The organism is Nostoc sp., from assembly GCF_036917655.1.
GTDB lineage: Bacteria > Cyanobacteriota > Cyanobacteriia > Cyanobacteriales > Nostocaceae > Nostoc.
Map to the genome: position 1 here is coordinate 1 of NZ_JBALCY010000032.1, position 115,343 is coordinate 115,343.

At 42.4% G+C, this 115,343-nt stretch carries 103 protein-coding genes and 1 pseudogene (1 of these 104 running past the window's edge); 53 read left to right on the forward strand and 51 right to left on the reverse strand.

Going from position 1 to position 115,343, the window contains the following annotated elements:
- Window positions 1-103: 103 nt before the first annotated feature.
- From V7K30_RS13675 to V7K30_RS13685, 3 genes are all read left to right on the forward strand, one after another.
- A complete protein-coding gene (locus V7K30_RS13675; RefSeq protein ID WP_442941065.1) occupies window positions 104-319 on the forward strand; it encodes an acyl carrier protein in 216 nt (71 codons plus the stop codon).
- Window positions 320-506: 187 nt separating this feature from the next.
- Window positions 507-1,115 (forward strand): L-threonylcarbamoyladenylate synthase, encoded by a 609-nt coding sequence (locus tag V7K30_RS13680; RefSeq protein WP_334999954.1) that lies wholly within the window; start codon window positions 507-509, stop codon window positions 1,113-1,115.
- A 99-nt stretch (window positions 1,116-1,214) separates the two neighbouring features.
- The gene (locus tag V7K30_RS13685; RefSeq protein ID WP_334999956.1) at window positions 1,215-2,135 is read left to right on the forward strand and encodes a sensor histidine kinase; all 921 of its coding nucleotides are present in this window, start codon (window positions 1,215-1,217) and stop codon (window positions 2,133-2,135) included.
- On the opposite strand, the gene V7K30_RS13690 is transcribed toward V7K30_RS13685, so the two are convergent.
- The 5 genes from V7K30_RS13690 to V7K30_RS13710 form a co-directional block, all read right to left on the reverse strand.
- Window positions 2,098-2,568, reverse strand: a complete 471-nt coding sequence (locus tag V7K30_RS13690; protein ID WP_334999958.1) for a GNAT family N-acetyltransferase — start codon at window positions 2,566-2,568, stop codon at window positions 2,098-2,100. The genes V7K30_RS13685 and V7K30_RS13690 overlap by 38 nt on opposite strands.
- Before the next feature lie 97 nt (window positions 2,569-2,665).
- Window positions 2,666-3,079, reverse strand: a complete 414-nt coding sequence (locus V7K30_RS13695; protein ID WP_334999960.1) for a hypothetical protein — start codon at window positions 3,077-3,079, stop codon at window positions 2,666-2,668.
- Window positions 3,080-3,151: 72 nt separating this feature from the next.
- Window positions 3,152-4,129, reverse strand: coding sequence for a protein translocase subunit SecF (secF, locus tag V7K30_RS13700; protein ID WP_334999962.1), 978 nt, complete (start codon window positions 4,127-4,129; stop codon window positions 3,152-3,154).
- On the reverse strand, window positions 4,126-5,544 hold the full coding sequence (gene secD, locus V7K30_RS13705; RefSeq protein WP_335000187.1) for a protein translocase subunit SecD: 1,419 nt from the start codon (window positions 5,542-5,544) through the stop codon (window positions 4,126-4,128). The genes secF and secD overlap by 4 nt, the downstream gene beginning before the upstream one ends.
- A gap of 129 nt (window positions 5,545-5,673) precedes the next feature.
- A complete protein-coding gene (locus V7K30_RS13710) occupies window positions 5,674-6,657 on the reverse strand; it encodes an alpha-ketoacid dehydrogenase subunit beta (protein ID WP_334999964.1) in 984 nt (327 codons plus the stop codon).
- Between the two features lie 269 nt (window positions 6,658-6,926).
- Between V7K30_RS13710 and V7K30_RS13715 the strand changes: the two genes are divergently transcribed.
- Both V7K30_RS13715 and V7K30_RS13720 read left to right on the forward strand, forming a co-directional pair.
- A complete protein-coding gene (locus tag V7K30_RS13715) occupies window positions 6,927-7,166 on the forward strand; it encodes a DUF6888 family protein (RefSeq protein ID WP_334999966.1) in 240 nt (79 codons plus the stop codon).
- Entirely contained in the window at window positions 7,163-7,375 is a 213-nt protein-coding gene (locus V7K30_RS13720) for a DUF6887 family protein (protein WP_334999968.1), read from the forward strand. Before V7K30_RS13715 ends, V7K30_RS13720 begins: the two co-directional genes overlap by 4 nt.
- Before the next feature lie 374 nt (window positions 7,376-7,749).
- On the opposite strand, the gene V7K30_RS13725 is transcribed toward V7K30_RS13720, so the two are convergent.
- Window positions 7,750-7,932 (reverse strand): hypothetical protein, encoded by a 183-nt coding sequence (locus V7K30_RS13725; RefSeq protein WP_334999970.1) that lies wholly within the window; start codon window positions 7,930-7,932, stop codon window positions 7,750-7,752.
- Window positions 7,933-8,478: 546 nt separating this feature from the next.
- Between V7K30_RS13725 and V7K30_RS13730 the strand changes: the two genes are divergently transcribed.
- Window positions 8,479-9,075, forward strand: coding sequence for a hypothetical protein (locus V7K30_RS13730; RefSeq protein ID WP_334999971.1), 597 nt, complete (start codon window positions 8,479-8,481; stop codon window positions 9,073-9,075).
- 48 nt (window positions 9,076-9,123) lie between these two features.
- Here V7K30_RS13730 and V7K30_RS13735 read toward each other — a convergent pair whose 3' ends face one another.
- The 3 genes from V7K30_RS13735 to V7K30_RS13745 form a co-directional block, all read right to left on the reverse strand.
- Entirely contained in the window at window positions 9,124-9,333 is a 210-nt protein-coding gene (locus V7K30_RS13735) for a hypothetical protein (RefSeq protein WP_334999973.1), read from the reverse strand.
- Between the two features lie 144 nt (window positions 9,334-9,477).
- A complete protein-coding gene (hemB, locus tag V7K30_RS13740) occupies window positions 9,478-10,458 on the reverse strand; it encodes a porphobilinogen synthase (protein ID WP_334693290.1) in 981 nt (326 codons plus the stop codon).
- A gap of 501 nt (window positions 10,459-10,959) precedes the next feature.
- Entirely contained in the window at window positions 10,960-11,319 is a 360-nt protein-coding gene (locus V7K30_RS13745; RefSeq protein WP_334999976.1) for a DUF4870 domain-containing protein, read from the reverse strand.
- Window positions 11,320-11,443: 124 nt separating this feature from the next.
- Between V7K30_RS13745 and prfC the strand changes: the two genes are divergently transcribed.
- From prfC to V7K30_RS13760, 3 genes are all read left to right on the forward strand, one after another.
- Window positions 11,444-13,072, forward strand: a complete 1,629-nt coding sequence (gene prfC / locus V7K30_RS13750; RefSeq protein WP_334999978.1) for a peptide chain release factor 3 — start codon at window positions 11,444-11,446, stop codon at window positions 13,070-13,072.
- 397 nt (window positions 13,073-13,469) lie between these two features.
- On the forward strand, window positions 13,470-15,737 hold the full coding sequence (locus V7K30_RS13755) for a M48 family metalloprotease (protein WP_334999980.1): 2,268 nt from the start codon (window positions 13,470-13,472) through the stop codon (window positions 15,735-15,737).
- A 618-nt stretch (window positions 15,738-16,355) separates the two neighbouring features.
- Window positions 16,356-16,865, forward strand: coding sequence for an RNA recognition motif domain-containing protein (locus V7K30_RS13760; protein WP_334999983.1), 510 nt, complete (start codon window positions 16,356-16,358; stop codon window positions 16,863-16,865).
- A 361-nt stretch (window positions 16,866-17,226) separates the two neighbouring features.
- Here the strand turns inward: V7K30_RS13760 and V7K30_RS13765 are convergent, their stop codons facing one another.
- Window positions 17,227-17,415 carry a hypothetical protein gene (locus V7K30_RS13765; protein ID WP_334999985.1) on the reverse strand — a complete coding sequence of 63 codons (189 nt, stop codon included), beginning with the start codon at window positions 17,413-17,415 and terminating at the stop codon, window positions 17,227-17,229.
- A gap of 14 nt (window positions 17,416-17,429) precedes the next feature.
- On the opposite strand from V7K30_RS13765, the gene V7K30_RS13770 reads away from it, so the two are divergent.
- The 7 genes from V7K30_RS13770 to V7K30_RS13800 all read left to right on the forward strand — a co-directional run bounded on the left by V7K30_RS13770 (window position 17,430) and on the right by V7K30_RS13800 (window position 24,447).
- Window positions 17,430-17,870 carry a SufE family protein gene (locus tag V7K30_RS13770; protein WP_334999987.1) on the forward strand — a complete coding sequence of 147 codons (441 nt, stop codon included), beginning with the start codon at window positions 17,430-17,432 and terminating at the stop codon, window positions 17,868-17,870.
- A 93-nt stretch (window positions 17,871-17,963) separates the two neighbouring features.
- Complete coding sequence (locus tag V7K30_RS13775; protein ID WP_334999989.1) at window positions 17,964-18,878, forward strand: alpha/beta fold hydrolase; 915 nt, start codon at window positions 17,964-17,966, stop codon at window positions 18,876-18,878.
- Between the two features lie 752 nt (window positions 18,879-19,630).
- Window positions 19,631-20,602: a CobW family GTP-binding protein gene (locus tag V7K30_RS13780; protein ID WP_334999991.1), complete on the forward strand. Its 972-nt coding sequence runs from the start codon at window positions 19,631-19,633 to the stop codon at window positions 20,600-20,602.
- 153 nt (window positions 20,603-20,755) lie between these two features.
- Complete coding sequence (locus tag V7K30_RS13785) at window positions 20,756-21,817, forward strand: WD40 repeat domain-containing protein (protein WP_334999993.1); 1,062 nt, start codon at window positions 20,756-20,758, stop codon at window positions 21,815-21,817.
- Window positions 21,818-21,894: 77 nt separating this feature from the next.
- A complete protein-coding gene (locus tag V7K30_RS13790; RefSeq protein WP_334999995.1) occupies window positions 21,895-22,167 on the forward strand; it encodes a hypothetical protein in 273 nt (90 codons plus the stop codon).
- A gap of 60 nt (window positions 22,168-22,227) precedes the next feature.
- On the forward strand, window positions 22,228-22,389 hold the full coding sequence (locus tag V7K30_RS13795) for a hypothetical protein (RefSeq protein WP_334999998.1): 162 nt from the start codon (window positions 22,228-22,230) through the stop codon (window positions 22,387-22,389).
- A gap of 453 nt (window positions 22,390-22,842) precedes the next feature.
- Complete coding sequence (locus tag V7K30_RS13800; RefSeq protein ID WP_335000000.1) at window positions 22,843-24,447, forward strand: NAD(P)H-quinone oxidoreductase subunit N; 1,605 nt, start codon at window positions 22,843-22,845, stop codon at window positions 24,445-24,447.
- 355 nt (window positions 24,448-24,802) lie between these two features.
- Here V7K30_RS13800 and V7K30_RS13805 read toward each other — a convergent pair whose 3' ends face one another.
- The 4 genes from V7K30_RS13805 to V7K30_RS13820 all read right to left on the reverse strand — a co-directional run bounded on the left by V7K30_RS13805 (window position 24,803) and on the right by V7K30_RS13820 (window position 28,885).
- Window positions 24,803-26,194 carry an ATP-binding protein gene (locus V7K30_RS13805; protein WP_335000002.1) on the reverse strand — a complete coding sequence of 464 codons (1,392 nt, stop codon included), beginning with the start codon at window positions 26,192-26,194 and terminating at the stop codon, window positions 24,803-24,805.
- Between the two features lie 84 nt (window positions 26,195-26,278).
- A complete protein-coding gene (locus tag V7K30_RS13810) occupies window positions 26,279-26,821 on the reverse strand; it encodes a methanogen output domain 1-containing protein (RefSeq protein ID WP_335000004.1) in 543 nt (180 codons plus the stop codon).
- Window positions 26,822-27,355: 534 nt separating this feature from the next.
- On the reverse strand, window positions 27,356-28,675 hold the full coding sequence (locus V7K30_RS13815) for a hybrid sensor histidine kinase/response regulator (protein WP_335000006.1): 1,320 nt from the start codon (window positions 28,673-28,675) through the stop codon (window positions 27,356-27,358).
- Between the two features lie 36 nt (window positions 28,676-28,711).
- Window positions 28,712-28,885, reverse strand: coding sequence for a hypothetical protein (locus tag V7K30_RS13820; RefSeq protein ID WP_335000008.1), 174 nt, complete (start codon window positions 28,883-28,885; stop codon window positions 28,712-28,714).
- A 402-nt stretch (window positions 28,886-29,287) separates the two neighbouring features.
- Here V7K30_RS13820 and V7K30_RS13825 point away from each other — a divergent pair, with 402 nt between their 5' ends.
- Together V7K30_RS13825 and V7K30_RS13830 are read left to right on the forward strand one after the other, a co-directional pair.
- Window positions 29,288-30,256, forward strand: a complete 969-nt coding sequence (locus V7K30_RS13825) for a terpene synthase family protein (protein ID WP_335000010.1) — start codon at window positions 29,288-29,290, stop codon at window positions 30,254-30,256.
- A 173-nt stretch (window positions 30,257-30,429) separates the two neighbouring features.
- Window positions 30,430-31,821, forward strand: a complete 1,392-nt coding sequence (locus V7K30_RS13830) for a cytochrome P450 (protein WP_335000012.1) — start codon at window positions 30,430-30,432, stop codon at window positions 31,819-31,821.
- A gap of 425 nt (window positions 31,822-32,246) precedes the next feature.
- Here V7K30_RS13830 and V7K30_RS13835 read toward each other — a convergent pair whose 3' ends face one another.
- Both V7K30_RS13835 and V7K30_RS13840 read right to left on the reverse strand, forming a co-directional pair.
- Complete coding sequence (locus V7K30_RS13835; RefSeq protein ID WP_335000014.1) at window positions 32,247-37,922, reverse strand: trifunctional serine/threonine-protein kinase/ATP-binding protein/sensor histidine kinase; 5,676 nt, start codon at window positions 37,920-37,922, stop codon at window positions 32,247-32,249.
- Between the two features lie 637 nt (window positions 37,923-38,559).
- A complete protein-coding gene (locus V7K30_RS13840; RefSeq protein WP_335000016.1) occupies window positions 38,560-39,258 on the reverse strand; it encodes a response regulator in 699 nt (232 codons plus the stop codon).
- 341 nt (window positions 39,259-39,599) lie between these two features.
- On the opposite strand from V7K30_RS13840, the gene lipA reads away from it, so the two are divergent.
- Window positions 39,600-40,520, forward strand: coding sequence for a lipoyl synthase (lipA, locus tag V7K30_RS13845; RefSeq protein ID WP_335000018.1), 921 nt, complete (start codon window positions 39,600-39,602; stop codon window positions 40,518-40,520).
- Window positions 40,521-40,699: 179 nt separating this feature from the next.
- Complete coding sequence (locus V7K30_RS13850; protein ID WP_292740238.1) at window positions 40,700-40,837, forward strand: photosystem I protein PsaX; 138 nt, start codon at window positions 40,700-40,702, stop codon at window positions 40,835-40,837.
- A gap of 21 nt (window positions 40,838-40,858) precedes the next feature.
- Here V7K30_RS13850 and V7K30_RS13855 read toward each other — a convergent pair whose 3' ends face one another.
- Window positions 40,859-41,725: a branched-chain amino acid ABC transporter permease gene (locus V7K30_RS13855; protein WP_335000021.1), complete on the reverse strand. Its 867-nt coding sequence runs from the start codon at window positions 41,723-41,725 to the stop codon at window positions 40,859-40,861.
- A gap of 205 nt (window positions 41,726-41,930) precedes the next feature.
- Between V7K30_RS13855 and hrmK the strand changes: the two genes are divergently transcribed.
- Together hrmK and larE are read left to right on the forward strand one after the other, a co-directional pair.
- Window positions 41,931-43,778 (forward strand): hybrid histidine kinase/response regulator HrmK, encoded by a 1,848-nt coding sequence (gene hrmK / locus V7K30_RS13860; protein ID WP_335000023.1) that lies wholly within the window; start codon window positions 41,931-41,933, stop codon window positions 43,776-43,778.
- Window positions 43,779-43,846: 68 nt separating this feature from the next.
- Entirely contained in the window at window positions 43,847-44,674 is an 828-nt protein-coding gene (gene larE, locus V7K30_RS13865) for an ATP-dependent sacrificial sulfur transferase LarE (RefSeq protein ID WP_335000189.1), read from the forward strand.
- Window positions 44,675-44,705: 31 nt separating this feature from the next.
- Here larE and V7K30_RS13870 read toward each other — a convergent pair whose 3' ends face one another.
- Both V7K30_RS13870 and V7K30_RS13875 read right to left on the reverse strand, forming a co-directional pair.
- A complete protein-coding gene (locus tag V7K30_RS13870) occupies window positions 44,706-45,062 on the reverse strand; it encodes a DUF4864 domain-containing protein (RefSeq protein WP_335000191.1) in 357 nt (118 codons plus the stop codon).
- 53 nt (window positions 45,063-45,115) lie between these two features.
- Window positions 45,116-46,177: an SGNH/GDSL hydrolase family protein gene (locus V7K30_RS13875; protein WP_335000025.1), complete on the reverse strand. Its 1,062-nt coding sequence runs from the start codon at window positions 46,175-46,177 to the stop codon at window positions 45,116-45,118.
- Window positions 46,178-46,683: 506 nt separating this feature from the next.
- Here V7K30_RS13875 and V7K30_RS13880 point away from each other — a divergent pair.
- Together V7K30_RS13880 and V7K30_RS13885 are read left to right on the forward strand one after the other, a co-directional pair.
- Window positions 46,684-46,893 (forward strand): annotated as a pseudogene (locus tag V7K30_RS13880) (helix-turn-helix domain-containing protein).
- Between the two features lie 434 nt (window positions 46,894-47,327).
- On the forward strand, window positions 47,328-47,540 hold the full coding sequence (locus tag V7K30_RS13885) for a hypothetical protein (RefSeq protein ID WP_335000027.1): 213 nt from the start codon (window positions 47,328-47,330) through the stop codon (window positions 47,538-47,540).
- An 80-nt stretch (window positions 47,541-47,620) separates the two neighbouring features.
- Here the strand turns inward: V7K30_RS13885 and V7K30_RS13890 are convergent, their stop codons facing one another.
- From V7K30_RS13890 to psaA, 3 genes are all read right to left on the reverse strand, one after another.
- Window positions 47,621-48,526 (reverse strand): DNA-methyltransferase, encoded by a 906-nt coding sequence (locus V7K30_RS13890; RefSeq protein ID WP_335000029.1) that lies wholly within the window; start codon window positions 48,524-48,526, stop codon window positions 47,621-47,623.
- A gap of 313 nt (window positions 48,527-48,839) precedes the next feature.
- Complete coding sequence (gene psaB, locus V7K30_RS13895; RefSeq protein ID WP_335000031.1) at window positions 48,840-51,065, reverse strand: photosystem I core protein PsaB; 2,226 nt, start codon at window positions 51,063-51,065, stop codon at window positions 48,840-48,842.
- Between the two features lie 143 nt (window positions 51,066-51,208).
- A complete protein-coding gene (gene psaA, locus V7K30_RS13900) occupies window positions 51,209-53,467 on the reverse strand; it encodes a photosystem I core protein PsaA (protein WP_335000033.1) in 2,259 nt (752 codons plus the stop codon).
- Between the two features lie 476 nt (window positions 53,468-53,943).
- On the opposite strand from psaA, the gene V7K30_RS13905 reads away from it, so the two are divergent.
- Complete coding sequence (locus V7K30_RS13905) at window positions 53,944-55,893, forward strand: hypothetical protein (RefSeq protein ID WP_442941062.1); 1,950 nt, start codon at window positions 53,944-53,946, stop codon at window positions 55,891-55,893.
- On the opposite strand, the gene V7K30_RS13910 is transcribed toward V7K30_RS13905, so the two are convergent.
- Window positions 55,858-56,772 carry a glutaminase gene (locus tag V7K30_RS13910; RefSeq protein WP_335000195.1) on the reverse strand — a complete coding sequence of 305 codons (915 nt, stop codon included), beginning with the start codon at window positions 56,770-56,772 and terminating at the stop codon, window positions 55,858-55,860. The genes V7K30_RS13905 and V7K30_RS13910 overlap by 36 nt on opposite strands.
- A 112-nt stretch (window positions 56,773-56,884) precedes the next feature.
- On the opposite strand from V7K30_RS13910, the gene V7K30_RS13915 reads away from it, so the two are divergent.
- A complete protein-coding gene (locus tag V7K30_RS13915; RefSeq protein ID WP_335000035.1) occupies window positions 56,885-58,399 on the forward strand; it encodes a thioredoxin-like domain-containing protein in 1,515 nt (504 codons plus the stop codon).
- A gap of 89 nt (window positions 58,400-58,488) precedes the next feature.
- Here V7K30_RS13915 and V7K30_RS13920 read toward each other — a convergent pair whose 3' ends face one another.
- Window positions 58,489-59,022 carry a DUF4352 domain-containing protein gene (locus tag V7K30_RS13920; protein WP_335000037.1) on the reverse strand — a complete coding sequence of 178 codons (534 nt, stop codon included), beginning with the start codon at window positions 59,020-59,022 and terminating at the stop codon, window positions 58,489-58,491.
- A gap of 361 nt (window positions 59,023-59,383) precedes the next feature.
- Here V7K30_RS13920 and V7K30_RS13925 point away from each other — a divergent pair, with 361 nt between their 5' ends.
- The 3 genes from V7K30_RS13925 (at window position 59,384) to V7K30_RS13935 (ending at window position 61,378) form a co-directional block, all read left to right on the forward strand.
- On the forward strand, window positions 59,384-59,842 hold the full coding sequence (locus V7K30_RS13925; protein ID WP_335000039.1) for a KGK domain-containing protein: 459 nt from the start codon (window positions 59,384-59,386) through the stop codon (window positions 59,840-59,842).
- Window positions 59,839-60,189: a DUF952 domain-containing protein gene (locus V7K30_RS13930; RefSeq protein ID WP_335000040.1), complete on the forward strand. Its 351-nt coding sequence runs from the start codon at window positions 59,839-59,841 to the stop codon at window positions 60,187-60,189. The genes V7K30_RS13925 and V7K30_RS13930 overlap by 4 nt, the downstream gene beginning before the upstream one ends.
- A gap of 271 nt (window positions 60,190-60,460) precedes the next feature.
- On the forward strand, window positions 60,461-61,378 hold the full coding sequence (locus V7K30_RS13935; protein WP_335000197.1) for an RluA family pseudouridine synthase: 918 nt from the start codon (window positions 60,461-60,463) through the stop codon (window positions 61,376-61,378).
- Between the two features lie 235 nt (window positions 61,379-61,613).
- Here the strand turns inward: V7K30_RS13935 and V7K30_RS13940 are convergent, their stop codons facing one another.
- The 3 genes from V7K30_RS13940 to V7K30_RS13950 all read right to left on the reverse strand — a co-directional run bounded on the left by V7K30_RS13940 (window position 61,614) and on the right by V7K30_RS13950 (window position 63,944).
- On the reverse strand, window positions 61,614-62,381 hold the full coding sequence (locus V7K30_RS13940) for a phycobilisome rod-core linker polypeptide (RefSeq protein ID WP_335000041.1): 768 nt from the start codon (window positions 62,379-62,381) through the stop codon (window positions 61,614-61,616).
- Between the two features lie 403 nt (window positions 62,382-62,784).
- Window positions 62,785-63,330, reverse strand: a complete 546-nt coding sequence (locus V7K30_RS13945) for a hypothetical protein (RefSeq protein WP_335000043.1) — start codon at window positions 63,328-63,330, stop codon at window positions 62,785-62,787.
- A complete protein-coding gene (locus V7K30_RS13950; RefSeq protein WP_335000199.1) occupies window positions 63,327-63,944 on the reverse strand; it encodes a phycobiliprotein lyase in 618 nt (205 codons plus the stop codon). The genes V7K30_RS13945 and V7K30_RS13950 overlap by 4 nt, the downstream gene beginning before the upstream one ends.
- Window positions 63,945-64,269: 325 nt before the next feature.
- On the opposite strand from V7K30_RS13950, the gene V7K30_RS13955 reads away from it, so the two are divergent.
- The gene (locus tag V7K30_RS13955) at window positions 64,270-64,437 is read left to right on the forward strand and encodes an NblA/ycf18 family protein (protein WP_335000045.1); all 168 of its coding nucleotides are present in this window, start codon (window positions 64,270-64,272) and stop codon (window positions 64,435-64,437) included.
- 32 nt (window positions 64,438-64,469) lie between these two features.
- Here V7K30_RS13955 and V7K30_RS13960 read toward each other — a convergent pair whose 3' ends face one another.
- Window positions 64,470-64,643: a hypothetical protein gene (locus tag V7K30_RS13960; protein WP_335000047.1), complete on the reverse strand. Its 174-nt coding sequence runs from the start codon at window positions 64,641-64,643 to the stop codon at window positions 64,470-64,472.
- A 163-nt stretch (window positions 64,644-64,806) separates the two neighbouring features.
- On the opposite strand from V7K30_RS13960, the gene V7K30_RS13965 reads away from it, so the two are divergent.
- From V7K30_RS13965 to V7K30_RS13975, 3 genes are all read left to right on the forward strand, one after another.
- On the forward strand, window positions 64,807-65,364 hold the full coding sequence (locus V7K30_RS13965; protein ID WP_335000049.1) for a bleomycin hydrolase: 558 nt from the start codon (window positions 64,807-64,809) through the stop codon (window positions 65,362-65,364).
- 78 nt (window positions 65,365-65,442) lie between these two features.
- Window positions 65,443-65,937, forward strand: coding sequence for a bleomycin hydrolase (locus tag V7K30_RS13970; protein WP_094328270.1), 495 nt, complete (start codon window positions 65,443-65,445; stop codon window positions 65,935-65,937).
- 256 nt (window positions 65,938-66,193) lie between these two features.
- On the forward strand, window positions 66,194-66,802 hold the full coding sequence (locus V7K30_RS13975) for a HEAT repeat domain-containing protein (RefSeq protein ID WP_335000051.1): 609 nt from the start codon (window positions 66,194-66,196) through the stop codon (window positions 66,800-66,802).
- A gap of 72 nt (window positions 66,803-66,874) precedes the next feature.
- On the opposite strand, the gene V7K30_RS13980 is transcribed toward V7K30_RS13975, so the two are convergent.
- From V7K30_RS13980 to V7K30_RS13990, 3 genes are all read right to left on the reverse strand, one after another.
- On the reverse strand, window positions 66,875-67,777 hold the full coding sequence (locus tag V7K30_RS13980; RefSeq protein ID WP_335000053.1) for a HEAT repeat domain-containing protein: 903 nt from the start codon (window positions 67,775-67,777) through the stop codon (window positions 66,875-66,877).
- 32 nt (window positions 67,778-67,809) lie between these two features.
- Window positions 67,810-68,049: a hypothetical protein gene (locus V7K30_RS13985; protein ID WP_335000055.1), complete on the reverse strand. Its 240-nt coding sequence runs from the start codon at window positions 68,047-68,049 to the stop codon at window positions 67,810-67,812.
- Window positions 68,050-68,700: 651 nt separating this feature from the next.
- Window positions 68,701-69,501: a DUF1838 family protein gene (locus V7K30_RS13990; RefSeq protein ID WP_335000057.1), complete on the reverse strand. Its 801-nt coding sequence runs from the start codon at window positions 69,499-69,501 to the stop codon at window positions 68,701-68,703.
- A gap of 292 nt (window positions 69,502-69,793) precedes the next feature.
- Here V7K30_RS13990 and V7K30_RS13995 point away from each other — a divergent pair, with 292 nt between their 5' ends.
- Complete coding sequence (locus tag V7K30_RS13995) at window positions 69,794-71,065, forward strand: HEAT repeat domain-containing protein (protein ID WP_335000059.1); 1,272 nt, start codon at window positions 69,794-69,796, stop codon at window positions 71,063-71,065.
- A 506-nt stretch (window positions 71,066-71,571) separates the two neighbouring features.
- Window positions 71,572-71,793: a hypothetical protein gene (locus tag V7K30_RS14000; protein ID WP_335000061.1), complete on the forward strand. Its 222-nt coding sequence runs from the start codon at window positions 71,572-71,574 to the stop codon at window positions 71,791-71,793.
- A 69-nt stretch (window positions 71,794-71,862) separates the two neighbouring features.
- Here V7K30_RS14000 and glgA read toward each other — a convergent pair whose 3' ends face one another.
- The 3 genes from glgA to V7K30_RS14015 form a co-directional block, all read right to left on the reverse strand.
- Window positions 71,863-73,302, reverse strand: coding sequence for a glycogen synthase GlgA (glgA, locus tag V7K30_RS14005; protein WP_335000063.1), 1,440 nt, complete (start codon window positions 73,300-73,302; stop codon window positions 71,863-71,865).
- A 139-nt stretch (window positions 73,303-73,441) separates the two neighbouring features.
- The gene (gene hemC / locus V7K30_RS14010) at window positions 73,442-74,413 is read right to left on the reverse strand and encodes a hydroxymethylbilane synthase (protein WP_335000065.1); all 972 of its coding nucleotides are present in this window, start codon (window positions 74,411-74,413) and stop codon (window positions 73,442-73,444) included.
- Window positions 74,414-74,606: 193 nt separating this feature from the next.
- Entirely contained in the window at window positions 74,607-74,747 is a 141-nt protein-coding gene (locus V7K30_RS14015; protein WP_335000067.1) for a hypothetical protein, read from the reverse strand.
- A 117-nt stretch (window positions 74,748-74,864) separates the two neighbouring features.
- On the opposite strand from V7K30_RS14015, the gene V7K30_RS14020 reads away from it, so the two are divergent.
- Both V7K30_RS14020 and V7K30_RS14025 read left to right on the forward strand, forming a co-directional pair.
- Window positions 74,865-75,200 carry a hypothetical protein gene (locus V7K30_RS14020; RefSeq protein ID WP_335000069.1) on the forward strand — a complete coding sequence of 112 codons (336 nt, stop codon included), beginning with the start codon at window positions 74,865-74,867 and terminating at the stop codon, window positions 75,198-75,200.
- Window positions 75,201-75,360: 160 nt separating this feature from the next.
- On the forward strand, window positions 75,361-75,927 hold the full coding sequence (locus V7K30_RS14025) for a Uma2 family endonuclease (protein ID WP_335000071.1): 567 nt from the start codon (window positions 75,361-75,363) through the stop codon (window positions 75,925-75,927).
- Window positions 75,928-75,987: 60 nt separating this feature from the next.
- Here the strand turns inward: V7K30_RS14025 and V7K30_RS14030 are convergent, their stop codons facing one another.
- Together V7K30_RS14030 and V7K30_RS14035 are read right to left on the reverse strand one after the other, a co-directional pair.
- A complete protein-coding gene (locus tag V7K30_RS14030) occupies window positions 75,988-76,539 on the reverse strand; it encodes a Uma2 family endonuclease (protein ID WP_335000073.1) in 552 nt (183 codons plus the stop codon).
- A gap of 89 nt (window positions 76,540-76,628) precedes the next feature.
- Window positions 76,629-77,051, reverse strand: coding sequence for a lysozyme inhibitor LprI family protein (locus tag V7K30_RS14035; RefSeq protein WP_335000075.1), 423 nt, complete (start codon window positions 77,049-77,051; stop codon window positions 76,629-76,631).
- A gap of 190 nt (window positions 77,052-77,241) precedes the next feature.
- On the opposite strand from V7K30_RS14035, the gene V7K30_RS14040 reads away from it, so the two are divergent.
- Both V7K30_RS14040 and V7K30_RS14045 read left to right on the forward strand, forming a co-directional pair.
- A complete protein-coding gene (locus V7K30_RS14040; protein WP_335000077.1) occupies window positions 77,242-78,213 on the forward strand; it encodes a YegS/Rv2252/BmrU family lipid kinase in 972 nt (323 codons plus the stop codon).
- Window positions 78,214-78,357: 144 nt separating this feature from the next.
- Entirely contained in the window at window positions 78,358-79,920 is a 1,563-nt protein-coding gene (locus V7K30_RS14045) for a metallophosphoesterase family protein (protein ID WP_335000078.1), read from the forward strand.
- 121 nt (window positions 79,921-80,041) lie between these two features.
- On the opposite strand, the gene V7K30_RS14050 is transcribed toward V7K30_RS14045, so the two are convergent.
- From V7K30_RS14050 to V7K30_RS14065, 4 genes are all read right to left on the reverse strand, one after another.
- Window positions 80,042-80,449: a hypothetical protein gene (locus tag V7K30_RS14050; protein ID WP_335000080.1), complete on the reverse strand. Its 408-nt coding sequence runs from the start codon at window positions 80,447-80,449 to the stop codon at window positions 80,042-80,044.
- A 385-nt stretch (window positions 80,450-80,834) separates the two neighbouring features.
- Window positions 80,835-81,269 carry a CAAD domain-containing protein gene (locus tag V7K30_RS14055; RefSeq protein WP_335000082.1) on the reverse strand — a complete coding sequence of 145 codons (435 nt, stop codon included), beginning with the start codon at window positions 81,267-81,269 and terminating at the stop codon, window positions 80,835-80,837.
- A 188-nt stretch (window positions 81,270-81,457) separates the two neighbouring features.
- Entirely contained in the window at window positions 81,458-81,925 is a 468-nt protein-coding gene (locus tag V7K30_RS14060; RefSeq protein WP_335000084.1) for a BON domain-containing protein, read from the reverse strand.
- A gap of 147 nt (window positions 81,926-82,072) precedes the next feature.
- Entirely contained in the window at window positions 82,073-83,386 is a 1,314-nt protein-coding gene (locus V7K30_RS14065) for a histidine kinase (RefSeq protein WP_335000086.1), read from the reverse strand.
- A 774-nt stretch (window positions 83,387-84,160) separates the two neighbouring features.
- On the opposite strand from V7K30_RS14065, the gene V7K30_RS14070 reads away from it, so the two are divergent.
- The 6 genes from V7K30_RS14070 (at window position 84,161) to V7K30_RS14095 (ending at window position 94,204) form a co-directional block, all read left to right on the forward strand.
- Entirely contained in the window at window positions 84,161-87,283 is a 3,123-nt protein-coding gene (locus tag V7K30_RS14070; RefSeq protein ID WP_335000088.1) for an MFS transporter, read from the forward strand.
- A gap of 809 nt (window positions 87,284-88,092) precedes the next feature.
- The gene (locus V7K30_RS14075) at window positions 88,093-88,866 is read left to right on the forward strand and encodes a calcium-binding protein (RefSeq protein WP_335000090.1); all 774 of its coding nucleotides are present in this window, start codon (window positions 88,093-88,095) and stop codon (window positions 88,864-88,866) included.
- 223 nt (window positions 88,867-89,089) lie between these two features.
- A complete protein-coding gene (ilvD, locus tag V7K30_RS14080) occupies window positions 89,090-90,775 on the forward strand; it encodes a dihydroxy-acid dehydratase (protein WP_335000091.1) in 1,686 nt (561 codons plus the stop codon).
- Between the two features lie 71 nt (window positions 90,776-90,846).
- A complete protein-coding gene (locus V7K30_RS34240) occupies window positions 90,847-91,020 on the forward strand; it encodes an ABC-2 family transporter protein (RefSeq protein ID WP_442941063.1) in 174 nt (57 codons plus the stop codon).
- 259 nt (window positions 91,021-91,279) lie between these two features.
- Window positions 91,280-91,657: a hypothetical protein gene (locus V7K30_RS14090; RefSeq protein ID WP_335000093.1), complete on the forward strand. Its 378-nt coding sequence runs from the start codon at window positions 91,280-91,282 to the stop codon at window positions 91,655-91,657.
- A gap of 30 nt (window positions 91,658-91,687) precedes the next feature.
- Complete coding sequence (locus V7K30_RS14095) at window positions 91,688-94,204, forward strand: caspase, EACC1-associated type (RefSeq protein WP_335000095.1); 2,517 nt, start codon at window positions 91,688-91,690, stop codon at window positions 94,202-94,204.
- Window positions 94,205-94,299: 95 nt separating this feature from the next.
- Here V7K30_RS14095 and V7K30_RS14100 read toward each other — a convergent pair whose 3' ends face one another.
- From V7K30_RS14100 to V7K30_RS14125, 6 genes are all read right to left on the reverse strand, one after another.
- Window positions 94,300-94,521, reverse strand: a complete 222-nt coding sequence (locus V7K30_RS14100) for a type II toxin-antitoxin system HicA family toxin (RefSeq protein WP_335000201.1) — start codon at window positions 94,519-94,521, stop codon at window positions 94,300-94,302.
- Window positions 94,518-94,727, reverse strand: coding sequence for a type II toxin-antitoxin system HicB family antitoxin (locus V7K30_RS14105; RefSeq protein WP_335000097.1), 210 nt, complete (start codon window positions 94,725-94,727; stop codon window positions 94,518-94,520). Before V7K30_RS14105 ends, V7K30_RS14100 begins: the two co-directional genes overlap by 4 nt.
- A 171-nt stretch (window positions 94,728-94,898) precedes the next feature.
- Window positions 94,899-95,663, reverse strand: a complete 765-nt coding sequence (locus V7K30_RS14110) for a Uma2 family endonuclease (RefSeq protein WP_335000099.1) — start codon at window positions 95,661-95,663, stop codon at window positions 94,899-94,901.
- An 86-nt stretch (window positions 95,664-95,749) separates the two neighbouring features.
- Entirely contained in the window at window positions 95,750-96,385 is a 636-nt protein-coding gene (locus tag V7K30_RS14115) for a Uma2 family endonuclease (RefSeq protein WP_335000101.1), read from the reverse strand.
- Between the two features lie 223 nt (window positions 96,386-96,608).
- Window positions 96,609-102,482 (reverse strand): trifunctional serine/threonine-protein kinase/ATP-binding protein/sensor histidine kinase, encoded by a 5,874-nt coding sequence (locus tag V7K30_RS14120; RefSeq protein ID WP_335000103.1) that lies wholly within the window; start codon window positions 102,480-102,482, stop codon window positions 96,609-96,611.
- Window positions 102,483-102,875: 393 nt separating this feature from the next.
- On the reverse strand, window positions 102,876-103,019 hold the full coding sequence (locus V7K30_RS14125) for a hypothetical protein (RefSeq protein ID WP_335000105.1): 144 nt from the start codon (window positions 103,017-103,019) through the stop codon (window positions 102,876-102,878).
- A 127-nt stretch (window positions 103,020-103,146) separates the two neighbouring features.
- On the opposite strand from V7K30_RS14125, the gene V7K30_RS14130 reads away from it, so the two are divergent.
- The 4 genes from V7K30_RS14130 to V7K30_RS14145 all read left to right on the forward strand — a co-directional run bounded on the left by V7K30_RS14130 (window position 103,147) and on the right by V7K30_RS14145 (window position 106,265).
- On the forward strand, window positions 103,147-103,872 hold the full coding sequence (locus tag V7K30_RS14130; protein ID WP_335000107.1) for a pyridoxine 5'-phosphate synthase: 726 nt from the start codon (window positions 103,147-103,149) through the stop codon (window positions 103,870-103,872).
- Window positions 103,873-104,242: 370 nt separating this feature from the next.
- On the forward strand, window positions 104,243-104,962 hold the full coding sequence (locus V7K30_RS14135; RefSeq protein ID WP_335000109.1) for a SnoaL-like polyketide cyclase: 720 nt from the start codon (window positions 104,243-104,245) through the stop codon (window positions 104,960-104,962).
- Window positions 104,963-105,026: 64 nt separating this feature from the next.
- A complete protein-coding gene (locus tag V7K30_RS14140) occupies window positions 105,027-105,356 on the forward strand; it encodes an MgPME-cyclase complex family protein (protein ID WP_300421040.1) in 330 nt (109 codons plus the stop codon).
- Window positions 105,357-105,599: 243 nt separating this feature from the next.
- Window positions 105,600-106,265 carry a hypothetical protein gene (locus V7K30_RS14145; protein ID WP_335000111.1) on the forward strand — a complete coding sequence of 222 codons (666 nt, stop codon included), beginning with the start codon at window positions 105,600-105,602 and terminating at the stop codon, window positions 106,263-106,265.
- A 275-nt stretch (window positions 106,266-106,540) separates the two neighbouring features.
- Here the strand turns inward: V7K30_RS14145 and V7K30_RS14150 are convergent, their stop codons facing one another.
- The 3 genes from V7K30_RS14150 to folD form a co-directional block, all read right to left on the reverse strand.
- On the reverse strand, window positions 106,541-106,996 hold the full coding sequence (locus tag V7K30_RS14150) for a divergent PAP2 family protein (protein ID WP_335000113.1): 456 nt from the start codon (window positions 106,994-106,996) through the stop codon (window positions 106,541-106,543).
- A 276-nt stretch (window positions 106,997-107,272) separates the two neighbouring features.
- Window positions 107,273-108,205 (reverse strand): geranylgeranyl diphosphate synthase CrtE, encoded by a 933-nt coding sequence (gene crtE / locus V7K30_RS14155; RefSeq protein WP_335000115.1) that lies wholly within the window; start codon window positions 108,203-108,205, stop codon window positions 107,273-107,275.
- Window positions 108,206-108,371: 166 nt separating this feature from the next.
- On the reverse strand, window positions 108,372-109,259 hold the full coding sequence (folD, locus tag V7K30_RS14160) for a bifunctional methylenetetrahydrofolate dehydrogenase/methenyltetrahydrofolate cyclohydrolase FolD (protein WP_335000117.1): 888 nt from the start codon (window positions 109,257-109,259) through the stop codon (window positions 108,372-108,374).
- Window positions 109,260-109,558: 299 nt separating this feature from the next.
- Between folD and V7K30_RS14165 the strand changes: the two genes are divergently transcribed.
- The 3 genes from V7K30_RS14165 (at window position 109,559) to V7K30_RS14175 (ending at window position 112,302) form a co-directional block, all read left to right on the forward strand.
- Window positions 109,559-110,032 carry a hypothetical protein gene (locus V7K30_RS14165; RefSeq protein ID WP_335000119.1) on the forward strand — a complete coding sequence of 158 codons (474 nt, stop codon included), beginning with the start codon at window positions 109,559-109,561 and terminating at the stop codon, window positions 110,030-110,032.
- 21 nt (window positions 110,033-110,053) lie between these two features.
- Complete coding sequence (locus tag V7K30_RS14170) at window positions 110,054-110,491, forward strand: NUDIX hydrolase (protein ID WP_335000121.1); 438 nt, start codon at window positions 110,054-110,056, stop codon at window positions 110,489-110,491.
- Between the two features lie 419 nt (window positions 110,492-110,910).
- Window positions 110,911-112,302 carry an eCIS core domain-containing protein gene (locus tag V7K30_RS14175; RefSeq protein WP_335000122.1) on the forward strand — a complete coding sequence of 464 codons (1,392 nt, stop codon included), beginning with the start codon at window positions 110,911-110,913 and terminating at the stop codon, window positions 112,300-112,302.
- 425 nt (window positions 112,303-112,727) lie between these two features.
- Here the strand turns inward: V7K30_RS14175 and V7K30_RS14180 are convergent, their stop codons facing one another.
- On the reverse strand, window positions 112,728-112,835 hold the full coding sequence (locus tag V7K30_RS14180; RefSeq protein WP_335000125.1) for a hypothetical protein: 108 nt from the start codon (window positions 112,833-112,835) through the stop codon (window positions 112,728-112,730).
- 269 nt (window positions 112,836-113,104) lie between these two features.
- On the opposite strand from V7K30_RS14180, the gene V7K30_RS14185 reads away from it, so the two are divergent.
- Entirely contained in the window at window positions 113,105-114,784 is a 1,680-nt protein-coding gene (locus V7K30_RS14185) for an eCIS core domain-containing protein (RefSeq protein ID WP_335000127.1), read from the forward strand.
- Between the two features lie 396 nt (window positions 114,785-115,180).
- On the opposite strand, the gene V7K30_RS14190 is transcribed toward V7K30_RS14185, so the two are convergent.
- Window positions 115,181-115,343, reverse strand: the 3' portion of a protein-coding gene (locus tag V7K30_RS14190; RefSeq protein ID WP_442941066.1) for a Txe/YoeB family addiction module toxin. The gene runs 32 nt beyond the window's last position; only the last 163 of its 195 coding nucleotides appear in the window; its start codon lies off the right edge, out of view; the stop codon is at window positions 115,181-115,183.

Here is a 115,343-nt window from a genome sequence, read left to right on the forward strand (position 1 = left end):
AAGGAAACTACAGTACACAACGTGTTAAATTTAACTCAAATAGCTCTCTTTAACTTTTCGTTACATACTTATAAATTTTCCCGCCGACTTACTTACTACAGAAATCAAAGAATGGTTGATTTCTTATTTAGCAGATTTGCTAGAAATTGAACCAGAGCAAATAAATGTAGAAACTACTTTTGCCCGTTATGGTTTAGATTCATCTGTAGCGGTAGTTTTAACTGGAGATTTAGAAACTTTGCTCGGAAAAGACCTAGATTTAAGGGTAATTTGGGATTACCCCACGATCGCATCTCTTTCACAACATTTAAGCGAGTAATTGAATCCTGTGCTACTGGTTGATAAATATTAGACATCTTGCATAAATATATTTATGCAAAAATGGGGGAAAGGGTTTTGAGTCCTTTTCCCTTTTCCCCTTAATCTTTTCCCTAACTTATGCAAGAAGTTGATTGAGCTTAAGTGAAAATATATATTGAATTGTTCTCGCTGACTTACTTAGTAAGATGACGCAAGTTTCCCTCGCAGACCTAATAGCTGGCGCACGGGCTGGCCTTTTAGTGAGTTTTCCCACAGATACTGTTCCTGCACTTGCGGCGATGCCAGAAAAAGCCGGGTTAATTTTTGCGGCCAAGCAACGCAGTCAGGATAAACCTTTGATTTTGATGGCTGCTAGTGCTGAAGATTTGTGGCTGTATGTCAAAGGTAATGAGAATGAGTATAAAGTTTGGCAAGAACTAGCAGATAAATATTGGCCAGGAGGGCTGACATTAGTTTTGCCAGCGAGCGATCGCCTACCAAAAGTTATGAACCCCATCGATCCAACTACAATTGGTATCCGAGTCCCAAACAGTGCGATCGCTCAAACTATTTTGACGCAAACAGGCCCTCTTGCCACCACTAGCGCCAATTTTTCTGGTCAGCCGCCTTTGCAAAGGATCGCAGAAATTGAGGTTCAGTTTCCCAAGGTTTTGACTCTAGCAACGACAGAATATCAGAGTGAAATACCGGGGATGGGTGTACCTTCCACCGTTGCTAAATGGACAGGGATAAATTGGCAAATTTTACGGCAAGGTGCGATAAAGTTAGAGATTTCGACTGATAACCAGATATAGGTAGCTATAATATTGTTTTCCTGATTTGAACAACAGATAAATCCGAAACTTTAGTTTGCGCTGTTGTGGTCAATTAACTTTTTTAATAATTGCCAGATTATGAATTGGAGCAACTGGATATATCTAGGAGCAGGAATAGCACTAGGTATGGTTTTCCGTCAGTTATTTGCGCGATCGTCAAATGTTTCATCTAGCTCATCCCCAGTAGCGCCATTAGATCAACAGGATATGCCACCAATAGTGCAACAGCTACAGCAAACGCAGCTGGCATACCAAATGGCAAGGGAAATGAGCCAGTTTAAAGCGGGTTTTTTGGTGCGGACTAGCCATGAATTGCGATCGCCCCTCAATGGTTTGATTGGCTTACATCAGTTAATTTTGTCGGATCTGTGTGAAGATCCAGCTGAAGAACGAGAATTTATTGCCCAAGCTCACGAGCGAACACTGAAACTGCTCAAGCTGATGGATGAAATTCTCACCGTTGCCAGAACTGAACACGGTACCAATAAATTAGATATTCAGCCCAGACCGTTAGCCCAAATTTTACAGGAGGTTCATAACTTAACTTATATGCTGGCGGCAAATCGCAATTTTCCCTTGCAATTGTTACCCGCCGATCCAGAAATTTATGTTTTGGCAGATTACCTCTGGCTCCGCCAAATATTGATAAGTTTAATAGACACTGCTATTACTCAAATGGAGGAAGGCAGCATCTGTATTTCCAGCAGCACCCTACCTACAAATAATTTTGTAAACATTTGGCTGGATGTACCAACTCATGCTTTTCCCTGGAGCGAGCCGATTGATTTGCTCAAATATGAAGATCAGCCGACCCAGATTGACCAAAAGACCGCTGCTCTTTCCCCAGGAATGAGGTTATTAATCAATCAGACTTTAGTCAAAGTTATGGGAGGAAAGTTAGAAATCCTGCCCTCGACCATTGCGAAGGAACCACATCAGCAGCTTACCAGACTACAAATCTCTATCCCCCTAGTGATTCCTGAAGCTGAACTTCTGTAGCAGGAAGAAAAGCACGATTAGGTAGGTTGTGTAACACCATCGTAGTGGTGGTGTTGGGTTGAAAACCGATCTTTTCGTAGAAACCCTGCTGGTGAGTAGTCATCAGGTAAACGCGCTCAACCCACCTCATGCGGGGATGACTCAAAACAGTTTTCACTAAATTGCTTCCCAGCCCACTACTTTGATACTCTGGATGAATCACAACATCCCAAATCGTGGCGCGATATATGCCATCAGATGTTGCCCTCGCAAAGCCAATGAGTCGATCGCGATCACAGACGGAAATTACTGGCTCACTATTGGCAATCGCTATACCTAAATCCTTAATACTGCGGCCTTTTGCCCAGAAAGCTGAAACGTTTAACAGTTCTTGGAGTTGGTAAAGGTCAATTTCAGACTTGCAATCGCTAAATTGAATCTGAGATTCGTTCATGTATGGCATCGACTTTTGGCAGTATCTTTGTATAGTTAAGTCATATTTTGCTATAAATTGCTGTACGTGTATATGTATATGCAACGAGAAAGAAAATTTAATGACAAACCCACTTCCACAGAGGATGAGTAGGCCCCTGTTGACGTATCCGATAAACTTGTTTTTCTAAACGTTGTTTTTCCGGCTGTGGTAGTCCGAGTAAAATATTACGACTTTGCCAAACTAAAACGGCAGCAGTCATCCCAAGACAAAAGGCTAGACCGAAGGTAGATAATGGATGGTAGAAGAGTGCAAATCTCACTGCCACCCAGGTAAAATATTGTTGCCACAGAGAAATTTCTGTACGTAGACCCCACAAGGAAACAGGCACAATTGTCAGCCACAAACAGCCCACAAAGAGCCACCTGCTATATACTGTCAGCTGATGGAGCCTTTGTACTTGTTGAGCAAACGATGGGTCAGATTTCTCAAAGTCTGGGACAGTAGTTAATGGTTCTTCCGGTTGATCCATAGGGGAATAAAATTGCAAAGCATAGATGAGCAATTCAAAATGCTTTAACCTAATTGTGAAATGCACACAAGTTTAACTATCCTGAGAACTGGCAGATGTATCAATTGGCTCTGCGTTCTCCACCACCTGGTATTGACTCCTGCGCTCTCGCCACCAAGCAAGGAGAGTACTGGCGATGAAAATACTGGAATATGCACCCATTGTGAATCCAATAATTAAGGCAAGGGCGAAGTTTCTCAGGGTTTCGCCGCCAAATAGGAATAAGGAAAACAATGTTAGCAAAACGGTTAACGTGGTATTAATTGATCGCGTTAAAGTTTGATTGATTGCATCATCAACAACTTTGTCAATGTGATCGTTAGGATGTAGATTCAGTATTTCCCGAATGCGATCGTAGATGACCACGGTATCTGTCACCGAGAAACCAGTAATAGTCAAAATAGCAACGACGAAAAGGCTATCAACTTCAATACCTGCTACTAATCCCAAGATGGAGAAAGCACCCAACGTAATCAAAACATCATGGAACAAGGCAATAATTGCGATTACGGCATAGTCCAGCTGGAACCGCACACTCAAATAAATAACGATTCCAGCGAAGGAGACAAGCAGAGCTAATAACCCTTGGGAAAATAGCTCACGACCAAGTGTCGGGCCAACGGTGTCAATTTGAGTGGCTTTCGGGTTGAAGGCTCCAATTTTTTCACTCAAAGCTGTTTGCAACTGGGTGCGTTGATCGACATTTAATGTCTTTGTGCGAATGGATATTCCCTGTTGTTTTTGACCAACAACTTGGATGCTACTATTATTTAGTTTCTGAGCGTCAACTACTTCCCTGACATCAGAGATTTCAATCGGTTGAGTGCAGTTGTTTGGTTGTGTACAATCGCGTTCAAATTGTAGTCGCGTACCACCAACAAAATCTAAACTGGGACGTAGCGGTGCGCCTAGTTGTTGCCAAGAAATCACCATCGCCACCATGCTAATGATCATCAGGGTGGCAGAAATTGCCCACCAAAATCTCCGACGTTTGATGACACTAAATTTCATGACTGCACCTCCGCACCAGACTTAATTGACGTTGAGAGATTGGGACAAAACAACTCTGGCTTACGCAAGTTGGGAAATTGCAATGTTAGGAACAGCAGTGTGCGACTACAAGTAATGGCAGTAAACAGATTCACCAGTAACCCTAGCGCCAATGTCAAAGCAAAGCCTTTAACTAAACCTGCTCCTAACCAAAACAGTGCTGCACAAGAAATCAATGATGTGACATGACTATCTAAAATGCTAGACCAAGCTCGGTAGAACCCTGACTCTACAGAACGATATAAAGTTTTACCAGCACGTAGTTCTTCACGGGTGCGCTCAAAAATCAATACGTTAGCGTCAACTGCCATACCAATACTAAGGATAAACCCAGCAATACCGGGGAGAGTTAATGTAATGCCTAGCAAAGCGAAGGTGGCATAGGTCAATAGCGCATAGATAATCAAAGAAAAGTCGGCAATTAACCCTGGTAGTCGGTAGTAAACTAACATGAAAATCAATACTAACAGCAATCCGCCAATACCAGCGTAAATACTGCGTTGAATACTATCTTTACCTAAAGTTGCCCCGACGGTACGGTTTTCAACTATTTCTACTGGTACGGGTAATGCCCCACCGCGTAGTTGCACGCCTAAGTCATTGGCTTGTTGTGCGGTAAACCGTCCTGTAATTACGGCAGAGCCACCACTAATACCTGCGGCGGCAAATTCTATACCTACGGTAGGAGCGCTGATCAATTCATTGTCTAGAAAAACACCAATGCTACGCCCAGTACCGGCAAGATTTTTTGTCAAATTGGCAAAGAGTTCACCACCCTTTTGGTCGAAGCGAATGGTAACATGCCAGTTGTTACCTTGAGTGGGTTCACCATAGGCATCCTTGAGGTATTTGCCAATTAGCGGTGGATTGGTGCTTTCAAACAATTCTGCGATCGCTTGATTATTTTTTTGTAAATCTTCTTGATTCTTAGCAATTGCTGCTTTGTCGGTACTCTTTCTTAACTCTTCTTGCTTGGCTTTCAATTCGGCTCTAGATGCTTGGAAAGCAAAAAGTTGGGTTTCTGTATTCGGCTTTTGAGTCCGAAATTCTAACTGCGCCGTCCCCCCTAGCACCCGTTCGGCTTGCTCTGGATCGTTGACCCCTGGCAGTTGTACCAATATTTTATCTGAGCTGACTGTTTGGATCACTGGCTCAGAAACACCCAAACCATTAATCCGACCTTCGACAACTTTCTTTACACCTTCCAATTCGCGGTCAGTGATTTTGGGAATTTCTGGTGATGGTTTCACCTGAATTGTGAGCTGTGAGCCTCCGCGCAAGTCCAGTCCAAGGGGTATCGGAATTGTAGCAATCACCGTTATCGCGGCGATTATCAGGACTAAAATCAAAATTAATAGCGATCGCTGTCTTTGCATACCATAACTCGCAACTGACAAAGGCTATAATAGCGCTCTTTTATGGAGTTATGAGTAAGTATTGGGGACTGGGGATCGGGGATTGGGGATTGGGCATGAGTTATTCTCCTAGTACCCAGTCCCCAGTCCTTAGACTCGCAAAGCTACCATTTTTTCCACAGCTTCTACTATTTGCTCTGGTTGGATGATTGTTAGTCGTTCCAGATTGCCGTTGTAAGGCGTGGGGATATCTTGGGAAGAAAGCCGTAGTACTGGCGCATCCAATTCATCAAATAAGCGATCGTTAATTGAAGCGATGACTTCTGCTCCAATGCCCGCAGTTCGCATGGATTCTTCCACAACAATGACTTTATGGGTTTTCCGTATTGATGCACCAATAGTATCAAAATCTAATGGCTTGAGCGAGATTAAATCAATAACTTCTGGATCATAACCTTGTTTTTCAAGTGTTTTTACCGCTTGCAGCACATGATGCCGCATCCGAGAATAAGTGATAATTGTGACATCCTTTCCTGGGCGCACAACCTCTGCTTTATCTAGGGGTAGTAAATATTCTTCTTCTGGTAAATCTTCTTTCAAGTTGTAAAGCAGAACGTGTTCAAAGAACAATACAGGGTTATCATCGCGGATAGCGGATTTTAGTAGTCCTTTGGCGTTTCTTGGTGTGGAACAGGCAACAATCTTCAACCCTGGCACAGCTTGGAAATAGGTTTCTAGTCGCTGGGAATGTTCTGCTCCTAGCTGCCGTCCCACACCCCCAGGGCCGCGAATTACCATCGGAATTTTAAAGTTACCGCCAGAAGTATAGCGCAGCATCCCAGCGTTGTTGGCGATTTGGTTAAAGGCGAGTAGTAAAAAGCCCATATTCATGCCTTCGATTATGGGACGCAACCCAGTCATCGCTGCTCCTACTGCCATTCCAGTAAAGCTATTTTCAGCAATGGGAGTGTCTAGAATGCGGAGTTCGCCATATTTTTGGTACAGGTCTTTGGTAACTTTATAGGAACCGCCGTAGTGTCCTACATCTTCACCGAGAACGAATACGCTGGAGTCACGTGCCATTTCTTCATCAATGGCTTCCCGCAAGGCGTTGAAGAATAGTGTTTCTGCCATTTAGACCTTTAGTACGATTATGGTTTTAGAATTTTATCGTGCTGCTGTCGCAAATACGGTGAGCGATCGCACTAGTTAGAGATTAGGTTGTTTAAACGAAGCGCCCCAAGCATAGAGCGAGTAATTGCCATAACTATATCAAAGCTATTTAATTTAAATTTTAGAGGTTTTATGAGCGATCGCCTCTCACTCTGGCAAAGGAGGGAATATTCTATTTATGTAATATCACGCAAACAATCTGCATAAAATGTGTTTAGACAACTTCACTGTTGACAGATACCAACTTAACTCAAGTCACGCTAGAGGAAAAAATCTGTTATGGCAATAATTTAAATATGCCTACTGTAGAACAATTGAAAACGTTGTTTATTTTAAGTTTTTGGGCTACTAAAATGTATTTACCTGTGTTTTTAGTGCGAATCGATCAACGAACAAAAAATATTGTAATTCTCGCTGGTGAAGAAAACGAAATTATAATTTACCTAAACGGGAAGTGGAGATATGTATGAGTAAGCCAGACTTTATGACAATGCCCCGTGCCCAATTGCGTCAATATATCCTTGACCACAGAGAAGATGATGAAGCCTTTCAAACTTATTTAGATAGATTCACCTCTGAAGACGCTGTAATCTTTTCTGCACCACAGTCAATAGATGATTTAGAAAACTTCCCAGAGTTGCATCAACAGAACCTAGAAAGACTACGAAAGCAAGCTTAAGCCTTCGCAACCCTCCAACAATATTTTATAACTTGGCGTTGATAACCTCATCAAATTACCCAAAACAAAAGAAAAACCTCACCCTGTCCTATCTTTAATCCCTCTCCTTACTAAGAGGATGTTTGAAAAGTCATGATTGATGTATCAAATGTTATTACCCCACCCTAACCCTCCCCTTATAAAGGGGAGGGAACCGGATTTTTTTATTGTTTCCCCCCTTTATAAGGGGGGATTAAGGGGGGTAATAATTCGATTAAAAGCACAACAAACCACTTTTCAAACAACCTCTAAGGAGAGGGACAGGTTTTGCGGGAGCAAAACCAGGGTGAGGTTCTTTTATTATCGGCAATTCAGCAGACATCATATAACCCTATCTAATTTCCCCGCGAAGCCTCCTCGATGGTAGAAATTTTCACCGCATAATTGATGATATCTTGTCCAGTCTGGAGATTTTTTCCTTCACCATTATTCAGAGCCACAATATAAGGGTCGCCACCAATTACGCCAACAATGGGACTACCGGAAGAACCAGCAGCAGTGGCGCAATCATGTAACAAAAAACCATCTTCCTCCCTGACAATACCGCATCCAGCCTGATAACTTGCCGTCCATCCCGGCCCGACAGGGAGGAGAATAAAGTATATGTCTACCTATACTGCCTAACTACAAGCAATTCTTTGTGTACGTCCCAGCTAAATGCCCCAAATAAAAGGATAAAATCGAATCAGACTCAAATATGAAAATTATGAACACAGCTATTATTGCCAAAGTAACGGCTGATGGAAAGCTAGAAATTCCTCCAGAAGTGTTGGCAACAGCTTCAGCCCTCTACTGAATATGAAGTCTCCGTTACGGAAGATGAGATAGTTTTCAAAAAAAACTTATAACCGATTAACACTAAAAAAATTAAGACAACAAGTGAAAGAGGCTGGTTCAGATCCAAATCAACCAACGCTTGAAGAAATCAGTCAAATAGTCAAAGAAGTTAGACAAGAACTTTGGACTGACAAATGAGGGTTGTAGTTGATGTCAATATTTGGATTTCAGCATTACTGTGGGAATAGATTAAGTTTTAGCGTTGTTGTATGAAGGTGTCTCCTGATATGTCATATAGTGATTTTACTTTAGAGAAAATTAAACAGAATTTTCAAATAAATACTATTGAGAAAACTGATATTTTTGCTAATATATCTGAGATAGAATCCAGTTATTTATTAAAAGAAATTCTTCAATATAATTTACCTATAGCTATTGCTAGCAATAGTGAAAAAGCTCGCTCTGAGATGATTATTTCTCCGATTTTACTAGATTTGAGACGACAATTAAATGACCAGATAAATTTGTTTTCTGGTGTTGAATTCAATGTTGATACGGCACAAGGTTTAAATGGAATCTGTGATTTTCTAATTACCCATTCTCCAGAAAGACTAATTATCACTGCACCAGTCATTATTATTGTGGAAGCTAAAAAAGAAAACATTACTGCTGGTTTAGGACAATGTGTAGCCGAAATGTTAGCAGCCAGAATATTTAACGAACGAGCAGGTAATGAAAATTTGATAATTTATGGAACTGTCACAACTGGAAGTATTTGGCAGTTTTTAAAATTAGAAGGGCAATCTATCCAGATAGATTTAAGTGAATATTATCTTAAAGATGTCAATAAAATTTTAGGAATATTAGCTAGTGCTGTACGCTGAAAAAAATTATAATTACTCACTTCGCACTTCTTTTACAATCTTGCTAATTTATTCAAGAGTAGGTTGATTGGGGTCAGGGCCTAATTCCTCAATTCGGCGAAACCATTCTTTTATGTCTAACTCTTTCTGTATTTTTTTTAAAACAATAGAGTTTTCTATCAGAAAAACCTGATATTCGTCGCCAGGACGAAGTTGTGCTTTTATTTCATCTGGCAGTTCTATTTCACCTTTTGGCATTACTTTGATCACAAAATCCATAATATTTCGATTAATGACAGAGTTGTTTCAATACTAGCCAAAATACAACAATCTCACGCCCAAACACCAAAACACAGAGAAAAACTTTGCGCCTTCGCGCCTTTGCGTGAGATTTATTAAATTCTTACCCTTCAATCGCCCACCTTACTTTAACCATCGCGCCGCATCTTTGGCATGGTAAGTCAAAATCAAGTCAGCGCCAGCGCGTTTAAACCCAGTTAAAGTTTCCATAACCACCCGCTCTTCATCAATCCAACCATTGAGAGCCGCAGCTTTTACCATCGCATACTCACCAGAAACATTGTAAGCCGCAACTGGTAAGTTACTCGCTTCCTTCACCCGCCAGATAATGTCCATGTATGCCAAGGCTGGCTTAACCATGAGCATATCAGCCCCTTCAGCAATATCCAATTCAATCTCTTTAAGGGCTTCGCGGGCGTTACCTGGGTCCATTTGATAAGTTCTTCTGTCCCCAAATTGCGGTGTCGAGTCTGCTGCATCCCGAAATGGGCCATAATAACCCGAAGCATACTTAGCAGCATAAGACATAATCGGCGTATCTTGAAATCCGGCTTCATCCAAACCCACACGAATTGCTTGGACAAAGCCATCCATCATCCCCGAAGGCGCGATGATATCAGCACCGGCTTTCGCTTGAGAAACTGCTGTTTTTTTCAACAATTCCAGAGTTGGGTCATTTAAAACTCGTCCTGTTAAATCACCAACTTGCAGATAACCACAATGACCGTGACTGGTGTACTCACACAAACAAGTATCAGCAATTACAATCAAATCTGGTACTGCTGCTTTTACCGCCGTTGCTGCTTTTTGGACAATTCCGCAATCATGCCAAGCGCCAGTGGCATCTACATCTTTATCAGCCGGGATACCAAATAGAATAATCGAAGGAATTCCTAAGTCATAAACTTCTTTTGCTTCTTCGACAATTTTATCTACCGAAAGTTGGTAGACTCCGGGCATCGATTTCACCTCGTTAGCGATTCCCTCACCTGGTACGGCAAATAGTGGGTAAATTAAATCGCTTGTTGTCAAAACGGTTTCACGAACCATCCGGCGCAGTTGGGGATGGGTACGCAGACGACGGGGGCGATGTATAGGAAACATAAAATTTTATGATGAAAAACAACGCAAATGGACACAAAACAAAGCGTCACAAAAGCAGGCTAAAACTTTCCTGCCGTCGGACAGACTACAAACAGTGCTTAACTGTCCTTTGCCCTACTCTCAATCAAGTTGTAGGGCAATTTTGTATTCTACAGCTTGCTTGCATCTATCCGACGGACTAGAAAAAAAACAACATAGTAAGCAATTAAAAATTCAAAATGGTAAGATCGTCTGTTGGCAAAATCCTGACAAATTGAGGGTTGAAATTTAAACGGATAGGCGCTTCTCTACGAGACGCACTCGCGAATGCCTTCCCGCAGGGTAGGGGCGCAGAGGTAAACGCTGAGGCACGCAGAGAGTTCGCTACGAATTAATCAAATGTTGTACTTGGAAGCAAATAATTAACAATGCCCAATACAACTCTTGGAGAGGCTGCGCCAACGGCTTCTTTACGAGACGCACTCGCGTTTGCTCAGTACAAGTGCCCAATGTTAATTTGTGCTAAAAAACTCGGAAAATATAGGGATAACGGAAGGGTATATCAGGGTTGTTAAAAACTCCAATGAGCGCCCAAATTGTTAATCCCCAGTGCAATATATATCCCAGAGCGGCTAGTGGGCCCAGCAATAATAGAGGTAACACTAACCAACCGAATAGAAAAAACAGCGCTCCCAGAATCCCTCCATAAAGCCAGACATTAAAGTGGAAATTGATGGATTCTTTGGCGTTTTCTTTAACAACAGGATCATCAGATACGAGCAGTATGGCAATAGGTATACCTACAGATACCACCGTTGTGCTGAAAAAAATCGCTCCATGAGACAGGGCAGATAGAAGCTTTCGCTTGTCTGTGTCGTACATTGCTTTCTCCTATTTAGTCAGATTGTTGGTTATACTACGACCCTATCACGAGCATCGTTGTCTTAAGATTAAAAGACTTGCCAGAGTCAAAAAAAATTAAGCTAGCTAACAAACAAATACACTTATGTCTACTGAACTTCAGTCTGAACTTATTCAAGCAGTTGAACTTCGCCGCAACTTTGCGATTATATCTCACCCCGATGCGGGTAAAACTACACTTACAGAAAAGCTACTCCTATACGGGGGTGCAATTCACGAAGCTGGGGCGGTTAAGGCGCGACGGGCACAGCGTAAGGCTACCTCTGACTGGATGGCGATGGAGCAACAACGGGGTATTTCTATTACCTCCACAGTGTTGCAATTTGAATACCGAAATTGTCAAATAAATTTATTAGACACTCCCGGACACCAAGATTTCAGTGAAGATACTTATCGTACCCTCGCCGCCGCCGATAATGCAGTGATGCTGATTGATGCAGCAAAAGGTTTGGAACCCCAAACCCGCAAATTGTTTGAAGTGTGTAAGTTGCGGGGTATCCCGATCTTTACATTTATCAACAAGCTCGATCGCCCAGGAAGAGAACCTCTAGAACTGTTGGATGAAATTGAGCAAGAACTGGGATTGCAAACCTATGCGGTAAACTGGCCGATTGGTATGGGCGATCGCTTTAAAGGTGTTTTTGACCGCCACAAGCAACAAATTCACCTGTTTGAACGCAGCGCCCACGGCAGCCGAGAAGCCCTTGATACAATAGTGGAATTAGGTGATCCGAGAATAGAAGAGCAGCTAGAACAAAGCCTGTACTACCAACTGAAAAATGATTTGGAACTGTTAGATGGAGTTGGGCCAGAGTTAGATTTACAGTTGGTACACGAAGGCAAAATGACCCCTGTGTTCTTTGGTAGCGCCATGACTAACTTTGGGGTAGAGTTATTCCTCAAGTATTTCCTCGACTATGCCCTGAAACCCGGTTCTCACTACAGCAGTGTTGGCGAAGTTGCCCCTACATACCCAGAGTTTTCGGGGTTTGTCTTCAAACTGCAAGCGAACATGGACCCGAAACACCGCGATCGCGTCGCATTTATCCGGGTTTGCACTGGTAAGTTTGAAAAAGATATGATGGTGAATCACGCCCGCATCGGTAAACTCATCCGTCTGTCTCGCCCGCAAAAACTCTTTGCCCAAGAGCGAGAATCGATTGATGTGGCTTATCCTGGGGATGTGATCGGTTTGAATAATCCCGGTGTTTTTGCGATCGGGGATACAATTTACACGGGGCAAAAGCTCGAATATGAGGGAATTCCGTATTTCTCGCCGGAACTGTTTGCGTCTCTGAGGAATCCCAACCCCTCGAAGTCTAAACAATTCCAAAAAGGCGTCGCGGAATTGCGAGAAGAAGGTGCTGTGCAAATTATGTATTCAACTGATGAAGCCAAACGCGATCCAATTTTGGCGGCGGTGGGTCAGTTGCAATTCGAGGTGGTGCAATTTCGCTTACAAAATGAGTATGGCGTAGAAACCCTACTAGAGGTATTGCCCTACAGTGTCGCCCGTTGGGTTGAGGGTGGTTGGGAAGCATTAGAAAAGGTGGGACGGATATTCAATACCACTACAGTTAAAGACAGTATGGGACGCCCAGTGTTGCTATTCCGCAATGAATGGAATTGTCAACAGTTACTAGGCGACCATCCAGAGTTAAAATTAAGCGCGATCGCTCCAGTATTTTCTAGTCAACAACCAGTGGAGGAATAATTCACTTGACTACGAATTTTAGATTTTAGATTTTAGACTTTAGATTTTTTGGTTTATGTCTCGATGCCACTTGACGGCAGTTGCTTCTCCCAAGGGGAGACGCTGCGCGAACAAGTCGGGAAACCCGCTGTTAGCGCCTGCCTCCTTTATGTCGGGGAACCCCTCCACCGCAGTGGCTCCCCTTAGTGGGCGGAACAAATCCAAAATGCTCAATTTAAAATCCTCAAGCCTCGTACCCAAGAGGCACGGGGTCAATCCAAAATCCAAAATCCAAAATCCAAAATCCAAAATTGGTTGACAAGCAAAACTTGAGCGCGGTTGAGTTCCACGGCATCCGAGGTTCGCGCTTTTGCACAAACGTGGATCACTTAGAAGAGATTGGAGTGCCAGAATTTGTATGCCTTCACATGCCAAACCGTCTTTGGAGGCTGGTTTAGTTGCCCTCAAGCAGGGAAATTACCAAACAGCGATCGCCCAACTAGAACCGATTGCTAGCAGCCAAAGCAATGCGACTGCTAGCTTACAAGCCCAGGTTGGTTTAGTGATGGCTTATGCTCGGACTGGCGAAGTTCCCAAAGCGATCGCTATTTCCCAGAATCTCATTGAGAGTAACAATCCGCAAGTTCAAGAGTGGGCAACACGCGCTCTCGAACACCTGACAAAACGTAAAAAACCTGATCAAGAATCAAAAAATATCGAAACTGGATTTGTTGCTTTTGAGAATTCAACCCCAGATTCAACCCCAGATTCAACCCCGGAAACTCCTACATTAGAGGAAAAGCCAAATGATCAAGTAATAGAAACCAAAAGCGACGAAACTCCGCCGATGGTGCCACTAACTAGACTCAAAGCTACAGTAGCGACACCACTACCACCACCGGCTGCACCCCTAAACGGTTTCATGGGTTCTGTTACCCGCACCCAAGCTAAATTATTCGGTGTTATTTATTGGCGGCAAGCACAACGCGCCAGAGCTTGGCAACCCCTACGGAAAGCGAAATTAATTCCGTTGCGGCTACTGTCAGCAGGAACTTTCATCGCCTTGTTTTGGGTGATGCGAGAAATCCTGAAGTTAGCAATGGGATTGATAAACCAGACTTTAGTCAAACTACCTTATCTGGAGCCGTTGCAGCTTTTATACCGCGACCCTACTAAATTGTTGCTAATAGTATTGGTGATTTTGATCGGAGTATCACCTTGGTTGCTGGATCTGCTACTGGCGAACTTGTATGGTCAGCGAAAATTTCCTAAAGATGTATTGAATACTCATAGCCGCGAAGCCGTCCGGGTGTTACAACGTTGTTGTCAACAACGGCACTGGCCGTTACCCAAACTGCGGATTTTACCAATGGCTGCACCAATTATCCTGACCTATGGTAGTTTACCAGGTAATGCCAGGATTGTTGTGAGTCAAGGGCTATTAGAGCAACTAGCAGATGATGAAATCGCCACTATTTACGCCACGCAGCTAGGGCATATTGCTCACTGGGATTTTGCTGTGATGTCTTTGTTGCTGCTGGTGACACTACCAATCCATCAGCTATATCAGCAAGTGTCCCAGCTGGGAGACAAAATATCAGGGAAAATTTGGCGCTGGCCGGTGACAATTCTGGCTAGTCTCGTTTATGGAGTTTGGTGTTTGCTGACTGGGACTGCATTGTGGTTGTCGCGGTTGCGGCTTTATTATAGCGATCGCGTCGCCGCCGAAATTACTGGTAATCCCAATGCCCTGATTCGTGCCTTACTCAAAATTGCCATTGGCATTGCAGCTGATATCGAAAAACAAGAACACACCAGTTGGCAGTTGGAAAGCTTAAATCTTCTGACACCAGTTAGCCACCAACAGAGCCTTTCTTTGGGTACTATTGCGAGTAATTTATCTTTTGAATCCTTTTTGAAGTGGGATACTGCCAATCCCTATCGCCGATGGTTTACGATTAATAATAGCCATCCCTTAATGGGCGATCGCATCGAACGCCTCTGCCAAATAGCCCGTCACTGGCATCTAGACACCGAACTACATTTTGCAAGCGTTCCATCAAAAGTTAAGCGTCAGTCTTTTCTATTACAAATCGCTCCCTGGTTGGGAATTCCTCTAGGGGTTCTATTCGCAGCTTTGGTCTGGCTAACCTGGCAACTAGCATTTGCACTCAAGTTTTTAAATCTAAAGTGGATATATGAAGATTGGTCTTTCATTACAGGCTGCCTTCTGATTGGCTTTAGCATCGGTACAGTGATGCGGATTAATCCTTTCTTCCCCGATATTAAACCTGCCACCGTGCAAACTGACGACTACCTACCCACCCTATTAGCTGACCCTTCTGCCTTACCGATTGACAGCATCAGTGTGCGGATTGTGGGCAAACTATTAGGTCGTCAAGGCACTAGCAACTCCCTAGCGCAAGATTTAATCCTCCAATCCAGCGCGGGTTTGGTGAAATTACACCACATTTCTTGGCTAGGACAGTCACTCAATCACCAGGATTTGATTGGTCGGCAAATTATCGTCACAGGTTGGTTCCGGCGAGGAGCAACACCTTGGATCGATATCCAAACCCTGGAAACTCAAAGTGGTAAAACCATTCATAGCCCTCATCCCATTTGGTCTATTTTTTTGGCAGTTGCAGCACAGGCTTGGGGTGCATACGTTTTTCTTACTGGTTAGTCAGTAGTCATTGGGCATTGGGCAAATTGGAATGTAAACAAAAGTTGCAGGTTTTCTTTATAAGTGTTACATTTATTCACACAAACAAGAGCAGCCGACGTAACTCAGCACCACAGCTTAGTTGTGAATTCTGATACTTTTTCCCCCGCTCCATACCTTTTATCCTTCCAACACAGCAGCAAATTAACCAGCCACTGACTGGTTTTTGTTTCAAAACATGCTCCCTTGAATAAAAAAATGTCTTTTATGTTACGATACAGTAATACTAACGTCGGAAATGTATGCGCTAAACTAGCTACGTAGAAAATACCGTGGTAATGTAAGGAATGGTATTTGATTCTGCGAAAAAGGGCATAGAAGAAAGCGTGTACTTTAGCAGGCACTAGGCTATTAAATTTACAATTCTTAGAATTAAGGTGTTATTAGCTCACCATAGTGTGAGCCTTTAGATTAAACAAGCTTGATCCCGACGAAAAACTGTATTGTTGTATAGGTTGACAGTTTTGAGCAGAAAAATTGGTTGATGGCAGTCTTGGTCAATAGCATCTATTTAAAAGTTAAAGCCAAGTGATTGTTTTCTTGCCTTGCCATATTCATTTAACTCTGGAGGTATAGTTCATGTCCGTTCGCCTATATATAGGTAATTTGCCTAAAGAAGAAATAGATCGTCAAGATCTGCAAGCAGTTTTTGCAGCAGAAGGTGATGCTGTAACTACTAAATTAATTAAAGACCGCAAAACTGGCAAATGCCGTGGTTTCGGTTTTCTTACCGTCAACAATGACGAACAAGCTGACGAAATCATTGAAAAGTATAATGGTCAGATGTTCAAAGACACTGCCATTAAGCTAGAGAAGGCATTACCTCGGACAAAGGGTGAAGAGGGCGACGAGCAAGCTCCTAAACCAGTTAGTCTTGCTGCTAGTAGTACTCCCACTCCTAGCCCTAATAGAGAAGGTAGCCGTCGGGAGAAAAGCTCTAAGAAGCCTCGTCGTGGCGGCAGTGGCGGCGGTGGTTCTCGTGAAAGCAGCACCACAACCACCGATTCAGACGCTATTCGTCCAGATCCTCGCTGGGCTTCGGAATTAGAAAAGCTGAAGCAGATGCTAGCTGCACAAACTACGAATTAATCCTTAAGGTAGAGAAATTAAAAATTAAAAGTCAGAATTTTTTTTGATTTTTAATTTTTAATTGTTGATTATCACCTAGCTGCTTAGTTAAAAGTTACTTGCAGCTATTTTTGTAAGTGCGTAGGCGCAGCCAGCACTTCGGCACCTTTCGGCTTCTCTACGAGACGCTGCGCGAACGCTCAAGGCAAGAAGCTCAGTGACCACCGTAAGCATCCCGTAGTCAAATCAAACGACACATAAATTTCACTCATTCCCCATACTTACGTAATAGCAGGAAGTCTATACTAATACAGCAGGAACTTCTATAGAGTTGCTGTTAAAGCCTGCTTATAAAAAAATTAAGTTTTTGTGATTAGGCGCATTAAAAAACCTGACCGATGTGAATGCGATGCCTAGGTTGGGCTACGCCTACGCAGTAATTATCTGGATTTGACAAGTTATAGCCAATAATGGCTAGCTTTATATTGCCAAGTGAACGGTCGGCGCGTAGGCGTAGCCCGGCGTAGGCATCGCTCCAAAGATAATCTACACTCAAGGTAAGACCGATCATTTGCAGCTTCTGTTATGTCCTCAACTCTAGATTCTTTGCCACCTGCGCTCGCTAAAATTGTCCAGCGCTTTCAACGCGCTTCCGAACCGAAGCGACGCTACGAACAGCTAATCTGGTATGCTCAGAAGCTAAATGAGTTCCCAGAAGCGGAAAAATTACCCGAAAATAAAGTTCCTGGTTGCGTGTCTCAAGTTTATATCACAGCAGCCTTGGATGATGGGAAGGTTGTGTTTCAGGGCGATTCCGATTCCCAGTTAACCAAAGGATTAGTAGGGCTTCTGGTTGAAGGATTGGATGGACTAACGCCAACTGAGATTGTCCAACTTACCCCAGATTTTATTCAAGCAACAGGTTTAAACGTTAGTCTTACACCTTCTCGTGCTAATGGATTTTACAACATTTTTAAAACCATGCAAAAAAAAGCATTGGAATGTAAGCTAGGTTTGCCTAACTAAACAGATAATTGCAAATAAATATCAAGAGTTAAGAGTTTTGAATTCCTAACTCTTAACTCCTAACTCCTCACTCTTAATAATAAATTTAGTCGAATGTCAACAAATTTATTATCTACCTCTGCTGCTATTGGCTTTGGTGGAGTAGTTCAAGAATATCTCTGGAATTGGGAAAATCAGCAATTGCGCGTTGTTTATGAAACCCTCGGTAAAGGTTCACCGCTATTGCTACTACCAGCTTTCAGCACTGTTTCGACGCGCTTGGAAATGGGCGAACTTGCCAGGTTACTAGCTCCCAATTTTCAAGTTGTAGCCATAGATTGGCCTGGATTTGGAGAATCTTCTCGCCCTAGTTTGAATTATCGACCGGAAATATATCAGCAATTTCTGGAAGATTTTGTCAAAGCTATTTTTAATATTCCCATTACTGCGATCGCGGCTGGTCATGCTGCTAGTTACGTTTTACAATTAGCTGTGAAACAACAGGCTGCTTTCTCAAGAATTTTATTGTTAGCTCCTACTTGGCGTGGCCCTTTGCCGACAATGGGGGCAAGTCAGCAAATAGCTGGCATTGTGAGAGAATTAGTGCGATCGCCTATACTTGGTCAAGCTCTCTACAAACTCAACACTACCCAATCTTTCTTAAGTTTTATGTACCGCCGTCATGTGTTTACTGACGCGGCTAAAATTACACCCAGTTTCATTGAGAAGAAGTGGCACACGACTCAACAACCAGGAGCGCGATTTGCATCTGCTGCCTTTGTAACTGGTAATCTCGATGCTGTACACGAACAATCTGATTTTTTGGAACTTGTGCAGTCTTTAACCGTACCGCTCATGGTAGTAATTGGGGAATCTAGCCCGTCCAAATCACGAGAAGAAATGAACGCTTTGGTAGCCTTAGCAGGTGTGAGAAGCGTTGTTATTCCTGGTTCTCTGGGACTTCATGAAGAATACCCAGCAGTTGTTTTAGAAGCAGTTCAAGACTTTTTGTTATCCCCAGAAAATTAATTCCTCACTTCTCCATCAAAGTATAATTTTCTTATTATTGATAATAATTATTATAGCTTCTCCGGCATTGTCAAGGTACTAACCTGCAACTTCCGAGAAGTTTGTAGATCCTTCTGCGGCGACTCTACGAGTTCTCCAAAGGAGTAGGTTTGCTTGTATGCAATATTCCTAAGCTGATGTGCAGCTAAATTGTATAACACGAAAACGTAAAATTATTGTAGTGCGGGCATCTTGCCCGCGTCGCATATACAAATTAAATACGCAACAGCTTATCAGGCTACGCTAATATCATGTTCCCTTGATTGCTTATTAAACTTCAAGAACCCCACCCCGCCAAAGCTACGCTTTGTCTCCCCTCCGCGCAAGCGAGGAGGGGATTAAGCAGAGAGGTCAATACTGTTCGGTTAAGGCAAGAGACGCGATAAATCGCCGTCTTTACAATAATCAGTCCTTCGTCCTGACGGCGATTTATCGCGTCTTTGGGATCTATTATTTTCATCAAATAACCTTAACCGAACCGTATTGGGAGAGGGGCGCGATGACTGTGGGAATCATAAATAATTACCCAGACATGATATAACTTGTGAATATTTATTACTTATTACAGATGCAAAAAAATAAAATCTTTTTTATTAAATTATGTGATTATTTTGCTGAAAACCAAAATAAGAGCAAGTTCGCACAAAAATATAAAAAGATTTATCATAGGCGATAATGATTATCCATAAGGTGAGACAAGAGGAATTTAGAGTATGGTGGCTGACGTAATCAACAATTCAGTTCCCGTTACTGTTCTTACAGGCTATTTGGGAGCAGGTAAAACGACTCTACTCAATCACATCCTCACCTACGAACACGGCAAAAAAGTTGCTGTGATTGTCAATGAATTTGGGGAAGTGGGTATTGATAATCAATTGATTATCGATGCAGATGAAGAAATTTTTGAAATGAACAATGGCTGTATCTGTTGTACAGTGCGCGGCGATTTAATTCGGATTATTGGCAATTTGATGAAGCGGCGCGATAAATTTGACCATTTAGTAATTGAAACGACTGGATTAGCCGATCCTGCACCAGTGATTCAGACATTTTTTGTGGATGAAGATTTGCAAAGCCAACTGTCTTTAGATGCGGTGGTGACAGTCGTAGATGCCAAGCATATTTGGCAGCACTGGGATGCAGACGAAGCCCAAGAACAGATTGCTTTTGCGGATGTAATTTTACTTAATAAAACAGATTTGGTAGCGCCAGAAGAGTTGGATGAATTAGAAAAACGGATTCGGGCGATGAATGCGATCGCAAAAATCTACCGGACTCAAAATTCTGAACTAGGAATGGATGCTTTATTAGGTGTAAAAGCCTTTGATTTAGACCGTGCATTAGAAATTGATCCAGATTTCTTAGGCGAAGATGCCCACGTACATGATGAAACTGTCTTTTCTGTGGCTTTAGTAGAAGCAGGTGCAGTCGATGGAGAAAAATTAAACACTTGGATTTCGGAGTTACTGCGTACCCAAGGCCCAGATATCTTTCGGATGAAAGGCATTTTAAATATTGCTGGAGAAGATAATCGATTTGTGTTTCAAGGGGTGCATATGATATTTGATGGCAAACCCGATCGCCCTTGGAAACCAAGTGAAACCCCTAAAAACGAACTGGTATTCATCGGTCGCAATCTTGATGCAGCCCAACTCAAGCAAGATTTTCTCGCTTGTCTAGCATAATTTAGGGAGTGGGGAGTAGGGAGTAGGGAGTAGGAAATTCCCCATTCCCCATTCCCCACAAAGTAGTCTTTTTCAAATTCCTGAATCCATTGACGTAGGAAATTCCCCATTCCCCATTCCCCATTCCCCACTCCCCACTCCCCCTTTACAAATATGAACTCCACAACCAGCAAATCTAAGGAATTTGAACAACACTATTCGGGGACACTTTCAGATTATGTAACTGCGATCGCTTGGTCGCCACAAGGTAAAACTTTAGCAGCAACTTCCGCCGCCGGGGAAGTAGTTCTGTGGAATGATGGTGAATTCACAACCTTACAAACTGCTAACGGTAAATCAGTAGACTGTCTTGCATTTTCCCCAGATGGAAAATTTTTAGCCGTTGGTGGACAGGATGGACAAGTAAAAATTTGGCGCGGTACTGAATTAATCGCCACCCTAGAAAATGCCCCCGCATGGGTGGACAAGCTAGCTTGGAATTACACCAGTAACCAACTGGCTTTTAGTTTAGGGCGTTACGTCCAAGTCTGGGATGCAGATACTCATGAAATTGTCGTGACGCTGAATTTCGACAACTCTTCAGTATTGGGTATAGATTGGCGCATTGACGGACAGTATTTAGCCATTAGTGGTTATAAGGGAGTCAAGATTTGGCATAGTCAAAATTGGGATGAAGAACCATACAACCTAGATATGACTACTGTCAGTTTAGCTATGGCTTGGTCGCCCGATGGCAAATTCCTGGCTTCTGGCAATATGGATCGTAGTGTCACCGTTTTAGAATGGAACAACCCCGACCCTTGGGTGATGCGTGGCTTCCCTGGTAAAATTCGCCAATTGGCATGGTCAGAAGCTATGACTAAAGTAGGTGCGCCGATACTGGCATCTTCCAGTGTTGAAGGTATTGTGGTGTGGGAAAAACTAGAGGATGATTCCTTAGGTTGGGAAGCGCGAGTATTAACTAATCATGTCGGTGTAATCAATGCGATCGCCTTTGCACCCAAAAGCTTCTTTCTCGCTTCTGCTGCTGCTGACGGCTGGTTGTGTTTGTGGAACCAAGCCAAGGAAGTATCCCAAATTATCACAGGTGTCTCAGCAGGCTTTTCTAGCCTAGCTTGGCATACCCAAGGCAAGTTACTGGCCGCAGGCGGTGAGAAAGGCGAATTAGTTATTTGGTCAAAGGTTTTGCGGGGTCAAGGATTTGGGCGCAGTTAAACAATATCAGTACTTAAAGTTGAACCCCGGCAATTTATTGGTTATGCTGTATCAGCAAAAGTATCTTTGTGTGAATTATGAACATAATCAAACTGATTTTACTTGCCTGTCCTGCGCTTCTGGCATTTATGCTGCTGATAGTCAATCCAGCACACGCATCCAACCTTAAATCTGCATATGCTACACAAATTATTACGGTAGCATCTACACAACAAATTACTGATTTAGGAACACCAAAGTTGATTCAAACATCTAATCCGATTATTGATCAACTTGGTTGCAATTGTGCAAACTGTGTTCAGTCTAAATTTCAGTCGCTACAAGGCAAACTGCCATCAGTCGGTTTTTAATAAAGTTAGAAGTTATGAATATTGTAGGGGTACAGCAATGCTCATTGGTGTCAACTTAGCGTGAAAGCCTGCCTAGAACCAGCTTTTAGATTGTCTCGTTCCCAGTCTCCGACTGGGAATGCCGTTCTAGAGGCTCCGCCTCCCTTGCTGGCGGCAGAGCCACCAGGAGCAGCATTTCCAGCCAGAGGCTGGAAACGAGATTTGAAAAGACTTTTAGCTTAAGTTGACACGTATGAGCAATGCTGTGCCCTTATTAATTTTAATGTAAGTTCAACAAACCTCTCCCTGCCTTGAACTTTCGTTCAAGTCTGTCCCTCTCCGACTCGGAGAGGGACGGTTTTGTGTAGTAAAACCAGGGAGAGGTTTCAATATTTACGCTAATTAGGCGATTACTAGATGAACTGTCGAACTCACGTTAATTTTATGTAACCAAGTATTCGCTAAAGGTCACGCCTGAAAAACGAGGTAGGAAAGCTGTTAGGTGAATCCCTAGATACTGAGAAACCTGCTGGTAAGCTAGTGAAGTTGGTGCAATCGCGTAGCGTGCTGTAGGCGATCGCAATCTATGCTAAAGCTGTTAAGCTCTTGAACAAAAGAGCTAGTCTCTTAATTAGAAAACTTGCTAGAGTGAACAGAGTTAGCCTTAATGTCTAATCGCCAAAACCTATACATCTCATGGATTTTGCTAATATTGCATCCCAGCTAAACGCTGGAACGATTTTGCCAGAGGGGATTGTTATTCTCACCCTCTTGGGGGTTTTGATTGTTGATTTGATTTTGGGGCGTACATCCGCACGCTGGATTGGATATCTAGCGATCGCAGGTTTATTTGCTTCGATTATCGCCCTATATTTTCAATGGGACTCTCCTAATCCCATCGGTTTTACCGGTAGCTTTAATGGTGATGACCTGAGTATCGTCTTTCGCGGGATTATTGCCTTGTCTGCGGTTGCGACTATACTGATGTCAATTCGCTACGTTGAGCAGAGCGGCACCGCTTTAGCCGAATTCATCGCTATTTTGCTGAGTGCTACTTTAGGAGGGATGTTTTTATCCGGGGCTAGTGAGTTGGTGATGATTTTTATCTCCCTAGAAACCCTGAGTATTTCCTCTTACTTGTTGACAGGTTATACCAAGCGCGACCCCCGATCCAATGAAGCTGCGCTGAAATACTTGTTAATTGGAGCTTCCAGTACGGCAATATTTTTGTACGGTGTATCACTGCTGTATGGACTATCTGGAGGAGAAACTGAACTAAGTGCGATCGCTAATGGCATTGCCACAGCGAAAGTCGGTCAATCTTTAGGTTTAGTGATTGCCCTGGTTTTTGCGATCGCAGGTATTGGCTTCAAAATCTCCGCTGCACCCTTCCACCAGTGGACACCAGACGTTTACGAAGGCGCTCCCACCCCAGTAATCGCCTTTTTATCTGTCGGTTCCAAAGCCGCTGGGTTTGCCCTCGCCATCCGCTTGCTGACAACAGCCTTCCCCCTTGTTGCTGACGAGTGGAGGTTTGTCTTCACTGCTCTGGCCGTTCTCAGTATGATCTTGGGTAACGTAGTCGCTCTAGCCCAAACCAGCATGAAACGGATGCTAGCTTATTCATCCATTGCCCAAGCTGGGTTTGTGATGATTGGCTTGATTGCTAGTACACAGGCAGGGTACGCCAGTATGATATTTTACTTACTGGTTTACCTGTTCATGAACCTATGCGGCTTTACCTGCATCATCCTGTTCTCACTGCGGACAGGAACTGACCAGATTGCCGAATACTCTGGCTTATATCAAAAAGACCCACTCCTAACACTGGGGTTGAGTATCGCCCTGCTTTCCTTGGGTGGTATTCCACCATTAGCTGGGTTTTTCGGCAAGATTTACTTATTCTGGGCTGGTTGGCAAGCAGGACTTTATTGGTTAGTATTGCTGGGCTTAGTTACCAGCGTCGTCTCCATCTACTACTACATTCGCGTAGTTAAGATGATGGTAGTCAAAGAACCCCATGAAATGTCCGACGCGGTGAAGAATTATCCACAAGTGCGTTGGGATTTGCCTGGGCTGAGACCTTTGCAAGTCGGGTTGGTGGTAACATTAATTGCCACTACCATAGCAGGGATTTTGTCAAATCCACTGTTTACATTGGCTAACAATTCTATCTCCAATACCCCCATTTTGCAAGCAACAATCAACAGTAGTGTAAAAGCACAAAATTTACTGCTTTTGCCAAAGTTAGATTCGGTTAGTCAGTCTCAACCCTCAGTTGATTCTACTGCGAAGATTTAATAACCCGAATCTCAACCAAAGTTTGTACTCAAAGAAACGCCTGTTTGCTAATAAGCAGACAGGCGTTTATTATATCTTTTAACTGAAAATTATATTTACAACTTATATTTAAGTCTAATAGAGATTGCTATAGAAATCATAAATTATTTTTTCAGCAAGCCCTAAGTAATTTTGTAGGGTGTGTTAGCAGAGCATAACGCACCAAAAGCTTGGAATGAATGATGCGTTACGCTATCGCTAACACACCCTACGGATATTTCAAAAATTAAATATTAGCCCTATATAAATAAAACTATTCCTAATAGATCATCGTTATCTTGATTTTTGGCAAAAATACTAAAGTAGTAATTAAACTTTATGAAACTGAGCTAATAGGTATCTTAATTACAAATTCTGCACCTTTTCCTGGAGCAGAAAAACAGCTAAGTTGTCCGTTATGTTTTTCAACTATAATCTGATAGCTTATATATAGCCCTAGTCCAGTACCTTTGCCCACAGCTTTAGTGGTGAAAAACGGATCAAATAGCTTTGAGCGAACTTGTTCATTTATCCCCAAACCATTATCAGCAATACTAACCGCTATCCATTTTTCATCGATTACCTCAGTTTTAATTTGAATTTGGGGATTATTCTTTGCGAGTTTTTGATTGTCAGTAGTTTGTGAATTGACTGCTGACCACTGACCATTGATTGCCGACACCTCCAGTGCATCGATCGCATTAGCAAGAATATTCATAAACACTTGGTTGAGTTGACCAGGGGAACAAGTTACATTCGGCAGTTGACTATATTTTTTGATGACTTTGATTTCTGGATACTCATGTTTAGCTTGCAGGCGATGCTCCAAAATCATTAAAGTACTATCAATTCCTTCATGGATATTAACTTCCTTAAGTTCTGCTTCATCCAGTCGGGAAAAGCTACGTAGTGATTTAACAATTTCCTGAATGCGTTCTGTTCCTACTGCCATTGACTGAAAGAGTTTAGTTATATCTTGAATCAGAAAATCTAAATCTATTTCTTCTACTTGCTCTTGGATTTCTGGAGGAGTATCTGGACAAAGTTGTTGATAAATTTGCACCAATTTCAGTAAATCCTGAGTGTATTTATGGGCATGGTGAAGGTTCCCATAAATAAAACTCACGGGGTTATTAATTTCATGGGCAATACCAGCGACCATCTGACCTAAACTAGACATTTTCTCAGCTTGGATAAGCTGAGTTTGGGTAAGTTGCAGTTGGTTTAGTGTTTCTTGTAAAGCAGTTGTACGTTCCTCAACCCGAATTTCTAGCTCTTGATTCGCTTCCCGGAGCGCTGACTCCGCCTGTTTACGTCTCTGAACTTCTTTTGCTAACTGATCGATTTTCTCGTTCAGGAGAACGAAATTACTGCTGGCTAAAGTTCTATTTTCCAAGCGTAAGAGAATTAAAGCTGAAGATTCAGGAGACCAAGGTTGAATAACGGCTCCTTGACTACGACATATTAACGTTTGTGCATCATTCTTTCGTAAAGTTAAGGAGCCAATAACCATTGCCCTGCTACTAGAACAGGCTTGCAGATACTTTACAATATCGTTGGTAGACTCAGTTACAAGTTCAAAGAGCATTCTTCCCCGCAGTTCCTGACGGCGTAACCCCAACATATCTGCAACTGGTTGATTGGTAGCTAACAACTGACCCTCTCCACTCACCAGGAGTAAAGGTTCTGGGAAAACTCTGGCAAATTCAAGAAATTGTTCAGGAGTCATAGGGCTTTCAATTTCAGGGTTCGACTCTACTTTACATATCTGCACTCAAGCTTGTATTCTGGGGTTGGTTTAGTGCTGAAGGCTTTAGACAGATTCTAGTCCTTTAAAGTATTCTCGACCTTCTGCATCTTCTGCCTCTTCTGTAAGTTTTAAGTAAACAATAACTCTACATCCAGGATCACCCTTTGCTATAGTCTCTTGCAATTCTACTTTCGCATATCCCAGATTATTAGCTGCGATCGTCCCAAAGACGTTTGAAGTCATCATGCACATGGCAGGGCGATTAAGTACTTTTTCGCCAAATGGGCAGACGCGGTTGCCAAAGACAATTTTTTCATCATTCTGCTCAATGACATAAAAATCGCCCTGGATTCGTCTTTTTAAATCAACCAAGACATCAGCTACCTGCTTACGAGAAAGGTTGGAGACTTCCAGGGCAGATTTGTAATCTTGGTTGAGCTGCTTACCCATCCTTTCACCAACTACACTAATAAATCCAGAAGCTTCTTCTAAGCCAACTATGTCCTGCAAAGTGCCAGATAGTTCTCTGATTAATGTACGTAAAAATATATCGCGCTCTAAAGAAAGATTAAGCGTAGCTATTGAGTGGCTAAGTGCATTGGTCATAAATTTTGAGGACACAATTTTGTAACTACAGTTCTAGAGTTCCCCAAAATGCCTCTAAAGTAACTGCTTAATCTCTTTCTTCAGATAATTTAATGCTTGCTTTTGTTTCTAACGAATTGGTAGTGTTGATCACAAATTCTACACCTTGTCATTCCGACAGTTCCCGATTTTGCAAAGTCTATTTTAGCTTACGTCCGCATTATCACCCCACGCATAAATCCGCTTGTTCACAATCAGGATAAAAGTTTCCTGTTTTCCATAAATAAATTTTGTTGCTCTGAAACCGTCACTGCTTATAGAGAATCTGGATCGTTACTGTGACCTACTACTGTCTTAAACATAAATTTATATTTATTGAGAATCATCTATCTACAGGATTAGAGTTCCTAACTTGTCAGAAACATTTTGCTGATGTATTAATTCCCTATGAAAAGGCTAGGGTAGCCTACTCCTACTTTTGAACAAGCTATGCATAGCGTCAATCACAGGAGAAAAAAATTTCCAAGATGTCTATAACACGACTTACTATGATTCTTAAATGGGAAGCTTAATGATAAACTCTGAACCTTGTCCTAGTCCTGAATTTACCTCTATAGTTCCTCCATGTTTTTCCACAACAATTTGACGGGCTATTGATAATCCTAATCCTGTGCCTTGACCCACAGGCTTGGTGGTGAATAAATAGTCAAATATTTTTTGCTGGACATCAGCCGACATTCCCGCGCCATTATCTTTAATGCGAATCAAGATATGATTTTTATCTTCAGTAAGAGTAGTTTGAATCAAAACTTGATTGGGATTTGCTTCAATTTCAATATAGGTGCGTCCTGTATTAGACTCCTCTAAAGCATCAATAGCATTAGCTAATAAATTCATAAATACCTGATTTAGTTGTCCGATAAAGCATTCTAATTCTGGCAAATTATCGTAATATTTAATTACTTGAATATCGGGTCGATCCTCGGATGCTTTTAAGCGGTGTTTGAGAATCATGATTGTACTGTCGATGCCATCATGAATGTTGCAAGAAATTTTGCGATCGCTATCTGAACGAGAAAAGGTTCTCAGACTGGTACTAATGTTGCGAATGCGCTGAACACCCTCTTTCATTGAGGAAATTAAATTAGGTAGATCAGAAAGCATATACTTCAAATCTATGGCTGCAATTTCCTCTTGAATTTCTGGAACCGGATTAGGATAGTGCAGCTGATAGAGATCAATGAGGTTAATCATGTCTTGGAAATATACTGAAGCGTGTCCAAGATTTCCATGAATGAAACCAACTGGATTATTAATTTCATGAGCAACTCCTGCTACTAATTGACCAAGGGCGGACATTTTTTCTGTCTGTACAAGCTGAAGTTGAGACTCTTGTAGGTCTTTTAATGCCCTAGACAGCGCTGCTGTCCTTTCTGCAACTCGCTTTTCTAAAGTTTTTGTCAGATTTCGTAATTGAAGATGGGTTTTAATTCTAGCTAATAATTCTTCTTCATGAAAGGGTTTGGTGATGTAATCAACTGCTCCTATACTTAAACCCTTTACTTTACTATCATTATCAGAATTTGCCGTCATAAAAATTACGGGTATATCACAAGTAGCCGAATTCTCTTTCAGCCTTTTACAGGTTTCAAATCCATCTATACCCGGCATCATTACATCTAATAAAATCAAATCAGGTATCCTAGATTCAACCTGTTTAAGTGCCCTTTCACCATCATTTTCTGTAGTAACTTTAAAGCCGACATTAGTTAATATCTCAAAGACAAATTCTAAATTAGTAGTAGTATCATCTACTACTAATATTAAACTATCTTCTGGTACATTAAGCGTTTTTGTATCTGGCGTATAATTCATGTATTTAAATTAATTTCCCTCCTTGTTAGTTGTTCTCTATTCGCCCTGCGATCGCAGCTTAGTCACCTCTATTTTATTGGCAGACTGACTGACAAATTTCTCGTCTGACAATTCTATAGTTCCCAAAAACTCTGATAACAGCAACATTCTCACACTAAATTGCCCACAGCTTTTCGCTGGGGCGATCGCTATAGTATGGACATCAACCATCAATTTTCACTTTCACCAGAGTTGAACATCCTCTTTCATGAAGGCGATCGCTCTTAAATTAGTCATTATTACCCTTGTCTTTTTAGAAAATTAGCGTTAGTTCTGAATAATCTTGCTGATGCTTACTACTAATTTTGTCAGTTTGTAATCTGTATTTATAGTGAACACAAATATCCATAAATATTTTTCTAAGATAATCTGAAATCCATATATTTTCGGATATCTTTTTAAAAAATATAATGAACAATTGCTGATTAAGGCGGGTAATATTTACATCCTTTGAAACATTACCACTAGTGATGTAAAGCTAGTTTACTGGCTGTGCAAGAATGATGTGACTAGGAATTAAATTAAAAAACTATCTCTCTTAAATCCTTAATAACTTCATGAAGTCTATTTATTATGAAAGAAATCACTATTCCTGATTTATACTGCCCATTTCCAACCCAGATAAATAAACATGTAGATGTTTTGCAAGAGTATGCTTTTGAATGGGTACTGCGCTTCAACCTTCTGGCAGATGAATCGTCTTATCAGCGTTTCTCCAAGGCAAATTTTTTTTTACTAGCTGCGGGTACTTACCCTTCCTGCCAGCTTGAAGAACTGAAGATTGCAAATGACTTATTGAGCTGGTTATTTATTTGGGATGACCAATGCGATTTGTCAGATTTAGGAAAACAACCTGAACTACTAAAGGGTTTTCATAATAGATTTTTGGAAATATTAAATGGGGAAGAACTTACGAATCAAGATGTACCTCTCGCTCATGCCTTAAGTAACTTAAGATATCGGATACTCGAAAGAGGAAACACGAAATGGTTTCATCACTTCCTCCGTAGCTTTAAAGGCTACTTCCAAGGATGTGTCGAGGAAGCAACTAATCGTATCCAGGGAGTTGTACCTGATATTGACATTTATATGGCGATACGTATATTAGCTGGAGGGGTGGAACCTGTTATCGAATTGATTGAATTTTGCGACCATTTAATAATTCCTGATTTTGTCCGAGAACACGACATCGTGAAAAAACTAAAACTGATGGCAACTAAGGTTCTTTGCTGGGGTAACGATATTTTCTCGGCACTCAGGGAAATGGCAGATGGCGACGTTCATAATTTAGTGTTGGTACTGCATTATCAACAGAAGTTGCCTCTGGAACAAGCAATTAAGCGTGCTGCCGAAATCCACGATCAAGACGTGCGAACTATGATGATTTTAGAAGCATCTATTCCCACTTTTGGAGAAGAAATAGATGCTGAACTCGCAAAATATATATCAGGATTGCATAGCTGGATAAGTGCCAACCTCGATTGGTGTGCTCAAACTACTCGCTATCAGACTGCTGAAAAGCTAGAGGTAATTAAATCTTAAAAGAATTACAACTGTTCTAAGCTAAGTAGGAAACTGTCGCGCATTTTACTTGTACTTTTTGCAGCTTGTAGTTCTTACAGTGGAGCATTTGAACATAAAAATTAAATAGCCAAGAGCTTATTACTCGAAAAGTGAAGGTGGAAAATTAGCACAATTTCAAAATGAAACATTAAATGCAACTACCTAATCCTCTCAAAACCCCCTCTTTGCTACAAAAGCTTCAGTGGGTTACTGACCCTGTTAGCTATATGGAAAATGCAGCTCAACAGTATCCCGATATTTTTACTGGTAAGATAATCGGTTTTGGTGACACAGTAGTCTTTGTGAACCATCCCCAGGCAATCCAGGAAATTTTAACTAATGATAGAAAGAAGTTTATTGCTGTTGGTGATGCGAACAAAATTCTGGAACCCTTAGTAGGGAAACATTCACTCTCCTTACTGGAGGGGACTAGTCACAAACAACAGCGTCAACTCGTGATGCCTGCTTTTCATGGAGAGCGAATGCAAGCCTATGGTCAGCAGATTTGTAGTCTGACTGCAAAAGTTTTTAGTCAGTTACCACTTGATCAGCCCTTTTCTGCTCGAAATTTAACACAGGAGATATCACTACAAGTCATCTTACAGGTTGTCTTTGGTTTGGATGAGGGAGAAAGATTTCAACAACTTAAGCGTCTAATGCTATTGCTATTGGATCTTTTTCGCTCGCCCTTTACTTCTAGTTTATTCTTTTTCTCATTCTTGCAAAAGGATTTAGGAACTTGGAGTCCTTGGGGAAAATTTCTGCGCGATCGTCAACAAATTGATGAATTGATCTATGCTGAAATTGCGGAACGTAGGCAGCAACTCGATCCAAAATCCATCGATATACTCTCCTTGCTTATGTCAGCGCAGGATGACGCTGGTCAATTAATGACGGATCTAGAGTTGCGCGATCAGTTGATGACCTTGATGCTTGCAGGATATGAAACTACGGCAACAGCAATGGCTTGGGGATTGTACTGGATTCACCAAAAGCCCCTAGTCCTTGAAAAACTACTTGATGAACTCGATACCCTTGGTGATTTGCCAGATCCAATAAGCATTTATCGACTGCCATATCTCACAGCTGTCTGCAATGAAACTTTGCGAATCCATCCTGTTTTCATGTTCTCGTTCCCCAGAGTGGTGCAAGAACCCATTAAACTACTGCGACACCCTTTAGAGCCTGGGACTGTACTGCTTCCCTGTATTTATCTCACTCATCAGCGTGAGGATTTATATCCTCAACCGAAGGAGTTTCAACCAGAGCGCTTTATTGAGAGCCAATTTTCTCCCTATGAATTTCTACCTTTTGGTGGCGGTGTCCGTCGTTGTATTGGCGAGGCTTTGGCTCTATTTCAAATGAAGCTAGTATTAGCAACCGTTTTGTCACGCTATCATTTGGCGCTAGTTGATCAGCGTCCAGAGCGACCTCAGCGTCGAGGTTTTACCCTTGCGCCTTCCAGTGGAGTCAAGATGGTAATTACAGGACGACGTGCGCGTCAAGAGTCTTTAGTTAATATGACAACTACACCCGTATCCTAGAGCATCGATTCAGGAATCGAAAACCTAACCCCTCAGCCTCCCTCCCTACAAAGGTTGGGGAGAGGTTCTTCCAGGATTACTGAATTGGTGTTCTAGTAGCTTGTCAGAGTTGTTTTGATGAGTCTTAGAGGATGTTTCAAAAGTGGTATATTGTGCTTTTAATCACATTCTTACCCTCCTTAATCCCCCCGATATATTGGGGGGAAACAAGAAAATCCAGTTCCCTCCCCTTTATAAGGGGAGGGTTAGGGTGGGGTAAAAAAATATTTGATACATCAATCATGACTTTTCAAACATCCTCTTAGAAATCACCCAGTTTTTAGAATTGTAGGTTGGGTAGAGCAAAGCAAAACTCGACAAACTTCCAAATGTTAGGTTTCGCTTTATTTAACCCAACTTTGTATTTTAAAAGAAGTGTTACTAGTCTAGATATCTGACTGTAGCATCGGGATCTCAATCACGAACTCAGTTCCCCCTCCTAATGAGGACTCACAGGTTAAACTACCCTTGTGTTTGTCCACAATAATTTGATAGCTAATCGATAACCCTAACCCCGTACCACTTCCTACCAACTTGGTAGTAAAAAATGGGTCAAATATTTTCTGCTGCACCGCTTTTGTCATACCAGAACCGTTATCGGCAATCCGAATTATCGCCGTATTAGAATCTGTTAGTTCAGTAAAGATGTGAATTTGTCCTACCCTATGAGAAGCTGCTGACGCGTCTATGTCCTTTGTTATTTGTTCTTTGTCATTTACCAATGATGGATGACCAATGAAAAATGAATCTTCTAAAGCATCAATTGCATTACTCAGGATATTCATAAATACCTGATTGAGTTGACCAGGATAACAAATAACTTCCGGTAAATTTCCGTATTGTTTGATGACTTCAATTTCCGGAAAATTGCTCTTTTCTTTAAGTCGGTACTGCAAAATCATTAAGGTGTTGTCTATTCCCTCATGTACATCTACAGGCTTCATCTCAGATTCATCTAGACGAGAAAAGTTGCGTAAGCCCAAAACAATATTCCGGATACGCGAACTCCCGACTTTCATTGAATCTAGAATCTTTGGCAAGTCTTCTGCTAGGAAATCTATGTCAATCTCCTCAGCTTTCTCCTCAATTAAAGGCGAAGGACGAGGATATTCTTGCTGATAAACAACTACCAGATGCAACAAGTCTTGGACATACTCACTAGCATGATTAATATTTCCATGAATAAAGTTAATAGGGTTATTGATTTCATGGGCAATTCCCGCCACCATTTGTCCCAAAGAAGACATTTTTTCACTTTGGATCAATTGGATCTGGGTACGTTGTAATTCCTGTAGAGCTTCTTCTAAACAGTGATTTTTGTTGTTAAGTTGCTGTGTTCTGTCCTGGACTTTTTCTTCTAGAGTATGATTATATTCCTCTAAGCTTTCTTTAGCTTGCGCCAAATTTTTATAGAGGATAGCATTTTCTAGGGATATTGCTGCTTGAGTGGTGAGGAGTTTGAGAACTTCTACGCGATCGCGTGTAAATGCTCCTGTCGTCAGATGATTTTCTAGATAAAGAATTCCAATTAATTTACCTTGATTTAGAAGAGGTATAGACAACAAACTCTTAGGTTCTTCACTAATAATGTAGCTATCACCTGCTAGAAAAGAAACAGCCATTGCATCATCAATAACTAAGATTTCTCTGGAGCGCTTAACGTAGTTAATCAAAGTAATCGGAACATCATAGCTTGACTCAAGGTAAGTTGATGGAAACTCTGTGTAGGTTTGCTCAAAAGTTGAACTTGAACAAACAGCCGTGACAGTTAATGCTAAGTTATCACCTTCGCTTAAAATCAAAGCACATTTAGAGGCTCCTGCATTCTCCATCACAACTTTCATTAAAGTAGAAAGTAGTCGTTCAAGCTCGATTTCACCAGAGAGGGCTTGAGATGCTTTAATGAATGCGGCTAAATCCAGAGAGTTAGAAATACTTGTCTTCGAGCCAATAAGAGTTTGTTGATTACTCAGGGTAGATAAAGATGATATAGATCTGTTATTGAAAGAAGTGCTTTCCTCGCTGGAATTGATACTTACTTTTTCTTGCTGAAATATGGGAGCAAGTAATTGGGGATAGCTTTTTGCCAAATCGTCAACCTTGGCTAACGCTCCCCAGCGAACGTAGCAATAATAGGCATCAGTTAGGTAAGTTTGGGCAATCTTATCTTTGTCCCATTCTAGATAAAATTTAGCTGCAAGTTCGTTAGCCAGAGCTTCTTCGTTGATATACTCATGTTTTTTCGCGAGGGAGATAGCACGATCATACGATTCCATTGCTTCAATATATTGATCTCCAATTCGATGCCGTTCAGCCTCTACAAGATAATATTTGTGTAAATAATTCATGGGGGCATGATGCGCCCATTTTTGCATCTTGTCCTGATTGGCTTGTACTTTATCGAGAATAAGCTTTTGTTCAGAAGCAGATGCCTCAGAATACACCGCAAGTCTAGCCAGTGAATCGTAAAAATGGAAAAGAGGAAAAACTAGCTGTCCTATACCACCATCTAAATACTTTTCTGCCAAAGTAGCATTTTCAACTGCTTGAGGGAACTCATGAAATGAGTAACATAATTGCAATTTATTGTAATATAAATATAAAAGTCCTATAACATCATTGGTTTGAAGATGAAGCGGCTGTATTATCTCCTCATTATATGCTTTCCCGACTAAATAACAGGGATTTATAACATTTCCCAGCCAGTTTAAAATACTCTGCTGATATATGCTATTCCAGTTAAATATTGTTTCTTGCTTAATTTGTCTGATGGCATTGCTGTAAGTTGCTATATCCCGTTCCACCTCTGTCAGTTCTCTACCGATGAAATATGTAGAGTAGCAATAATTGTTAAGACAATAGGCTGCATGTTCTAAATCCCCAGTTTCTAGCCCGGCAGAGTAAGCCTCAAGCAAAGGTTTTAATATTTCCCTGGTATGCTCCTTCCAATGCCAGATAGCTGTATAGAATACCATCATGATCTTAGTTTTAACTTCTTTAACATTGAATTTAACTAAAAGGCTCAAAGCTAATTTGCCAAATTGATAGCCAGATTCAATATCTCCCACTACCCCGCAGAGAATTACCCCGTAAGCAACATACGCATAAGCAGACGAGGAAGTATTACCATATTTGAGCGATAAATTGATTTGTTTAATAACAATCAGCGGAAACAGTTCAGGAGTGACTGAATAGCTAACAGCAGTTACAGCTGATAGGATACGCATAGCTGCTATCTGCTGCGCTTCTGTCATCTCTGGTAGGTTCATTAAGTCATCAATGCGCCTACCATTCAGATTTAATGCTAATTCCGCCATTGCTAGCTGAATATCAGACTGGCCTGGATTCTCAGGAAACTCCACTCCCAAAAGTTTCAAAAAGGTTAGGGCTGTATTTACAGCCTTCAGTGCTTGGTTCTGCGCCCCATAAGCCTGAATTTTGACTTCATAAACTTTCACTTTTTCTAGCAGTGTTTTACGTACCAACACCACCTCTGCTAATTCCTCCATGTGTTCAAAATTGCCAGCCAGGTATGCTGCCTCTGTCGCAGTCTCATATAAAGCAAGGGTGAGATGATGTTTCGTCTCCCAACTATCACCTGCCAGCAGTTGGATGCCGGTAGTTAAATATTTAACCGCAGTTGGATAAGCTGTTGATGCTAAAGCTTTACGTCCAGCAATTAAATTCATCTGGCCCAGTTCATCTCGTTTAGCTTGAGGAGAGATGAATTCCACTGCGATATTAAACTGATTGACAAGCTCAAAAATCTTTTCTTCCTGTTCTGCAACTGAAATATTGTTCAATAACAGTAGCCCAATTTTTAAGTGAATTGGTTTTTTTTGTTTTTCGGGAATCAAAGAATAAGCGGCTTGCTGCACTCGGTCATGGACAAATTTATATTTAGGCAACTGTAAATTAGAAATTGGGAATTGTGTAGATTCTATTCCATGAACGATAAATTCTTGATTAGTATTATCTTTGGGAAAGATGTTATAATTCTCAGTCTGTGGTAAAACTAGCCCATCAAGTAATGCTTGCCACAAATCTGATGCTGTATCTACTACAGATTTTTCATTGACGATCGCCAGAGTTTTTAAGTCAAATTGATTCCCAATACAGGCAGCAAGTTTCAGAACTTTTTGGGTATATATTGGCAATTTTTCTATTTGCAGCGCGATAAATTCTACTACATCATCTGTGAGAGCTAATTCTTTGACTTTTGAAATATCATACTGCCAATGACCAGCGTCAAAGTTTAATACAATTAGCCCATCATCGTGTAAAGACTTAAGAAATTGGACAGAAAAGAAGGGATTGCCTTTAGTTTTGGCAAACACCATCTGCGTGAGAGGAACAGCAATTAATTCAGGACAATGAAGGGTATCAGCAATTAGATGATTTAAATCGCCCTGATTTAAGGGTTTAAGAGTGATCGTATTAATGATTGCTTTTGCTTTTTTAATCTCCTGTAGTGTCAAATAAAGCGGATGTGCCTTGGAAACTTCATTATCTCGATACGAAGCAACTAACAAGAAACCCCCCTTAGTTTCACGCATCTGTTCTGTCTCTCCTGAAAGAGAAGACAACGTGCTTTCACACATTAATAACTGAATTAATTTCAAAGATGCCGTATCTGCCCATTGCAAGTCATCCAGAAAGATAACCAGGGGATGTTCTTTCGTGGTGAAGATTTGGATGAATTTTTGAAACAATAAATTGAAACGATTTTGGGCAGCACCGCCAGAGAGTTCTGTAACCGGAGGTTGCTTGCCAATAATCTGTTCCAGTTCAGGAATTACATCAATAATCACCTGAGTTTGTGTACCCAATTCCCGTATAACTTTGGCTTTCCACTGTTGAATCTGGGCATCAGTTTCCGAGAGCAGTTGCCCGATTAAGTCCCGAAAAGCTTGCACCAATCCTGACAAGGGAATGTCACGTTGAAACTGGTCAAATTTTCCTTTGATGAAATAACTACGCTGCCGCACAATAGGTTTGTGAACTTCATTGACCACAGCAGTTTTGCCAATGCCAGAGAAACCTGCGACTAATATCATTTCTGTTGCCCCCTCTGTCACACGCTTAAAAGCAGCGAGTAGGGTCTCAACTTCACTTTGGCGGCCATAGAGTTTTTCGGGGATTACGAAACGGTCTGAGATGTCCCTCACACCTAGTTCAAAGGGTGCAATATTTCCTATTTCTTGCCACTGGCTTTGACACACCTCCAAGTCACGTTTTAACCCTAAAGCACTTTGATAGCGGTCTTCGGCATTTTTTGCCATCAGCTTGCTGATAATGTCAGACAAAATTGGCGGAATATCGGAGTTAATCCGACTGGCTTTTAGCGGTTGTTTGGCAATGTGAGAGTAAACTAACTCCATCGGATCTTTAGTGGTGAAGGGTAACTGTCCGGTGAGGAGTTGAAAGAAGGTGACACCGAGGGAATAAAAATCAGTGCGGTAGTCAATACCTCGGTTCATTCTTCCGGTTTGTTCTGGGGAAATGTAAGCTAGCGTCCCTTCTAAGATGTTGGGATTCGTGATAAATTGAATTTCTCTTGGCAGGAGGGTGGCAATACTAAAGTCGATGAGTTTTATTTCATCTGTGGTAGGGTTTATTAGGATGTTGGCAGGCTTGATGTCTTTGTGAATGATGCGATCGCGATGCAGTCCTTCAAGGGTAGAAACAATTTCAATAGCTATGTGGAAAAACTCATTGAGGGAAACCCTATTTTCCTCTTTCCCCTTGTCCTCCAGTCGCCAGTCTTGGAGGGAAATGCCGCCAAAATCTTCCATCACTAGGATGTAGCTGTTACGGTAGTTTTCTAGGCTATAGGTTTTGACTATGCCAGGAAGATCGAGGTTTTTGGTGATGATATATTGATTGCGGAACTGGGCGATTTCCGCGAACGTAGGATATTCATTCCGCATCAATTTGAGAACGACTGATTTTTGGTCTTGTTCTCTAATGCCCCGATAAACTAGGGTTTTACTGCCTAAGTAGATTTGCTCAGTGATGCGATAGCCAGGAAACGCATATAATCCATCTAATACTACTAACATTGCGGACTATGCTCATAATTCTTGTTTCTATGGTTTAGTATTCCCTTGCGAAGACTATCAATATCACGAAATAGGATTTTTTTGTTTAACTTGTATTATAAAATATGATTTTTTACTAAATATCTGAGCTTTAACTATTAATTCCGTAAAGGCTAATTTGGGTATAAATAAATAAGGCTACCAAGGATATTGCTACCAAATTTCTCTGGTAAATATTTGCTCTTGCTGCTTTCGATCTGTGGACTAGCTATCAACTTTCGGCGCAAATTTGGTATGTAGCAGACCAAATAATAAAAAAGCCTGCCGTTATCCTTAACTTAAGGGCAAACTGTGGCAGGTTTAGTGGGTCTAGGGCTGCTTTGCTAGACTAACAACTGAGTTCAACCCCTTCTCCTGCAAAGACGTTATGCGTAGCTTGCTTCACCGTAGAAGTACGGGGAATTTAAAATTCAAAATTCAAAAATTATGGAGGTGCAGATAATCGCTAGTTATTTTTTCCTGTTTTTGAATTTTGTTATCAATGATGATTTGTCAACATAAGTATTTTTGAACTAACTATTTTTACCCGCTTTTAATCGGACACCCGTTATTAAAGACGGGGTATTTTCGGCTGCGATAATAATAACAAGCACAAATGCTACTTGATTTTTTGTTTAATAAAAGTCACAACCTGAGTTAGCTGTTTCTTCAAACCATCAATTTCTGCTTGCATTTTGACCATTTTCTCATTCAACGCATTAATTTCTGCGTTAGAGGCTCCTCCGGCACTAGGGGTTGCGATCGCAGTATTTGCAGCAGTAGGAGTTGCGATCGCAGTATTTGCAGCAGTAGGGACTCCTACCGTAGCAGTATTTGCGACGCTAGGGACTGCTACCGTAGCAGTTGCAACTCCAGAAATTGCAACTGTGCCATTTTTAACACTAACTGCTGCTCCTACTGGAACTAGTTCTGGGCGCGGCTGTTTCGCCTTGGTCATCGCTAACTTAATTGCGCTAATTAGTTGCTTCTGATCAAAAGGCTTGCCCAGAAATTCAAAATATTCAAAGGGTTCTGTGATTTTCTCCGTCACCTCTTCCTTGCGACCAGACATGATCACCAAAGGAATTTTCCTTAACTCCGGATCGGCTTGAACTTTCTGGAAAACCTCCCAGCCACTCATTTTAGGCAACAGGAAATCCAGCATAATCAGGCTGAGTTTTTCCTGAAGGATAAAATTTAGTCCTTCCAAACCGTCTTTTGCTTCTAGTACCTCAAAATTGCCCGGAGGCAACATTTCTCGTACTTTTACCCTGACAACTGTAGTGTCATCGATAACTAAAATCTTGTTGCTTGCCACGACTGTTTGCTCTAACAGAAACTTTAAGTGTAAATAGCGGCTTTGCCGATTGTCCTTGAGAATCCTCCCACTATATACAAAATTTCTAGCAATTGGGGGATAGTATATTTCGGTATAAATAACATTGCTAGAGGTGTTTTGCAAAACTTTTGCTTACGCTCTTTTCGATTTATGTCATGGTGATATTTAAGGCTTTAGCTTTGATCTGGGGCATAAGGACATGGAGACACGGTGACTTCATTAAGAGCATTCCCGCCTCTCCCCCTCCCTGCGTCTATTCTTATCTATCATTTGTTTATTGACAGGCCACTACTCTATATCCGCATCTTGCTTGGATGTCTATGATTTCGTCACAACAAGCCGAACTAAAGTCTGAAATTACGGCAATGCCTAGCTGGTTACGTCGCCCGATTGGCAAAGCCAGTGAAATCTCTACCGTACAACGCATTATTAAGCAGCGCCAAATTCACACGATTTGCGAAGAAGGACGTTGTCCCAACCGAGGAGAGTGCTATGCCCAAAAAACTGCAACTTTCTTACTAATGGGGCCTACTTGTACACGCTCTTGTGCTTTCTGTCAAGTAGATAAAGGTCATACACCAATGCCTCTTGATTTAGAGGAACCCCAAAAGGTAGCACAGGCGGTGCAGCTTTTAGGATTGCGTTATGTGGTGCTGACTTCTGTAGCCCGTGATGACTTGCCCGATCAGGGTGCAGGGCACTTTGTGAAGACGATCGCGACTATCCGCCAATTGAACCCAGAGACTCAAATTGAAGTGCTGACCCCAGATTTTTGGGGTGGTGCTGGTGTAGGGAAGTCAGGTCAACGCCAGCGGATAGCGATGATTGTAAAAGCCAAACCAGCTTGTTTTAATCACAATATTGAGACAGTGGAACGGTTAACTGGGCCAGTGCGGCGGGGAGCCAAGTACGATCGCTCACTATCAGTACTGGCTATGGTCAAAGAAATCGATCCGACAATTCCCACCAAATCAGGTTTGATGCTGGGACACGGAGAAACGCTTGATGAAGTCGTTGAAGCAATGGCTGCTCTAAGGGCTGTGGGGTGCGATCGCTTGACTATCGGGCAGTATATGCGTCCATCTTTAGAACATCTGCCAGTCCAAAAATATTGGACTCCAGAGGAATTTGATCAACTCGGCAGATTAGCATGGGAAATGGGATTTAACCATGTCCGTTCTGGGCCTCTGGTTCGCAGTTCCTACCATGCTGGAGAGGAGGGAGTGGGGAGTGGGGAGTAGGGAGTGGGGGAGCAGAGGAGCAAGGGAAGAAAAAATAACCAATGCCCCATGCCCCACGCCCCATGCCCTATGCCCCATGCCCAATTCCCAACTTCACACAAATATTCTTAAAGAATTTGGATATTTGGTACACCAGTTTGGTATTTCTTAAAAAGTCCTGATATTAGGAGAACCGCATTATGACTGCTAAAGCTAAAAATTCCCCAGTTGCCGACAGTGGAGCTAAACCTCCCTACGCCTATCGCACAGGCTGGGCACTGTTCTTGTTAGCTATCAATTTCCTGGTAGCAGCCTACTATTTCCACATTATTGAATAGTTAGAAGTGGAATGGTGCTGCTCAAATCGTTCCTTTGAATAAACCTTTGGGACGAATGAGCAGCACCAAAATCATGATCAACAGTGCTACACCTTGTTTATACTGTGAACCCAGCCAAGGAGTGCTAACTTCCTGGACGATGCCAATAATAAAAGCTGCTGCGATCGCACCGTAAGGGTTGCCAATCCCACCAAGAATCACTGAGGCAAATAATGGTAAAATTAGAAACCATCCCATATTCGGGCGCACGGCTGTAATTAACCCATACATACTTCCGCCCAATGAGGTAAGAGTGCCAGCAATTAGCCAAGTCCAGAAAATTACTCGGTCAACATTGATACCTGAAACCCTGGCTAAGTCCAGATCATCAGCAACTGCTCGCATCGCCTTACCAATTTTGGTATTTTGCAGCAGGTAATGCAGTGCCAAAATTGCTAGCACCGCCAACCCCAATACCAATAATTGATTTTGCGGCACCTTTAAACCCAAAATATCTAAAGCTGGGGTAACAGGTAAATCATAATTTTGGTTCCTGCCACCCCAGATAAAAATAATGCCGTTGCGAAGAAATAAGGCAAGTCCGATAGAAATAATAATCAGCGTAGTGGAAGTAGCCCGGATAGAGCGCATCTTTGACCACAGTAACTTTTCCGATAACAGCATTGCTGCTACTGTTCCCGCCGCCGCCAGAATCATCGACAGCCAAATATTGACTCCAATAGTGTTTATCAGCCAGGTCAGATAGGCTCCCAAAGTTAGAAAGTCACCATGAGCAAAATTCGATAACCGTAAAATTCCATAGGTAAGAGTGAGTCCGACTGCGGCTAGAGCAATAATGCTCCCTACCGCAATCCCATTAACGATTAGTTGGGCGAATTGTGTATCCATAAGTCTTACAGTTGCTTTAAAAATTTTAGGTCGGTGGTTAATACAATAATTTTTTTGGTCTAGCTGCTAAACTCGACATCATAAGTTATGGTTTATAACAACATAGGTTATGGTTTATAAATAAAAAAGAATTGTCCGCTAATATACATAAAATCCTGTTCGGATTTTTATGCGAAGCTAAACTTGTTCAGCGGTCTAGTTGACCATGCAGCAGTATTCAAGCTTACCAGACCAAAACTCACAGATAGATGCAACGCCAAAACTTTTGACAACAATTCAGCAACTTCGCGCCAAGTTGTGGCTGGAGAGCAGCTTGAACCAGTTGCAAAGTCGCCTTAATGATTGCCTGCTTTCTGCTTGTAACACTGTCCCACAGGCAGGAGCCGCACAAGCGGAAATTTTCCAAACTGTAGTTAACGAAATTGATAGTGCTGTGAACAGCAGTAATTTGGCGCTCACAGATTGCGCCATAGGCATTGCTCTGTTTCAACCACAAGAAACTGTTGCCACTGTTTGCTATGTTTCTTGTTCTCTATCGCCAAACTCACAACCTCTATTTCTAGAAGTGCTAACAGCAGGAAAAAAGCTGCTGTTGAGATTGCAAGAGGTTATAGAACTCGAAGATTTGCAGCAGCTTGAAAATCAACAATCACCGAGCGCTTGGCGGTTAGCTGATGATTCTGGCAGCGTCATAGGCTGGCTAATTATCGCCGCAGCGCCCCTAAGCTCTGATCGTGAGTCGCTCATAGAATCACAAGCTCAACTCAGATCACAATTGATGGCAAGGTCTGCCAAGCATTGTACTACAGCCTTGTTACAACTTAGACACATCCTATCTTGGCAGCAACGGTATCAACAGTTAAGTAACTCTAATCAAGAATTTGAGCGCACCAATCAACTCAAAAATCAGTTTCTGGCAAACACCAGTCATGAAATTCGCACACCCCTTAGTTCTATTATTGGGTTTACCCACCTGCTTTTAGCCCAAGGGTTCAAACCAACTAAAGAACGCCAGCAAGAATATTTAAATATCATTCAGTCTAGCGGCAAGCACTTGCTAGCTCTGATTAATGATATTTTGGATCTTTCTAAAATTGAAGCAAACCAACTGGAAGTACGGTGGGAAACAGTAGATGTGTCACTGCTGTGTGACAATGTTTTAGCACTGGTGAAAGAGAAAGCGGCTAATAAGGGTTTGAAATTGTGCCTAGAACTTGAACCCGATATTACAACCCTAGTAGCTGACTCCTTACGACTCAAGCAAATGCTGTTAAATTTACTCTTCAACGCCCTAAAGTTTACTAGTAAAGGAAGTGTTGGCTTACAGGTTGCTTCCAAAGGTGTATTTGTGCATTTTACAGTTTGGGATACTGGCACTGGCATTTCCCAAGAAGACCAAGTTCAACTGTTTCAACCCTATTTTCAAATTGCCAAGGCTGTAGCTGATGGTGTTGAAGGTACTGGTTTGGGTTTAGCAGTGACTCAAAAACTCGCCGAAATTCACGGTGGTTCCGTGAAAGTGGAATCTGAAGTAGATTACGGCTCCCGTTTTACCCTCGTACTTCCCCTTAAGCAAGAGGCGGGAGATGAGGGAGATGAGGGAGCAGGGGAAGCAGGGGAAGCAAAAATTTATTCATTTCCTCTGCTTTTCATACCTAGTTCCTGTGTAGATATTTTGCTGGTAGAAAATGATTTACCTAACGCCGATTTGATGCAAATTTATTTACGTAAATTGGGATATCAGGTGACTTGGGTCAAAAATGCTGCCGAGATGTGGGAAGCTCTAACTGTGTTAGAGCCAGCGGTGATTTTAATGGATGTTTATCTGGCAGATGGAAATGGTCTTAACTTGGTGCAACAACTGCGAGAACATGGGCAATATAAAACGATTCCAGTAATTGTTCAAACAGCAATGGCAATGAAAGGCGATCGCGAAACTTGTTTAGCAGCTGGAGTGGATGAGTATATTTCTAAACCGATTGATTTACCACTTTTAGCGAGTTTGGTGGCCAAGTACAGCAAAGCATCAATAACGGGAGAAATAGAGGAGTAGGGGAGCAGAGGGAAATACTACAATGGTATTTATTGGGTGCTATAGGGTTTTGGCAGGATTGGGAAATGATGCTGACAGAAAAATTTGAGCAATTAAGAGCTTTATTTAGAGAAATGGAGCAGGCGTTGATTGCCTACTCTGGAGGCGTTGATAGCACTTTGGTTGCCAAAATTGCTTATGATGTCTTGGGCGATCGCGCTTTGGCTGTCACGGCTGTTTCTGCTTCGCTATTGCCAGAAGAGTTGGAAGATGCCAAAATTCAAGCCGCAACTATTGGGATTCCTCATAAAATTGTCCAGACTCACGAGATGGAAAATCCCAATTACACCTCTAACCCTGTTAACCGCTGTTATTTTTGCAAAAGTGAGTTGCACGACACTCTTAAACCTTTAGCTTTACAGTTGGGTTATCCCTATGTAGTAGATGGGGTGAATGCCGATGATTTGCATGATTATCGCCCAGGAATTCAGGCGGCTAAGGAAAGAGGGGCGCGATCGCCTTTAGCAGAAGTCGGTGTCACCAAAGTTGAAGTTCGCCAACTTTCGCAACAACTCGGTTTACCTTGGTGGGATAAACCTGCTCAACCTTGCCTCAGTTCCCGGTTTCCTTACGGTGAAGAGATTACTGTGGCTAAGTTGCAACGAGTCGGCAGAGCAGAAATTTTCTTAAGAAAGCTGGGTTGGCAGAATTTGCGCGTGCGTTCAGAAGGCGATACAGCACGCATTGAATTACCACCAGAACAAATTAAAGAGTTTGTGTTGACTAACGATTTACAAACATTAGTTTCCGCATTTCAAGATTTTGGATTTATCTACGTAACCTTAGATTTAGAAGGTTATCGCAGTGGTAAGTTGAATCAGGTTTTGAATCGGGAAGCCTTGGGCGTTAAAGTATAGGATTTTAGTTGTATAGAGATAGAGTTTATATTTATTTACCTTCTATAGAAACTAGAAAGCAACCGTTAATTCTCCAGATATTATCGGGCTGTTTTTCCATAAAATATAAAGCCCTCAAGGGAACTCCATCAGGAGCAAGTAGCAGCACTGGCTGAGTTATGCTTCCCTGGATGGTTGTTATCTTCTCAAAAAAGACAGAGCGAGGACGGTATACTGCTGGGTAGCTTGTCTTGACCATCTGTATAAAATTTTCTGGGGTTCCAAATTGCGCCTGAATTGCCGGACTAGCGAAGGCAAAAGCGCCTTGAGCGTCATCCTTTTTAAAGGCTGCCAATTGGTGTTCAATTACAGAACGTATGTTGATGGAATCAGTATCAGGAACTTCCATAAATCTAAAAATTGCGATCGCTAGAAGCATCGGCGTTAACGTCGAGCGATCGCTCAATTCTGGTGCTGAGTGAGTTTGTATTCTATCTGCTGTAGTGCCGATCGCCACACATCATATCCCTCTTGAGACAGGTGCAACCCATCTGTGGTCAACTCTGGGCGCAAATTGCCTTCCATATCCGTAAACCAGCTATAGACATTTAGATAATTAGCGTTTTCTTGCTTGGCAATCAGGGTTAGTTGGATGTTGATGTGACGAATGCGGCTATTGGGAATTTTTGGTAGGCGAGTAGGCAAAATTGATTGGATAATAATTTGAGCTTGGGGGTGAGTCTGTCGTAAACGCCGGACAATCCGGCGATAATTACGCAAAATTGTTTCATCACTAGCGCCTTTTCGTAAGTCGTTAATCCCAGCCATGATGTAAATCACATCCGGCCGCGTTGCCGAAAATGCTCCCAATCTTTTTAAAACGCCACTGGAAGTATCTCCAGATATGCCTTGATTCAGCCACAATTTCCCAGTAGGCAGTTTTTCTCTCGGAAACCACATGCTCAAAGAATCACCAACTAAGATACTTAGATGATTTGCACCTTGACCTTGAGCGATCGCTCTAGCTTCTAAAGCTAATAAACTTTTCCAGTCGTCATAAGTTAGTTGACGTTTCTTGATCGACTCCCACAATGATTGCAAATTATCACTATCTACGCGTGTATAAATCTGACCTGTTTTCAGAGCCGCCAATCTTTGGTAGTAAAGTTGATTCCCAGATGTCAGTGAGAGGCTAGTTGCTTGGGTGCTGGGGTTGAGTGATGACTCTGTTGGGGCTGGTAATACCTGACTGCTGAATTCTGGTACGCTAGGGACGTTTTTCTCACCTACTGTTGGCTGCGAATGCGAACTTTTTAGGAGTTGGAACGCTTGGCCGCTAAGTTCTGGTAAGGAAAGATCAACGCTCTTGATAATTTTTGTACTGACTATTGTCTGCGAACCCTGTTTTAAATCCCACAGGAATCTAGAACTTTCTGGGAGGACAATTGACAGATGTGGAAGAGCCGATGCTGGTATTGCTAATCCTGTTAACAAGCCTGCTGCCAACAGATAACGGTCCCTCATCGCTTTCTCTCTCCTCTACTCACTGCTTTTCCCTATGACAGCATTAGTTGCTTGTAGTCAGGAAAATTTTACTTCGGTTAAGTTATTATTCTTATTTACACTGTATAGTTCTGTAAAGCGTGTTCACGAGATTATATTTGACAATTTACGATCTCTTTAAAGTACGGTTTTCTCGGTGGTATACAAGTCTTATTTGTGAGAATACTTCTACTGAAAGTACTGTTTTCATCAGCCGACCATTTTAAATAACTCAGTTTTCACCAATATTGCAAGTGTTTGTAAACTCGGCGATTAGTGAGTTATTTTTGAGTATCTCAGGACAGAGGTTTTTGCTTTTATTTCAGGTTCCCAGATTTCAGTAAATTGTGCGATCGCATGAGAGTTTGCTAGAGCCAGAGGCGATGTCTTACGACAAGCCGTTTCTGTACTAGACGCTCCGCGAACATGTCTGTGCTTTTTAATTTCTCATATGAAATTGAGCGGTGCAAATGCATCAGTTATCAAATATGGGATTAGTCAGATTAAAGATTCGAGAACTAGCATAAGAGCAAGGATGGACATTAAAAGAAGTTTCTGACTGTTCTGGGGTAATTTACAGCACAGTTAGAAGTTCTGCCCGTCGTCCAGGAATGACAACAGTTGACTTTACTGCTATCCACAAATTAGATCGCACCTTTGATGTGACGATTGAAGACTTAGTAGAAATTCTAGAGTGAATAGCCAAAAGTTTAACTGTTGAGAATATTGATATCATACGATGTGTGTCCTCAATGAGCAAGCATCAGGTTTGCCATACTCAGAATTTGAGAACTCACTAAAAAAAGAGGTTTGACCCTTAATCAAACAGGTTTAGGATAACTCTGGAATCATCTACAGTGATCGCAGACACTATACCCGTTATGCTGGAATGACAAAAGTTACATTTATTTTCATTAAAAAGTAGACTCTTACGTTTGATGCCATTATTGAGGATTTGATATAAATTGTCCAGTAGTCTGATCATGTCCTGCACTTAGAAGCGTTGTACTCTATATACGTAATTTAAAATTTATGTTTACTCATTGAAGTATGAGTTGAAACACATTTAAATTAAGTTTTCTCTCTAGAGAATAACCTCATTGAAAGTGCTAATATTTAGGCTGAATCATTAGTGTTTTCCTTTTCTTCTGTGGCAAGAGCTAGTACAGCAATTGGTGTCAGTCCCATTATTAAGCAGATTGTGCAAAAGCAGGCACATTCGACACGTTTAACCCTGAAAGAAGTTATTCTTATGGGGATGTTAGCTATTGAAAAACTAGATGATCAAGGTCGTCAAGAGCTAGCGGATCAAGTTCATCAAATGCAGGTGAATGGAGAAATTTAATTGAGTAGTTATGAGTTACGAGTGAGGAGTTATAAATTTTAACTCCTCACTCCTGACTCTTGACTCTTCACTTAATTTGGTTATTTGCTAAATCGATAACGACTTCCCATTACATAATTTTCATTAATTTCAAAAGATATCCATCGGCGTTGCAGAGTCTGTGCAACAAAGCCGGTTGTATTAGAACCTGCAAATGGATCTAAAACCATATCACCTTCATCAGTTAAGAATTTGATGAAGAACTCGGCGAACCCTTGAGGAAAACGTGCTGGATGGGGTCTAATTTCTGCTGTTTTGCAGCGTCGTAAATAAGCGCTATTAGATTCAGTATTAGCAATTTCTAGCAAATTTGGTGGAATTGCACCCTGGTTATCCTTTTGGAATTTATCCGAAATATCATGTCCACTAGGACGTATTTTTGGTTTATAGCCATTTTTGAGTAACTGTTTCATACTTTGGCTATAGGGCTTTAAAACTTTTCTGTTATCTGCTTTAGGATTCGGTGTTTTAGACAACCACCAAACTGTATTTACTGAGTCTTTCACACGAATCCGCCTGATTGTCACCCACTCAGCAGGGGTTGGCAGTCGAGCCGGATTATAGTGGTAGAATTCTTGAGCAAGAAAGAAACCTACTTCTTTGCATAATCTAACTAAAAGTTCGTATTGGTAGATACTCCGCACGGGATTACCAGGTAGGTAAGCGCCACCTAAATCTAGTACTAATGAGCCATTATCTGCCAGTACTCTTTTAAATTCATAGGCAAAAGGTAGAAACCACTCAATATATTTTTCAGCAGTTTCATTACCGTATTCTTTTTTTCGTGTCAGAGCAAATGGGGGTGAGGTGATAATTAAATTAATCCTATTATCATCAATGAATTTAATAAGTTTAAGGCTATCACCTAAATATGCTGCTCCGTTCTGCTGGGTATAAGAGGGATTAAAAATTATTGCTTTTGGTGGCGTTATTGGTTCTTCTTGCAAGAGTTATAAGATTATCTCGTTTTTTATAGTTATAACTTGTTTTGGTATTGTTAAAGTATTTAATTTTAAAAGTTATTTTTTTAACGCAGAGGGACACAGAGGAAAGTGCAAAGTAACGCCGAGGAGTATATTAACTTTCGGTACGCTTTGTGATCGCAAAGCGTCTCCGACACATGACATATATTTGGATTTTGAGTAATGCCTTCTTGCCAGTTTGTCATGGTTAGGCGATCGCACTTTTAATATTTAAAAAAAAATCCCCCACCTTGCGGCAGGGGATTTTTATTACTTACCTACAAAACTAGTAGCCGAATTAACCGAACTTACCAGCAGTAGAAGCAATCAAGAATGCTGCGTAAGTAACGATGTAGCCAACAGTGAAGTGAGCTAGACCAACTACACGAGCTTGAACAATCGACAGAGCCACGGGCTTATCTTTCCAGCGAACTAGGTTAGCTAGAGGAGTGCGTTCGTGTGCCCAAACAAGGGTTTCAATCAACTCTTGCCAGTAACCTCTCCAGGAGATTAAGAACATGAAGCCAGTAGCCCAAACTAGGTGTCCAAATAGGAACATCCAAGCCCAGACAGACAGGTTATTCACGCCGTAAGGGTTGTAACCGTTAATCAACTGAGCAGAGTTAGCCCAGAGGTAATCGCGGAACCAGCCCATGAGATATGTAGAGTTCTCATTGAACTGAGCTACGTTGCCTTGCCAAATACCTAGATGTTTCCAATGCCAGTAGAACGTAACCCAACCAAGGGTGTTCAGCATCCAGAATGTAGCGAGGTAGAAGGAATCCCAAGCTGAGATGTCACAAGTACCGCCACGACCGGGGCCGTCACAAGGGAAGGCATAGCCGAAGTCCTTTTTATCGGGCATCAGCTTAGAACCACGGGCATCCAAAGCACCTTTGACCAAGATCAAGGTGGTGGTGTGCAGACCCAAAGCGATCGCATGGTGTACCAAGAAGTCGCCAGGGCCAATGGTCAAGAACAGGGAGTTAGTACCAGCGTTGATGGCATCTAACCAGCCTGGTAGCCAAACGTTAGCGTAGTTGGGCCATGCTGTGTAAGCAATACTATCGGGGTTAGATAGCAAAGTATCTAAACCGTACAGTACTTTACCGTTAGCAGCTTGGACGAATTGAGCAAATACTGGCTCAATCAAGATTTGCTTTTCAGGAGTACCAAAAGCAACTACTACGTCGTTGTGTACGTACAGACCAAGGGTGTGGAAGCCCAAGAAAAGGGATACCCAGCTGAGGTGGGAAATAATCGCTTCTTTGTGCTGCAACACACGCTCAAGGACGTTACCCTTGTTTTGCTCTGGGTCGTAATCACGTACCCAGAATATTGCTCCGTGGGCAAAAGCACCAAGCATCAGGAATCCAGCAATATACTGGTGATGCGTGTACAACGCTGCCTGGGTTGTGTAGTCCTTCGCAATAAATGCGTAGGAAGGCATGGAGTACATGTGCTGCGCTACCAGGGAAGTAACAACACCTAGCGCTGCTAAGTGCCAACCCAATTGGAAGTGCAGGGAGTTGTTGTAGGTGTCGTAGATACCTTGGTGAGGTAGGTTGAACGGGCCTTCAACAGGAATACCAAAGAAATTCTTGGCATTCAAGGCTTCTTTGAGACTGTGACCAATCCCAAAGTTTGTCCGGTACATGTGACCGGCAATGATGAATAGAACTGCGATCGCTAGGTGGTGGTGAGCTATGTCAGTCAGCCACAAAGCTTCTGTCTGAGGATGGAAGCCACCCAAGAAACTCAGAATTGCAGTCCCGGCACCTTGCGATGTCCCGAATATATGTCCAGGAGTGTCAGGGTTTTGAGAGTAAACACCCCAATTGCCTGTAAAGAATGGTGTCAAACCGGCTGGGTGGGGTGGGGTACTCAAGAAGTTATCCCAACCTACGTGCTGACCGCGAGCTTCGGGGACAGCAACGTGAATTAAGTGACCAGCCCATGCCAAAGAACTAACACCAAACAAACCTGCTAAGTGGTGGTTTAGACGATGTTCAGCGCTCTTAAACCATGCCAAGCTGGGACGGTACTTGGGTTGCAAGTGCAGCCAACCAGCGAACAAGAATACAGCTGCGAATAACAGCAAGAACACTGAACCGTTATACAGTTCGCCGTTCGTCCGCATTCCGATGGTATACCACCAATGGTAGAGACCAGAGTAGGTAATGTTTACCGGATTGCTAGCGCCAGCTTGCGTAAAAGCTTCGATCGCTGGTTTACCGAAGTGGGGGTCCCAAATCGCATGGGCGATGGGACGGATGTGAAGGGGATCTTTAATCCACTGTTCAAAGTTACCTTGCCAGGCTACGTGGAACAGGAGGCTGGATGCCCACAGGAAGATGATTGCCAAGTGACCGAAGTGAGTTGCGAAAATCTTTTGGTAAAGATTTTCTTCCGTCATGCCATCATGGGTTTCAAAATCGTTGCCTGTAGCGATCGCATACCATATCCGACGAGTCGTCGGGTCCTGTGCGAGATCCTGGCTAAATTTCGGAAATTTTGTCGCCATAGGTTTAATAAATCCTCTGACCTTTAGCCATCAAGTATCAGCTTTACAGGAGTTAGGAGTTAGGAGTTAGGAGTTAGGAGTTAAATATTTTTTATTAACTCAGCACTCAGCACTCATAACTCATAACTCAATGGGGCTGATTTCTACCCTACTGAAAGGATATGTGCATGGAAGAACGCCCAAGTTGTGGCAATTCCTCCCAAGAGGTAGTGAGCTACCCCGACAGCCCGACCCTGAATAATGCTCAGAGCGCGAGGCTGAATTGCTGGAGCTACCTTCAGTTTGTTATGCGCCCAAACTATGGACTCAATTAGTTCTTGCCAGTAGCCGCGACCACTGAACAGGAACATCAAGCTGAATGCCCAGACAAAGTGAGCGCCTAAGAAGAGTAGACCATAGGCAGATAGCGCACTGCCATAGGAATTGATGACTTGTGTAGCTTGTGCCCACAGGAAGTCTCGCAACCAACCGTTGATGGTGATGGCGCTTTGGGCAAAGTTACCACCAGTGATGTGAGTCACATTCCCGGCTGCATCTACGGTTCCCCAGACATCTGATTGCATCTTCCAGCTGAAGTGGAAAATTACAATCGATATGGAGTTGTACATCCAGAAAAGTCCGAGGAATACGTGATCCCAACCAGACACTTGACAGGTACCGCCACGACCAGGCCCGTCGCAGGGGAAGCGGAAGCCCAGGTTAGCTTTGTCTGGAATCAGACGAGAGCTACGGGCGTATAGCACACCTTTGAGCAGAATTAGGACGGTGACGTGAATGGTGAAGGCGTGAATGTGGTGAATTAGGAAGTCCGCCGTGCCCAAAGCAATGGGCATCATCGCCACTTTACCGCCAACAGCCAAGATACCGCCGCCAAAGGCATAGCTAACTGGTTCTAGGGCATTAGGTGCAGTTGTACCAGGAGCCAATGTGTGGATATTTTGTATCCACTGGGCAAATACTGGCTGCAATTGAATCCCTGTATCAGAGAACAAGTCTTGAGGACGACCCAATGCCCGCATTGTGTCGTTGTGGATGTAAAGTCCAAAGCTATGGAAGCCGAGGAAAATAGACACCCAGTTGAGATGAGAAATAATCGCATCCCGGTGACGAATTACCCGATCCAGCACGTTGTTTTGGTTCACAACTGGATCGTAATCCCGCACCATGAAGATTGCAGCGTGAGCCGCTCCACCCACAATCAAGAAGCCACCGATCCACATATGGTGAGTGAATATGCACAACTGTGTAGCGTAGTCAGTTGCCAAGTATGGATAGGGGGGCATCGCGTACATGTGATGCGCGATGATGATGGTCAGCGAACCCAAGAAGGCCAGGTTAGTAGCCAACTGAGCGTGCCAAGATGTGGTCAGGTTTTCGTAGAGACCTTTGTGACCTTCACCGGTGAAAGGACCTTTGTGGTTTTCTAGGATCTCTTTAATGCTGTGACCAATACCCCAGTTGGTGCGGTACTGATGACCAGCAATGATAAACAGAACTGCGATCGCTAAGTGGTGATGAGCAATATCAGTCATCCACAAGCCGCCTGTTACCGGGTTCAGACCGCCCTTGAAGGTGAGGATGTCAGCATACTGACCCCAGTTCAAGGTGAAGAAAGGTGCTAAACCAGCAGCAAAGCTAGGGTACAGTTCGGTCAACAAGTCTTTGTTCAAGATGAACTCGTGGGGCAAGGGGATGTCTTTGAGAGCAACGCCTGCATCCAAAAGCTTGTTGGTCGGATTGGACACATGGATTAAGTGACCTGCCCATCCCAAGGAACCACAACCTAGCAATATTTGCAAGTGGTGATTCAGCATCGACTCCACATTCTGGAACCATTCCAGTTTGGGAGCGCGTTTGTGGTAGTGGAACCAGCCGGCAAATAGGAATAAGCCTGCTAATACCAAGCCACCGATCGCAGTTACATAAAGCTGGAAGGAGTTTGTAATCCCCCAGCCACGCCATACTTGGAACAAACCGGAGGTGATTTGAATACCGTGGAAACCACCGCCAACATCACCGTTTAAAATGTCTTGTCCCACAATAGGCCAAACGACTTGGGCGCTAGGCTTAACGTTCAACGGGTCCGTTAGCCAAGCTTCGTAGTTGGAAAACTTGGCGCCGTGGAAAATCATCCCGCTCAACCAAACCATCACTACAGCTAGGTGGCCGAAGTGGGCTGAGAATATCTTGCGGGAGATGTCTTCTAAATCGCTTGTATGTGTATCAAAATCATGGGCGAGTGCGTGCAGGTTCCAAATCCATGTGGTGGTTTTGGGACCTCTGGCTAAGGATCTGTCAAAGTGCCCAGGTTTTGCCCATGCCTCGAATGAGGTTGGAACCGGGTCGTTATCGACGATTACTCTTGCCTTTTTTTCCTCTCGCTCCGGAGGACTTATTGTCATTTGACCTCCTCTCTTGATAAGGAATGAGGAATCATGAATACCACAAAGTGAACCATTACCGCATACTCAGAATTTTACTGAAGCCGCGATCAAGACCCTATGTGGAGAGTTGTTTCTCGTTGAATTATAGAGTCTTCACCTGCACTTTGTTAGAGATATTTTAACAATAATTCAAACTTGCTGGAATATTGCTGGAATTCCTGCCTGATCTGGCTTTTAACTTCAAACTATTTGTCTAAAAGTCAATAGATTATCCATTTAATTTACAAAGAATAACAATTCGTAAATTTTATGGTTTTGCTGTATACGGTCGGCGTTCCAGCTTTTGCTGCTATTACTCATGAACATTTGTGTCATATTTCAATTTTTATAAGTAAAAAGCTGTAAAAGATATGACTTATTTTAAAATTTCCTGAGATACACAGAAAAACTTATGGGATGTGAGGCAGATTTCACCTTTTGGGCTATAGTTCCCTATGGACAGTTTGAGCCAAAATAATCTGTCAATTGTCGAAGACTATCACTGGGTGCAACGCATGAACTCGTGGCAGAAAAGGGTGTTAGAGAAGCTTCTCCCTGAGAGGTTGCCGATTCTTAGGTGGGTAATGACATTGGTGCTGGTATTAAGCTTGACCAGTTGTGGCGAGAAAGTCGGTAGCCAGGAAGTATCTACTGGCTATAGAGAAAACCCTGCACAGATTTCTCAAATTTCAAAGCAATTTTCGGAAGTTTCCCCACCATCTGTTATCCAAGAACTGCGGACAATTTTGGAAGTTTATCAGCCACAAGTGACAATTGTTACTCCACAATCTGATGAAGTTTTTCAAGACAACAAAGTCACAGCCAGTTTTCAGGTTAAGGATCTACCAATATTTAAAGACCCACAATTACAACTGGGGCCGCATCTACACGTAATTTTGGATAACCAACCTTATATACCTATTTACGACCTGAATCAGCCTTTGGTTTTGCCAGACTTGTCCCCAGGTACTCATACCCTGCGCGTCTTTGCCTCCCGTCCTTGGCATGAAAGCTTTAAGAATGAAGGCGCTTATGCCCAAACAACATTTCACGTCTTCACCAAAACCGACGACAACAACCCAGATCCTAAATTACCGCTGCTAACTTACAGCCGTCCTCAAAGCAGCTACGGAGCAGAACCAATCTTACTGGACTTTTACCTAACTAACGCTCCTCTGCACCTCGTCGGGAAGGAAAACGCTAACGACGAATTTAGTGATTGGCGCATCCGCTCCACAATTAATGGTGAAAGCTTTATTTTTGATCGCTGGCAAGCAGTCTATCTCAAAGGCTTCCGTCCAGGAAAAAACTGGGTAAAACTGGAATTTCTCGATAATCAGGGAAATCCTCTCAAAAATGCCTTTAATACCACAGTCAGACTGATTGACTTCCAGCCAAAGGGTAAAGACACTTTGTCGAAAATTGTGAGAGGAGAACTTACAGCAGATGAGGTGCGCCCCATTGTAGACCAGAATTATAGACTCACACCTACACCGTCTGTTGAAAAAACACCCCAAATCCAACCGAAGCTAGAAAAACAGCCCATTCCTGAAACTGAAGTTCCAAAAGAATCCAAAACACAGCCAGAACAACCAAAATTGCAAGTTCCAACGGCTGCACCATCTCCCACCTTGTCCCCGACACCACCAGAAATAATTACGCCAACACCAGAACCACAGCCAGAGGTAACGCCGACTCCTGAATCAACGCCCTTACCTGAAAAAGTTGCGCCTCAGCCAACAAAACCTAAATTTGGCGGATTTTTTAACCGTCAGACGGGCAAGACGCCTACTCCACAAGTAACAGTTGCACCATCTCCCAGTTTGCCATCCACGCTGCCAGAGATTATCGAGTCTCCTGCACCAGAAATAATTACGCCAACACTAGAACCACAGCCAGAGGTAACGCCAACTCCTGAATCAACGTCGTTACCTGAAAAATTTGCGCCTCAGCCAACAAAACCTAGATTTGGCGGATTTTTTAACCGTCGGGCGGGTAAAGTCCCCACTTCAGAAGCACCAATTGCACCATCTCCTAATTTGCCTTCTACATTGCCAGAGATTATTGAGTCTCCGACACCAGAAATAATTACGCCAACACCACAACCACAGCCAGAGGTAACGCCAACTCCTGAATCAACGCCGTTACCTGAAAAAGTTGTGCCTCAGCCAACAAAACCTAGATTTGGCGGATTTTTTAACCGTCAGACGAGCAAGACACCTACTCCAAAAGTAACAATTGCACCATCTCCTAGTTTGCCTTCTACATTGCCAGAGATTATTGAGTCTCCAGCGCCAGAAATAATTACGCCAACTCCTGAATCAACACCTTTACCTAAAACAACAGATCGCGATCCAGAAAAACCAGAATTAACCAAAAACACTCAACTGCAACTCTTGCGCTAAAGCCTCAACAAATGCGATCGCACCTACAGGATTTCCGATATTATCCAACCCAGGACTGTAACAAGCGATCGCACCGGAACCTGGTACTATTGCTACAAGTCCACCACCTATTCCTGATTTCATTGGTAGACCAATCCTGACTGCAAACTTGGCAGAAGCTTCATAAAGTCCACAAATTGACATCACAGCATTGACAATTCGGCGATTTTGTGATTTTACCAAGCCATTTTCACAAGCTAGGAGTTTTCCTAACAGGGCTAAATCTTCAACTCGCCCAGAGATACAGCATATTTGCTCGTAGGTGTCAAGTGCTGTTTCCAGATTTTTTAAATGGCCAGCTTCGGCGAGATAATTAGCGAACGCTTGATTGGCTTTTGAGCGGGTTAATCGTACAGAAGCCAGCATGACTTCATCTAACTTTAGTTGGCAACCTGCTAATTGGTTGAGCCATTGACAAAATAAAAAAGTGCGATCGCTTGCGTCCTTTCCTGGTAATTTATCAGCGAGGGTAATTGCCCCACTATTAATCATCGGGTTACGGGGATGGCCGCGATCGGCAATAAGTTGTTCTAAAGAATTGAAGGGTGCATCCGAAGGTTCAACGCCAACCCACCCAAAAACTGTTTCTGCTCCTAGATGTTCTAGCAGATAAAGTAGAGAAAATGTCTTAATAACGCTCATTAGCGGGAAGACACAAGTTGTATCCCCAAAGCTGATAGTTTTCCCCGATTCACAGCAGATATGAACTGCAAACCAAGCAGGATCAGCCAAAGCTAATTGCGGAATGCGATCGGTAATTTGTCCCTGTTTAGCCTGGATTTTAGCTTGTTTTACCCAAGCTGATAATTCCGTAGTAGTTAATTTTTCAAGTTCTTTCACAACAGATACAGTCACGTTAAATTACTTATAGTCAATAAGCACAATGCTTACATTTCTTAATTACGAATTACGTTAGCGAGTCCTTGAGCGTCATTACAAATTACGAATTACCATGATTCCCCGTGTCAGAGCGCCAGAATTACCACAAAATTACTCTTGGTTCAATACCGACAAACCCTTGTCTCTCAAACAACTTAAAGGTAGAGTCGTAATTTTAGACTTTTGGACATACTGCTGTATTAATTGTCTGCATATTTTGCCAAACCTGAAATATTTAGAGCATAAATATAAAGATAGCTTGACTGTTATTGGTGTCCACTCTGCCAAATTTGACAACGAAAAGGAAACAGAAAATATTCGCCAAGCTATCCTGCGCTACGACATTGAACACCCAGTTATAGTTGACAGCAATTTTCGAGTTTGGGAAGAATATGCTGTACGTGCTTGGCCTACGTTAATAATTATTGATCCAGAAGGTTACGTGATTGGCCAGATTTCTGGTGAAGGAAACTGTGACTCTTTAGACGAGTTGATTCAAAAGTTAATTCAGCAACACCAGCAGAAAGGCACGATTAATTTTCAAGAACTCAGCTTGATTTTAGAAAAACAGCGCCAACCATTAATTACACCCCTAGCTTTTCCTGGTAAAGTCTTAGCTACCAAAGCGGGTTTGTTTATCGCTGACTCTGGACATCACCGCCTGATTATGAGTAGCTTTGATGGAGAAATTCTGCACTTAATTGGTACTGGAAAATCAGGTTTAACTGATGGTGCTTTTCACGAAGCGCAATTTTTTGCACCACAGGGAATGGCATTTGATGCCGAAAATCAGATTCTTTATATTGCTGATACAGAGAATCATACCCTGCGGCGAGTTGATTTAAAGCGTCAAGTAGTGGAAGCGATCGCAGGAACTGGTAAACAAAGCCGCAATATTCATCCTCATGGCGGTGCTGGTTTAGAAACTGCACTAAATTCTCCTTGGGATTTAGTGAAAGTGGGAAATACCTTGTTTATTGCAATGGCTGGCCCCCATCAAATCTGGGAAATGGATTTAGAAACTGGCATCATTAAAACTTATGCTGGTACTGGTGCAGAAGGTTGTGTTGATGGTTCACTTACCGAATCTGCCTTTGCTCAACCTAGCGGTATCACCACCGATGGAAAAGAATTATATATCGCTGACAGTGAAGTTAGTTCAATTCGTGGTGTTGAAATTGTAGAACCTTATCAAGTGCGAACCGTTTGCGGTAGTGGGGGTTTATTTGGCTTTGGTGACGTTGATGGACAAGGTGAAGATGTCCGTTTACAACACTGTTTAGGAGTGGAATATGCTGAGAATTTTTTGTGGGTGGCGGATACATATAATCATAAAATTAAATTAGTTAGTCTGAGTGGGAATTGTCAAACAGTTTTGGGAGATGGTTTTGCGGGTTTACAAGATGGACAAGGTAAGAATAGCCGATTTTTTGAACCTTCGGGATTAAGTGCTATGGATTCATATCTATATATTGCTGATACTAATAATCATGCCATCCGCCGCGTAGATTTAAATACTCTTGAGGTGACAAGGGTAAATTTTACCAATTTGTGTACGCCAAATGTTTGTATTCCGCCTAATTTGTAGAATGATTACCTCACGCAGAGACACAGAGCTTTTCTTTGCGCCTTTGCGTGGGATTTTAAAGAGAATAAGTTCAATAGTGCTACTGTAGATCAAAGTTTGAAAGGGAGAGATTCAAATTTTTCATCCATAATTATAAATTTATCTGCCTTGATCCCTTTAGGTGTGTCAAACAGGAAATCTACAGAACGAGCTTCACCTGGAGAGAAGGGTTTACTTAGCAATTGAACATCATATTTGTACTCCCTCTCTTTAGAATCGTATTTGTTGCCTTTTGAGTCAACTAATTTTGAGAATGAAAGACTGAACCATGCATTATCCTCTCGTTGTCTTTTGCTACTTGTGTTTTTAACGGTTACAGAAACCACTGTCCAAACTTCAGCTGCTTCGTATGTGCTGTACTTCCCTTGAATTTTCTGTCCTGCATATTTAACGCCTGTGACGTTAACTTCCCAACCTTTGCGATTAACTTTACCACTAACTGCTTTTGAAAGTGGTTCAATGTTAGTAGTATCGGCGGCATTTGCTTGAGATGACGAAGGCTCTAATTTGGCTTGTTGCGAAGGTGTACAGGCAGAAATGATAAGTAACAATGCTGCAATAGATAGATATTTGAATTTATTCATGGTTGCACTCTGGTTATATATCCAAACCTCTTTAAGTCTTTTGAGAGGTTTGTTATTATAGTTCCCAAAAAGTGACCAACCTTAACAAATGATAAAATTTGAGTTTTTCTAAATCTAGGGGTAGGTTGGGTTGAGGAACGAAACCCAACACCAAGAATCTTTGATTTTGTTGGGTAACACGAATGTTCAACCCAACCTACAAATCTTTGATTTTTTCATAATAATAAAAGAGCGTTATCTTTATCATCCTGAATATCAGTATTATCACTAAATTGATGTTGACAATTGCGGATTAAAATAGTTGATTAGTTTAAATTATCACATGGGCACTTCCTAAATTACATTGATTACTAGGATTAACATGAACAAGATATGCCAACTATTAGACTTTGATGCTGATGTTTTGTTATTTAATAAAGATACGTATATCGTTAGCAGATTCAAAGAATTGATATCTGAAAACTTTAGACACAAACTTTATACAAAATCAGATAATGTTAATGTCACTGTTTCAGGAATTTTTCAAAAGTTATGCATAAACGAAGTAAGTTTTCTAGTTGAAGATGTCACATGGCAATCTTCTAGTGAAGGCATAAACTGTCAAGTTTTCAAAGTTGGCTCTACAGACTGGCAAGCAGGGAAACTTAGAATAAAAGTATCTACAGAAATTATCTCCATTATTTCTCCATTAACTCAGAAGGCAGCTCATAAGGCAGCTGAAAAACTGAACATTACTGTAGTGTTAGAATTTTATCCTGATAATTCTAACGAACCCGAATCACCTTTAGATGATATTCGTAAAATGATACAAGTAACATGAATACTATCCTCCACATCACCAAACGCGAAGAATGGGAAGACGCGAAAATACTCGGTAGCTATTGCGCTGATTCGCTAGAGACTGAAGGCTTTATCCACTGTTCAAAATCAACGCAAATACTCAAAGTTGCAAAGAGATTTTTTGATAATCAAAAAGAATTGGTACTACTGTTTATTGATTCTGATCAAGTCCAAGCTGAAATTCGCTATGAACCTGCTGAAATAGGCGAATTATTTCCTCATATTTATGGTGAGTTAAATATTGATGCTGTGTATCAGGTGATTGATTTTGAAGCTGGGGAAGATGGTTTATTTGAGTTGCCGCAAGAAGTTATAAATTTAGAATAACGTAGACGCTTCGGCTTGCCGCAGGCTACCGCAGAGGCGCAGAGGACGCGGAGGAGGAGAGATGAGAAGTGAAGGGTTTGATGTAAGTTTTGACTGTGTAAACGCGGTTTCTAACCGCCCAACTAAAAGGATTCCGCGCTTTACTTAAAGAATGGGGAATTAATCTAGAGCAATTGTGACCGAATTTAATTTACAAATCCAAGAAAATAGCGATCGCTTGTCAACTCCACTGGAGGATGCAGCGTCTAGCTTACTTTCCTCCAGTAATACAATACACTGCGTCAACACTAAAGGCGATCGCCTTGACCGTTACCTTTCCCAAGAATTACCAGATTTATCCCGTTCCCGCATCCAACAGTTAATCGAACAGGGTAACGTCCAACTTAACGATAAAGTTTGCACATCTAAGAAGATCAATGTCAAGGTAGGCGATCGCATCACTCTCGAAATACCAGAAGTCCAACCCTTAGAACTGCTAGCAGAAGATATCCCCTTAGATATCCTCTACGAAGACGACCAGTTACTTATTCTCAACAAACCCGCAGGCTTGGTTGTCCATCCTGCGCCCGGTCATCCAGATGGCACTTTGGTAAATGCCCTGTTGGCACACTGTCCCAATTTACCAGGAATTGGGGGAGTCCAACGTCCGGGAATCGTCCATCGATTGGATAAGGATACTACGGGTGCGATCGCGATCGCTAAAACAGATATTGCCCATCATCACCTACAAGCACAACTCAAAGCTAAAACTGCACGGCGAGAATATTTAGGCGTAGTTTACGGTGCGCCAAAAACTGAAAGTGGCATCATCGACTTGCCCATTGGTCGCCATCCCCAAGACCGCAAGAAAATGGCAATCATACCCGTTGAACAAGGCGGCCGATCTGCCGTAACTCATTGGCAAGTACTAGAACGCCTCGGTAACTTCACCTTAATTCACTTTCAATTAGAAACTGGACGCACCCATCAAATTCGCGTCCACAGTGCCAAAATGGGTCATCCCATTGTCGGCGACCCAGTTTATAGTTCCGGTCATTCAGTGGGGGTAAATTTGCCTGGTCAAGCACTGCACGCTTGGCGATTAAAATTGCAGCATCCCGTATCTGGGGAGTTGATTGAGGTGACAGCTACTCCTCCCACCCACTTTACAAAACTTTTGGAGATGTTAAAAAGACGAACTGTACTTTAAGCTCATCCTACGTCTGAAAGCAGCACCATTTTACAGACATCAGGCATTGATAAAAAAACCATGCCCAATGCCCAATGCCCAATTCCCAATTCCCATTAACAACTAGCGTGCATCAGACATGGGATAGAGTCTGTTTCACTAGTTATATCTAAATGAAACTCCTACATAACCCACGACTTATGCACGCTATAAAATGATCAAATGGATGTACTAGCCAGCCACCGACCAAAAATCGTTATTTAATTCCTGCCAGTTGCCGATAAGGTACAGACTTTTCGATATCGATGTTGAATGACGAGATCCTTTGTGGCGCATTGCCAGTTGCATTGACGCTTTGTGCCATAGACAAGAATAGAGCTGGATCGCCAGCTTTGGGCTTTTGCTCTTGTGGAAGGAATCTGCGTACTTCGACCTGCCAAATGATTTGGGGGAAACCTAGTTTAGCACGGTGGTAATCTTCGTATCGAGGAGATTTGATGTTAAATGGCAACTCACCTTCAGATTGGGATGGCAGTATCCTACGGCGTTGATAGGGAACTGTGGAGTATCCAAAATTGCTCAGGTACTCTTCAGTGTTGAGAACTTCATCAATAAAGCCTCTAATACCCTTGGTAGCGACTACAATTGACCAGGCGATTTTTTCCCGCTCGTTATATGGGTCGCGTCCCAGAACGCGCTGGATTACTTGCTCAACAAAGCGATAATTATTGTTGAGGTCGTAGAAGCTCTTCTTAAAGGTATTGGAAAGCACCAACCCACGAATAAAGTCCCGCACTGTAATTTGTCCATTACGGAGTTGGGACTCTAGATATATTTCGCGATCGGCAGCAAAGGCATAAAAGAAAAGTTGACGATATGCTGCTTCGATCAGATCACCTAAATCTGACGGGGACAGTATATTGTCTGTAGTAAAAATCCTGGGCTGTTCATCACCCGGTACTTCATATGCAGCTACACGCTGGTTTTGGCTTGAAGGGTCATATGTTAATAGAGGAATTGCCACTCTTAGGCCTCCGTATTCTTAATTAAAGTTAACAACTTTAAATCATATATTAAGGGAGTAGTTGGATCAGAATCTGAGGTTCTGATAAAATTTCACGAAACTTAACTAAGGATAATTTAACTATTCATAGTAAAAATGATTAGCCGCCTCGATTCAAGCCATAGCTAATCAATAAAAAGAGTGGGGCTTTTTGCTCTAATACTTGTAAATATACTAAAAACATTGTTCACATATTTCAGATTAGAAGATTCAGTTTCACCTTTTTGAACGGAAGCAATAATTTTTAACATTTAGCAAAAGAAATTAATGATAAATGGGGCATTGGGCATTGGGCATTGGGTATTGGTTATTAATTCTTCTCCCTTATCTTCCCCTGCCCCCTGCCCCCTGCCCCCTGCCCCCTTCAGCGACCTATCCAAAATTCCAGGGGATCTAAGGTTGACTTACAGTGAGGCCAACTACGCAAAGTTGCTTCCATCCCTGCCTCCCAATTGGGTGGTTCCAATCCCAGTCCTAAACATAGATGAGATAGGATGCTAGCAAACTGCTGATTGTGACCAAAGTCTCCTAGATGGGCATGGGCGTATTCATGAACGACTACACCAAACCAGTCTCTAGGTGCAATTCGACCGACATCTACCAAAATGGTGATTGGGTTTGTGAGAATGTTGCACAACCCATCTATGCCGAAGGATTGAGCTATGGGTACTGCAAAAATTTGGATCTGGCGACGCTCTTGGGGATGAAAGCACTCATGACAAACTTCTAGATAGGCGTTGATCTGAGCGTTAACGGTGTTAATATTCTCGCCGATCCAAGTGCAAATGGGGATGCGATCGCGCAGGTTATCAAACACATCCACCATCCCCGGTTCTAGGGCAAGTCCCTGTACCCGATGCAGATAATCTCGGCCACGAGTAAAAGCATCGCTCTGCTTGAGATCATTCACCAGCCTAAAACGGAATAAAACTGTCTTTTTTCTAGAACATCCTGCCCAAGTCTTTCTGTTACTTCTTCTGTGCTGGAAACCTCAACAGAAGTTTCAATGCGGCTTTCAGTACAAAACGATGCAGTGCTGAAGCCACCAAACCGTTTGACTGTACTGGTTCGCAGTCGCATGTTTGGGCTGGCGAACCAGAATCGCTCAATGGAACTCATTGTTTCGTATTCGGTTGTCAACACTAGTCCATCTTCATCATCCATGTGAAAAAGACCGACTACAGGCACAATTTCGGCGTAGCCTCTTTCGCGCAGTAATTTGCCAGCTCTAGGGTTATCGCCATCAGGGACGATGGCAAATATGGTTTTCCCCTGATGGTTTTCTTCACCCTCTCTATCCCAAGCCATTGTGCCTAGCCAACGCACACGCGATCCACCTACTGAAAGGCTGGGGTCAATTTCATGATACTGGCACAGTTCAATGATTTCTGGATGATTGGCTTCCAGAGTTTCTACCTGTATATCCGATTCTCCCGTCTCTGAGCGCTTGAAGGCCAGATGATGAGTTGCCCGTTGCGATCGCCACTTACCAGCACTTAGTTGAAAAAATTCCATTGCGTCTATCAATCTTCTGACTCCTACTTATTACTCCTGCGGATGATGTTTTACGGGTTTCTTTCTTTTTAGAGTTGTTGGTATATAAACATTCTAAACATTACAGCGATTAGCGGTCAGCTTCAAGAAACTCCCTACAGAGGGTGAGGTACACGTTTTGTTATCCAATTGTAAACTTTTATGAGTGTAATTCTTTATAGCTTGACAACGTAGACAGTTTAATGCGTCAGTGCTAAACTAGTGTAAAGCGATGTTTACGATGGGCTAGGCCTACGCGTTCACACTAGCAGTAACAACAAATACCCTTCGATTCAGTCAATCAGAGGAGTGGCTCATGGACTTCCCAATCGAACTAAGCTTAGAGCAACAGTTTCGCTTAAAGAACTTGAAAGACCAGGTACAGAATTTGAGTCAAGAAGAGGCTCAGGAATTCTTGTTAGAAGTTTTACGGCAGATGATGGTGAAAGATAATTTGGTCAAACATCTCCTAAAACAAGCTTAATCAAGTAAAAAACAAGATTTTTTCCTTAAGACTTACGCAGTGGCAGAGTTCCAGTGAAACGGGTAAGTCTTAATTTTTTGGGCACTTGTACTGAGCATCTCGGCTTCTCTACGAGACGCTACGCGAACGCTCGATGGAGTCGGCGTCGAAGTAGCAAAGCCGAGGTAAGCCGTTAGCGCAGCCTCTCCAAGAGTTGTATTGGGCATTAAGTATTTCCAAGATAAATATTACAGATTATTACTTTGTCTCTCATAGTAAAGACTAGGGTACTAGTGATCCCCTATGTTTTTGTTTGGCTACTCGCAGTTAATCCTGATCGAGAACATGCCAAAAATAATATCCGCCATTTGTGAATATTAAGGAGAACTCATGGTTCTTGATGCTTTTTCCAGAGCTGTAATTGCAGCTGATGCCAAAACCGCTCCTATCGGTGGTGCTGACTTGGCAGCCCTTAAGTCTTTCATTGCTGAAGGCAACAAGCGCCTTGATGCAGTGAATGCGATCGCCAGCAATGCTAGCTGTGCGGTTTCTGATGCGATCGCTGGGATTGCTTGTGAAAATACAGGTTTGCTTCAAGCTGGTGGTAACTTGTACCCCACTCGCCGGATGGCTGCTTGCCTGCGTGATGCTGAAATCGTTCTGCGCTATGTAACCTATGCGCTGTTGGCTGGTGATTCTTCCGTATTGGATGATCGTGCTTTGAACGGTCTGAAAGAAACCTACACAGCTTTGGGCGTACCCACCACCTCTTCTATCCGGGCTTTCCAAATCCTGAAGGCTATCAGCGTCGCTCACATTACCAACACCAACACTGAAGCTAACGCTGGTAAAAAGTTCCGCAAACTGGAAGTTGTTCAAGGCGACTGCTCTGCTCTAGCTGCTGAAGCTGCTAGCTACTTCGATCGCGTTATTTCTGCTCTGAGCTAACAACTCATGCCTAAAGGCTATTAGCCAAGCAAACTGAAATTAAAACTCGATCAAATCTAATCTGGAGTATAAAAAGCAATGAAATCAGTTATCACTACGGTTATTGGATCTGCTGATGCAGCAGGTCGTTTTCCAACCACCTCTGATTTAGAATCCGTTCAAGGTAGCATTCAGCGTGCTACTGCTCGTCTAGAAGCTGCTGAAAAGCTAGCTACTGGTATCGATAACGTAGCTAAAGAAGCTTATGATGCTGCCTTCAAGAAATATCCTTACCTAACCCAAGAAGGTGAAGCTGGCGCTACCCAAGTCAAGAAAGACAAGTGCCTCCGCGACATCAAGCACTACCTACGCTTGATCAACTACAGCTTAGTTGTGGGCGGTACTGGCCCTCTGGATGAGTGGGGTATTGCAGGTGCTCGTGAAGTTTATCGCTCTTTGGGTCTGCCCACAGCTCCTTACGTTACCGCGTTGACTTACACTCGCGATCGCGCTTGCTCTCCTCGCGACTTGTCTCCTCAAGCGTTGGTTGAGTTCCGCGCTCTTCTCGACTACGTAATCAACTCCCTTTCATAGTAATAGGGATTGACTAGACGTAGACGAGCGATCGTTATACTCTAAAACTCAGGGACTCTCAGTCTGTTGCTTTGCCTATATCAGGTTGAGTAATTGACCAAGAGTCCCTCTGTTTTATTGTAAGTAACTCCTGTGAAAAATTCAAAATTAAACCGTTAGGCAAATAAACATTGCATATTTATTCATAAGGGTCGTCGTTTATCGTTGGCCAATTGTATTTAAATTGGTGATTTGGGATTTTCATTTTACTAAACCTATGACAACAGATTCTCTATTTGAACAATTGAAACACCCCAACCCCAATCTGCGGGAACGAGCCATGTGGGAACTGGCTGATGTCCGTGATGAAAATACCATTCCTCGGCTGATGGGTATTTTGGATGAGGAAAATGTTACCTACCGTCGAGCTGCGGTAAAGGCACTAGGTGCTATTGGTACAGATGCAGTACCGCCACTGGTAGAGTCATTAGTAAATAGCGATAATGCGACCATTCGGGGTAGTTGTGCTAAGGCCCTGGCACAGGTTGCTGCCAACCATCCCGATGTTCCCTTCCCGACTGAGGGATTACAGGGATTAAAAACAGCGCTCAATGATCCAAATGCCGTTGTTTATATTGCATCAGTCATGGCGCTGGGTGAGATTGGTTCTCCTGCCTTTGAGATTTTGACTGAAGCTTTGAAAACAATAGATAATGTTGCGCTGGCTGTGGCGATCGTCAATGCACTCGGTTCGATGGGTGATATCCGAGGGGTGGAAGTGCTGACAGCATTAACTAATGATGAAACTGCCGATCCGTATGTTCGTGAATCAGCAGTGAGTGCTTTGCCGCGATTAGATCAAGTGATTAACTATAAGAGAGGATAGCGATCGCATTCACACCATATCCAAAAAATAGTTAATCACCAAACCCACACTTTCTTATTGCACTGAAATAATTTAGGTATTGGACTCTAACTGTCTCTCAATTTGAGAAATCGCCAACTTGATCACTGCCTGAACCCCCGCTTCACCTTCCTCGGTTAATGCGGCTTGCAGGGGTTCTAAGGAAGTGCGATCGCCAATTTTCATCAATGCCAGAGCCGCCGCTTTTCGAGTTTCGCAATCGGTATGATGCAGTAACTCCACCAGATTAGGAATCGCTGGTTGATAAGCCAGACTGCCCAAAGCAGATGCCGCTTCACACCGCACCATTTGGGATGAATCAGTAAGAGCGTTCACCAGAATGTGAAATGCTCCTTCTTCAGTGCCTTCTTGAGCAATTTTAGCGATCGCACCTACCACCGCAGCCCGAACATCAGCCGAGTCTGAGTTAATTTCTCGATATAAATGCTCCTTCGCTTCTGCTCCAATAAATCCCAATGCCCATACCGCATGTCCTTTGGCACTTTCTGGATACTCGGTTGACGCTAAGATTTTCAGCAATGCTGGCACAGCTGCCTTACCTATTTTGGCAAGCCCTCCCACCGACGAGGTTTTGACCACTGTATCTTCATCATTTAAGAGAGCGTTAACCAAGGTGGGAACTGCGATCGGATCAGCGATCAGTGTCAGGGTTTTGGCGCTAGCTCTGCGTACAACTGGGTTTGGGTGATTTGCCACAGCTTGCATCAATAAAGGGGTCGCTGGTTTACCGATTTTACCCAACACCTCCGCAAAACTCAACCTAACCATCCCCCGTGAGTCTCCCATACTCTCAATCATCTGCTTGAGTAGCTCTTGGTCATCAGGGTTGAAGGTATTTAAGCCTAATTGCTCACTGACTGCTGCTAGTATTGCATCAGTTTCTGCCTGAGACAGATTTAACGAATCCTCCCCGGATTGAGTTTTGGAGTTGAGCATGTGACTTATAGCTAAATTATCAAGATAGATTACTAGTTGCTGACTCTCAGAGCAGCCTGTTGATTACGGAGTTCCTCAAGGGCAGAATCAATCTTGGTAAGTTCAGGCTCTAGTTTTGCCATAACATTTACTCTCATCAACTTAGCCCGTTTTGCTGTTTCTGTAGTTTCTTGGACTAGACGTTCTCGATATAGCTCAAGTTCTGCAATAACTTCTGCTACATCTTGAGCGCTTGGGTTATCGGTTGTTGTGAGTTCTGATGCTTCATCCATAACTTTTGTTTCCTAAATGCGTGTTTATATAAATGATGTGCAGTCAGTGTTCGACTATCGTTTGTATTTGATTATTTGCTAGACAAATGCATATATTATGATCTTCTCAGATCACGTTACCACTGGTAAAGCTTTTTGACGGAAATCTTCAAAAGTCGTACCCAACTACAGCCTTTGATCTAAGTTCTGATAAGTCTTTTAGGCTTTTTTGAATGAAAGTGCGACGCCGAATAGCCCTTCGTAGATATCGCGCGTTCAAATACAGCCATTATCCTGACTGGTTCCCAGCCTAGAGGCTGGGAACCGCTCCTGGGAGGCTCCGCCTCCAGTGGGTTGATGAGAGGCAATACAAGACTTTGGGCTTATCTTAGTGCCATTCGATTTAGACAGTGAGGGCGATGCCAACGACGTTCCACCTTCGAGACGGAACTGAGCAAAGTGCAGCAGGACTTGAGTACCTTCCTAATAAAGATTGAGGCGTGGGCTAATAGGATCAGGTTTCCAGAACCTAGCAAGCTATCGTCTAAGTTTGACGAATGCTTTGCTATTTCACGTAAATGGTCAAAGGAATAGTTACTAACTGCGGAAATAATTCTTAATTCGTAATTTGTAATTGAATTCTTAACTACGAATTACGAATTACGAATTATTTTAAGAGGTTTCCTCAAGTGGGAAAATATCTCCCCGCAAGTAGGACTCAAAGTTTTTCTTAAAGTATTGAATGCTCGTCACATTCGGTTCATCGCTTTCTGTTGGCGTGAATTCATAAATTGGTACTTTTTCCCTCACCAGCTTAACCAAACTAGGATGAAGCTGCTCAAAAGAATCTACTCTAAATATTGTGGTTTCAAATCTTAATTTAGCTGGATGAGCATATCCTAACTTCATCCAGGGCAACCAAGGACAGTCCCTTGCCCACTTAGCAGAAGGGACTTCAGTTGCATCGGGTCGGCAAGTATTTGATATAAAGTACTCAACTCCCTTAAACTTTTCTCCAGGGCAATAGTCTGAATATTTGCTATCTCCTGCTAAGGGATGCGGATATTCTAAAGGAATTTCCATGACAGAGGTAATATATCCCTTGCCTTTGGGTATGACAACTTTTTTTGGTTTGACTGAGCCTTGGACAATGCGGTTAGCAATGTGGACTACTGGTACTGGTTGACTTGCTGTTGGTGACTTCCAAAAGTGCAGAATCTCTTGCGTATCTGGGTCACAAAATAAACCCAACTCTCTATTGATGCGATACCCGACTTCGCCGGACTCAGGATCGGGCTTGAGAAATACTTTGGTAGCATTCATGCCAATAATAGAGAACAATTTTTCTTTTGGCTTGTCTTGTGTTTCTTGCCACCAAATTTCCCCAGACCAGTTGTAATAAATCTGTAACCCATGATTTTTTCTGTAAAAATCGAGGTTATTAAATTCGTAGTCATCTAAGTAATCACTCATATCTGTTTCTATCATCCTTAAATGGCTGCGTACACGCATACTCCTACGGAGAAGCAAGCGACGCGGAGCGTCTCGTAGAGAAGCGGCTTGACGTTAGACATCGCAACTCTCACTCAGTAGCTCAGTAAGCGGATTTTATTTTATTTTGGTCTAAACTCCAACCTAACTAGCAACTGCATTTTTTGGTGGTTTAATCCTCAAACATAATTTATCGCTATTTCCCAGTCCCCTGTCACTAGTACGATAGTAAACGTGACCTCTGAGCAATTATCCAAGAGCCATTAACAGATCAATGGATAAACGTTTTTTTAAAATGTTTGGGCTAACAGAAGATCAAGCGATCGCAATTATCGATACACCATTAGAACAACTCGAAGACGCTTCTGATAAGTATATTGCTGTTTCCCATCTAATTAACTTCCCCACAGAGCAATCGATCGCGGCTTTAGTGCGGGCGATTGAAACCAGTAATCCTGATGAGTTAGACCACCGGATTGTTCGACGCAAGGCTGTAGAAAGTCTGGGGCGATTGCAGGCCGAATCAGCTTTACCTGTAATTCGGCAGTGCCTCAAAGATGATGATATTTATACTGTTGAAAATACTGTGTGGGCGATCGGGGAAATCGGGACTAAAGATCCAGAAATTCTCGAAGAGGTGGCGCAACTGCTCGATAAACCTGGTCAAATCTATCGAGTAATTATTCACACCCTTGCTAATGCTGACTATCAGCCGTCTTTAGAACGTGTAAATAAATTTACCCAAGCTGAGGATGAACCTACCCGTAGTGCAGCGATCGCTACAGTTTGTCGTTTCACCGGTGACTACTCGCAAATCACTGAGGTGATGTCGCTGCTACAAAGTTCCAGCGTTAATGCACGGCGCGGTTGCATTCAAGACCTGATTGATTCACGCTACTACAAAGCCATCCCAGAAATTGCCCGTTGTCCTGTATCTCTGGTGTTTCGGTTGCGAGGATTGCGGATGCTTTTGGATGCAGGCATCCCCAGTGGTGAAATTACCTTTACAGAAATTCAACCTTACTTAGAGCAAGTACTGTACGATCATCCCAACGAACTTGATTTAGTACATGAGTATGACGCGACCCCTGTACTAAATTTTGTGATTAACGAACTCTACGAAACCGATTTTGGACGCTGCTATTTAGCGACAAAAACTTTACTAGATATTTATCCACAAGAAGCACCCCAAGCACTTCTAGCAACTTATTTGGACAAGGCATATAACGATTATGGCGCTCATTATCATGTCATGAAACTTTTCGGCTGGCTGAAATATGTTCCCGCCTACGATTTGTTAATAGAAAACCTGCACAACCGCGAACCTCAGTTTCAGAAATCCCGTGCAGCTTGTGCGATCGCTCTTGGTGAATTGGGTGATTCACGAGCAATTACTGAACTCAAAATTTGCCTCAATACGCCAATTTGGGATTTAAAATATGCTTGTTTATTGGCGCTAGACCGTTTAGGAGACTCGTCCGGTCGGGAAATTTGCACTCATGATGCTGACTGGTTAATTAAGGCGAAAGCGACCAGTACTCAATAGACCTCTTGCAAAAGTCCTAAACACCCCAGCCTTAATCCCCTTTCGAAGAGCGGGGAGGGGGGACAAAGCGTAGCTTTGGCGGGGTGGGGTTCTTATTTTTGATTTATGCAAGAAGTCTAATAGTTAGGAGTTAAGAGTTATATCAATCTTAGATAATTGTCGATGCAATGGCATTGTTAGTCGATGCATTGGCATTGTCAGTCGATGCATTGGCATTGTCAGTCGATGCATTGGCATTGTCAGTCGATGTATTGGCATTGCAGGTCAAGAGACTTGTGTGTATACAAAAGTCTCTCTGGACGCAATTTACGGTTGATCGAATAACTTAAGAAAACCTCACCCTGGTTCTGCTACGCAAAACCTGTCCCTCTCCTTGGTAAGGAGAGGGATTAAAGTCAGGACAGGGTGAGGTTTTTGCTTTGGGTAATTGGATGACTTGTGTGTATAAGGTAGCTCTGGTTTTAATACGCAAAATGTTTCCCTCTCCGAGTCGGAGAGGGACAGACTTGAACTTTAGTTTAAGGCAGGGAAAGGTTCATGGAATTCACGAGTCACAAAGATTAGAGGCATACATCTGTCATAGGTGTCAACTTAAGCAAAAAGCCTTTTCAAATCTCGTTTCCAGCCAGAGGCTGGAAATGCTGCTCTTGGCGGCAGAGCCGCCAGCAAGGGAGGCGGAGCCTCTAGAACGGCGTTCCCAGTCGGAGACTGGGAACGAGACAATCTAAAAGCTAGTTCTAGGCAGGTTTTTACCTTAAGTTGACACCAATGTACATCTGTACACCCCTACTAGCGGTTTAGGACTTGCTACTGGTAACTGCCTCGTTTAACACTGACTTTAGTTCTGGTGTCTCCTCTTCTTCTGGCAAACCGTAAATTGACCTGTACAACTTCACGTACTGCTTGGCAGATTGATACCAACTAAAATCTTGACTCATGCCGCGTTTTTGTAGTTCTTGCCATTGCGGTTTGAAACGGAAGCCTTCCCAAGCCCGAATCATACAGGTGAAAAGGTCTAGCGGTTCATAGCGGTCAAAGCAATAACCAGTACCTGCGGCATTTTCGGGGTCATGATGGGTTACAGTGTCAACTAATCCACCTGTGCGGCGGACAATGGGTACAGAACCGTAGCGCAAAGCCATCATTTGACTAATACCGCAAGGTTCAAAACGACTAGGCATCAAGAAGGCATCAGTACCAGCGTAGATCCGGCGAGACAGGGCATCGTTATACAGTAGGTAAGTTGCCATGCGTCCGGGAAAGCGGGATGCTAATTGCCACATCTGAGTTTCATAGTAGCGATCGCCTGTCCCTAACAACACAAACTGTGCATCTGTATAAGATAGGAAGCGATCGAGGATTTGCAATATCAAATCAATACCTTTTTGTTCCACTAATCGGGTTACAATCCCAATTAAAAAGGCTTTGGAGTTGACTTCTAACCCTAGTTCTTCTTGCAAAGCAATTTTGTTTGCCTTGCGTTTATCTAAAGTATCAGCAGTGAAGGTTTGGGCAATGTATTTGTCATCTTCTGGATTATAAACCTCAGTATCAATACCGTTGATAATCCCAGATAATTTACCGCTAATAAAGGACAGCAAACCTTCTAATGTTTCACCGTAAGTCGGTGTCTTGATTTGCTCGGCATAGGTGGGCGAAACTGTATTTACTTTATTAGCAAATTGCACCGCCGCCGCCATGACGTTGTGTCCTTGCATATACCAGGGACACCAAGTAATTCTCTCCAAATACCAACGCCACGGCCCTTGATAAGCCAGATTATGAATGGTAAACAATGTGGTGATATCAGGATCTTGGTGCATCCACACAGGAATCATCCCCGTATGCCAATCGTGACAGTGCATAATTTCCGGTTTCCAGTAATTCCAGGCAAACTCGGCTGCACCATTGGCAAACAAGGTGAACCGCCAGTCTTCACCATCTCCAGAATAAATGTGGCGGGGTAAGAAAGAGGGATGTCCAAATAAGTACAAGGGAACATCAGTACCAGGCAGAATGCTTTCATAAACAGCAAATTCCTGGAACATCGCAGATCCCCGCCAAATGGGTTCTTTGGGAATTTCCATTTTGTCTGGCAGGAAACCATAGTAAGGCAAGAATATCCGCACATCATGCCCCATTTCTCTCAAGAATTTGGGTAATGCCCCGACAACATCACCCATTCCTCCTACTTTGGCAATGGGCGCTGCCTCTGCTGCAACAAATAGAATCCGCATGGTAATTTTTGCTTCCCTGAGTCTATATTGTCAAATTAACTCTATGATCGATTCCGACCAACGCAATTTGTCGCGTCTGGCACATCTTTGATGCAACGGCGATCAATTATTATCTAATCACATCGGCTTGCCCAATTGCTTAGGAACCGCGCTGAATCACCGCAAAAATTTCTGACAAAATTTCTTGCGCTCCCTGTTGCCGCAACAGTTCTGCTAGTTCTATGCCTAGTGCTTCGGCATTGTTGGCAATCCCAGTGACGGTATCTTTTACGAACTTTTGACCATCTACACTGGCGACTATCCCTGTTAAGATCAAATTCTCACCAGATATTTCTGTATTTACACCAATAGGTACTTGACAGCCGCCCTCTAGAGAGCGGAGAAAAGATCGTTCGGCGAGACAGCGATCGCGTGTTTGGGGATGTTCGATCGCTTTGAGTAGAGATAGCAATTCACTATCATCAGTCCGACATTCTATACCCAAGGCTCCTTGTCCAACGGCGTGGAGGGAGATTTCATTGGGGATAATTTGATGAATGCGATCGCTCATTTCCAATCTCTCCAACCCTGCTGCTGCCAAAATCAAAGCATCGTATTCGCCTGCATCCAGTTTTGCCAACCGTGTAATCAAGTTTCCCCGCACATCTTTAAATGTAAAGTGGGGGAAGTGGTGGCGTAACTGTGCTAATCGCCGCAGCGAAGATGTACCGATTACCGCACCCTCTGGTAAAGTATCGATTTGTTTATCTTTATGCTTTTCATGCACAACTAATGCATCTGCTGGGTTTTCCCGTTCAGTAATTGCGGCCAGTGTTAACCCTTCTGGTAAGTGAGTCGGCAGATCCTTGAGGGAATGAACGGCAAAATCAATCTCCTGATTGAGCATTCCGACTTCAAGTTCTTTAGTAAAAAGTCCTTTATCGCCAATCTTAGCTAATGCTACATCCAGGATTTTGTCGCCTTGGGTAGACATGGTATGGACTTCAAAGGTGATATCAGGAAAGCTTTTCTGGAGTTGCTCTTGTACCCAGTAGGTCTGAACCAGAGCTAGTTGGCTTTTGCGTGAACCAATCCGAATAGTGCGTGGAGGACTAGAAACAACTGAAGTCATAAAACAATATATCGTCTCGCAAGCGAGAATTCACTTTCATCTAGACTACCGTAGTCAGGGACACATACGAATTTTGGGTTTTGGATTTTGGATTTTAGATTACAATTCTTTACCAAAAGCTTGCTTCAGGAATCTCAAATTATAGATAGGGAGTACTCACAAGGAGTTTTCATTGCTCCTTGTGAGTACAGCCTCAAAGAGAGACATTGCCTTTAGTTAACTCTTGAGTCCGTTGTTGAACGCGGTGTTTTAATTCAGCGTTGAGTGTTTGTAGCTGTTTGTAAAGTTTTGACTGTTGGATAGCGATCGCAACCTGGGTAGCAAGTTGCTTCATCAACTCAATTTGCCAAGATTATTATATGCGGGTGCGATCGCACTGATGGGCAATCAATGATTCTCAAAGCCAATTCCCTTAAATGCGGTTATAACAAATGAATCTATAGCTCCAGCGATGTACTACATAGCGCGTTTATTCTTTGATAAACAGCTTACAGTTATCAACAATGGTGGTTTTACATTTCAATCAGAGCAAAATTTACAGATAGGTGATAAGGCATTTATTGTAAATTTGTATTCTAAAAACCATTCAATACCTGGAACTATGCCTGTTTGGCAAGGAGTCAGATTTAAAATTTGTGATCCTCACTTTCAAATAGCTGTTCCAAAAATTAATGGCGATATGAGTTACGCTTTGGCTTGGTCAGTTGATTCACCTGGAATGCAGCCGAAGCTTAGAGGAGTTATTCTAACTGTCTCAAATAATCAAGCGAAAATTTTAGATGTTTGATGAAGGGCAACTTGATAAATAAATTGTAGCGAATGATTGACTTGAACAAAGAATTAAGCCTTAACCCAAGCGTATTGCTCTATAAATAATCGCCTTGTTGTATCCAGCCAGTGGCGAAGATTGATAAACTAGATGCAGGACTTTCGGAATAACAGAAGTCATGAGTGTTGCAAAATCGGCATCCCTAACCCTAGAGGAGTTTCTGAAGTTACCAGAAACAAAGCCTGCCAGTATTTATATTGATGGTGGGATTATCCAGAAACCAATGCCTAAAACCCGCCACTCCCGACTTCAGACTAAGTTGATTAATGGAATTAATGAAGTCACAGAGGATAGGCAAATCGCTTATGCTTTTCCAGAGTTGCGTTGTACTTTTGGTGGTCGGTCAATTGTTCCAGATGTAGCGGTTATTCGTTGGCAACAAATTGAATTTGACGATAACGGGGAACCTGTAGATGATGTGCTAATTGCTCCGAACTGGACGATTGAAATTCTCTCTCCAGATCAAAGTTCCAATCGAGTTACAAACAATATTTTGCACTGCCTAAAATATGGTTGTCAGTTGGGATGGTTGATTGATCCTGATGACCGCTCAGTTCTTGTATTTAAACCAGATCAACAACCAGAATTTTGTCATAGAGAAGATAGTTTGACTGTTCTAGATGGTATTGATTTAAAGTTGACAGTAGAACAGGTATTTGGCTGGTTAAAGATGAAAGCAGAGTGAGCAAGCCATGTTAAAATTATCTGTAAATAATCGGATTAATGGATTTTTTAGTTTCTATCTCTAAATGTTAACAATCGAACTTACTGATATAGCCAAATCTGAAAATGCTTGTGGGTAAATTGTACCTCTAGTTAATGTTGTTTTTGAGGTATACTCTCCATCTTGAGGATCTCGAAATACTACAACTTGTCGCTTTCTCAGATTAACTACCCAATATTCAGGAATATCTACTTCAGCATAGACTTTGGTTTTTATTTGTAAGTCCTTATCTAAGCTGGAATCAGAATATTCGATCAACCAAAAGATATTTTCAGGGTAGGGATGATGTTCTAAATATTCACGTCCCAATCTTTTTACAATAGCAATATCAGGCTCAGGTTCAGAGTTGTTAGGAAGCGTAATCGGTTTACTGGGGCGAACTGTGGCGCGATTGCCTAAAAGTTGAATCAGGTACTCCCCAGCTTCACTGCTGAAGTAGGCATGAGGTTCTCCTTCCGGTGACATTTCTACTATTTCTCCCTTTAGAAGTTCCATATGCCGATCATCTAGGATACCTGCCGCGATCATGCGGTGATATTCATCTATTGTCCACTTCGCTGTAGTTACGGTCATAGAGACACTTTTTTATCGTATTTTACCTCAATCGTAACGCAATCATAGAAACCGGTAGATATCAAAAAAAATTAACAATTTTTATCAAATTAAGGGTCGGCTTTGAGATATTCCTGTAATTGTTGGGTACGCAATTTGGTGGAATTTTCTAGACAACCAAAATAAATCGTTGGGGCAATACTTCCTCCCTCGTATCTGCTTCTCTCAAACTCACAATTGGTATCTCGAAACTTAATCCATGCGAACTGTGCAGTAATCAATTTCTGTTTCCTAGAGCTTTCTAACGTAGGTAGCAATTGTTGATAAACTCGATTCAGTTTTTTATCTGCATTCTGATAAGATAACTTCGTGCATTCATTAATTGCTGTTTGAGTTTGAGGATTATTGCAGTTGAGCTTTTGAACTAAGCGCATCTCTGGTAAATCAGGCGTCGTGCCTGCTATTGTCATGGTGGGGGTATCTAAACTGCTGAGAGTTAGCATACTTGCCAAAACTAGTAATAATTGACGCATGGCAAAATTTTTTATTGTTTAAGTATAGACAAAAGATACCAAAATATGCATCAGCATAGGGATGTTTCGACGCAGAAGATTTTAAACTTATTACAAAGGGTAAACCAGCCGCCAGATGGAAGTCGAAATTTACCAACAATGCTAAAAATAATTTGGTATTTTAGTGATCTAAGTTTAGCTTTTATATTTTATGAATCGTTCCGCCTGCCTCATCTTCAATCCAGTTGCGGGTCAGGGTGACCCAGATTTAGAACTGGCAGAAATTCGGGCAATATTAGAGCCAGAGATTGACCTAGATATTTATCTCACAACTGAAGAAATCGACGCTGACGAACTCGCCTATGCAGCGGTAGCGAGGGGTGTAGATGCAATCATTGCTTCGGGGGGAGATGGCACCCTCTCAGCGGCGGCAGCGGCTGTAGTGGGTACTGAGATTCCATTTGGGATCATTTCCAGAGGAACAGCAAACGCTTTTGCCACAGCTTTAGGAATTCCTGACACGATCGCAGCGGCATGTCAGACAATTTTACAGGGAGGAATCCGCAGTGTAGACGTAGCCTATTGCAACGATCGGCCAATGGTACTCTTAGCAGGTATTGGCTTTGAAGCTGAAACTGTAGAATTGGCAGACCGGGACGCAAAAAATCGCTTTGGGATGATGGCCTACGTTTTGGCAGGAATCCAGCAACTGAGAAACTTAAAAATTTTTGATGTTGAAATTGAAACTGAAGACAAGATAATTAAAACTAGTGCCTGTGCAGTAACAGTCGCAAATGCCGCGCCTCCCACTTCGGTTTTGGCTCAGGGGCCAGCAGGTCTGATTTATGATGATGGGTTACTAGATTTAACGATTGTAGCTCCAGCTAACAAGGCAGGAGCGATTGCAGCTACATTTCATCTATTTCAAACGGCTTCTACAGGTAACGCCGTAGAACGGGATGATATTGGCTTCCTGCGAGCCAAACAATTTAAAATTACGACTAACCCACCGCAAAAGGTTGTTTTAGATGGTGAAATAGTGGGTACAACACCAGTAGAAATTAAGTGTGTTCCAGCAGGCTTGAGAATTTTTGTGCCATTAGTAGAAGAAGTTGAGCCTACCGAAAAACTAGAAGGACTCCCTAATTTGACTATTGAGATGAAAGACACAATAGAGGAGTGAGGGCATTGGGCATTGGGCAATTCAATTTTGGATTTTGGATTTTAAATTTTGGATTAAATTTCAATCTAAAATCTAAAATCTAAAATTCTTGCTCCCCCTGCTCCCTCATCTTCCCTGCAATTCAAGACTCAGGAGTAGATTGCATTGAAACTTGTATCTGATCCAGCGATCGCTAACAAAATTAGTAAAATGAATCAGCGGGTACGATGGCAAGATCCGTTAATTGTGGAACGGAACATCGACCAAACTCGGCTAGTGTTGGAGGATGGTCAAGCAGATAATCCTGATTTCTCATTTTTAGTTGTAGGTGATAGTGGTTCCGGCAAACACCGGGGACACAATCCCCAGCGACAGGTGGCTGAACTCATGCTGCCTCATCACAACGAATCCCGTTTTATGCTGCACATGGGGGATGTGATCTATTTAGTCGGGTCGAGTGAATACTACCACCAGAACTTCATCCAGCCTTACCGAGAGTTTATCTTGGGCGGAGAACATCCCAAAAAGATTGCCTATGATCAGATGATTTTTAAGCTGCCCATTCTACCAGTACCGGGAAATCATGATTACTATAACTTGCCGATTTTATTGAGCTTGGCATCCCTAACAACATTACCGATTCGTGGCCTGTTGCGATCGCGGTTAGACCTAGATGTGGGCTTGCATGGCTCAGGAACCGGTGACGCCTACGCACGGGCATTTCTCGACTATCTGAAGGCGTTTCAGCTTCCAGGAGAGTTAAATCATCATTTAGATCAGTACTACACAGGTAAGACAGATACAGGTCGTTGTCTTAAGTATGAACCTGGGCATTTTACCCGCCTTCCCAATCGCTACTACACTTTTCGTTATGGCGGTATTGATTTCTTTGCCTTGGATTCTAATACATTTAACGATCCACCACCGCTACCTAAAACAAAAAAAGGTGACGCCGATCGCAAACTCTTAGAAAAACGCCGTGAAGATTTAGAGCAAGAAAAGCAGCAAATCATTGAAACCTCAGCCAAGCTTCGTCCCGAAAACCCCAGCGAAGCCGACCAATTAGACGACTTCCACGCCAAGCTGTCACAAATTGAAGAAATTATTGTTGATATCGATAAGCAACTAGCCACTAATAAAACACTGCTGACTGATATTGAACAACTGGAGTGGCTCAAGCAAAGATTAATTGAATCTTGGAATACTGGCGAAGTTCGGGGAAGGGTAATTTATTTCCATCATCCTCCCTATGTAACTGAAGCGACAAAGTGGCAACAAGCCCAAACTCTGATCATTCGCGATCGCCTCCGTGGTGTGTTGGATGCGGTAGCTGAAGAAATAGGTTCCCGAACTCAGGGGCGTCCTTTGGTCGATTTGGTATTAAACGGTCACGCGCACTGCTTGGAACACCTTGAGACAATGGATACCGGACACGCTGATTCGCATATCCACTGGATTGTTTGTGGCGGTAGTGGGTTTAGTTTGCGACGCCAGCGGATTGAGGGAGCAGATTTGATGGAGACTTTTGGGAATGAAAATAGATTAGTGGCGCGATCGCATCTCTTCATTGGTCGCAACGGTCAAGGTTTTCAGAAACGACGACCTTATTCAGGTTTACGCATTGACGTTAAAGGCGATAGACAGCCTAAGTTTATTGTCCGTCCTTTGGTTGCCGAATGGCATCAGCGGCAATGGCATAATCGTGAACTTGAGCCGTTGATTATCTAGTAACATACTTCTCGAAATATTAGCCCATATACACAAGTAGAGACGCAATCATTACGTCTCTACAAACCAGCTATTTCGCCTTCTTACGTGTAATTGCACCCAGCAAAAGGATAGTTGTTAATTAAATTATTCCTGGCCCTCTACCGCGGCTGTCACCCTTTTCGGTCAACTTGCCTTCCTCGTCCTGATTAATTTCTCCAAGTTCTTCAATACGTGCTGCCTTTTCTTCTGCTGCTTGTTTGCGTGCATCACCAGGTACTTCGTAGTACATTTCCGGTTCAACTGCATAGTTGTTAGACAAACCTTCTTTGTCCACGGTATAGCCGTCAGTGGTGCGTATACTTTCTGGATCAGTTTGGTCATCCGTAGGTGCATCTGCCTCCCCTTCTTCTGTGGGGAGTTTTTTGTACTTATCTCCTTCTCTTTCCATTCGAGCAGCAGTTTCAGCTGGGATAATCCCGCGATCGTATGTATCTACTTCAGCCCGATCAGATGAATCTATACCTTTATTAACTCCTTCATTAGCCATAAATTATGTCCTCGTTAAAGAATCTATTAAATAACTTCAAAAACCAGATTAGGCTGTTTTTCATCTCTGAGCTACTATCTTGAGAAGTGATTTTAAATTAAATATAATGTTATGTTCTCTATCTTTGGATGTATCTAAAAGACTAATTTTAAGTCCGGTTAAATACTTATGATTCACATTCGTTCGGTAAAACAAGGGTTTTGGCTGAAGTTGACACTGACACCAATGAACATTATTGTGCCTTTACTGGGTTTTGCATCCAAAATAGGATAATTACAAAATTCCCGACTTTTGAGATAAGTCGGGAATGTAAACCTTTGGATTGTATATATTTAATTAGCGAACTATACCAACTACTGTGCTGAGGCTAGTTTAATGTGGAAATTTATTCGCCCACAAATTGGCTTTTCAGAAATTGAATTTCATCGGCTAATTCTTGCCGAGTTGAAGCCTTAAGTAAATAACGGAAAATGAACCATGTAGCGTAACTAATTCCAATTAACTCAAAAGTCGGTGATAGTAGTGGAATATGATTGATTGCATCCAAGACTGCTAGTACTATCTTGGCTGTAACAATCGCCGTCAAAATTAAAGCAACAGTTGTTAGAGGCTGCTTGTAGTCCTTAAAAAAGCTAATTAAATATTCCGGCAGTTGCTCTAAAAATTGAGAAACTTGTCTGCTAATTTGCTGCCATTGAGATTCAGGTTCACGTGCTGGTGGTAACTTGGGTAAGTTTGTAGTATCTGTACCTTCAAGTGCTAGTGTAGCTTGTGATAAGGAAGCATTGATAGATTCACGTTGCTGTTCTTCAGTTTCCATAGTTTTTATTTTCGGTGACTACAAAGAGGTTGTATAACTGAACTGAGCATCAATAAATATAATTATTAAGGTCGTCAGTTGGAAATTTTTAGTGGTCAGTAATTAAGTATAACTGACCACTAAAACTGAGCAGGGGCATCTAAATTTATTTATACCTACCAACTCAGTTAGATTTATTGTTAGCTGCCTTATTTGCTTGGTTTTGGTGCGGCAACAGTTGCTTTAACAACTACAGTTTTGACACCTTTAATTTGTTTAGCTAAAGGTTCAATTTTAGCCAACTCCTTCTGATTGTTAACAGTTCCTGCGACAGTGACAGTCCCATCGTCTGCGGCATCAACTGTTAGTTGACCCTTGGGTATATTAGCCTCTAACTTAGAGCGAACTTCACTTTTTAAGTCACCGGCAGCTCTTTTTGTATCGCCACCAGTGGTATTATTGCGTTGTTCGCGGGCGCGAATATCCTCATTTAGTTGTCTTCTGCGGACATCACTTTGTGCATCTTGTTGAGCGGCTTGTGTTGCTTTTGCGGTTGGTGTTTGGGGAGCTTCATTAGGATTATTGGGTGCAGATTCACTTGTTTTAGAAGCGTTATCACAAGCAGCAACACCAAAAACTAAAAGGCCACTAATTAAGAAAGGAGTTAGCTTTTGCATATTGTTGAATTCGGAATCGGAAAGTGAAATTTGTTGATATTTACGGCAGAAGTGAGGAGCAGGTTTTTTAGTCAGTCAGGAGCAAAGTTTTCAAATTCTTGCTTCTGCAATTTTGTGGAATTATGTGTGAGTGACGACTACCTTAGCTTAGAGTGTTTCATCACGACGGTCAACAATGACTACGGCAGGATCGTCTATATTAGCGGATGTTGAGTAATTGGTGCGATCGCTATTAATAACTGGTGTGTCGTGATCTGTTACTCTGTCCAAACCTGGGCGATATTCACCAAGATCAGTGCCATCATAGATAGCAAATTCTTCAATACCTCGACGTTTGAGAATAGCTTCAGCTTGGTGGATTTCACCTTCCGTACCATCGATAATTACTAAGTAGTCGCCTTTTTGGAAGCGATCGCCATAAACTCGCGCCCTGTCTTCAGGAATTCCCAAACCAACGAGTCCGCCTACAATACCCCCAGCGGCTGCACCGATCGCACCACCAGCCACTGTTGATGCTAAAGCTGTTGCTACTGCGCCACCTGCAATCACAGGCCCGATTCCAGGAATCGCTAAAGTCCCAAGACCAACTAATAAACCAGTCAAACCGCCTACGACTCCGCCTGTAGCTGCTCCAGCTTTTACGCCTTCGTCTGCTTTATTACCTGTACCGACGTTTCTATCTACATCTACACCAGCGATCCCTTGACCGTTTGTATCCTTGGCAATGATGGAGACTGTACTTAAGGGAAAACCCGCATCTCGTAATTCTGTAAGTGCTGCTTCTGCATCTCGACGATGAGAAAATACCCCAATTGCCCGTCTAGCAACACCGCTATGAGCCGCAGTAGGAGTTGGAGTGACATAACCAGTGCCAGCAGGAGTTGGAGTGACATAACCAGTGCTTGCATTTCTAGCATCTGGATTATCGTAAATGCCAAACTCTTCCACACCCTGCTGACGTAGAATTGCTTCTGCTCTGGCGACTTCTGTATCTGTACCATCTACGATAACTAGATAGTGTCCCCGCCTCACGCGTTCGTCGTAAACTCTAGCTCGTTCTTCGGGAATTCCTAAACCAATCAATGCACCAAGCAAACTGCCAGCTACTGCACCAATACCAGCTCCAGTGAGGGTGGTAGCTAGGGTGGTTGCTGCGGCTCCAGCTAGCATAATTGGCCCGATTCCAGGAATTGCCAAAGTCCCAAGACCAACTAATAAGCCAGTCAATCCGCCCAAAGCAGTGCCTGTAACTGCCCCAAGTTTAGCGCCTTCGTCAGATTTATCACCGACGCGATCGCGTACTTCAGCGCCAGCAATATCATCTTTGTCTCCATCCTGCGTAATGACAGAGACTCTATCCATGTCAAACCCGGTCTTTTTCAATTCATGTAGGGCATGTTCAACATCTCGGCGATTAGAAAATACACCTACACCACGTTTATTATGTACACCTACAACCATTATTTTTTCTCCTCAGCACAAATCAATTATTTACTAATTTATAGCTCGTAACACCCCTTATTAATACATGCTTATGTTGATTTTTCATCAATCGTTTGGAATAAATTTTATCTCTATCATTAGATATAGGTGCTTTGAGCTAAGGCTAAGTTAATAAAAAATCTGAAAGTATCAAATAAATTATGTTTTATAAAAATTAGATATTAACTATTTTTTTCTCTGTCAAAAGTTTGTCTAAATATGAGTTTTAAAATTAACCAAATTTATCCGAAAAAACTATCTATATCTACTTAGATGTAATCCTTAGTATAAATACACAACTATATATAGGTTTAAACTTCAGGGTAAATCTGCTTTATTTCGATATTTTGCCCTCACCCAATTTTCGATCGAGAGTGAGGGTAACTAGAGAACTCTTGCCAGCGCTAGCTTCTACCTGAGATTAACACCAATAGATATTCTTCCCCACAGTTTGAAACTGTACCTCACCTGTTTAAAAACTGCCGTATCTGTGGATGCATTTTTCTAAAATTTACTTTTCTTAATAAGATTTTATTTTAATTGCATTAGATTATCACAAAATCACTAACTTCTACCTACATTATTTTTTTAGTTAAAAAGTATTAAATTTATTTATTTTTTGTAATATATGACTTTTGGTAAATAAACTTATTACCTAAGAAAGTATCAGATTATATAACTAATAACTAAATTGATAAGTAAGCCATTTCATAAATGGATATTTATTTAATTGAGTGCAAGTGAGAAAATCCTATGTTTCAAGGTGTTTTAACTGTTTGGGGATGGAACGGGCTGCCTTTTGGATTAGGGCCGATAACTTTAGCTCAGGAAGTACTAACTCCAGAAGAAGCATCAGTTCTTTTTTCTGGGCCTAAATTCTTGGTGGCATTGCTAGCTGGAATTTCGATGGCATTTGCCTTTCAATTGTTATTCACAAGCTTTTCAGTTGCTATCGGAATTTCATCTTGGGAAATTGACTCAGATTCCGATGATGACTCAGAAAGTTTAGGTAGGACAATTCGTAAAGTTCAAGCTAAAGTTGGTTCTTGGGTATTGATAACCGCTAGCATTGCATTATTTTTTGCTTGTTTTCTAGCAGTGAAACTTAGCTTAATCGAAAGTGCATTTTTAGGAGCAATTATCGGTGTAGTCATCTGGTCTACCTATTTCTCACTGGTAATTTGGTTGGGTTCATCGGCGGTAGGTTCTTTAATTGGTTCTATCGCTAATACTGTCACTTCTGGTTTTCAAGCTCTGATGGGTACAGCAACTGCTGGCATTGGTGCTAATACTGCGAAAAAACAGTTAGTTTCTACCGCTGAAGATATTACAGCCGCAGTTCGGCGGGAATTAACTTCAGGTTTTGATCCTGAAGGTATTAAAAATACGCTCCAAAGTTCTTTAGGTTCTCTGCAATTACCAAAGCTGGATATCAAAGAAGTTCGTAATCAATTTGACCAGCTTCTTAAAGATACAGATTTGCAATCTGTTGCTAACAGCGACCTATTGCAAAACATTAATCGCCAAACATTTGTTGATTTAATTAGCAGCCGCGCAGATTTCTCAAAAGAAGATATCAATGGCATTGCTGACCAATTTCAAGGTGCTTGGCAACAAGCTTTGAATCGCAAAAATCCTACAGAACAAGTAATAAATTTACTTAAGTCTGCTACTCCCGAAGAACTGAATTCCGAGCAATTGGGTGAACGGCTTCAAGAACTGGTTACAGTTGGAGGGGGTAATGGCGATGGTGTGATCAAGCAAGCTATTCGATATGGTTTGAGCGCCGCTGCACCAGCATTACTGGATCGGGTAAACCTTTCCAATATCGATGTGAATAAAATTACAACTCAGTTGCAAAAGCTGAAAGAAAAAGTTAAAGATGTCGATGTCGCTCAAATCACAGAAGAACTACAAAAGCTTAGAGAACAAGCAACTGAGCAAGTATCTGCAAGATTGCCAATATCACTCGAAAACACAATTAAGGCAGATGTAGAAGACTACATATTGAATTCGTTTCCTTGGCACTTTAACCGAATTACACTAATAGATGAATTTAAAGAAGTCATCTATGACGTAAATGCAGATCCGACAACTGTGAGACGGGAGTTGGAAGAAATAAATCAAGAATATTTCACCAACTTGCTGAAGCGGCGGGATGATATTAATGAAGCCAGGGTAAAAGAAATTGCCGAACAAATGGAAAGCGATCGCCTGGAAGTTTTAGAAACTGTAAAACAGGCCCAAACGCGAGAAAAAGGGCAAGATTTCCGCAACCGTATCGAAGATTATCTGCGTTCGACGGGGAAAGAAGAACTCAATCCTGAAGGTATTGAACGGGACTTTGCCAAGTTATTGGAAGATCCGAAAGCTGGCTTTGAAGATTTAAGTAGCCGCTTCGGGCAATTTGACCGCGACACTTTTGTAAAATTGCTTCAACAGCGTCAAGATATCAGTGAAGAAGAAGCTAATAATATTGTTAGTCAACTCGAACACAACCGCGATAATATCTTGAATCGTGCTAGAGAAGTGCAAGAACAAGCAAAAGCGAAAGCTGATGAACTGCGCCAAAGAGTTGAAGACTATTTGCGGAATACTAACAAAGACGAACTCAATCCTGAAGGGATCAAACGTGATTTTAAAGTCTTACTAGACGATCCGCAAGCCGGAATTAGTCTTTTGCGATCGCGCTTATCCCAATTTGACCGCGATACACTGGTACAATTGCTCAGTCAGCGTCAAGATTTGAGCCAAGAACAGGTAAACCAAACTCTCGATCAGCTAGAAGCAGTCCGAGATAGTATTTTGCAAGCACCGCAGCAGGCGAAAGAACAGTACGAAAAAACTACAAAAGCGATCGCCGAATATCTCCGCAATACCAACTTGGAAGAACTTAATCCCGAAGGTATTAGAAGCGATTTGGAAAAATTACTCGATGATCCTAAAGCTGGAGCCTTAGCGCTGCGCGATCGCTTGTCCCATGTTGATCGAGAAACCTTGGTTAAACTCGTGAGTCAGCGCGGAGACTTGAGCCAAGAGCAAGTTAATCAGATCATTGATCGCGCTCAAGATGCGATTGGTGATATTTTGAGAGCGCCACGACGTTTAGCCAAGCGTACTGCTCAACAAGCTCTAGATTTTGAAGCCAATCTTGAAGAATACCTGCGTAATACTAACAAAGAAGAACTCAACCCAGAAGGAATCAAACGCGATTTGCAATTGCTGCTGTCTTCTCCTCGCGCTGGAATTGGGAATTTAAGCGATCGCGCCTCGAAATTTGATCGTTCGACAATTGTGTCCCTGTTATCTCAACGCGAAGATATCTCAGAAGAGGAAGCTAACCGGATTGTCGATCAAATTGAGTCGGTTCGCAGTTCCATTGTCGAACAATTCCAGCAGATCCAGCAAAAAGTGCAATCAGTGCTTGATGGAGTTTTTGCCAAAGTTCGCAACTATCTCAACTCGCTGGATCGTTCGGAACTCAATTATGAAGGAATTAAGCAAGACTTTGCTAAAGTGTTCGACGATCCGCAAGCTGGATTTGAAGCATTGCGCGATCGCCTCAGTCAATTTGATCGTGACACCTTAGTTGCTGTTATCAGTTCTCGTGAGGATATTTCTCAGGAGGATGCTAACCGGATCATCAACCAAATAGAAGCGGCGCGGGATGGCGTACTGCAACGAGCCGAACGCATCCAGCAAGAAACACAAAAACGCCTGAAAGCAATTCAAGAGCAAGCTAAAAAACAAGCCCAAGAAACCAAAAAAACCGTTGCAAATGCTGCTTGGTGGTTATTTGGGACAGCTATCATTTCTCTTGCAGCCAGTGCGATTGGTGGTGCGATCGCTGTCACTGGGATAACTCTACCTGGGTAAAATATCTCTGTCATCAGGAATTTTGAGAAAATACAAAGTGGTATTCAGTCTTTACAAATGAATGCCACTTTTTCTTATAAATAAAACAAACGACCCCCCAGAGTAAGTAGGTTGGTGCTATTAAAAGTGACTATGTAAACTTTTGTAAAGGTTATCAAATATGCTTCAGTTAAGCTTATTTGCTCGTTTATATACTTTTACATAGTTTGGTTTTTCCCCACCAACTTACTTACTATCACGACCTTGTTATTCAGATACAGATTAAAAAACCCTATCTTAATCAAGGTTTTCAGATTTTGTTCTGACGAGAGTAAAAACTTATGGTTAATTATTCTTTCTTATAGATAGAAAAAAGTAGGCTTGAGGGTTATATCATAGTCTTGTGATTCTGAATACAGTAAAAACGTCCTAAAAGTGATGCAATTCCGTACGATAAAATCTGCTTGTTCCCTAGCAGCCTAGTACTGGAACCATTGAATACATAAGGCACAAGGATATAATATGACTCTTGGCACAATTTTGATGCCAACATCATCAATACATCCAGTGCTTATCAAGTCTTCAGACTTAACAGCAAAGACCTGTTCCAATCAGGTGTAGTTCAGTTATATCTTCCCACTCGTTATTTTTCCATCTTGTTTCTCGGCGTTGCTGAATAAAAGTGTGAAATTCAAAAATTCAATGTTTGAAACTGTTTCCTTTGGGCCTTTGGGGGAAACGAAATTCATACTATTAATCAGCAACGCCGTTTTCTGATGGGGAAGTAACGAGGTAATTTTTTTACCCTCTAAGTTTAGGAGAAGCTCATTATGGCAACTATCACCGGTCTCGATGGTATCGATTTAGGTAGTCTTTTCGGCAGTGGCGGCATCACTACCGTGAACACCAATGGCGGCAGCAATATCCTTAACACTGGTAGTGGTAACAAAACCATTAACGGCACTAGTGGCAACGATGTCCTTCTTTTTGGTAGTGGCAACGATAGCGTTAATGGCGGATTGGGCGACGATGTCATTAACGCCGGCGATGGCAACAATACCCTTAACGGTGGTAATGGCAACGATGTCCTTAGCGCTGGTAGTGGCAAAGATAGCCTCATTGGCGGTAGTGGTAACGATGTCATTAGCGGTGGTGGTGGCAACGATATCCTTAAGGGTGATGATGGCAACGATACCCTTAACGGCGGTACTGGCAACGATACCCTTATTGGCGGTAATGGCAATGACAGACTCGTTGGCGCTAGTGGGACTGATATTCTCACTGGGGGAGCAGGTAACGATATTTTCAAGTTCAACTTAGTTTCAGATAGTCCTGCTGGTTCTTCACGGGATGTTATCACTGACTTTGTTGGAAACGGAAAGTTGGCAGGTGATCAAATAGATCTATATACCATCGACGCCAACTCCACTATAGCGGGCAACCAAGCCTTCACTTTCATTGGCGCTAACGCATTCACTGCACCCGGTCAGCTCCGTTATTCAGGAGGTATTCTTCAAGCTAACACTGGTGGAAATCTGTCGCCTGAGTTTGAGGTTAAGCTTGCAGGAGCACCACAAGTAGTGGCAAGCGACATTATCCTTTAATTTAAGAGACCTGCCTTGAAAATAAGGCAGGAGGCAGAATTCTGATAATTGAACAGTCGCGGGGAGAGGTAAGTTAAACTTGCCTCTCCCTTTTATAGTGATTATTATGCAAATTGATTTCTAACTTAACAGCAATTTCTCATGCTCGATCGCGCCGCGTATACATGAGAAAATCAGGTAATACAATCGCAATACAAGCGATGATGCCAGGGAAGGAAAAAAGATGTCAGAGAATTTAAGAAGCCAAATTGTGACGCAAGGGGTGCAGCGATCGCCTAATCGAGCTATGCTGCGGGCAGTTGGTTTTAAAGATGAAGATTTCAATAAAGCTATTGTCGGTATTGCCAATGGCTACAGTACGATCACTCCCTGTAATATGGGGATAAATCAATTGGCACAAAGGGCAGAGGTTGGGATTAAAACCGCCGGGGCAATGCCGCAAGTGTTTGGCACGATTACCATTAGCGACGGGATTTCGATGGGAACTGAAGGGATGAAATATTCCCTAGTGTCGCGGGAAGTCATTGCCGATTCCATTGAAACCGCCTGTACTGGACAAAGTATGGATGGTGTGCTAGCGATTGGCGGTTGTGATAAGAATATGCCAGGGGCAATGCTGGCGATCGCGCGGATGAATATCCCGGCTATCTTTGTTTACGGTGGCACCATTAAACCCGGTCACTACAACGGACGCGATTTAACTGTTGTCAGTTCTTTTGAAGCTGTTGGTCAATACAGTGCGGGAAAAATTGACGAAAAGGAACTATTAGAAGTTGAAAGTCGGGCTTGTCCTGGCGCTGGTTCCTGTGGGGGAATGTTCACAGCCAACACCATGTCTTCAGCATTTGAAGCGCTGGGGATGAGTTTGCCCTATTCCTCAACAATGGCGGCAGAAGATGCCGAAAAAGCCGACAGCACGGAAAAATCAGCGTTTGTGTTAGTCGAAGCTATCCGCAAACAAATCTTGCCCCGGCAAATTATCACCCGCAAATCTATAGAGAATGCCATTTCTGTGATTATGGCGGTAGGTGGTTCGACGAATGCAGTATTGCATTTCTTAGCGATCGCCCGCGCCGCTGATGTAGAGTTAACCCTGGATGACTTTGAAACTATCCGTGCCCGTGTTCCTGTTTTGTGTGATTTAAAACCAAGTGGTAAATATGTAGCTACAGATTTGCACAAAGCTGGTGGCATTCCGCAAGTAATGAAAATGCTACTTGTGCATGATTTATTACACGCTGATAGCCTCACCATCAGCGGTCAAACAATTGCAGAGATATTAGCAGATATCCCAGAAGAACCATCCGCCAACCAAGATGTGATTCGGACTTGGAATAACCCGATGTATCCCCAAGGACATTTAGCTATTCTTAGAGGTAATCTGGCAACGGAAGGGGCTGTCGCCAAAATTACCGGCGTGAAAAAACCAGTAATTACCGGTCCCGCACGGGTGTTTGAATCGGAAGAAGCCTGTTTAAATGCAATTTTGGCCGGGAAGATTCAAGCTGGTGATATTCTAGTCATCCGCTACGAAGGGCCGAAGGGCGGCCCTGGAATGCGAGAAATGTTGGCTCCCACCTCAGCAATTATCGGTGCTGGTTTAGGTGATGCTGTGGGATTAATTACCGATGGGCGCTTTTCTGGCGGTACTTACGGCATGGTGGTTGGTCATGTTGCTCCAGAAGCGGCAGTTGGTGGTGCGATCGCTCTTGTAGAAGAAGGCGATAGTATTACTATTGATGCACCTGCACGCCTCTTGCAGTTGAATATATCTGAAGAAGAATTGGCTCGTCGTCGTGCCAACTGGCAACCTCCCGCTCCGCGTTACACTAAAGGCGTATTGGCGAAATATGCCAAATTGGTATCTTCTAGCAGTATTGGTGCTGTGACAGACTTAGACTTGTTTTAATTAACCTGATCATGATGTGAACTACCTACACTGTACCATCAGGTCAGTGTAGGCCAACCAATTCATTCAAAGTGCGGAATACAGGATATAGCTGCGTACATGGATTATTGGAAGCTAGATGCTATGCGATCGCAGCTTATACTGCTACTTACCGCTTTTTCTTCATCTTTATCTTTGTGATGCCAGTAGCTTTTTTAACTCCTGTACCAGTGCAAGTGATGCTGGGTCTTAATGAAGTTTGCTGACTGATAGGTGCAGCAATATTGGCAGTGGGATTGTTTTTGTTTCCACCTGGTTTTGGCGATTTGCTTTGCTATTTTATACTAGTGCTTCGAGTTAGAGAGGAGCGGTACTCGTATTCCTAGTAATTTTACTTAAACTTTATGAGTTTTTATAAAAATCTTGAAGAAGTTTCAGGAAATTTACATAGCAGCTATGATGTCAATAGAGAAATCACGGAAATATAGTTGACAGTCAACTGCTTAAAACCGAAAAGGGTACAAAATGAGTTTTGAATCTAACGTCAAACTGACGATCGCTCTTTCTAATCCAGACTTAGATGCAGAAGAGCAAGAACGGGAAACGCGAAATCTGCTGCGAGAAATCAAAGATTTAGATGTGGAAAGTGCTGAACTCGTAGTAGTTACAGAAATACCCAAAGAAGCCAAGTCTGTTGGCGGTTTTCTGGTGGGAGTGTTGCAGACAGAGGTGAGCCTTGCCAATTTTAAGAAATTGTTGGGATTTTTGGGCGATCGCTTGGGTAACAAAACCATTGAATTGGAAGTCGAAGCTAACGGCAAAAAACTCAAAGTTAAAGCTAGCAGTCAGAAAGAATTAGCCGCGGCCATTGAACAAGCTCAAAAGTTTGTCACAGGTAACTAAGAAATTCCACCAGTAAGGAAGAATAAAGAGATGGCGAAAGTAGCACTGCTAATAGGAGTCAGTGAGTATGAACCTGGTCTTACTCCATTGCCTGCGGCGGCAAAAGATGTGGAGGCAATGCAGCGAGTTTTGTTGCACCCAGAGATTGGCGGTTTTGATGAGGTAACACTGCTGATAAATCCTCAACGGCATAAGATGGAGGAAGCCATAGAAACTTTGTTTGACAATCGTCAAAAAGATGACCTCGTGCTGTTATTTTTCTCTGGTCATGGCATTAAAGATGAGAGTGGTAAGCTTTACTTCGCTACCCGCAACACTAGCAAAACATTACTTAAGTCCACAACAGTTCCAGCTAACTTTGTGCATGACGTTATGAGCAATAGCCGCTCTAAACGCGAGGTAGTCATTCTTGATTGTTGCTTTAGTGGTGCTTTTGCCGAGGGTATGCTAGCAAGAGATGATGGTTTTGTGGATGTCAAGAACCAATTGGGTGGAGAAGGACGGGCTGTTCTTACATCTTCGACTTCAACCCAATATTCTTTTGAACAGCAAGGAGCAGATACTTCAACTTACACCCGTTACATAGTTGAGGGTCTGGAGACTGGTGTAGCAGATCAGGATGAAGATGGTTGGATTTCTGTTGATGAATTGCATGAATATGCTGCCAAGAAGGTGCAAGAAAGTACGCCAGCGATGAAACCGGAGATTTATCCTATCAGAGGAGGCCACAAAATTAAACTTGCGAAAGCACCAAGCAATGATCCCATGCTTACATATCGTCGAGAAGTTGAGTTTTGGGTGGAGGCGGGTAACGGTGAAATTTATGTTGCTGGTCGCACTGCATTGGATGCATTACAAGAGACGCTGCAACTTTCACATGAACACGCTGCTGCAATTGAAACTCAGGTTTTAGCACCTATCGAAAACAAAAAGATAAAATTGCAGCGATATGAGCTAGCGTTCAGTGACGAGATTAAAAAAGAGTTTCCTTTGAGCGATAGAACTCGCGCTAATTTGAAACGTGTTCAGCAAAACTTAGGACTTAGAGATGAAGATATAGCTTTAATCGAAGCTCCTATAATTATTGCCCATCTGGCACTTAGCCGTACGTCTCCGTCAGATGGCACGCATTCGGGTTCGGATCACGAAAATAGCAACTTGAAATACTGTATAGGAGCTTGTCTTATCGGAATAATTGGGTTATTACTTGGACGAAATTCAGTATATTTTTTTACGCATAAAAATGTATCTACACTTGCAGTAACATCTACCTGTACTAAAGAGACGTATAGCTTGAATGACAGAATTAGCTTGGGTGAAGAAATTCTATTAAAACAAGATACGAACCCAGATAAAGAAGCTGGAGTGCAAGCATTTTTCAATGGTGATTGTCCGCTTGCTATTGATAAGTTCAATTCATCCCGTCAAGCTAATCCTACAGACCCAGAAACATTGATTTACTTGAATAACGCTAAGGCTCGTCAGCAAGCAGAACACGTTAAAATTGCTGTGAGCGTACCCATTGGTACAAACCCAAATGTAGCAAAAGAGATATTACGCGGTGTGGCTCAAGCTCAAGATGAAGTGAATAACAGTGGTGATATTAATCGCAAAGCTTTAGAGGTAGCGATCGCTAATGATGATAATGATCCAAGTGAAGCTGTACAGCTTGCCAGTCGTTTTGTCAAAGATGCCAGCATCTTTGCCGTCGTAGGACATAATTCTAGTAATGCTTCCATCTCCGCAGCCCCAGTGTATCAAAAAGGTGGGTTAGTGATGATATCTCCCACCAGTTATGCCCAAAATCTTACCAGTATTGGCAATTATATCTTCCGCACTGCTCCTAGTGTTAAATCCATAGCAGATAGCGTTTCTAATTACGCTATTACAAGAGCGGGCAAAACCAATTTTCTTATCTGTGTTGATTACCAAGGGATGGATAATCAATCGTTTAACAATGAGTTTGTTAAAGCGATAAAGGCTGCTGGCGGTCAGATTAATTCTACAGAGTGCGATATTTCTGCCCGTGACTTTAACCCTAGTGCTGTCATTTCTCAAGCTGTACGTAGCGGTGCTAATGCCTTGGTGTTAGGTCTTTATGTAGACAAAATAAAGCAAGGTCTAGCGGTGGTACAATCTAATCAAGGGGAGTTGACTGTATTTGGTAGTCCTACACTTTTCACTGACGAAACCTTAAAGGAGGGCAGAGGTATCAACGGACTGATAATCTCTGCACCTTGGTATCCAGCAGCATTTCCTAATAACATCTTTCCGCAAAAAGCCCAAAAACTTTGGGGTGCAACTGTGAATTGGCGAACAGCTACGGCTTATGATGCAACTTTGGCGATCATCGCAGGTTTACAACGAACCAACAAACGCGATGAATTGCAAAAGGTGCTGCACAGTCCAGATTTTTCAGTCGATGGTGCAACGGAAAAGATTCAGTTTTTAGCATCAGGCGATCGCAAAAACAATCCCATTTTCTTAGTCAAAATTCAACAAAAACCTGGCACTGATAAATATGAGTTTGTGCCGATTAAACCTTAATTTTGCAGCTTTACTTAATAGCGATGCCTACGGCGGTAAACTACGCACTGACTCATTCTGATATTTAAAAATAGCGATCGCATCCCATATTTAACTTATAGCAACTCGATAAATTCATCAACACTCAGCCCAACCTGTCTAATAATTGCTCGTAAAGTTCTTTTATCTAATTCTTGATGATTGGGAACAACGACTTCAGCAAATGGCTCATGCCGACGTACAATAATATGGCTTTCACGTTGTCGTAAAATATAAAAACCAGCCTTTCCCAAAGCTTTAATGCACTCTTGACCAGAAACGAGCGGTAACTTCCTTATACATCGACCAAAACAGTTTCCAGATGATCTTCTGGAATAGGCCGACCTTCTTCTTTTAAAACCTCAATATATAGTTCTATAGCTTCCTTGATGTTGGCAACAACTTCTTCTTTGGTCTTCCCTTGGCTGATACAAGCAGGTAAACTAGGACATTCAGCTACCCAGTAAGCATCTTCTCCTGGATAAATAATTACTTGCCGTTTCATCTATTACTCCTACAAAATAAGTCTTAGAGGATGTTTGAAAAGTCTCCGGTTGTATCCCCTCGATTATCGGGGGAAACCTTCTCAAAGTCCTCCTTTTTAAGGAGGATTTAGGAGGATCTAAAATCTAGTCACGAATGTGCGGTTTGCAGAAATCAAAAAAGCTAAAATATCTCACAACATATCTGGATTTTCCCCTAGTTCTCTTAATCTAGCCGCTAAACGAGCCGCCTGTGCAACTGCGGCTTCCTCTCTTGCAGCAGCAACTTCTGCTAGTGCAACCGCTGCATCCGCTTGTGCAATTGCGGCTTCTTCTGGTAACAAAACCAAATTTCCAGCCACATCGTAAAACCGCAACCATACTGCTGTTTCTCTGTCTATTGTTCCCTCACTCGTCCCCAACCAGAAACTTAAACGCTTACACCATAGCCACCCACGCTCATTTGGTGTCAAAGGCTGATATTGCTGATTATCATCTAAATGCCACCCCTGCAAAGAATTAGGGTCAAAAGGATCATAGACAAAATAATCTGAGGTGCGAAAAGTTTGTTCGTAAAGGTTTTTCTTAATACCTTTGTCTATTGCTGCGGTAGATGGTGACATTAATTCTACGATTACATCAGGATAACGACCATTTTCTTCCCAGACTACCCAACCTTGTCTTGAGTTATTACCGTCAACATTCAGCACCGCAAAGAAATCTGGGCCTCGGAAATCACGGTTACGAACTTGGGTGCTGCTGTAATAAATAAACATATTGCCCCCAGTGAAGAAATCATTGCGATCAGCCCAAGCTTGTTGCAATGACCGAATCAGGACATTCATAGCAATCCGGTGGCGATTTGATTCCAAGGGTTCACCATCATCAAAAATTAAATCTGTAGGGGGCATGGGGGGTTCCCAGTCCACAATGGCTGCTGGATTTTTCTCAGTAGTCATGAGCGATCGCCTTTCTCAGAAAGCCTTAGATTTCTATCATAATCTGCTGAGAGCTTGTTGAATTAAGGCGTACAGATTACAAATGGTTATAAATTATTCTTCACACAATCTCGAAAATTACGCATAGCTTGACTTCTCCCAATTGTTAAACACTGCTGAACATACTCATTGACTAATTCAACAATTGGAATATTAGAAAAATTAGGACTATATTCAGATTTTATATATTTTCCCTTTAACAAATAAATTTCTAACCCTTGTTGTGTATGTCGCCAAAGTTCAGGAACTCCCAAAATTTCATAATTTTCAAATCGATTCCGAGAAGTAATATCAATTTCGATTGCTAAATCTGGTGGTGGGTCTATATTTAAATCAATGCGATTTTTTCCAATGATAGCAGCTTGATTTTGAATATAAAAACTGGTATCTGGTTCTACTGCTTGCCGCATTCGCTCATTTTTAAGTGTTGTGGAACCAAAAGGTTCAAAATCAATTTGGAGTTTATCTAATAAAATTCTTACTAACTCACCAATATATTCTTTATCTTTTTCGTGTTCTGGTAGAGAAACCATAATTTCTAACCAGCCATGACTATAAGAAATACGTGCAGCACGCTTCTCTCCCATTTCTTCTAAAATATTTTCTAACTGCTGCCAACTAATATCTTGGAGTAACATTTGTTGACCAGGTTTAACGATGATTTGTTGCAGTTTTAAAAGCATATCACCTCAGAGAGTTGATGTAGTATTGATTGTGTATAAGAAAGTTAACTAATTAAACATAAAACGCTCTGGAGAAGATTCCCGACTTCTGTGAGAAGTCGGGAATCTGGGTATTATGTTTATTTCTACGCACTGACTTAGCAGATTGAATTTACGAATCAACTTTCTTAAAGCATATCGCCTTTGAGCATGAGTAGGGCGCAGCTTACAGTTATTGCAGCAATCATGTTTGCATCGGCAACGTAATCACAAACTCAGTCCCCTGTCCCATTACGGAATTTACATCGATCGCACCGCCATGTCCTTCCACCACAATTTGACGAGCGATCGCTAATCCCAATCCTGTGCCTTTTCCTACAGGCTTGGTGGTGAATAAATGGTCAAATACTCGTTGCTTCACCTCCAGTGACATCCCTACCCCATTGTCGGCAATCTTAATCAAAACATACTGACCTGAGTCTGCTACACAGGTTTGAATGGTGATGCAATTGGGGTTGGCTAGAATGGCTTCCAGACCTTGCTCTGTATTGTATTGTTCAAGTGCATCAATGGCATTTGCTAACAAGTTCATAAACACCTGATTAAGTTGTCCAGCAAAGCATTCCACTAGGGGTAGTTTGCCATAATTCTTGACCACCTCAATTGCCGGACGGTTTTCGTTAGCTTTTAAACGGTGTCTGAGAATCAGAATAGTGCTATCAATGCCTTCGTGAATATCAAAGGGAACTTTATAATCTTTATCTGCTCTGGAGAAGGTTCGCAGACTAATGCTGATACTGCGGATACGATTAACGCCCAGTTTCATCGAGTCCAGCAATTTAGGCAAATCTTCGCGTAAATAATTCAGGTCGATGGCATCAATTTCATCTTCAATGTCTGAGCCGGGATTGGGAAACTTCTGTTGATAAAGCTTAATTAGTCCAAACAAGTCTTTAATATAATCTTTGGCTGGTTCTAAGTTGCCGGCAATGAAGCCGACAGGATTGTTGATTTCATGGGCAACACCTGCCACTAGATTACCAAGGGCAGACATTTTTTCACCTTGCACTAATTGCAATTGCATCGTTTGGAGTTCTTGCAAAGCTTGTTCTAATTGTTGCTTTTGCTGTTGCAGCAATTGTTGTGCTTGCTGGCGTTCGGTGATGTCTTCAGATGTGCCAAGGATGCCAAAAACGTTTCCCTCTTTATCTTTTAGGGGAATTTTATTTGTATTCGACCAGATTTTTTTTCCGTCTGCTTTCTGCACGGTTTCGATAATATTGAGTTCAGCTTGTCCAGACTCCATAATGCGGCGATCGCACTCTACAAAAGAATCTGATTCCTCACGAGTCCAAGAAAATTCGTAATCTGTTTTACCGATTACATTTTCAAGCACTCCATTCTCATAAATTTGAGCAAATTTCTGGTTACAGCCTAAATAAACACTATTACGATCTTTCCAGAAAACAGACTGGGGGATATTGTCAATAATTAACCGCAAGAATTGTTCCGTCTGTCCCAGGTTTTTTAGAGTATCTTGTGCTTGTTGATAAAGTCGGGCGTTTTCCAGGCAGATTGCAGCTTGAATACATAACAGATTGAGAATTTCGACGCGATCGCTTGTAAACGCCCCAGTAGTAAGATTGTTTTCTAAATATAAAATCCCCAACAGTTTGCCTTGATACAGAATCGGCGTACACAGCAAGCTTTTGGGTTGCTGACGAATTATGTAGGGGTCGGCTATCAGCACTGAATGCAGTGTTGTATCAAGGATGACGGTAGGTTGCAGGTTGCGTTTGACGGTGTAAATTAGGCTATGGGGAACGTCTGCGCTATCTTCCACAAAAATGGACTGTAGCACGGTTGATTGTTGCCCAACTTGAGCGATCGCCTCAACTACCAATCTACCTTCTTTGAGCAGTAGTAATGCACACTTATCTGCTCCAGCATTTTCGATCACCACTTGCAGTAGCTTCGTAAGTAATTTATCCAGTTCAATTTCACTGGAGAGAGTCTGAGAGGCTTTGAGAACTGTTGCTAAATCTAGCATTACTGATGCACTACTGCTAGATGTTACTGATTTATTAATGCTTGGGTGCAAGGTAGCAATGCTATCAATATTTGTGATCGTCTCATTGGGCGTGAGTGGCGAGCGCGTCTGTTGTAAGATGGGGGCTAACAGTTGTGGATAACGCTGTTCTAGGTCATCGACTTTGGCTTTAGCGCCCCAACGAGTGTAGCAATAGTAAGCATTAATCAAATACTCTTGGGCAATGCGTTCTTTGCCCCATTCTAAATAAAACTTGGCTGCGAGTTCGTTGGCAAGAGCTTCTTCGTTGACGTATTCGTTTTCTTTAGCTTTAGCAATGGCGCGATCGTATGACTCGATTGCATCCATATAATTGCCAGAAATTCTTGCCATTTCAGCAGATAATAATAGATATCGATGCAGAAAGTTTTTTGGGCAATTATTCGCCCAGATTTTCTGGGTTTGTTGATGCTCTTGAATAATTTCCCAATACTGCTTTTTCTTCTCTAATGTCGCATTGGGATATAGGGCTACCAAACTGAGTGGATAATAGAAATGATACTGAATAATTGGAAAGAAACCAGAGTTACAGCCAAGGGTTTTCTCAGCTTCTTCTGCTGCTTTAACGGCATCTGCATAGCGACCATAAAGGTACGACAATTGGATTTTGAGAAAGCAGTACCAATTAATTCCATGCTCAAAGTTATTTTTCTGTCTCCAAACTTCTATATAGGGAATATCTTCGCCATTGCGATCATCTAATAAATCGGTGTTTTTAGATATACCTTGTAAATTTAGTAAAAACTGCCGCTGTAAAGTAAATGCATACAGCATATTGACATCATTCACCTGCTGCACGTAGCTCAGATATTTCTCCGTTTCCGTATAGACATCTGAGAGGCGATCGCCCTTAATTAACATCGCCCAAATCAGAAACGAAACCGCCCAAACACCAAACACCAAATTTCCAGTTTCTTGACTTACTTGGAATGATTGTTGAGAAATTTGCAAATTCGTTTTTAAATGCTGATTATAGGGATTTATCGTATGTGCAAAGATATTATTAGTCTTAGGGATAAATTCACTGCTATTAAAGTGGTGATCGAGTTTTAGTGCTAATGTACCGAACTCATATGCAGTTTGATAACTACCTTGATTTGCCAGACTCATTCCATACAGACAGTAAGCAAAACCAGAGCTTTCTGAATTGCCATACTTCAACGATAAACTAATCATTAATAGAGGAATCAAGCAAGTAAGGTTTTGATCTCCTCCCATATAAGCTGCTGCCCAAAGGTCGGCTAAAAGACCCATGCAGACTTTCTTATGTGGATCTATCATCTCAGGCAGATCGAAAAAATCTGCTGGGCGAATTTCTGCAAGTTTAGCTTTTAATTCTTTAAGTTCAGTTTCGATAGCAGTTTGCTGTTCTTCATAAGTGACTGGCAGATGCATCCCCATGATGCTCAAACCTTTCAGCCCAGCTTCAAAGCCAGCTTCAATATTTTCACCCTGAGTCATTTTCAGGTACATCTGAATTCTATAAATATCTGCCTGTTGAAACTTATCTTTACTATGATTTAATGCAAAATTAAATAATCTCTCTGCTTGCTCAAAATTGCCAGTTAAATATTCGCACTCCGCAGATTCTCGATATAATGTGAATGTGAGTTTATAGTTACTTTCCCAGCTTTGCTCTATTAGCAATTCTCTACCTAATGTGAAATATTTAACGGCTGATCTATAAGCAGTAGAAGCTTTGGCTTTTTTACCAGCAATTAAATTTAGTTGAGCAAGTTCAATTTTTTGGGATTGTTCATTAATTATGTCAATTCCCTCATTTAACTGATTAACAATATCAAAAATGCTGGTTTCAAGTGCTGACGGCGATGTATTGTTTAAGAGTAATTGCCCAATTTTTAGATGAGTAGCTTTTCTTTGAGATTCAGGAATCAGGGAATAGGCAGCTTGCTGAACACGGTCATGGAGGAATCGGTAACTTGACAGTTGACCAGAAGTATCTGCTTGAGCAAGAGCAATAGTTATATTATTACTTTCCTGATGATAGAACTTGTAGACTTCATTGGTAGGAATAATCAACCCATCTTGTACAGCTTTCCAAAAATCTGCGGCTGTTTCCCCGTAGGATTTTTCATAGACGATCGCTAATGTCGCTAAATCAAATTGGTTTCCCACACAAGCCGCTAATTTCAAAACTTCTTGAGTTTCTGTTGACAACTTTTGAAGTTGAAGTGCCATAAACTCTACTACATCATCGGTAAGAGCGAGCGATCGCACCTCAGCAATATCACATTCCCAATAACCACCCTCAAAATTAAATGTAATTAGTTGATCTTGATGTAGCGCTTTGAGAAACTGGGTACTGAAGAAAGGATTGCCTTTGGTTTTGCTCAATATTAACTCTGTTAACAGTGCGGCTAACGCTAAGGAGCAGCTCAATGTATCTGCAACCAAATGATTGATAGAAATCTGATCAAGGGGAGCTAAGGTAATCGTATTAACTGTAACGCCTAACTTCTGAATCTCTTCCAAAGTCAGCATCAGCGGATGTGCTAGGTTGACTTCGTTATCTCGATAAGCACCAATTAACAGTAGATAGCCGATGTCAGCTTCGCTCATTAACAAGTGGATTAACTTTAAAGAAGCAGAATCTGCCCATTGCAAATCATCAATAAAGATTACTAATGGATGTTCTGGTGCAGTGAAGACTTGAGTGAACTTCAAAAACAGCAAATTAAAGCGATTTTGGGCTGCACTCCCAGAGAGTTCCGGCGCAGGAGGCTGTTTACCAATCATCCTTTCCAGTTCTGGAATCACCTCAATCATCACTTGTCCGTTCTCACCCAAAGCAGAGAGAATTTTGTACTTCCACTGCTCAAATTGAGCGTCAGTTTCACTCAGCAGTTGCCCGATTAAGTCTCGAAAGGCTTGCACAAAGGCAGAGAAGGGGATGTTGCGCCCGAACTGGTCAAATTTACCTTTAATGAAGTAACCCCGTTGTCGCACAATTGGCTTGTGGACTTCGTTAACCACAGCAGTTTTGCCAATCCCAGAGAAGCCTGCTACCAACATAATTTCAGTGCTTCCCTGACTGACTCCCTCAAAAGCATCCAGTAAACTTTGAACTTCGGCTTGGCGACCGTAAAGTTTTTCTGGGATGATGAAGCGATCGCAAATATCCCGTTCACCTAATTTAAAGGATTTAATCGAGCCAATTTCCGGCAATTGAGACAAACATTTTTCTAAATCAAATTTCAGCCCTAATGCACTCTGATAGCGGTCTTCAGCATTTTTCGCCATCAACTTCATTACAATGTCATAAAGGACTTGGGGAATCTCCTTATTTTTGAATTGATCCGGTTGCTTGGCAATATGACAGTGAACCAACTCCATCGGATCATTAGACTGGAAGGGTAGCTGTCCGGTAAGCAGTTCAAAGAAGGTAACGCCGAGGGAGTAATAATCACTGCGATAGTCAATTGTGCGATTCATCCGCCCGGTTTGTTCCGGGGAAACGTAGGCGAGAGTCCCTTCTAAGACATTAGGACTGTGAATTTCGCGGGTTTCTTGAGGTAAAAGAGAGGCAATGCTAAAGTCAATCAACTTGACTTGCTTGGTTTGGGGATTAATCAGGATGTTGGCAGGCTTGATGTCTTTGTGGATAACCCGATAGCGATAGAGTCCGTCAAGAATATTGCTCAGAGCGATCGCAATATCTAAGAACTCTGTCAAAGTATATTGGTTGCTCTCCATTTTTTTATTCATCCAATCTCGGAGAGAAATGCCGCCAAAATCCTCCATCACCAAAGCATAGCTGTTGCGGTAAGGTTCCAAGCTGTAGGGACGCACAATACCAGGTAGGTCAATATTTTTGGCAATGGTGTACTGGTTGCGGAAGTGGAGCAGTTGGCTGAAGTTAGGATACTCTTGGTGGAGCAGTTTGATAATCACCGGAAGTTCATCAATCTCTCGAATTGCCCGGTAAACCAGGGTTCTAAAGCTTGTATAAAGTTGTTCACTAATTTGATAGCCTGGAATTTGGATGATCGGCTCAACTGCTGTATTCATTTGTATCAACTCTTCTTGAAGCTCAACTTATTATTAAAATAGGACTCACGTATTGGCATAAATAACTAAATATGGGTAGAGATTTTCAGGCATTCAAGTTTGATTTTTTCACTATTAGCCAGTGATGTCTACGGTTTTTGCTAGCCTAGCCTATTACTCGACCAACCCAAAAATGACGGGTGAAGGCAGGCAGGGGAAGCAGGGGGAGAAAAGAATTTGATTTTCTTACCATAAACCCCGCAAAGTTTCTCTGGTAGACTACTACGCTAGTGATCTAAAGATCGTGGACAATAGTCTGAAACAACCGAATCTGGTTAAACACATGAAAGTCATTTTGTCCAGCGCGTAAGTCCTATAAAAGTATTTTTCCCAACAGTTAGCTTTTTTTAACAGTCACTGAAGTTTTGCAACTCTTCCAGCTTGGAGTGGTAAAGTTACCACAAACGTTGTCTCCTCTTTTGGTATAGAATTGACTGCGATCGCGCCGAAATTCTGCCACTGATGCAGACATTGTTCCAAGTCGTGTTTAAGTCCCATTAAGTGGACTTGGGCTATTAGCGAATCGCACTTCGATTCGGAGGCAGGCTAGTTGCCTGATCGAAAATGCTGCAAGATTTCCGGTAAAATCAAGTTCTGAGGACTGTGGATTTGGGAGAAATTTGGGGTGCTTACACTTGGCGTTAACATTGATCACATCGCCACCATCCGGCAAGCACGGCGGACGGTAGAACCAGACCCCGTGGCGGCGGCAGTGCTGGCAGAATTAGGGGGTGCAGATGGGATTACGGTGCATCTGCGCGAAGATCGGCGGCATATCCAAGACAGGGATGTGCTACTGTTGCGGCAAACAGTGCGATCGCATCTTAACTTAGAAATGGCCGCTACAGATGAAATGCTAGCGATCGCTCTCGATATCAAACCAGATTACGTGACTTTAGTCCCCGAAAAGCGCGAAGAAGTCACAACAGAAGGCGGACTAGATATTATCGGTCAAATTGCTAGAATAGGTGAGATAGTTGATAAATTGCAAAGCGCTAGCATTCCAGTTAGTTTATTTATCGACGCCGAACCAACACAAATCGAAGCATCTGTCAAGGTGCAAGCGCAGTTTATTGAATTGCACACCGGACAATATGCTGAGGCTAAGGATGAAACAAATCGCCAGCGAGAACTAGCCATATTAGCGAAAGGGTGTGAACAAGCGATACAAGCTGGATTGCGAGTCAACGCTGGTCATGGACTTACCTACTGGAACGTCTATCCGGTGGCTGCGCTTCCAGGCATGGAAGAACTGAACATCGGTCATACCATCATCAGTCGGGCTGTATTAGTAGGTATAGAAAGGGCAGTCCGCGAGATGAAACAAGCGATAAGAGGTCATGGGGCATAGGGCAATTCAATTTTGGATTTTGGATTAAATTTCAATCTAAAATCCAAAATCTAAAATCTAAAATTCTTGCTCCCCACTCCCGTGTCTTAAAAGCTACGGTGTACACACAAGTCCTAAAAACCTAGCTTGATTAGGCTTGACTCGTTCCCATGCTCTGCATGAGGAATGCATTCATTGAGTCTCTGACTCAATATCTGACTGGAGGCAGCAGCCTCTAATCAACCATTCCCATGCTCTGCATGGGAACGAGAGAACAAGGAGAAATGAGAAATCGAGCTTTTTTCGACTTGTGTGTACACCGTAGGTCTTAAAAGAGGGGTTGTCACTGCGAAATCTAGAAATTGGGATCAAATCTTCAGCAAAAACTTCTATGAGCGCAACACAATCTAACGACCTGCCGCTTTGGGTACAGGATCGGGATCAGGTGATAGCAGAAAGCACTGGTGTCGAGTGGCGCTATCAGACACCGCCTGATTATTCCCGTTCAAAAGAGAATCTTGCCCAAGAAAGTATCTACAATCACCTTGAAGGTACACTGGAAGCGATCGTGCAAAACTTGGTGCGAACCTTAGAGATGGAGGTATCCTTCAAAGCTAACCCGCAAGAGTGGTTATCTATTGTGAATGACAAGTTTCGTGTGAGTAGCAATGGCGGAGTAGAATACACAGCAGCAGATTTATCAGCCCAAGGTACTTACAATTTATTTATGGCTGATTCAGAACATTACAAGGCTTCAGAAGAAACCTTTGAATCATCCGCAAAACTCTTCCAAACAACATTTCCCCAAGGATTTCCTTGGGAAGTGGTGGAAGTTTACTCAGGGCCACCAAATGTCACATTCAAATGGCGGCATTGGGGACATTTTAACGGAGAATACAAAGACCATGCACCGACTGGAGAGACAGTAGAAATTATCGGCATAAGCATTGCCAAAGTTACCGATGACTTGAAGGTTATTTCCTTAGAACACTACTTTGACAATAGTCTGTTCTTGGAAAAGCTAACATCTGGTGGCAAACACACAAAAGGTGAAAACCAGGGAAGTGCTTGTCCGTTCAGTTCTTGGTTCAAGAAATTCCAAAAAAGTTAGTTCGTAAGGGTACAGTGTTACATCTGTACCCTTAAATTATTCACATAGCAACCAAAGGATGAAAATGCAAACATACTATTACGTTTTGGCTAGTCAACGCTTTCTTCTCCAAGAAGAACCGATACACGAAGTTATCAAAGAACGCACTCGTCACTACCACGAACAAGAAAAACAAATAGATTTTTGGTTGGTTGAGCAACCAGCTTTCTTGGAAACACCGCAGTTTACAGAGCTAAAGGCGAAGTGTCCTCAACCAGCAGTAGCGATTATTTCCACTAATCCCCAATTTATTACTTGGTTAAAACTGCGTTTAGAGTACGTCATCACTGGAGAATTTCAAGCTCCTTCTGAAACAATACCGGACGCTTTGGCATCGCTTGCTACTGTTTCCTAATTTGGGCATTGGGTATTGGTTAGGGAAGAGGTTACAAGTGACAGGTAATAGAGAATAATCTATCCCTTGTAACCTGTACCCCATTCCCTTCTTAAGTCCCCAATCCTTAATCCCTAATTTTATTTAGGAATAAAAAAATATATTTTTTTACACTAATTTTATCCCCATACTGAAGTCGCTAGGTTTTCAGCTTTTTTCTTATAAAATCTTTTAAGACACCTTGATTTACATAATCTAACTTTTGTGCATAGATTTCAGACTTTACCAAGTGTTTTAGGATTAGCGATGTCTACGACGACCTTCGCTTACATAGGGTTGATTGGTGGCATGAGTTCTGTCTTTGCCCAACAAGCCATTCCCCTTTGTCAACCACCAAAGGCGGGTGAGTATCTTTTATTGGTAGTCAGTCCCACAGCAAATAATCAAAAGCAGTTGCGTAGTGCCTTACCACCTGAACTTAAGACCATCACCTGCAAATATCTCAACGAAACTGTGACGCGAGTCGGGGGCTTTAACAAAATTGATGATGCCAATCGCTGGGCGAGATATGTCAGCAATATTGTTGGCTTGTCTGCCATAATTACCACTCGACCAACAACGCCAGATGTGCAGGCACAGCAACAGCCACCTCAGCAGACAGTCAGCTATAATCCTCAAGCCTTAGGAGAGGGTTATGCAGTGCTGGTAGATTATTACAATCGTCCAGAACTAGTCACTAGTGTGCAGCAAGCAGTAGGAGGTAATGTAGGTTTTGTTTCTTATGGACAACGCCCTTACTTGTTGGCAGTTTATACCACTAACCAAACTGAAGCATACAACACATTGCAGAAGCTGAACAATGGCGGTTTTGTTGCCAGCATAGTAGATAGTCGTAAGGTGATTCTGCTGCGCTCAACTGTGCGGTTATAGTGATATTAAGTTTGCTGGCATACTGATGCGAACTACCAGGGTGGTAATTTGTCAACTGACCGAATTTTAGATTTTAAATTTTGGATTTTAAATTCAAAATTTAAAATTTAAAAAGGTTTAAATTGAACATATTTATTTGTGGAACAAATCCAAAATCCTCAGAGCTAGTGAATTTATTCGTGGGGTAAATCTAAAATCCAAAATCCAAAATTGGTTGACAAATTACCAGTTACCAATAATAAATAGACGCTAAAACAAAGATTCATTGCCGTAGCTTAATAAGCAGACCTAGATAACCAATAGATGGTTATACCCAAAGCTGACCCAGCTATTACCTGAACTGGTGTATGTCCGAGTAATTCCTTCAGACGGTCTTGGCTAAAGTCTGGTTTTTCATGAAATAATTCATCAATCATTTGATTAAGGATACGAGCTTGCTTACCAGCCGCTTGGCGAACTCCGGCTGCATCATACATGACGATGATGGCAAAAATCATCGCAACGGCAAAATCAGGAGATGCCCAACCCAGTGTTTGCCCTACACCAGCAGCTAAAGCTGTAACTAAAGCTGAATGGGCACTGGGCATACCTCCGGTTGTCACCAAAACACGCACATTCAGTTTGCGATGTTTGATGATCTCGATTACGAGCTTTAGTGCTTGAGCAATTAAACAAGCTACCAGAGCAACCAGCAGCACCCGGTTGTCTAAAATGTTGCCTATGTCCTGCATGGTATTTTGGTTAGGTTAGTAAATATTAGCAGCAGTTGTTGGTTGAGGAAACATTTAGATTCAACCCAAAATCGAAAATTAACCTAGTACATCACCGCGGAAACAGACCAATTATTCAAAATAGCCCAAAAGCTTACCTGATAAGCTTTTGGAATTTTGAATGAGTGAATTTTGAATTCCGCTGGGCGGTGTAGTACAGCATTGGATAAATAAACCACCCATTCCAAATCAATGAAACGCTTGCGGGATAAGAATTCCTAACTCCGCAAAGCGGTACTAGTTATTGCGGGTGGTAATAAAATGAGCGATCGCTTGGAGTGGTTTGGCTCTCTCTCCAAATGGTTCTAATTCCACACAAGCTGCTTTAACTAGCTCTTGGGCTTTTGAGCGAGATTCCTCAAGCCCCCAAAGGCTGGGATAGGTAACTTTCTTCGCTTTTTGGTCTTTACCAGCTGTTTTACCTAATTGCTCTTGAGTAGCAGTGATATCCAGAATATCATCGATGATTTGGAATGCTAGCCCAATATTTTGAGCATAACGGGTCAGTCGCTGCACATCTTCCGGTGATGCCCCAGTTATGATCCCGCCACAAACTACGCAAGCTTCCAAAAGAGCGGCTGTTTTGTGTTGATGAATGAAATTTAGCGTTTCTAAGGAAATATCTGATTTACCTTCCGACTCTAAATCGACAACTTGACCGCCAACCAAACCAGCTGCCCCTAGCGCCCGACCAAGACGGGCAATCACCTGCAAGACTTGCTCTCTCTTAACGCTTTGGGGGGTTTCAATGGCAACAAACTCAAAAGCGAGAGCCAACAAGCCATCCCCAGCTAAAATCGCCACATCTTCGCCATAGACTTTATGATTCGTCAGCTTCCCACGACGGTAATCGTCATTATCCATCGCTGGGAGGTCGTCATGAATCAATGACATTGTGTGGATCATCTCCACAGCACAAGCCGTTGGCATGGCCATTTCGATAGTTCCACCCATCATTTCACAGGTAGCAAGGCAAAGAATGGGACGTACACGCTTGCCTCCAGCTAATAACGAGTAGCGCATCGCCTCATAAATCTTTTCTGGATAAATGATGGGGATAGCCTGATCCAAAGCATTATCACAAAGCTTTTGTCGCTCTTTGAGATAGACTGCTAAGTTAAACGTGGCTTCCTCTGGTGGTGTCTTTTGAACGTTATCAGTTGCTACCATTCTTAAATTCCTGACATTTTGGGATTTTTGTCTTACACGTCACAATTTTAAGGTGCTGTGGGGCTGAAAAAATGAAGAATTAGGAGTTAGGAGTTAGGAGTTAGGAGTTGGGAGTTAGGAGTTGGGATTAATAACTCTTAACTTTTAACTCATCACTTCTCATTCCTCACTCTCTTTCTTCTTTTGCTGCTCTAGAATAGCTGGCAAATGTATTTTGCAACAAGATGGCGACAGTCATCGGGCCAACACCACCAGGAACGGGGGTAATAAATCCTGCCACCCTAGCGGTTGATTCAAAGTTGACATCGCCAATTAAGCGACTTTTGCCACTAGCATCGGTGACGCGATTCATTCCCACATCTACCACAACAGCGCCCGGTTTCACCATATCAGCAGTGATCAGTCCGGGACGACCTGCTGCTGCAATTAGAATATCAGCATTTTGGGTGATGGTTTTGAGATTATGCGATCGCGAGTGAGCGATCGTGACTGTGGCATCAGCTTCTAGGAGCATCAGCGCCATTGGTTTACCGACCAAAATACTGCGTCCCACTACTACTGCCTGTTTTCCCTGCAAGGGAATCTCATATTCTTGTAACAGTCGCATCACACCGGCTGGGGTGCAGCTGCGTAAACCGGTTTCTCCCCGTACTAGTCGCCCCAAGTTAACTGGGTGCAGTCCATCAGCATCTTTATCGGGATCAATTTGATGTAGCAGAGCCACAGCATCCAAGTGGTTAGGTAAGGGCAGCTGCACAAGAATGCCATCCACCCGTTCATCGTGGTTGAGCGCAGTTATGACCTCTTCTAACTCCTCAAAGGTCGTTTGGGCAGAAAAATGCTTACCAAAAGAAGTGATCCCAACTTTAGCGCAAGCTTTTTCTTTATTACGTACATAAGCAGCTGACGCTGGATTATCGCCAACCATCAGCACCGCTAAACCAGGGGGTCGCCCAATTTTGGGTTGTAATAATGTGATGGCAATAGAAAGTTCTTGCTGAATTTTTGCTGCTATTGCTTTACCATCAAGGAGTTTGGCAGTTTTTGTTTCCATGAAAATTCCCAGCTATATTCGCCTTTTGTCAAAATTCAGCCGCTTCTGGTCTAGGCGGAGTCAACAGTCCAAAATCCAGAGTGAAAATATTGATTCTTGACTATTGACTTTTAACTATTATTGTGTACCTGTTTGATGTCGTAGCGTTTTTCTCACAGTAAATCCATAATGTTTATTTTCTCAGATCAACGACGTTATCTGAAGAATATAAAAATTATGGATGAAATCGGAACATTTTTTGCTCAGTTGAGAGCGTGTTTCTGCAACCGAAGAAAACATTATAGATGGGAACTGACCTAATGAAACTGGCGACAAAGCAAACAGTAGCGCAAAAATTTGCTCAATCGGTGGCTTTCATGGAACAAGCCAGAAATTTCTCCTTTTCGTTCTTGTCCGGACACAGCATTGTTCCCTACCGCCTGGGGTTGATTTTTTTCTTGGTGGTGGGACTTTGTAGTTGTGGTAGTTTGCCTTCGTCTGGGTTGAATGGGGTTAACTTAAAAATTGGCACCAATGTCACCCCAATTCGAGAAATTAAACTAAAACAAGACAATCAGGCTATAGTTTACATCCAAGGTCAGGTGGAAAAGCAAGCTCCTCTGATGAAGCAGTGGGCTTATCAAATTAATGACTCGACGGGCAAAATTTGGGTTGTTACCAATCAAAAGAATCTGGCCAAGGGGGCACAAGTGGTGATTAAGGGTAAAGTTCGCTACCGAAGTATCCCCTTAGCTGGTAAAGAATTGGGGGAAGTTTATCTAGAAGAAGAGTAATCAGCAATTAAAAATGAATATATGAATAATCAACCGGTGCATGTAGCGATCGCAATTCTTTACCAAAATAACAAGTTTCTCATGCAACTGCGCGACAACATCCCCGGTATTCTCTACCCTGGTTACTGGGGGATATTTGGCGGTCATATCGAACCTGGTGAAACGCCAGAAGTAGCAGTGAAGCGAGAAATTTTAGAAGAAATCGGCTATGATTTACCACCATTTGTTGAATTTGGCTGTTATACCGACCAAAGAGTTGTCCGTCATGTCTTTCATGCACCACTCTTGGTGGAATTAAATCAACTGGTTTTGAATGAAGGTTGGGATATGGGGTTATTGACTCCAGAAGATATTCATCAAGGTAACTGTTATTCGCAAAACGCTGGCGAAGTGCGACCTTTAGGGAATGTGCATCAGCGAATTATCTTGGATTTTATCGACAAAAAGCAACAGCCATAAGTATCAAAGTAACGGACGCGATCGCTAATTGTGTGATTACTAAAAAAGCGATCGCCTAGCTCCAATGGGGCGTTAACAAAGTGATCCACTACACATTGCTTACCATTGGGTACAAATCCATATGTATATCCCGAAAAGAGGGAAGGAGGTAACAAATGACGGGTCAGCCTCACATTGCTCACGAGGCATTCAAGCAATTCGAGCGCGATAAATTTTCACTGGTGGCCCAAGGATACGATCAAGCGATCTGATATGCGCTCAAATAACCTTCATTGCAACTGTTCGCTGAGAATAACCAAGATGATTTCAGCTTGATTTTAGACTTTTGATGAATTGTGTTAAAAGTGCGATCGCTGTACTCTAGATGTGTGAACCAGCAAATATTCATCCACCTACTGCTTGGGGATCAGGAGAAAAAAATGAGAGAACATGTAAGCCAGTCCAAAAAAGCTACTACTGCTTCCTTCTCAATACCATCTCTGAAACACCGCATACCCGGCTTTGGTTTAGATTCCTCACAAGCTTCACCCCAAGCAGTTCCATTGGTGCAACCACTTCATAAACCTCTGACGCACGACATTAGTCGAATGTCACTGCATCGTCCCCAAGCAAAACTTTCAATTAGCCAGCCTGGGGATAAATATGAACAGGAAGCTGATAGCGTAGCACAGCAGGTAATGCAAAGAATGGGGCAGCCTGTAAATCGTCAGTCTATCCAACGAGAAGCATTGCCAGAAGAGGAAGAATTGCAGATGAAACCGATGGCAAATTTCATCACGCCTTTAGTGCAACGTCAAGAAATGCCAGAGGAAGAAGAAGAATTACAAATGAAATCTCTGGACAATAACACACTTCAACGACAAGAAGCGCCAGAGGATGAAGAAGAATTACAAATGAAGCCGATGGTGCAGCGTCAGGCTCTTATGGCTGCTGCGCCAGACATAGAAGCGTCGATTAACCAAGCAAGGGGTGGGGGACAGGCGATGGCGGAGAATATTCGCCATCCGATGGAACGGGCGTTTGGCGCTGATTTCAGTGGGGTGAAGGTTCACACGGATAGTCAGTCTGACCAGTTGAATCGGTCAATTCAGGCGCGGGCTTTCACGACGGGACATGATGTGTTCTTTCGGCAGGGAGAATATAATCCTGGGAGTCGCGGGGGACAGGAGTTGTTGGCGCATGAGTTGACCCATGTTGTGCAGCAAAATGGGGGGGCGGTGCAGCGAACCAACCGACCAACGATATATAAACATCTGGGCGAAGTCCAGAGGAAGCCAGAAAAAAAAGAAGGAAAAGAGGGTGGGACGCATGTAGACGATTTAACAGGGGTGGAGTTGGAGGAATTGGATCTTGGGGAGTTTATGGTTCTCACTGGTTCGCTGAAGGGAACGAAGGTGCGATATGAATCGGAAGAAAAATATTACTACACCGAGAATGCGGACTTTGAGCAAACAGAAGTACAGTTGGGAGAAGGAAAGGGAGGAGCGAAGGAAGAGAAGAAGGAAGAGGAAGTAGAGCTTGTGGATCCGAACAAATTCGTTCTGAATCTGAGGGATGACCTCCAGGAGTATAGTAGAGTCGAATCGATAGAGATGCTAATACAAAAACTAAATGAGAAAGCAAAAAATGAGGAGTTGAAAGTTTACGAGAAAGACCGGGCGGCAGATACATTGAAGAGGGTGCTTGACCTAAGCAACTCACCTGCTGATTCATGGCCAGCGATCAAGGTATCCGGACAAACGGTTGATCAGGGAAACCACCGGATTTTGGTGGCGATAATTCGCAAAGAGAAGATAAAGGTAAAGAAATAAAGGTACACAGAAACAACTGCATAGAATACAACCGAGCAAGTATAAGACATTTATCCGCCAAATTGGGGGAGAATTGAAATTCCAGAAATGCTTAACAGTATTTGGGATATTTAGAAGAGTTGGGGTGTGGTGTGGTGCGGTGCGTTACGCTTTGCTAACGCACCCTACATAGCTTCAGAGAAGGCAGAAGTTGCTATAGATTGCGCGAAACACCCAAACGTGAAGGCGGAAGTTACTTCAGGAAAGGCAGTAGTGCAATCGCATCTCTTTTAGGTTGGGCAAATGGACATAATTCATGATGAAATTGTCAAATAATCATAAATTGCCCACCCTACCCCTCTTGTAGTGCGATCGCCGATCTTGTAGGGTGGTTAGCGGTGAGAGTACGGCATCAACCAAACCCCAATCGAAGCGATTAGAACCTATTATTTTCCCAATAACTCAAAGAACGTTTCCTTGTTAATACCAATATCCTGAATCATACCCATTAGAGTTCCTTGTTTTAGGTCTTTTCCCGAATGAATAGGAATCACAACCCTTTGTCCATGACTTCAATAACTTACTGAAACAATGATGTTCCAGAAACATTGCTCATTTTTTAACTGTTTTTGACACGACACTTGTAAGGGCGCTTTGCCTATGGCGACCGTAGGCGATACCCGATACTCCCCATACTATAGATATATATTTCCCGAAAATTTAGACTTTGGGTAAATTGCTTGATGAGTGCGATCGCTGTACTCTAGATGTTGGTATCAGCAAAATATTCATCCACCTACTGCTTGGCCATCAGGAGAAAAAAATGAGAGAACGCATAGGCCAGCCCAAAAAAGCTACCACTGCTTCCTTCTCAATACCTACACTCAAACAACCGATACGCGGCTTTGGTTTAGAGTCCTTTGGTGCTTCATCTCAAGCGGCGAGTGAGGTGCGGTTTAACAAACCTCTAGGGCACGACATTAGCCGAATATCACTGCGCCCACAAACAAAACTCACAGTTAACCAGCCAGGAGATGTTTACGAGCAGGAAGCTGATAGAGTAGCAGGGCAGGTAATGCAGACGATGAACGAACCTGTAAATAAACAATCTGTGCAACGGGAAGAATTGCCAGAGGAAGAAGAATTACAAATGAAATCCCTGCCGGATTCCAATATTTCACTGCAACGGGAAGAATTGCCAGAAGAGGAAGAATTACAAATGAAGCCCCTTACTGCTTCGCCTCAAGCAGTTACTGGGGTGCAACCCTCAAACAAACCTCTTACCCACGACATTAGTCGAATGTCACTGCGTTTACAAACAAGACTCACAGTTAACCAGCCAGGAGACGTTTACGAGCAGGAAGCTGATAGAGCAGCACAGCAGGTAATGCAGAGGATGAGCGAGCCAGGAAATCGCCAGTCTATCCAAAGGGAAGCATTGCCAGAGGAGGAAGAATTACAAATGAAATCCCTGGCAAATTCCATTACTCCTGTGGTGCAGCGTAAAGGTGGTGGAGTAGCAGCTACCTCCGACCTGGAAACCTCAATCCAACAGGCACGTGGAGGTGGACAGCCACTCTCAGACGATATCCGCCAACCAATGGAACAGGCGTTTGGCACTGACTTCAGCGGTGTGAAAATCCACACAGATAACCGCTCTGATCAGCTCAACCAATCTGTCGAAGCGCGTGCTTTCACCACAGGACAGGATATCTTCTTCCGTCAAGGAGAATATAGTCCAGGGAGTCATGGAGGGAAGGAATTACTTGCCCATGAATTAACTCACGTTGTCCAACAAAATGGTAGTGCGCTTGGGCGTAAATCGCTTCCTGACGAGGGGATTAAAAAAAACAAGATACAAGCTGAAGCCCTTCTTAACTCCCCTTCTGAGTATCCATCAGTAATCCAGCGTAACCCTTTTAAAAAGGTTAAAAAATTCTTTTCCAAAGACGGTGGCAATATAGATAACGGTGGCAATGAAATACAAGAAATACAGGTGAACGGGGAGGACTGGAAAAAATACATGGAGTTAGATATCCTGACGATGCAGCCTAGCGATATCATAACGGACAGGCAATTTGGGCATAATTTATATATAAATATCAGATGGTACAACAAATCGCAGAAAAGATTGCGCCTTATGACACCGCCACCACTGGAATATTTTGAGGAAATAACAAAGATCACGACAGACAGCGGCGGCAATAGGACTACGGAAACAGAATCGGTTGATCAGTACGCAAAGAGTCCAAATTCTAATACTTTCCGTAGCTACGTACGGGGAACTAAGGACATGATTGTAGATCCAGGTAAGTCGCTCACGGCAATATTTCTTGATCCGCCGCAGATCACAATAACACAAGGGTATAAATCCCGCACAGTTAAGTTCAAAATCGGGTTACAGGGGTCGCAACAGTGGCTAATGGGTGTGCAGCGACTAACGTGCGATAATAACAAGATAATAGAGCATGAGTTTATCCCAACAATACTTAGGGCTGGCTAAGAGGATGTTTGAAAAGTCCTCTTGTCGGTAGTAAAACGTTTTAGATCCTCCTAAATCCCCCGATAAATTGGGGGACTTTGATTCCAATTCTCTCCTTTTTAAGTGGGGTTAGAGGGGATCAATAAGTGCCTAAAATCACAGCCAACCACTTTTCAAACAACCTCTAAGAACCACGGCACAGTTGTTATAGAAAACTTAAATGTGTCTGGTCTGCGATCGCCTGTTTTTTAGGATACAACGAGTTTGAAAACACGCCCTAGCCTGTGGACTAGTTAACTCCGACGTTGCTAGGGTGAAGCAGGAAGTAAATTTCAAAGCCCTAGTAGTTATCTGAAATAGAAAAGTCTGGTTTAGGCAGCTTTGCATAAGTTTTATGTAAGGGTAGTTAATCAGCCATTATTCATAGTGATACCGACAAGTCAGAAAATCAATCTGAGCGTTTCCCACCCGATATACAAGCCGATGCTCTAAATCAATTCGCCGCGACCAAATATCTGCATCCATATATTTCAAAGCTTCCGATTTACCATACTCAGTACTGAGTGCTGAGTGCTGAGTG

Bases quoted from the DNA above. Each gene is read 5' to 3' on its own strand.
- V7K30_RS13680 (WP_334999954.1), top strand. From the start codon at position 507: ATGACGCAAGTTTCCCTCGCAGACCTAATAGCTGGCGCACGGGCTGGC.
- V7K30_RS13685 (WP_334999956.1), top strand. From the start codon at position 1,215: ATGAATTGGAGCAACTGGATATATCTAGGAGCAGGAATAGCACTAGGT.
- V7K30_RS13690 (WP_334999958.1), bottom strand. From the start codon at position 2,568: ATGAACGAATCTCAGATTCAATTTAGCGATTGCAAGTCTGAAATTGAC.
- V7K30_RS13695 (WP_334999960.1), bottom strand. From the start codon at position 3,079: ATGGATCAACCGGAAGAACCATTAACTACTGTCCCAGACTTTGAGAAA.
- secF (WP_334999962.1), bottom strand. From the start codon at position 4,129: ATGAAATTTAGTGTCATCAAACGTCGGAGATTTTGGTGGGCAATTTCT.
- secD (WP_335000187.1), bottom strand. From the start codon at position 5,544: ATGCAAAGACAGCGATCGCTATTAATTTTGATTTTAGTCCTGATAATC.
- V7K30_RS13710 (WP_334999964.1), bottom strand. From the start codon at position 6,657: ATGGCAGAAACACTATTCTTCAACGCCTTGCGGGAAGCCATTGATGAA.
- V7K30_RS13720 (WP_334999968.1), top strand. From the start codon at position 7,163: ATGAGTAAGCCAGACTTTATGACAATGCCCCGTGCCCAATTGCGTCAA.
- V7K30_RS13730 (WP_334999971.1), top strand. From the start codon at position 8,479: ATGTCATATAGTGATTTTACTTTAGAGAAAATTAAACAGAATTTTCAA.
- V7K30_RS13735 (WP_334999973.1), bottom strand. From the start codon at position 9,333: ATGGATTTTGTGATCAAAGTAATGCCAAAAGGTGAAATAGAACTGCCA.
- hemB (WP_334693290.1), bottom strand. From the start codon at position 10,458: ATGTTTCCTATACATCGCCCCCGTCGTCTGCGTACCCATCCCCAACTG.
- V7K30_RS13745 (WP_334999976.1), bottom strand. From the start codon at position 11,319: ATGTACGACACAGACAAGCGAAAGCTTCTATCTGCCCTGTCTCATGGA.
- prfC (WP_334999978.1), top strand. From the start codon at position 11,444: ATGTCTACTGAACTTCAGTCTGAACTTATTCAAGCAGTTGAACTTCGC.
- V7K30_RS13755 (WP_334999980.1), top strand. From the start codon at position 13,470: ATGCCTTCACATGCCAAACCGTCTTTGGAGGCTGGTTTAGTTGCCCTC.
- V7K30_RS13760 (WP_334999983.1), top strand. From the start codon at position 16,356: ATGTCCGTTCGCCTATATATAGGTAATTTGCCTAAAGAAGAAATAGAT.
- V7K30_RS13765 (WP_334999985.1), bottom strand. From the start codon at position 17,415: ATGATCGGTCTTACCTTGAGTGTAGATTATCTTTGGAGCGATGCCTAC.
- V7K30_RS13770 (WP_334999987.1), top strand. From the start codon at position 17,430: ATGTCCTCAACTCTAGATTCTTTGCCACCTGCGCTCGCTAAAATTGTC.
- V7K30_RS13775 (WP_334999989.1), top strand. From the start codon at position 17,964: ATGTCAACAAATTTATTATCTACCTCTGCTGCTATTGGCTTTGGTGGA.
- V7K30_RS13780 (WP_334999991.1), top strand. From the start codon at position 19,631: ATGGTGGCTGACGTAATCAACAATTCAGTTCCCGTTACTGTTCTTACA.
- V7K30_RS13785 (WP_334999993.1), top strand. From the start codon at position 20,756: ATGAACTCCACAACCAGCAAATCTAAGGAATTTGAACAACACTATTCG.
- V7K30_RS13790 (WP_334999995.1), top strand. From the start codon at position 21,895: ATGAACATAATCAAACTGATTTTACTTGCCTGTCCTGCGCTTCTGGCA.
- V7K30_RS13800 (WP_335000000.1), top strand. From the start codon at position 22,843: ATGGATTTTGCTAATATTGCATCCCAGCTAAACGCTGGAACGATTTTG.
- V7K30_RS13805 (WP_335000002.1), bottom strand. From the start codon at position 26,194: ATGACTCCTGAACAATTTCTTGAATTTGCCAGAGTTTTCCCAGAACCT.
- V7K30_RS13810 (WP_335000004.1), bottom strand. From the start codon at position 26,821: ATGACCAATGCACTTAGCCACTCAATAGCTACGCTTAATCTTTCTTTA.
- V7K30_RS13815 (WP_335000006.1), bottom strand. From the start codon at position 28,675: ATGAATTATACGCCAGATACAAAAACGCTTAATGTACCAGAAGATAGT.
- V7K30_RS13820 (WP_335000008.1), bottom strand. From the start codon at position 28,885: ATGGTTGATGTCCATACTATAGCGATCGCCCCAGCGAAAAGCTGTGGG.
- V7K30_RS13825 (WP_335000010.1), top strand. From the start codon at position 29,288: ATGAAAGAAATCACTATTCCTGATTTATACTGCCCATTTCCAACCCAG.
- V7K30_RS13830 (WP_335000012.1), top strand. From the start codon at position 30,430: ATGCAACTACCTAATCCTCTCAAAACCCCCTCTTTGCTACAAAAGCTT.
- V7K30_RS13835 (WP_335000014.1), bottom strand. From the start codon at position 37,922: ATGTTAGTAGTATTAGATGGATTATATGCGTTTCCTGGCTATCGCATC.
- lipA (WP_335000018.1), top strand. From the start codon at position 39,600: ATGATTTCGTCACAACAAGCCGAACTAAAGTCTGAAATTACGGCAATG.
- V7K30_RS13850 (WP_292740238.1), top strand. From the start codon at position 40,700: ATGACTGCTAAAGCTAAAAATTCCCCAGTTGCCGACAGTGGAGCTAAA.
- V7K30_RS13855 (WP_335000021.1), bottom strand. From the start codon at position 41,725: ATGGATACACAATTCGCCCAACTAATCGTTAATGGGATTGCGGTAGGG.
- hrmK (WP_335000023.1), top strand. From the start codon at position 41,931: ATGCAGCAGTATTCAAGCTTACCAGACCAAAACTCACAGATAGATGCA.
- larE (WP_335000189.1), top strand. From the start codon at position 43,847: ATGCTGACAGAAAAATTTGAGCAATTAAGAGCTTTATTTAGAGAAATG.
- V7K30_RS13870 (WP_335000191.1), bottom strand. From the start codon at position 45,062: ATGGAAGTTCCTGATACTGATTCCATCAACATACGTTCTGTAATTGAA.
- V7K30_RS13875 (WP_335000025.1), bottom strand. From the start codon at position 46,177: ATGAGGGACCGTTATCTGTTGGCAGCAGGCTTGTTAACAGGATTAGCA.
- psaB (WP_335000031.1), bottom strand. From the start codon at position 51,065: ATGGCGACAAAATTTCCGAAATTTAGCCAGGATCTCGCACAGGACCCG.
- psaA (WP_335000033.1), bottom strand. From the start codon at position 53,467: ATGACAATAAGTCCTCCGGAGCGAGAGGAAAAAAAGGCAAGAGTAATC.
- V7K30_RS13905 (WP_442941062.1), top strand. From the start codon at position 53,944: ATGGACAGTTTGAGCCAAAATAATCTGTCAATTGTCGAAGACTATCAC.
- V7K30_RS13915 (WP_335000035.1), top strand. From the start codon at position 56,885: ATGATTCCCCGTGTCAGAGCGCCAGAATTACCACAAAATTACTCTTGG.
- V7K30_RS13920 (WP_335000037.1), bottom strand. From the start codon at position 59,022: ATGAATAAATTCAAATATCTATCTATTGCAGCATTGTTACTTATCATT.
- V7K30_RS13925 (WP_335000039.1), top strand. From the start codon at position 59,384: ATGAACAAGATATGCCAACTATTAGACTTTGATGCTGATGTTTTGTTA.
- V7K30_RS13930 (WP_335000040.1), top strand. From the start codon at position 59,839: ATGAATACTATCCTCCACATCACCAAACGCGAAGAATGGGAAGACGCG.
- V7K30_RS13955 (WP_335000045.1), top strand. From the start codon at position 64,270: ATGGACTTCCCAATCGAACTAAGCTTAGAGCAACAGTTTCGCTTAAAG.
- V7K30_RS13960 (WP_335000047.1), bottom strand. From the start codon at position 64,643: ATGCCCAATACAACTCTTGGAGAGGCTGCGCTAACGGCTTACCTCGGC.
- V7K30_RS13965 (WP_335000049.1), top strand. From the start codon at position 64,807: ATGGTTCTTGATGCTTTTTCCAGAGCTGTAATTGCAGCTGATGCCAAA.
- V7K30_RS13970 (WP_094328270.1), top strand. From the start codon at position 65,443: ATGAAATCAGTTATCACTACGGTTATTGGATCTGCTGATGCAGCAGGT.
- V7K30_RS13975 (WP_335000051.1), top strand. From the start codon at position 66,194: ATGACAACAGATTCTCTATTTGAACAATTGAAACACCCCAACCCCAAT.
- V7K30_RS13980 (WP_335000053.1), bottom strand. From the start codon at position 67,777: ATGCTCAACTCCAAAACTCAATCCGGGGAGGATTCGTTAAATCTGTCT.
- V7K30_RS13985 (WP_335000055.1), bottom strand. From the start codon at position 68,049: ATGGATGAAGCATCAGAACTCACAACAACCGATAACCCAAGCGCTCAA.
- V7K30_RS13990 (WP_335000057.1), bottom strand. From the start codon at position 69,501: ATGAGTGATTACTTAGATGACTACGAATTTAATAACCTCGATTTTTAC.
- V7K30_RS13995 (WP_335000059.1), top strand. From the start codon at position 69,794: ATGGATAAACGTTTTTTTAAAATGTTTGGGCTAACAGAAGATCAAGCG.
- glgA (WP_335000063.1), bottom strand. From the start codon at position 73,302: ATGCGGATTCTATTTGTTGCAGCAGAGGCAGCGCCCATTGCCAAAGTA.
- hemC (WP_335000065.1), bottom strand. From the start codon at position 74,413: ATGACTTCAGTTGTTTCTAGTCCTCCACGCACTATTCGGATTGGTTCA.
- V7K30_RS14015 (WP_335000067.1), bottom strand. From the start codon at position 74,747: ATGAAGCAACTTGCTACCCAGGTTGCGATCGCTATCCAACAGTCAAAA.
- V7K30_RS14020 (WP_335000069.1), top strand. From the start codon at position 74,865: ATGTACTACATAGCGCGTTTATTCTTTGATAAACAGCTTACAGTTATC.
- V7K30_RS14025 (WP_335000071.1), top strand. From the start codon at position 75,361: ATGAGTGTTGCAAAATCGGCATCCCTAACCCTAGAGGAGTTTCTGAAG.
- V7K30_RS14030 (WP_335000073.1), bottom strand. From the start codon at position 76,539: ATGACCGTAACTACAGCGAAGTGGACAATAGATGAATATCACCGCATG.
- V7K30_RS14035 (WP_335000075.1), bottom strand. From the start codon at position 77,051: ATGCGTCAATTATTACTAGTTTTGGCAAGTATGCTAACTCTCAGCAGT.
- V7K30_RS14040 (WP_335000077.1), top strand. From the start codon at position 77,242: ATGAATCGTTCCGCCTGCCTCATCTTCAATCCAGTTGCGGGTCAGGGT.
- V7K30_RS14050 (WP_335000080.1), bottom strand. From the start codon at position 80,449: ATGGCTAATGAAGGAGTTAATAAAGGTATAGATTCATCTGATCGGGCT.
- V7K30_RS14055 (WP_335000082.1), bottom strand. From the start codon at position 81,269: ATGGAAACTGAAGAACAGCAACGTGAATCTATCAATGCTTCCTTATCA.
- V7K30_RS14060 (WP_335000084.1), bottom strand. From the start codon at position 81,925: ATGCAAAAGCTAACTCCTTTCTTAATTAGTGGCCTTTTAGTTTTTGGT.
- V7K30_RS14065 (WP_335000086.1), bottom strand. From the start codon at position 83,386: ATGGTTGTAGGTGTACATAATAAACGTGGTGTAGGTGTATTTTCTAAT.
- V7K30_RS14070 (WP_335000088.1), top strand. From the start codon at position 84,161: ATGTTTCAAGGTGTTTTAACTGTTTGGGGATGGAACGGGCTGCCTTTT.
- V7K30_RS14075 (WP_335000090.1), top strand. From the start codon at position 88,093: ATGGCAACTATCACCGGTCTCGATGGTATCGATTTAGGTAGTCTTTTC.
- ilvD (WP_335000091.1), top strand. From the start codon at position 89,090: ATGTCAGAGAATTTAAGAAGCCAAATTGTGACGCAAGGGGTGCAGCGA.
- V7K30_RS14090 (WP_335000093.1), top strand. From the start codon at position 91,280: ATGAGTTTTGAATCTAACGTCAAACTGACGATCGCTCTTTCTAATCCA.
- V7K30_RS14095 (WP_335000095.1), top strand. From the start codon at position 91,688: ATGGCGAAAGTAGCACTGCTAATAGGAGTCAGTGAGTATGAACCTGGT.
- V7K30_RS14105 (WP_335000097.1), bottom strand. From the start codon at position 94,727: ATGAAACGGCAAGTAATTATTTATCCAGGAGAAGATGCTTACTGGGTA.
- V7K30_RS14110 (WP_335000099.1), bottom strand. From the start codon at position 95,663: ATGACTACTGAGAAAAATCCAGCAGCCATTGTGGACTGGGAACCCCCC.
- V7K30_RS14115 (WP_335000101.1), bottom strand. From the start codon at position 96,385: ATGCTTTTAAAACTGCAACAAATCATCGTTAAACCTGGTCAACAAATG.
- V7K30_RS14120 (WP_335000103.1), bottom strand. From the start codon at position 102,482: ATGAATACAGCAGTTGAGCCGATCATCCAAATTCCAGGCTATCAAATT.
- V7K30_RS14125 (WP_335000105.1), bottom strand. From the start codon at position 103,019: ATGGGACTTAAACACGACTTGGAACAATGTCTGCATCAGTGGCAGAAT.
- V7K30_RS14135 (WP_335000109.1), top strand. From the start codon at position 104,243: ATGAGCGCAACACAATCTAACGACCTGCCGCTTTGGGTACAGGATCGG.
- V7K30_RS14140 (WP_300421040.1), top strand. From the start codon at position 105,027: ATGCAAACATACTATTACGTTTTGGCTAGTCAACGCTTTCTTCTCCAA.
- V7K30_RS14150 (WP_335000113.1), bottom strand. From the start codon at position 106,996: ATGCAGGACATAGGCAACATTTTAGACAACCGGGTGCTGCTGGTTGCT.
- crtE (WP_335000115.1), bottom strand. From the start codon at position 108,205: ATGGTAGCAACTGATAACGTTCAAAAGACACCACCAGAGGAAGCCACG.
- folD (WP_335000117.1), bottom strand. From the start codon at position 109,259: ATGGAAACAAAAACTGCCAAACTCCTTGATGGTAAAGCAATAGCAGCA.
- V7K30_RS14165 (WP_335000119.1), top strand. From the start codon at position 109,559: ATGAAACTGGCGACAAAGCAAACAGTAGCGCAAAAATTTGCTCAATCG.
- V7K30_RS14170 (WP_335000121.1), top strand. From the start codon at position 110,054: ATGAATAATCAACCGGTGCATGTAGCGATCGCAATTCTTTACCAAAAT.
- V7K30_RS14175 (WP_335000122.1), top strand. From the start codon at position 110,911: ATGAGAGAACATGTAAGCCAGTCCAAAAAAGCTACTACTGCTTCCTTC.
- V7K30_RS14185 (WP_335000127.1), top strand. From the start codon at position 113,105: ATGAGAGAACGCATAGGCCAGCCCAAAAAAGCTACCACTGCTTCCTTC.